This window comes from Scytonema hankhaensis NUACC26 (assembly GCF_045865695.1).
Lineage (GTDB): Bacteria > Cyanobacteriota > Cyanobacteriia > Cyanobacteriales > Nostocaceae > Scytonema.
On the sequence record NZ_BAACAP010000239.1, the window covers coordinates 1 to 115343 of the forward strand.

Annotated in this window: 88 protein-coding genes, 4 tRNA genes and 3 pseudogenes (1 of these 95 running past the window's edge); 33 read left to right on the top strand and 62 right to left on the bottom strand. The window is 40.1% G+C overall.

Features of this window, described 5'->3' with window-relative positions; genetic code table 11:
- Positions 1–101 precede the first annotated feature (101 nt).
- The gene (locus ACKTT2_RS39445; RefSeq protein WP_407896736.1) at positions 102–260 is read left to right on the top strand and encodes a hypothetical protein; all 159 of its coding nucleotides are present in this window, start codon (positions 102–104) and stop codon (positions 258–260) included.
- A gap of 115 nt (positions 261–375) precedes the next feature.
- On the opposite strand, the gene ACKTT2_RS39450 is transcribed toward ACKTT2_RS39445, so the two are convergent.
- On the bottom strand, positions 376–789 hold the full coding sequence (locus ACKTT2_RS39450) for a hypothetical protein (protein WP_407896738.1): 414 nt from the start codon (positions 787–789) through the stop codon (positions 376–378).
- 12 nt (positions 790–801) lie between these two features.
- Positions 802–1110: a hypothetical protein gene (locus ACKTT2_RS39455; RefSeq protein ID WP_407896740.1), complete on the bottom strand. Its 309-nt coding sequence runs from the start codon at positions 1108–1110 to the stop codon at positions 802–804.
- 233 nt (positions 1111–1343) lie between these two features.
- Between ACKTT2_RS39455 and ACKTT2_RS39460 the strand changes: the two genes are divergently transcribed.
- Together ACKTT2_RS39460 and ACKTT2_RS39465 are read left to right on the top strand one after the other, a co-directional pair.
- Complete coding sequence (locus tag ACKTT2_RS39460) at positions 1344–1535, top strand: hypothetical protein (RefSeq protein WP_407896742.1); 192 nt, start codon at positions 1344–1346, stop codon at positions 1533–1535.
- Positions 1536–2068: 533 nt separating this feature from the next.
- Positions 2069–2992 carry an RpnC/YadD family protein gene (locus tag ACKTT2_RS39465; RefSeq protein WP_407896744.1) on the top strand — a complete coding sequence of 308 codons (924 nt, stop codon included), beginning with the start codon at positions 2069–2071 and terminating at the stop codon, positions 2990–2992.
- 200 nt (positions 2993–3192) lie between these two features.
- Here the strand turns inward: ACKTT2_RS39465 and ACKTT2_RS39470 are convergent.
- The 7 genes and pseudogenes from ACKTT2_RS39470 to ACKTT2_RS39500 all read right to left on the bottom strand — a co-directional run bounded on the left by ACKTT2_RS39470 (position 3193) and on the right by ACKTT2_RS39500 (position 5154).
- Positions 3193–3275, bottom strand: a tRNA-Ser gene (locus ACKTT2_RS39470).
- 14 nt (positions 3276–3289) lie between these two features.
- Positions 3290–3379 (bottom strand) — tRNA-Ser (locus ACKTT2_RS39475).
- 4 nt (positions 3380–3383) lie between these two features.
- Positions 3384–3468, bottom strand: a tRNA-Tyr gene (locus tag ACKTT2_RS39480).
- A gap of 84 nt (positions 3469–3552) precedes the next feature.
- Positions 3553–3726 (bottom strand): hypothetical protein, encoded by a 174-nt coding sequence (locus ACKTT2_RS39485; RefSeq protein WP_407896746.1) that lies wholly within the window; start codon positions 3724–3726, stop codon positions 3553–3555.
- A 554-nt stretch (positions 3727–4280) separates the two neighbouring features.
- Positions 4281–4670: an alr0857 family protein gene (locus ACKTT2_RS39490; RefSeq protein WP_407896748.1), complete on the bottom strand. Its 390-nt coding sequence runs from the start codon at positions 4668–4670 to the stop codon at positions 4281–4283.
- Positions 4671–4702: 32 nt separating this feature from the next.
- Positions 4703–4834: pseudogene (locus ACKTT2_RS39495) on the bottom strand (HNH endonuclease); the annotation flags it as partial.
- A 74-nt stretch (positions 4835–4908) separates the two neighbouring features.
- The gene (locus ACKTT2_RS39500) at positions 4909–5154 is read right to left on the bottom strand and encodes a hypothetical protein (protein ID WP_407896750.1); all 246 of its coding nucleotides are present in this window, start codon (positions 5152–5154) and stop codon (positions 4909–4911) included.
- Between the two features lie 91 nt (positions 5155–5245).
- On the opposite strand from ACKTT2_RS39500, the gene ACKTT2_RS39505 reads away from it, so the two are divergent.
- The 3 genes from ACKTT2_RS39505 (at position 5246) to ACKTT2_RS39515 (ending at position 9101) form a co-directional block, all read left to right on the top strand.
- Complete coding sequence (locus ACKTT2_RS39505; RefSeq protein WP_407896927.1) at positions 5246–5584, top strand: ribbon-helix-helix domain-containing protein; 339 nt, start codon at positions 5246–5248, stop codon at positions 5582–5584.
- A gap of 910 nt (positions 5585–6494) precedes the next feature.
- Positions 6495–8510 carry a sensor histidine kinase gene (locus ACKTT2_RS39510; protein ID WP_407896752.1) on the top strand — a complete coding sequence of 672 codons (2016 nt, stop codon included), beginning with the start codon at positions 6495–6497 and terminating at the stop codon, positions 8508–8510.
- Positions 8511–8519: 9 nt separating this feature from the next.
- Positions 8520–9101: an SRPBCC family protein gene (locus ACKTT2_RS39515; protein ID WP_407896754.1), complete on the top strand. Its 582-nt coding sequence runs from the start codon at positions 8520–8522 to the stop codon at positions 9099–9101.
- 93 nt (positions 9102–9194) lie between these two features.
- Here the strand turns inward: ACKTT2_RS39515 and ACKTT2_RS39520 are convergent.
- Positions 9195–9267: transfer RNA gene (locus tag ACKTT2_RS39520), tRNA-Glu, on the bottom strand.
- A gap of 335 nt (positions 9268–9602) precedes the next feature.
- Here ACKTT2_RS39520 and ACKTT2_RS39525 point away from each other — a divergent pair.
- A complete protein-coding gene (locus tag ACKTT2_RS39525) occupies positions 9603–11525 on the top strand; it encodes a cation:proton antiporter (RefSeq protein WP_407896756.1) in 1923 nt (640 codons plus the stop codon).
- On the opposite strand, the gene ACKTT2_RS39530 is transcribed toward ACKTT2_RS39525, so the two are convergent.
- On the bottom strand, positions 11492–12109 hold the full coding sequence (locus tag ACKTT2_RS39530; RefSeq protein WP_407896758.1) for a cytochrome b N-terminal domain-containing protein: 618 nt from the start codon (positions 12107–12109) through the stop codon (positions 11492–11494). The genes ACKTT2_RS39525 and ACKTT2_RS39530 overlap by 34 nt on opposite strands.
- A 101-nt stretch (positions 12110–12210) precedes the next feature.
- On the opposite strand from ACKTT2_RS39530, the gene ACKTT2_RS39535 reads away from it, so the two are divergent.
- Together ACKTT2_RS39535 and ACKTT2_RS39540 are read left to right on the top strand one after the other, a co-directional pair.
- Positions 12211–12435 carry a hypothetical protein gene (locus ACKTT2_RS39535; protein WP_407896760.1) on the top strand — a complete coding sequence of 75 codons (225 nt, stop codon included), beginning with the start codon at positions 12211–12213 and terminating at the stop codon, positions 12433–12435.
- A gap of 165 nt (positions 12436–12600) precedes the next feature.
- Positions 12601–14307, top strand: a complete 1707-nt coding sequence (locus tag ACKTT2_RS39540) for a hypothetical protein (protein WP_407896762.1) — start codon at positions 12601–12603, stop codon at positions 14305–14307.
- 63 nt (positions 14308–14370) lie between these two features.
- Here ACKTT2_RS39540 and petJ read toward each other — a convergent pair whose 3' ends face one another.
- The 7 genes from petJ to ACKTT2_RS39575 form a co-directional block, all read right to left on the bottom strand.
- On the bottom strand, positions 14371–14715 hold the full coding sequence (petJ, locus tag ACKTT2_RS39545) for a cytochrome c6 PetJ (protein ID WP_407896764.1): 345 nt from the start codon (positions 14713–14715) through the stop codon (positions 14371–14373).
- A gap of 268 nt (positions 14716–14983) precedes the next feature.
- Complete coding sequence (petE, locus tag ACKTT2_RS39550) at positions 14984–15403, bottom strand: plastocyanin (protein ID WP_407896766.1); 420 nt, start codon at positions 15401–15403, stop codon at positions 14984–14986.
- Between the two features lie 323 nt (positions 15404–15726).
- Complete coding sequence (psbV, locus tag ACKTT2_RS39555) at positions 15727–16218, bottom strand: photosystem II cytochrome c-550 (RefSeq protein ID WP_407896768.1); 492 nt, start codon at positions 16216–16218, stop codon at positions 15727–15729.
- Between the two features lie 354 nt (positions 16219–16572).
- The gene (locus ACKTT2_RS39560; RefSeq protein ID WP_407896770.1) at positions 16573–17400 is read right to left on the bottom strand and encodes a carbohydrate ABC transporter permease; all 828 of its coding nucleotides are present in this window, start codon (positions 17398–17400) and stop codon (positions 16573–16575) included.
- Between the two features lie 5 nt (positions 17401–17405).
- Positions 17406–18242, bottom strand: a complete 837-nt coding sequence (locus ACKTT2_RS39565; protein WP_407896773.1) for a carbohydrate ABC transporter permease — start codon at positions 18240–18242, stop codon at positions 17406–17408.
- 344 nt (positions 18243–18586) lie between these two features.
- Positions 18587–19039, bottom strand: a complete 453-nt coding sequence (locus ACKTT2_RS39570; RefSeq protein ID WP_407896775.1) for a DUF3592 domain-containing protein — start codon at positions 19037–19039, stop codon at positions 18587–18589.
- A 112-nt stretch (positions 19040–19151) separates the two neighbouring features.
- Positions 19152–19658, bottom strand: a complete 507-nt coding sequence (locus ACKTT2_RS39575) for a GNAT family N-acetyltransferase (protein ID WP_407896777.1) — start codon at positions 19656–19658, stop codon at positions 19152–19154.
- 475 nt (positions 19659–20133) lie between these two features.
- Between ACKTT2_RS39575 and ACKTT2_RS39580 the strand changes: the two genes are divergently transcribed.
- Positions 20134–21033 carry a hypothetical protein gene (locus tag ACKTT2_RS39580; protein WP_407896779.1) on the top strand — a complete coding sequence of 300 codons (900 nt, stop codon included), beginning with the start codon at positions 20134–20136 and terminating at the stop codon, positions 21031–21033.
- A gap of 98 nt (positions 21034–21131) precedes the next feature.
- Here ACKTT2_RS39580 and ACKTT2_RS39585 read toward each other — a convergent pair whose 3' ends face one another.
- Both ACKTT2_RS39585 and patD read right to left on the bottom strand, forming a co-directional pair.
- Positions 21132–22796, bottom strand: a complete 1665-nt coding sequence (locus ACKTT2_RS39585; RefSeq protein ID WP_407896781.1) for a dipeptide ABC transporter ATP-binding protein — start codon at positions 22794–22796, stop codon at positions 21132–21134.
- Between the two features lie 587 nt (positions 22797–23383).
- Complete coding sequence (gene patD / locus ACKTT2_RS39590; RefSeq protein ID WP_407896783.1) at positions 23384–23731, bottom strand: heterocyst frequency control protein PatD; 348 nt, start codon at positions 23729–23731, stop codon at positions 23384–23386.
- A gap of 310 nt (positions 23732–24041) precedes the next feature.
- Between patD and ACKTT2_RS39595 the strand changes: the two genes are divergently transcribed.
- The 5 genes from ACKTT2_RS39595 (at position 24042) to ACKTT2_RS39615 (ending at position 28288) form a co-directional block, all read left to right on the top strand.
- The gene (locus tag ACKTT2_RS39595; RefSeq protein WP_407896785.1) at positions 24042–26318 is read left to right on the top strand and encodes a RelA/SpoT family protein; all 2277 of its coding nucleotides are present in this window, start codon (positions 24042–24044) and stop codon (positions 26316–26318) included.
- A 181-nt stretch (positions 26319–26499) separates the two neighbouring features.
- Complete coding sequence (locus ACKTT2_RS39600; RefSeq protein WP_407896787.1) at positions 26500–27546, top strand: N-acetylmuramoyl-L-alanine amidase; 1047 nt, start codon at positions 26500–26502, stop codon at positions 27544–27546.
- A gap of 21 nt (positions 27547–27567) precedes the next feature.
- Positions 27568–27702, top strand: coding sequence for a hypothetical protein (locus ACKTT2_RS39605; RefSeq protein ID WP_407896789.1), 135 nt, complete (start codon positions 27568–27570; stop codon positions 27700–27702).
- A 196-nt stretch (positions 27703–27898) separates the two neighbouring features.
- Entirely contained in the window at positions 27899–28111 is a 213-nt protein-coding gene (locus ACKTT2_RS39610; RefSeq protein WP_407896791.1) for an AAA family ATPase, read from the top strand.
- 78 nt (positions 28112–28189) lie between these two features.
- Positions 28190–28288: a hypothetical protein gene (locus tag ACKTT2_RS39615; RefSeq protein ID WP_407896793.1), complete on the top strand. Its 99-nt coding sequence runs from the start codon at positions 28190–28192 to the stop codon at positions 28286–28288.
- Positions 28289–28297: 9 nt separating this feature from the next.
- Here the strand turns inward: ACKTT2_RS39615 and ACKTT2_RS39620 are convergent, their stop codons facing one another.
- Positions 28298–28579, bottom strand: coding sequence for a hypothetical protein (locus ACKTT2_RS39620; RefSeq protein WP_407896795.1), 282 nt, complete (start codon positions 28577–28579; stop codon positions 28298–28300).
- A gap of 352 nt (positions 28580–28931) precedes the next feature.
- Between ACKTT2_RS39620 and ACKTT2_RS39625 the strand changes: the two genes are divergently transcribed.
- The 3 genes from ACKTT2_RS39625 to ACKTT2_RS39635 all read left to right on the top strand — a co-directional run bounded on the left by ACKTT2_RS39625 (position 28932) and on the right by ACKTT2_RS39635 (position 31542).
- Entirely contained in the window at positions 28932–29294 is a 363-nt protein-coding gene (locus ACKTT2_RS39625; protein WP_407896797.1) for a hypothetical protein, read from the top strand.
- A 106-nt stretch (positions 29295–29400) separates the two neighbouring features.
- A complete protein-coding gene (locus ACKTT2_RS39630; RefSeq protein ID WP_407896799.1) occupies positions 29401–30084 on the top strand; it encodes a hypothetical protein in 684 nt (227 codons plus the stop codon).
- Between the two features lie 390 nt (positions 30085–30474).
- On the top strand, positions 30475–31542 hold the full coding sequence (locus tag ACKTT2_RS39635) for a DUF1350 family protein (RefSeq protein WP_407896801.1): 1068 nt from the start codon (positions 30475–30477) through the stop codon (positions 31540–31542).
- Positions 31543–31680: 138 nt separating this feature from the next.
- On the opposite strand, the gene ACKTT2_RS39640 is transcribed toward ACKTT2_RS39635, so the two are convergent.
- Positions 31681–33444: a helix-turn-helix domain-containing protein gene (locus tag ACKTT2_RS39640; RefSeq protein WP_407896803.1), complete on the bottom strand. Its 1764-nt coding sequence runs from the start codon at positions 33442–33444 to the stop codon at positions 31681–31683.
- Between the two features lie 620 nt (positions 33445–34064).
- On the opposite strand from ACKTT2_RS39640, the gene ACKTT2_RS39645 reads away from it, so the two are divergent.
- Positions 34065–34895, top strand: a complete 831-nt coding sequence (locus ACKTT2_RS39645; protein ID WP_407896805.1) for a hypothetical protein — start codon at positions 34065–34067, stop codon at positions 34893–34895.
- Here the strand turns inward: ACKTT2_RS39645 and ACKTT2_RS39650 are convergent.
- The 3 genes from ACKTT2_RS39650 to ACKTT2_RS39660 all read right to left on the bottom strand — a co-directional run bounded on the left by ACKTT2_RS39650 (position 34851) and on the right by ACKTT2_RS39660 (position 40068).
- Positions 34851–35246: a hypothetical protein gene (locus tag ACKTT2_RS39650; protein ID WP_407896807.1), complete on the bottom strand. Its 396-nt coding sequence runs from the start codon at positions 35244–35246 to the stop codon at positions 34851–34853. The two genes, ACKTT2_RS39645 and ACKTT2_RS39650, sit on opposite strands and share 45 nt — an antisense overlap.
- Before the next feature lie 152 nt (positions 35247–35398).
- A complete protein-coding gene (locus tag ACKTT2_RS39655; RefSeq protein WP_407896809.1) occupies positions 35399–36256 on the bottom strand; it encodes a hypothetical protein in 858 nt (285 codons plus the stop codon).
- Positions 36257–36324: 68 nt separating this feature from the next.
- On the bottom strand, positions 36325–40068 hold the full coding sequence (locus tag ACKTT2_RS39660) for a WD40 domain-containing protein (RefSeq protein WP_407896811.1): 3744 nt from the start codon (positions 40066–40068) through the stop codon (positions 36325–36327).
- Between the two features lie 447 nt (positions 40069–40515).
- Between ACKTT2_RS39660 and ACKTT2_RS39665 the strand changes: the two genes are divergently transcribed.
- The 3 genes and pseudogenes from ACKTT2_RS39665 to ACKTT2_RS39675 all read left to right on the top strand — a co-directional run bounded on the left by ACKTT2_RS39665 (position 40516) and on the right by ACKTT2_RS39675 (position 41112).
- Positions 40516–40674, top strand: a complete 159-nt coding sequence (locus tag ACKTT2_RS39665) for a hypothetical protein (RefSeq protein WP_500691417.1) — start codon at positions 40516–40518, stop codon at positions 40672–40674.
- Positions 40675–40685: 11 nt separating this feature from the next.
- Complete coding sequence (locus ACKTT2_RS39670; RefSeq protein ID WP_500691418.1) at positions 40686–40802, top strand: M4 family metallopeptidase; 117 nt, start codon at positions 40686–40688, stop codon at positions 40800–40802.
- A gap of 22 nt (positions 40803–40824) precedes the next feature.
- Positions 40825–41112: pseudogene (locus ACKTT2_RS39675) on the top strand (protealysin inhibitor emfourin).
- Positions 41113–41168: 56 nt separating this feature from the next.
- On the opposite strand, the gene ACKTT2_RS39680 reads toward ACKTT2_RS39675, so the two are convergent.
- Positions 41169–42098 carry a cobalamin-binding protein gene (locus tag ACKTT2_RS39680; protein ID WP_407896815.1) on the bottom strand — a complete coding sequence of 310 codons (930 nt, stop codon included), beginning with the start codon at positions 42096–42098 and terminating at the stop codon, positions 41169–41171.
- A gap of 349 nt (positions 42099–42447) precedes the next feature.
- On the opposite strand from ACKTT2_RS39680, the gene ACKTT2_RS39685 reads away from it, so the two are divergent.
- Positions 42448–45063 (top strand): PAS domain S-box protein, encoded by a 2616-nt coding sequence (locus ACKTT2_RS39685; RefSeq protein ID WP_407896817.1) that lies wholly within the window; start codon positions 42448–42450, stop codon positions 45061–45063.
- Here the strand turns inward: ACKTT2_RS39685 and ACKTT2_RS39690 are convergent, their stop codons facing one another.
- Positions 45064–47586, bottom strand: a complete 2523-nt coding sequence (locus tag ACKTT2_RS39690) for a glycosyltransferase family 39 protein (protein WP_407896819.1) — start codon at positions 47584–47586, stop codon at positions 45064–45066. It abuts the gene before it with no gap.
- Between the two features lie 492 nt (positions 47587–48078).
- Complete coding sequence (gene pruA, locus ACKTT2_RS39695) at positions 48079–51099, bottom strand: L-glutamate gamma-semialdehyde dehydrogenase (RefSeq protein ID WP_407896821.1); 3021 nt, start codon at positions 51097–51099, stop codon at positions 48079–48081.
- Between the two features lie 178 nt (positions 51100–51277).
- On the opposite strand from pruA, the gene leuS reads away from it, so the two are divergent.
- Entirely contained in the window at positions 51278–53857 is a 2580-nt protein-coding gene (leuS, locus tag ACKTT2_RS39700; protein ID WP_407896823.1) for a leucine--tRNA ligase, read from the top strand.
- Positions 53858–54364: 507 nt separating this feature from the next.
- On the opposite strand, the gene ACKTT2_RS39705 is transcribed toward leuS, so the two are convergent.
- Positions 54365–54766 (bottom strand): HNH endonuclease, encoded by a 402-nt coding sequence (locus ACKTT2_RS39705; RefSeq protein ID WP_407896825.1) that lies wholly within the window; start codon positions 54764–54766, stop codon positions 54365–54367.
- Complete coding sequence (locus tag ACKTT2_RS39710) at positions 54763–55137, bottom strand: hypothetical protein (RefSeq protein WP_407896827.1); 375 nt, start codon at positions 55135–55137, stop codon at positions 54763–54765. The genes ACKTT2_RS39705 and ACKTT2_RS39710 overlap by 4 nt, the downstream gene beginning before the upstream one ends.
- A 79-nt stretch (positions 55138–55216) precedes the next feature.
- Between ACKTT2_RS39710 and ACKTT2_RS39715 the strand changes: the two are divergent.
- From ACKTT2_RS39715 to ACKTT2_RS39730, 4 genes and pseudogenes are all read left to right on the top strand, one after another.
- A pseudogene (locus ACKTT2_RS39715) lies at positions 55217–55441 on the top strand (DUF4058 family protein); the annotation flags it as partial.
- Between the two features lie 636 nt (positions 55442–56077).
- A complete protein-coding gene (locus tag ACKTT2_RS39720; protein ID WP_407896829.1) occupies positions 56078–56962 on the top strand; it encodes a sugar phosphate nucleotidyltransferase in 885 nt (294 codons plus the stop codon).
- Between the two features lie 162 nt (positions 56963–57124).
- Positions 57125–58084, top strand: a complete 960-nt coding sequence (locus ACKTT2_RS39725; protein WP_407896831.1) for a hypothetical protein — start codon at positions 57125–57127, stop codon at positions 58082–58084.
- A gap of 590 nt (positions 58085–58674) precedes the next feature.
- Positions 58675–60645 (top strand): sensor domain-containing diguanylate cyclase, encoded by a 1971-nt coding sequence (locus ACKTT2_RS39730; RefSeq protein ID WP_407896833.1) that lies wholly within the window; start codon positions 58675–58677, stop codon positions 60643–60645.
- Between the two features lie 7 nt (positions 60646–60652).
- Here the strand turns inward: ACKTT2_RS39730 and ACKTT2_RS39735 are convergent, their stop codons facing one another.
- The 3 genes from ACKTT2_RS39735 to ACKTT2_RS39745 form a co-directional block, all read right to left on the bottom strand.
- Complete coding sequence (locus tag ACKTT2_RS39735) at positions 60653–60784, bottom strand: hypothetical protein (protein ID WP_407896835.1); 132 nt, start codon at positions 60782–60784, stop codon at positions 60653–60655.
- Positions 60785–60947: 163 nt separating this feature from the next.
- Positions 60948–62738 (bottom strand): ABC transporter ATP-binding protein, encoded by a 1791-nt coding sequence (locus ACKTT2_RS39740; protein ID WP_407896837.1) that lies wholly within the window; start codon positions 62736–62738, stop codon positions 60948–60950.
- Positions 62739–62917: 179 nt separating this feature from the next.
- A complete protein-coding gene (locus tag ACKTT2_RS39745; protein WP_407896839.1) occupies positions 62918–63376 on the bottom strand; it encodes a hypothetical protein in 459 nt (152 codons plus the stop codon).
- A gap of 119 nt (positions 63377–63495) precedes the next feature.
- Here ACKTT2_RS39745 and ACKTT2_RS39750 point away from each other — a divergent pair, with 119 nt between their 5' ends.
- Both ACKTT2_RS39750 and ACKTT2_RS39755 read left to right on the top strand, forming a co-directional pair.
- A complete protein-coding gene (locus ACKTT2_RS39750) occupies positions 63496–63807 on the top strand; it encodes a hypothetical protein (protein WP_407896841.1) in 312 nt (103 codons plus the stop codon).
- A gap of 153 nt (positions 63808–63960) precedes the next feature.
- Complete coding sequence (locus ACKTT2_RS39755; protein ID WP_407896843.1) at positions 63961–64143, top strand: hypothetical protein; 183 nt, start codon at positions 63961–63963, stop codon at positions 64141–64143.
- A gap of 281 nt (positions 64144–64424) precedes the next feature.
- On the opposite strand, the gene ACKTT2_RS39760 is transcribed toward ACKTT2_RS39755, so the two are convergent.
- From ACKTT2_RS39760 to tnpA, 24 genes are all read right to left on the bottom strand, one after another.
- On the bottom strand, positions 64425–64703 hold the full coding sequence (locus ACKTT2_RS39760) for a hypothetical protein (RefSeq protein ID WP_407896845.1): 279 nt from the start codon (positions 64701–64703) through the stop codon (positions 64425–64427).
- 218 nt (positions 64704–64921) lie between these two features.
- A complete protein-coding gene (locus ACKTT2_RS39765) occupies positions 64922–66085 on the bottom strand; it encodes a hypothetical protein (protein WP_407896847.1) in 1164 nt (387 codons plus the stop codon).
- A 726-nt stretch (positions 66086–66811) separates the two neighbouring features.
- A complete protein-coding gene (locus ACKTT2_RS39770) occupies positions 66812–67435 on the bottom strand; it encodes a class I SAM-dependent methyltransferase (protein ID WP_407896849.1) in 624 nt (207 codons plus the stop codon).
- A 197-nt stretch (positions 67436–67632) separates the two neighbouring features.
- Entirely contained in the window at positions 67633–68760 is a 1128-nt protein-coding gene (gene glf, locus ACKTT2_RS39775) for a UDP-galactopyranose mutase (RefSeq protein WP_407896851.1), read from the bottom strand.
- A gap of 40 nt (positions 68761–68800) precedes the next feature.
- Positions 68801–70651, bottom strand: coding sequence for a glycosyltransferase (locus ACKTT2_RS39780; protein ID WP_407896853.1), 1851 nt, complete (start codon positions 70649–70651; stop codon positions 68801–68803).
- 74 nt (positions 70652–70725) lie between these two features.
- Entirely contained in the window at positions 70726–71667 is a 942-nt protein-coding gene (locus tag ACKTT2_RS39785; protein WP_407896855.1) for a glycosyltransferase family 2 protein, read from the bottom strand.
- A gap of 209 nt (positions 71668–71876) precedes the next feature.
- Positions 71877–73196: a glycosyltransferase family 4 protein gene (locus ACKTT2_RS39790; RefSeq protein ID WP_407896857.1), complete on the bottom strand. Its 1320-nt coding sequence runs from the start codon at positions 73194–73196 to the stop codon at positions 71877–71879.
- Positions 73197–73229: 33 nt separating this feature from the next.
- Positions 73230–74408: a glycosyltransferase family 4 protein gene (locus ACKTT2_RS39795; RefSeq protein WP_407896859.1), complete on the bottom strand. Its 1179-nt coding sequence runs from the start codon at positions 74406–74408 to the stop codon at positions 73230–73232.
- A gap of 146 nt (positions 74409–74554) precedes the next feature.
- Positions 74555–75892, bottom strand: coding sequence for a glycosyltransferase family 4 protein (locus tag ACKTT2_RS39800; RefSeq protein ID WP_407896861.1), 1338 nt, complete (start codon positions 75890–75892; stop codon positions 74555–74557).
- 19 nt (positions 75893–75911) lie between these two features.
- Entirely contained in the window at positions 75912–76856 is a 945-nt protein-coding gene (locus ACKTT2_RS39805; protein WP_407896863.1) for a hypothetical protein, read from the bottom strand.
- 39 nt (positions 76857–76895) lie between these two features.
- On the bottom strand, positions 76896–78176 hold the full coding sequence (locus tag ACKTT2_RS39810; protein WP_407896865.1) for an ABC transporter ATP-binding protein: 1281 nt from the start codon (positions 78174–78176) through the stop codon (positions 76896–76898).
- Between the two features lie 156 nt (positions 78177–78332).
- Positions 78333–79547, bottom strand: coding sequence for a glycosyltransferase family 4 protein (locus ACKTT2_RS39815; protein WP_407896867.1), 1215 nt, complete (start codon positions 79545–79547; stop codon positions 78333–78335).
- Positions 79548–79674: 127 nt separating this feature from the next.
- Positions 79675–79992 (bottom strand): hypothetical protein, encoded by a 318-nt coding sequence (locus ACKTT2_RS39820; RefSeq protein WP_407896869.1) that lies wholly within the window; start codon positions 79990–79992, stop codon positions 79675–79677.
- 72 nt (positions 79993–80064) lie between these two features.
- Positions 80065–81369 carry a glycosyltransferase family 4 protein gene (locus tag ACKTT2_RS39825; RefSeq protein WP_407896871.1) on the bottom strand — a complete coding sequence of 435 codons (1305 nt, stop codon included), beginning with the start codon at positions 81367–81369 and terminating at the stop codon, positions 80065–80067.
- 18 nt (positions 81370–81387) lie between these two features.
- Positions 81388–82254, bottom strand: coding sequence for an ABC transporter permease (locus ACKTT2_RS39830; RefSeq protein WP_407896873.1), 867 nt, complete (start codon positions 82252–82254; stop codon positions 81388–81390).
- A gap of 135 nt (positions 82255–82389) precedes the next feature.
- On the bottom strand, positions 82390–83346 hold the full coding sequence (locus ACKTT2_RS39835) for a glycosyltransferase family 2 protein (protein ID WP_407896875.1): 957 nt from the start codon (positions 83344–83346) through the stop codon (positions 82390–82392).
- 1 nt (position 83347) lies between these two features.
- Positions 83348–84739 (bottom strand): glycosyltransferase family 4 protein, encoded by a 1392-nt coding sequence (locus ACKTT2_RS39840; protein WP_407896877.1) that lies wholly within the window; start codon positions 84737–84739, stop codon positions 83348–83350.
- Between the two features lie 369 nt (positions 84740–85108).
- Complete coding sequence (locus tag ACKTT2_RS39845; protein WP_500691419.1) at positions 85109–86131, bottom strand: glycosyltransferase family 2 protein; 1023 nt, start codon at positions 86129–86131, stop codon at positions 85109–85111.
- A 55-nt stretch (positions 86132–86186) separates the two neighbouring features.
- Positions 86187–86726, bottom strand: coding sequence for a serine acetyltransferase (locus ACKTT2_RS39850; protein ID WP_407896881.1), 540 nt, complete (start codon positions 86724–86726; stop codon positions 86187–86189).
- On the bottom strand, positions 86719–88140 hold the full coding sequence (locus ACKTT2_RS39855) for an O-antigen ligase family protein (RefSeq protein WP_407896884.1): 1422 nt from the start codon (positions 88138–88140) through the stop codon (positions 86719–86721). Before ACKTT2_RS39855 ends, ACKTT2_RS39850 begins: the two co-directional genes overlap by 8 nt.
- 2 nt (positions 88141–88142) lie before the next feature.
- Positions 88143–90266, bottom strand: coding sequence for a GumC family protein (locus tag ACKTT2_RS39860; protein ID WP_407896886.1), 2124 nt, complete (start codon positions 90264–90266; stop codon positions 88143–88145).
- 110 nt (positions 90267–90376) lie between these two features.
- Positions 90377–91567, bottom strand: a complete 1191-nt coding sequence (locus tag ACKTT2_RS39865; RefSeq protein WP_407896929.1) for a glycosyltransferase family 4 protein — start codon at positions 91565–91567, stop codon at positions 90377–90379.
- Between the two features lie 75 nt (positions 91568–91642).
- A complete protein-coding gene (locus ACKTT2_RS39870; RefSeq protein WP_407896888.1) occupies positions 91643–92860 on the bottom strand; it encodes a glycosyltransferase in 1218 nt (405 codons plus the stop codon).
- Between the two features lie 631 nt (positions 92861–93491).
- The gene (gene tnpA, locus ACKTT2_RS39875) at positions 93492–93899 is read right to left on the bottom strand and encodes an IS200/IS605 family transposase (RefSeq protein ID WP_407896890.1); all 408 of its coding nucleotides are present in this window, start codon (positions 93897–93899) and stop codon (positions 93492–93494) included.
- 150 nt (positions 93900–94049) lie between these two features.
- Between tnpA and ACKTT2_RS39880 the strand changes: the two genes are divergently transcribed.
- Positions 94050–95576 carry an RNA-guided endonuclease TnpB family protein gene (locus tag ACKTT2_RS39880; protein ID WP_407896892.1) on the top strand — a complete coding sequence of 509 codons (1527 nt, stop codon included), beginning with the start codon at positions 94050–94052 and terminating at the stop codon, positions 95574–95576.
- A gap of 118 nt (positions 95577–95694) precedes the next feature.
- Positions 95695–96087, top strand: a complete 393-nt coding sequence (locus tag ACKTT2_RS39885) for a hypothetical protein (protein ID WP_407896894.1) — start codon at positions 95695–95697, stop codon at positions 96085–96087.
- A gap of 86 nt (positions 96088–96173) precedes the next feature.
- Here the strand turns inward: ACKTT2_RS39885 and ACKTT2_RS39890 are convergent, their stop codons facing one another.
- The 5 genes from ACKTT2_RS39890 to ACKTT2_RS39910 form a co-directional block, all read right to left on the bottom strand.
- On the bottom strand, positions 96174–97373 hold the full coding sequence (locus ACKTT2_RS39890) for an ATP-binding protein (protein WP_407896896.1): 1200 nt from the start codon (positions 97371–97373) through the stop codon (positions 96174–96176).
- Entirely contained in the window at positions 97354–103995 is a 6642-nt protein-coding gene (locus ACKTT2_RS39895; protein ID WP_407896898.1) for a hybrid sensor histidine kinase/response regulator, read from the bottom strand. Before ACKTT2_RS39895 ends, ACKTT2_RS39890 begins: the two co-directional genes overlap by 20 nt.
- 20 nt (positions 103996–104015) lie before the next feature.
- Positions 104016–107516, bottom strand: coding sequence for a response regulator (locus ACKTT2_RS39900; protein WP_407896900.1), 3501 nt, complete (start codon positions 107514–107516; stop codon positions 104016–104018).
- A 57-nt stretch (positions 107517–107573) separates the two neighbouring features.
- Positions 107574–110573 (bottom strand): response regulator, encoded by a 3000-nt coding sequence (locus ACKTT2_RS39905; protein WP_407896902.1) that lies wholly within the window; start codon positions 110571–110573, stop codon positions 107574–107576.
- Positions 110574–110968: 395 nt separating this feature from the next.
- Positions 110969–113575, bottom strand: a complete 2607-nt coding sequence (locus tag ACKTT2_RS39910) for a M1 family aminopeptidase (protein WP_407896904.1) — start codon at positions 113573–113575, stop codon at positions 110969–110971.
- A 433-nt stretch (positions 113576–114008) separates the two neighbouring features.
- On the opposite strand from ACKTT2_RS39910, the gene ACKTT2_RS39915 reads away from it, so the two are divergent.
- Positions 114009–115343, top strand: the 5' portion of a protein-coding gene (locus ACKTT2_RS39915) for a DUF3352 domain-containing protein (RefSeq protein WP_407896906.1). The gene runs 339 nt beyond the window's last position; 1335 of the gene's 1674 nt are visible here — the first part of the coding sequence; it begins with the start codon at positions 114009–114011; its stop codon lies off the right edge, out of view.

Sequence of the window (115343 nt, forward strand, 5' to 3'; positions counted from 1 at the left end):
ACAATAATTGAATCAATCTTAGCTTTACCACCAGAAGAATTTACGCCATTGCTCTTGCAGTTATCACGCCAGGATTTAATCGCACGCTTCAGCAGTCATCAGTGACCAGTAACCTGCGATCGCCTGACCAGTCACTAATTCTACTGATTCTGTTATTGGATTTAAAACTGGGTTGGAGTAGCGATAAGCAAAGCTTAACGGCTATACTGCCGTATCGCGAACTTATTGCTCTTGATTTCTACTCCAACCAATTTTTTTGAATTATTTGACTAGCAAATCAACTATTAATAAAATTAACAAATTTCCCGATTAGAGAAACCTTTCATTGATCGTCACAAGATTTTTCTCTCTAATCAACTATAAAGTAGTGGGCTACTATTCTTGTAAGGCGTGTTTAATGTCCAAAAAAGGAGAATCAATATCTAATTGCCAATTCTCATCTATGAATTCTAGATTTTCATCATAAACAAGCTCCAAGCTGCCAATACGCAGTCCGTTATTATGGCTTAAATTATCTTCAACACCATTCCTATAAGCTGTGAGGATAAACTTCAATTGGAGAAAGCGTTTATTACGTGTTACGCCAATTGAACTACTTGTTAATTCAGCTTCGAGGGTTCGGGGTAGGGAAATTTCTTCATAATATTTATCTTGCTCATCCCAATAACCACACACTTTATAATCACATAAAGAGATATGTTGTTTAACAAGTATGTTGACATCTATATTTTGTAAGATTTCAGTCAAATCATGCCATACTGGGTGATTTTTTAATTCAATGTTACTCATATCTGACTTGGATTAATGTTCTGTTGCTAAACCAGGAAAGTGCAAAACTCCATTTATAAATTTGGCATGAAACCGACGATCGCCGCCTTTTCCCAATACTTTAGATTTCAAATCGTAACCTTCTTCTTGAGAAGGAACAAGACCAATACTACCGCGTGGAGGGACTTGACCCTTCTCAATAGCTTTTAAATGTTTACTGTTCTGGTCATATTTTATTCCCAGTTTAATTTGTTCTTGACTAAAAGAAACTAGTAAATCACTAGTTATTTGATATACAGTATCAGGCTGAATATCTGCCCAATTATTGGGTAGCGGTTCCATTTAATTGATTCAGTCGTGAGAGATAAACCCACACTAATCTACTAAGGTTGATAGGAATACATCTGTACTTCGTAAAGTTTCGCTTATCGCACTCAGGACAAAGCTGTATCTTGGATATTATTACTGCGATCGCTTCATAACTTCGGACGTTTACCTCGTTATAAAGCTTTTGACGTTAGAGGTGGGGTTTGTAGTTTCTACTCTCCCCAATTTTTTTGAATTAGTTGAGCACCTTGAGACAGAATTTAGCAACACAGACAATTTCAGAACCAGAAGATCGGGAGTTGATGATGAGATTAGCACCACTTTATCAGCAAGAGCGTGAACTCGCCAAACAGGAAAGACGAGTTGAAAGAGAGCTTTCAGTTATCACGCCAGGATTTATTCACACGCTTTGGCAGTTATCAGTGACCAGTAATCAGTAACCCTATCTCCTATCGGAGGGAGACGCTACGCGAACGGGTTTGCCAGTTGCCTAGGTTGGGAAACCCGCCTACAGCGCAGGGCTCACCAGTGACCAACCAGTAATTCCACTGTTTGTGTCATTGGTTTGAAAATTGGGTAAAACTTGCGATAAGCGAAGCTTAACGGCTAAAGCCGTATCGCAAATTTACCACTCTTAATTTCTACTCCACCCAATTTTTTTAATGATTTGAGTAGCCAATCAACTGTTCATCAAATCAACAGCTTTTCCGCCCTCAATCAACCTCTCATTCATAAATACAAGATTTTTCTCTCAATTCAAATATTTAGAATTCTCATAACTTTGAGAAGAAATTCTGTTGTCAAAACCAGATAAGATATGACGAATAACTTTCTCCAGTCCTCCTACAGTCTCACTCAACTAGGAAAAAGGTTATGTCTAACTCCGATGAAAACTGCCTCACAAACTTCACACTTCCTAGTGATGAACTAGCTGTAATCGCACTGTGGAAAAACACGTTTATCATCTAACAACATGACGCGCTTTCTCCATGACCAATTTGCCAAAGACTATCTTGAAAAACTCCTTCAACCTTATGGAAAAGTCGATTCGCCAAAACGAGTCTCCTCAGAAGTGCGAGAAATCGATCTACTGTTTGCACCAACACAGACTACAGAACAATTAGAAACTTTAGGATTGTTAGGTAGAATTGCCGCTAACCCAGCAATTTTAGAACCGTTTCGCAATGCCGCACCCGCCGAAGAAATTTGTGATTGTCTGCTGAAACTTTTACAAGTTCGCGGCGAATTGCGACGAGAAGCCAAGAGAAACAACACTTCTGTTCGCGACTCAGCAGTTCCCAAACTCTGGATACTCACACCCACGGCATCTGATGAATTACTCTCAGGATTTGGCGCAAATAGAGCCGAAGATTGGACAACAGGAGTGTACTTTACCCCTGACACTTATAGAATGGCGCTCGTTGTGATTCATCAACTCCCACTCACCCAAGAAACATTATGGTTAAGAATGTTGGGAAGAGGCACAGTTCAAAGCCGAGCCATTGATGAATTAGAAGCACTGCCCGTCAATCATCCGTTTCGTCAAGCAACGTTAGAATTGTTATACACCCTTAGACAGCATTTAGCAGCACAAACAATTTCAGCACCAGAAGATCGGGAGTTGATTATGAGATTAGCACCACTTTATCAGCAAGACCGCGAACTTGCTAAACAGGAAGGAGAGCTTAAAGGACGAGTTGAAGGACGAGTTGAAGGACAACTTGAAGAAAGAAGGCAAGTTGTCGAAAGCTTGTTAAGAGTTCGTTTTGGGACTCTCGATCCGGAACTTGCCACAATAATTGAATCAATCTTAGCTTTACCACCAGAAGAATTTACGCCATTGCTCTTGCAGTTATCACGCCAGGATTTAATCGCACGCTTCAGCAGTGAGCAGTGACCAGTAACCCTATCTCAAGCGCGGAGACGCTAAGCGCAAAGCGCACGCTTCGCGATGCCGCAGGCTATGCCCGCAAGGGCTATACGCGAACGGGTTCGCCAGTCCCCAGGGCGTGGGAGACCCCTCCGGGTTCGCCAGTTCCTTACGAAATGTTTTGCTACTGATGAAAGGACTTTTCAAACATCCTCTAAGAGTGAAAAAGGAAGATGGAGGAATCGAACCCCTACAGTTGCCTGTACTCTAGTTTTCAAGACTAGTTGCCGTCCCGTCGGCAGCATCTTCCATAAACAGTTAAGGCGGAGAGGGCGAGATTTGAACTCGCGACGAATATTAACTACCCGTTTCCTCTTAGCAGGAGGACGCTTTTAGCCACTCAGCCACCTCTCCGTAATAGGTTGGGAGGGATTTGAACCCCCGCGTGCATATAAGCTCTCGATTTACAGTCGAGTCCCTTCAACCAGCTTGGATACCAACCCAAAAAATAGCCCCATTAGTGAACTTACTCGTGTCATATTGGGGTTTCAAACTCAAGAAAAAAATTTTATTTTTTTCAAAATTCATTACAAAAATAACCGTCTTTCTAAAGAATATATTTCTCTTATTCTATGAATATATTCAGGTATTTTTGTATTGGTATTATTATCTAACTCCTTGCTTTCAATGTCAGATGTTTTTTGATTTTTTTCCTCCTTTGGAGGCGGTTTAAGCTGTAAAAGTAAAGCAATGTAAAACATAATTATTTCCTTATCTCTTTTTGTTTAGAAGTTTTTGTCGTTTGCTTGATTACTTATATACTACACAAATACTACAATAAATGTCAAGGTGTTTTGGAAAAATTTTTTGAATTCTTGGAAACCGTTACTATGTCTAGCTTTATGCCTTATATATACGTCTCGTATTTGATTTTTGAAATATACGTAGTAGAGCGATCGCGCACCACCAATAGAATTGCGCTAAAGCCTGCAAGAATAAAATTCTCTTGCTATACAAACGCTCGTCCGCAAGACAAGGACCCCAGATTAAGTCCACGTAGGTGGTGAGTCCAGCGCGCATGAGGCGGGTTTCCCACGCCCTGGCGACTGGCGAACCCGAAGGGATTTAGCTTGTATAGCAGCGATTACAATCGCAAGGGTGTTTTTTCTAAATTGGGATGCTCCCGATATTGACCAACTAAAAGCTACTTTGTAGTTAGGTGTAATATCAGCTTATATAAACATTTATCTTCTTGTGGAATGAGCGTCTTGCCCGTCCTTTTCAAACATAGTAGTGGGCAAAAGCCCACCACACATTATTCACTCATGACCGAAGCCCTCTGTTGAGCTTGTTGCCATAATTTGTGAAGGAAAAATTCAGAACGATCGCTCATCTTACTGACAAAAACGCCATCAGCATCCTCAGAACCATCAGAAAGCCAAGACCCTCGCAGACTGACTTCTATATAGTCGCTATCACAAGAACAGAGATCGATCGTCTCACTATCCTCGCGAGTAACAGCCGCCTTGAGCACCTCAACTCCTGGTAAATCAACAGGAAGCAAGAAGGAAGCAGTGCTGGGTTCAACGCACAAACATTGACCAACTCGCAGTGCGAGAATAACTCGCTGCGCCACCCATTCTTCCAGCGATTGAGCCAGACATTCCATGTAAAAGCTCGATTCGGTGTATGTTAATTTCAGCATTCCTTATGCTCTCCTGTTACTCCAGGTTTGCTTGCACGTCTATCAACTAACAGCACAATCACCCGCTCGATATTTATCCGACACAGTGGTAAGTCATTTTGGGAAAACACCACCACGGATCGCTCTAGAACTCGCATTGCGCTCGTCACAGCTTGACTCCTCATGAAAAAACCCCCGCTTCTTTTCTTATGGAAGCGGGGGTTGGAAATTTGACCATTTTCTTCTTGTCGTTCTGGTCTTATATCGGTACAGTTTCTTGGCATCTGTACCTCCCGCTTTCTTTGTCTAGTTTTGGTGCTGCATACAGCACACCAATGCTGGCATATCTTGAATCACTATCGCCCTCTACGTGTTGCAATTTATTTGGGTTACCATTATTCCCCATAAATAAATACTCCACTCCCACGGCGGCTGATTCCCAACTAAATCGGGACTTAGCAGCATGCGAGGAAGTAGAGATGGAGATGGGGTAAATGGATATCACAGAAAATTTCACCTATTGAACATTCCTTTAAACATACTACACTTGTATTACTATCCTGTCCATACTTTAAGGAGAAAAAGGAGAAAAAATGATGCATACTATCGCTCGCACCCCAACCACCGACATGGAAGTTACCAGCATCCGTTTGGAACGGGAACTGAAAGATAAGCTAAAAGACTTAGCTGGCAATCAGGGATATCAGGCTCTGATTCGAGATGTCCTTTGGAATTATGTCCAGCAGAAGTCGGGTGAGTGGAAGCCGAGGTTTTCGCGCTCTGATATTCGAGCCAGCATATCCGCTACAGCACAACAAGAAGAACGCTGCGTGCTCACGGGTCAATTGATACAACCACAACAACCAATGTTATTAGGATTAACAAGAAATGGCGAAATGGTTCCTCTCAGTGTCGAAAGTTTAGTAGCCGATTAAACTTTCGTGGCATTCCATGTAGCTCGGTTGCACTCCCTATAGGCAACCGAGCTACATTTTGTTGGCTCAATATATTAAATATTTTAATAAATTCAAAAAAAACTATAATTAAAAAAAATAATATAAAAAATGTTGCTGGCAGAGATAGGTATCCAATACTGCTCGGTTAAGTTAAGTAGGGTGGGCACTGCCCACCAACAGCTAATGGTGGGCAGTGCCCACCCTACTACTACTACGTATCTAGCAAGGGTTGCAGGGGAGGAAAAGCTTAACCGACAAGTATTGGATAGGTATCTATATGGTAGGTGTCAGAAACTAAACTTTACAAAAATTAACACAAAAAGCATTTTTCTATTTCTAAAGATAAAAAACTGATGAAGTTTGTAGAATTAAATAAAAAGATTTGAATAAATATTTTTTTACACGTGTAAAACCTGGAAGGATGGTCTCACAAAAACTAGTATTTAGAGCGTTTCCTTGGAAAAGCCCTGAAACAGAGCTACTGCCATAGCTCTAGAGAATATGAATAAAATATTACGTTTATAAGATTTTTTTTCTCAGTGTTAGCGCGGAAATATCTTGAGAAGCATTTGGTCCAAATCTAGAGAAATTACGGTTTATATATAGTTACAGCCGAGATATCCTAAATCCAAGTTAGTAAATTAACGAGGTACACCAAAGCCGACAATTATTCTGCTGAAGCATCTTAAATATGTTTTTGATATTTTTGACTTTTTTAGAAATTTGTTTAACATAGCGGAAACTTAGTCATCTGAAATAGAAAGGGGCTATAACAGGTGAGAGAAAGATTACAGGTTCGTTAGGGTGCAGCAGCAGAGCGATCGAGGATTGATGTGCTAAAAGATTTTGTATACAGAAAATGGGGTCAATGTCCAAGAGTGTGCTAGGAATGAACAAACCTTTATCATCACCGCCAAAGCGCCCTAATGATGATATAGAAAAAAAACAACATTCGGTCAAGCTGATGCAGCATCAGGAAGAACCCAACTTTGAGTTGGCACAAGAACTTAACCAAATCATTGCCAGTCATCTGAGTCCGACAATGATGCTGCAAGAAATTGCTAAAGTTTTAGGAGTTGCCTTTGATGTGGATTGCTGTTGTTTGGTAACAGTACCCACTGAGGGGTCAAATGAAATCATAAGTGCAAATTGGTACGCCGAAGAGTATTCAGGCTTACTTCCCTCTGGAGAAGTATTTGCTGCGATAGAACAGTTGGAATTACCAGTGATGGAATGTGCTTCTGAACCAATCACTATAGAAGACATTTCGACAATTCAAAAAAGTCTTGCTCTTGGATGTCAATTCTTGCCACTTGCAAAAGCCGTTTTATCCATTCCGAGTCGGTTTGGTGGCAAGAATAACGGTGTCATTAGCTTGATCAAGTCACAGCCCTACAGCTGGACGGAATCAGAAAAACGATTACTAAAATCGGTGGAATCTGCTTGCGCGATCGCATTTTCGCACGCGGTACAGGTACAGCAGCTTGCCAGCCAACAGAAATACTTACAAACTTGTGCTCAGCACCAAAACCTCATCAAGCAATTAACAATACTCAGTCGTAGCAACTGGGAATTAAATCAAATGCTTCAGTTAGCATTAGCATCTACCGCCGAAACATTGGGAGCAGATCGGGGTCTGCTAATCCTCCTGAAATACACAGACCCACTCTCCATTAGAAATAATCCGAAAAAACAAATACCCAAGGCAAAAGCAAACATTGTGGGTGAGTGGTGTCGGCAAAAAGAAGGTTCTCTGACAAATAAATCCGATACTTCAGAAAATTCTTTCTATCTTGCCGATTGTGGCTTGTGTCAGCGTGCTTTTGTAAGTTCTGGAAAACCTGTCATCGTTAATGATAGTACAGATATAAGAGATAACTCAACAGTTGCTCCAGTATTTGCCATAGAATCACTACCTGCAATGCTGTTAATGCCATTAGAAATTCAAGGCAAAGTCTTAGGATTTATGGTGTTGCAGCAATCGGCATCTCGAAGCTGGCAATCATCAGAACTCAACATATTGTCCATGGTTTGCGCTCAATTAAGCAATGCTATCATCCAAAACCAGACTTTGCGGCAAGTTCAAACCTTGGTAGACGAGCGCACGGCAAAACTACAAAGCAGCTTGGAACTACAAGCAAAACTGCATGAAAGAACTCGGCAATACGTCGAGCAACTGCGAGAACTCAACGAACTCAAAGATGAATTTTTAAGCAATTTGAGCGATCGATTACGCTATCCATTAACGAATATGCGTATGGCACTGCGTATGTTGCGCCAACCTGGGATTGGTGCCGAGCGTCAGGTGAAATATCTGGACATTCTAGAAGAAGAGTGTAATAAAGAAATTAACTTAATTAATGACTTACTGACACTCCAAAGACTGGAGAACGATCCAGACCAACCGCACCTAGAAACGATTGATTTAAATACCAAAATTCAAGATATTGCTGTATCTTTTGAGAAGAAATTATTAGAAAAAGGAATTAATATATCCTTAAACTTGCCAGAGGAGCCACTCTCGATACAAACAGAAGTGGAGAGTTTTGACAGAATTTTCCAAGAGTTGTTAACGAATACGTATAAGTATTCAGAACCCGAAACTGTTGTTAATATACAAGCAAGCCACGAAGTTAATCAACAAAGCGATCGAGTTATTATTAAGATAACCAACGTTGGACGCGGGATTTCTGAAGAAGAAGCCGCTTACATCTTTGATAAGTTCCGTCGAGGTAAAGGAAGATGGACTCCCGGTATGGGATTGGGTCTTGCGTTGGTAAAATCTTTAGTACAGCACCTTGGTGGAGAGATTGCTGTTGAAAGCAAGCCAATTGAGGAGTCTAACTTAAGTGAAATTTGCTTTACTTTGACTTTGCCCCAATTTTCTAACGATAGCGAATCATAATTGGTAACAGTGATTGAAGAACACAAAATCCCAGAAGAACTCGATTTAGTTGCTAGCGACGACATATGCCAACAACTGGATTCAGGAATTGATGCAGCTGCTTTGCAATCTGTAGACGTTCAAATTGAGAAAATCGCGGAACGACAGAGACAAATTACAGCTCGACTCCAAATTCCCCATCCAGTAGAGAAAGTATGGAAAGTACTCACAGACTATGAAGCTTTAGCCGACTTCGTTCCCAGCCTTACCAAAAGCCGTTTACTCGAGCATCCACAAGGAGGCATTCGTCTAGAACAAGTTGGCGCTCAACGATTTCTCAACTTCAACTTTTGTGCGCGTGTCGTACTCGATCTTGAGGAGTACTTTCCCAAGGAAATTAATTTCTGCATGATAGAAGGAGACTTTAGAGAGTTTTCCGGTAGCTGGCAACTCAAGCCTTGTTTCCAAAGCGAAGGTAGCAAAACTCTTCTATGCTATACCGTGAGGGTTTGGCCCAAGCGCACTATGCCAGTCGGGTTGATTGAGCGTCGCTTGAGCAATGATATGCGCTTGAACTTAGCTGCCATATGCGATCGCGTAGCAACTATTTGAATCAAAAAGGCAAATGTCAAACCACAATATGACACTTGCCTCTTCACTTTCAACTATTTACTTTTTTAAATACTAACTGTTAACCTTTTTAAATACCCCCAGGGGAATTCGAATCCCCGTTACCTCCGTGAAAGGGAGGTGTCCTAGGCCTCTAGACGATGGGGGCGCATTAGGCGTTCACCGTTTGGTTTCACACTTTTATTAATGTAACGGCTTTTTCTTCTGGTGTCAACAGATTTTTTTTAAAATTTTCCCCAATCGCCAATCCCCAATCCCCAATCCCCATTGCCCCTTATCCCCAATCGCCAATCCCCAATCCCTAATCCCTAATCCCCAATCCCCAATATTGCAACAAAACTCAAAAAATGCAGTACTATATCAGACTATGTATAAAAAAAATATCTGGTTTACCAAGACACCAGCTGGTGTAACACTGCACTCAGCCGATTTAACTATACTGTTGTTGATAAGAGATTTTGAAATATATCGGTCAAAATCTACATGGAAGCATCGTTTGAAATGACCATACAGATGGTAATTGCCGTCTTTGCGGGCATTAGCGCTCAAGTGCTGGCTGCATACCTTAAAGTACCTAGCATCGTCTTTTTGTTGATGTTTGGCATCCTCCTAGGCGCTAATGGTATTGGGCTATTACATCCCAATATGCTAGGCACTGGGTTAGAAGTTATAGTCGCCCTAGCAACAGCAATTATTTTGTTTGAAGGCGGGCTTAATCTCGATCTGCGAGAATTGGGCAAAGTTTCCTCTAGCCTTCAATTGCTTGTTACCCTCGGAACCCTGATCACGCTGCTTGGTGGTAGCATGGCAGCTCACTGGTTAGGTGAATTTCCTTGGCCTATTGCTTTTCTGTTCGCTTCTCTAGTCGTCGTCACGGGTCCCACTGTTATTAGTCCCTTGCTCAAACAAGTCAACGTCGATCGGCAGGTTGCAACTCTGTTGGAAGGGGAAGGTGTTTTGGTCGATCCCGTGGGAGCCATTCTTGCTGTTGTCGTACTCAACACAATTCTTAACGACCGGACTGACTTTGTTTCGGCTGCTAGCAACTTGATGATGCGCTTGAGCATTGGAGGCGCTATTGGTTCAACTGGTGGTTGGCTAATGTCTTTTATTTGCAAACGAGCCAAATTTCTCTCATTTGAGGTCAAAAACCTGGTTGTTTTGGCAGGTTTGTGGGGTTTATTTGCTTTATCTCAAATGGCTATTAGCGAATCGGGATTGATGGCAACTGTTGTTGCTGGAGTGGTATTTGGAGATTCTTCAGTTCCAGAAGAAAGGTTGTTGCGGCGCTTCAAAGGTCAATTGACGATTCTTAGCGTTTCGGTTTTATTTATTTTGCTTGCTGCTGACTTGTCGATCGCAAGTTTGTTTGCTTTAGGTTGGGGTGGCATATACACGGTGTTAGTCCTGATGTTTGTCGTCCGCCCAATTAACATCCTCTTTTGTACCTGGAATAGCGGTCTCAACTGGCGACAGAAGCTATTTCTCAGTTGGGTTGCTCCAAGAGGAATTGTTTCTGCTTCTGTTGCTTCCTTGTTTGCAATTCTGCTGACACAACGAGGTGTTAACGGTGGTGAGGCTATCAAAGCATTAGTTTTCCTCACCATTATCATGACGGTGGTTTGCCAAGGATTGACTGCTGGTTGGGTTGCCAGGTGGTTACAGATTACTTCAACAGAAGCAACCGGGGCGGTGATTGTTGGCTGCAATCCTTTGAGTTTGTTAATTGCTCGATTGTTTCAAGAACGAGGAGAACAAGTGGTGATGATTGATACTGACCCACAACGTTGTCTCCAAGCAGAAGCAGAAAATTTGCGGGTAATTGCTAGTAGTGCTTTAGATGCTGGAGTCTTAGAAGAGGCAGGGCTCGCTTCAGTCGGAACTTTTTTAGCAATAACTAGTAATGGCGAAGTCAATTTTGTTTTAGCGCAACGTGCTGCTGAGGAGTTCAATCCGCCGCGAGTTTTGGCGGTATTTCCTCGCGATCCTCAAGCCACAACAACAGTCAACGAAAATAAGGTAAATCAAGCTTTCCTTTCAGACTTATCCATCAAAACTTGGAACGATTACCTTAATGACGGAAGGGTAAAATTAGGTACGACAACACTGAGTGCTGAGGATTTTGAACGTCAGCAAGAACATTTACAAGGGTTAATTGGAGGAGGCGAGTTAGTACCGCTTTTCGTAGAACGGGACGATCGCATTCAGGTTATGCCAGCTTCTGAAGAATGGTCTGTGGGCGATCGCATTATCTACCTATTACACGACCCCAGACCAAGCCTTTTAAAACGCTTGTCTGGTAGCAACCAATCCACTCGCCTCTCACTAGAAAAGTTATCAGAGGTTGAAGAAATACCGTTAACAAAGTTAGCTCAACTTTCCACCAGTGACGCTCCTACCTCCTGAGCAACACGCTTCTCTTGCCAAAGTACGCTTGCTAAATGGACTATAGCTAGTACTAAGGCAGCAACCGAGACAACATAACTGTGAATAGTGTACAAATGTTGAACAGTTACGGTGCTAATACCCGTACCGCCTGTCAAAATATCCCTTAATAAAGAACCCACAAAAGGGATAGCCTCAATCGTGCCTAATTCAATGCTAAAACGCCAAAATCCTTCTTGATCCCAAGAGAGAATCATTGCCGTCCAACCCAAACCAATTGCACTCAGAGTAAACAAAATTCCACTAATCCAAGCAGCCAACCAACTCTTAGTAAATTGTCTGCTCACAAACATAACCACAATTTGAATCAGCGAAACTCCCACAACTGCATTCCCTGCAATAGCGTGGGCTTTATGGAACAGCCAACCATAATTCAATTGAGTATCGATCGCTCTCAAGGATTGGTAAGCTCTTCCTGCTGCTGGTTCGTAGTAAAAAGACAGCAAAATGCCAGTCGTAGCACCAACTAGAGTCAAAGTCACAATGACTACAGATAGTATCGTTGTGATTCGCCGCAGAACCATATCGATCTGAGTACTTTGCATGGCTCTCGTACTCCTTTTTTTCAAGAAATGTTTATTTTTATTACATTGTATCTAAAAATCTTAAAAATATTTAAAGATAATGGTCACTGGTCACTGGGCAGATGTTGCAACAGCAAGGATTGCTTAAGAGTCGTTGGGTCATTGAAAGGGCAACTTTACCCGATCTGGTCGTCTACTCAGACTTAAGCGATCGGCCCTATTTTCAAGTAGGGTGGGCAGTGCCCACCAACATCGAATGGTGGGCACTGCCCACCCTACTAGTCCCCAATCCTCAGTTCTCATTTTCCAGCAACTATATCCATCGGCGCAACTTTCTAGTAGAATAGTACGTCAGGTCACTGGTGATTGGTCAGGTGGTCACTGGTCACTGGTCACTGGTCACTGGTCACTGTTAATTTGTAGAGGAAGACACTTAAAGTTCCTACTTTTTTCATTAGATCTATATAAAATTGCTAGATAATCCCAAGCGAGCAGAGTGAACGAGAATAGCTATGTCTTACGTCTCCCTCCTGAAAAATATACCAGACTTCTTAAGCCAGCCTACTGGGATAGCAGCTATAGCTTCTCTTGGCATTCACGGTGTCATTGCTTTTGTGATGCCGTTGATGCCAATGGAGTCTAGCTCAAAACAATCAACATCATCAAAACCGAAAACCGTCGGACTGGTTGAGTTGAATCAAGCTGAAATGAACCGTTTGCCACAAACTGGTACTCCTCAAATCGCTTTACCAACTCAAGCGGCAATACTTCCGCAAGTCCCTCCACCCAATTTGTTGCCTCAATCGACCCCAGCATTACCTCCTTTACCACCGCCCACGGCAACAGCTAGTAATTTAACAATTCCTCCTCTGCCAAATTCAACTAACGTATCGATCGCTGCTTTACCAAAAAGTCAGTCTTTCAAAATTGCTTCAAATAGAGATTACCAGATTAGACCCACATACAGTCAACAAGTAAAACCTTTTCCTCGATATCAACAGCCAAGTGTAAGCTTGGGCGAGGCTAAGCCACTGACTACCTCTCCAATTCCTTACAGCGTACCTCCAGTACAAGCAGCTAATTGGAGGCAGCAACAGGAGATAATTAATAATGGCGCTCCTGTAACTCCCGACCAAATGCCGCCAATGCCAGCAGATGGAAATATGGCATCGCAAACGGCACAGCCGGGAACGGAAGTACCAAGCGCTTCTCCCTACAAACCACTTATTCCTCTCGGCGAAACTCCAAAAGCTGATGACAATATAGCTTTGGGATCTCAAACACAGCAATTGCCGCAACAGGGATCTGGTGAGAATATTTCTGGCTCGCCATCAGTGCCATCTCAGCAAATGTTATCGAGCACAATTTCTTCTACCGATCGCTTTTTAGCACTCAAGGGGCAATATCCCAATATTGAAACGCGACTGCCTTTATCAGCAACAGTCAATTCAAAAGTTGCTCGGGAAGGCAATGTTGAGGGCGATTTAGTTATTAACAGCCAAGGTCAAGTAGAGGCTATCAACTTCAACGATAATTCAGTCTCCTCCGATCTGAAAGCTGCTACAAGAGACTATTTCAAAGAATATTTCCAAAATAACCCAGTATCAACAAACGGTAAACCAAAATTTTACCCCTTTAACATCGCTTTTAAATCTAGTAGTGATGTTAGCAAACCAGAAACAATTCAAGAAATCGTCGCTCCATCTTCAACCTCCGTACAAGCATCTTCCAATTCACAAAAGAATCTCGTTCAGCGTTTGCGTGCGCCAAGGTTAAATTCTCAGTTATCCCAAGAACGGAAAGAAGATAGCGTTAGTCAATCTCAAACAGTAAATTCACAGGCGTCTTCTAAAGAACCTCTAACCAATCGAGCTAGTAGTTTGCGCTCTGAAGGAAATGAATCAGCTTCTGTGACACCAACTAGACAAGTTGTTCTGAAGCGAACTCCAAGAGCATTACCACCAAGTCGCGAACAAGCGCCTCAGCGTCAAGTTACGATTAAGCAGCCTGTAACAATACCCCAAAGCGAAAGCGAACAATCATCTCAACAACAGCAGGTAGTTATCAAGCAACCTGCACCAACTCCTCAAGCAACAGAAGAACAAACTTCTCAGCAGCAGGAAGAAGAGACTAACAAGCCTTCAGCTTCCAATAAACCAAGTAAGCTCATACAGCAATTACGCCAAATTAGAGAAACAAGACAATTGGAGAATCGTTAATAGTTAACCAAAATTTTTGCTTCCCGATTAATAAAACCTCTGGCATACACCAGAGGCTTTTTTTTACCAACCTTGTTCGGCTTTTTGAGAAACGTAAGCAGCAACCTGTAAAATTTCTGATTCGCTTAATTTTCCTTTAAAAGGAGGCATAGCATTTTTACCATTTTGTACTTGATTAACAATGGCTTGAATGGAATCGCTTTCATAATTTTCCAGATAACTTAATAAAGCTTCCTTTTTAAGATTTTTCTCGGCAATGAGAATGTTTCCTCCACCTATATGGCAAGAAGAACAGTTATCTTTAAAAATTTGAGCGCCATTGGACGTTTCGGCTGCAAGGACTGATCTCGTAAACGTAAATATAACAGATAAGGCGATCGCGAACACAATCAATAACACTTTTTTCAAGGTAGTCTCCTTGTAACCAGCTTCCTGCAACTAAAAAAACCGTTCCAGTAAATATTTTACGGTCTGCTAGCAGCTTTGGTTGAAAGCCTTGTGTCTAACGCGATTTTTCTATTTTCTATAAAAATTTACGGTGACGAGCCTGCCCTCCTCTATCGCTCTTATACCATAAGAGAGGATAAAACTCGTCACCATCTTAGTTACCCTCTAAAAGGCAGCGATTTTCGCATACGCGATCGAGGGAAGGTATTTGGAGTTAAAAGCGTCCCTACTAGCCTGCGACAGTCAGTTTACCAACCATACCCGCACCACGGTGAGGTTCGCAGTAGAAGGTGTAGTCACCAGGAGTTGCGTCTGCTGGGATAGTTGTTTGGTACTCTTGACCAGGACTCATGAGCAACTGCTTATGGGACAAGCTCTTAGCTAAATCGGCGCTCTTAGCGGGGTTTTTAGCGGCATCAAACACAACGTTGTGGGGAGGAACTTTATTGTTAACCCACTTAATTGTATCTCCTGGTTGAACTGTCAACTTGCTTGGTTCAAACGCCAGCATTCCCTTATCACTACCCAATTTTACAGTGTGTGTTTCAGCAGCAGCACTGGGAGTGAAAACTGCAAAGCTGCTAACAACTAAAAAGAGTGTTAACAATGCTAAGCCAAAGCGCCGTAAGCTTGACGCAATGAATGTCATACCTTTCTCCTAACAGCAGGTTTTATCTTTCATTATTCATTTTAAATAAAATTTAGCCCAAATATGACAACTTGTCGTAGATACTTTTTTATTTAAACTACCCCGCCGCATGGCGGATGGGGAATTCCGTGGAATTTGTTAAAAATCTCTCATTCCCTCCTCCCTATCCTCTACTCCCTACCTCCTAAATAAAGAGAGTCAATAGTCCACAGTCTATGACCATAATCTATAGCCAAAAATCCATAACGAAATCGTTATTTAACTATTGACCATTAACCATTGACCATTGACTGTTGACTATTGACTAAATCATCCACTTAGATTTAGTAATAAATTTTACCGCCACCCCATCGGGAACCGATAACCTTGGGTTGTAGGAGAATATGACCCGCAATATCTACTAAATCATCATCCTTTAGATTTCTCATTTCTGTGAAAATATCAGCACTCTTGGTGCTGGGATGTAATTCAGCAATTTCCTCTTCGCCATCGTAGGTTGTAGGATTTTTCATATAGTCCACCAACGCTTCAATACTATCGCGAGGTGGAGTTGCGCCCGCTAGAGTTTCCGGTTCTAGCCCTACGTTTTGATTGGTCTTAGTCACACCACCAACATGACATTGAGCGCAAGCGTATTGAAATAAGCTTTTGCCCTCTTTGACTTGTTTGAGGCTTAGAACAACACTATCCCCTTGGTCATTTAATTTGACGGTGCGGGTAGCTGCATCTAGTTCCACTGCTGACGCATCACCAACAATAAATTGAAACGTCAGCAAAACAGTAGCCGCCAAAATGCCAATAACTCTTCTTAACATTTTTCCCCTTAACAATTTTTGACACTCAACACAGCTAAATATTGCGATGCTCAGCCTCTATGGCTAAATGGTAGTCGCTAACAGCTATAAGCTATCAACACGAACGGTATTTCCTGATAGAGAAGGCGCTATGATGCGCTTTTACCAGACTATGCCCTTCGGGTTATGAGCTAGCTGCCCAAGAAAGTAAACCTTGTTGCAGCACTATTAGCCAATAGCACTACTCGGTAGAGATTTGAGCTGCTCTAATACCAATATCATGTAGAGTGACCAGTGACCAGTGACCAATGACCAGTGACCAGTGACCACCTGACCAGTAACCAGTGACCACCTGACCAGTAACCACCTGACCAATTACCCTTTCCCACCAGTAAAAGTGACGCTTTCGATAAAATATCGGTTGAAGAAGGCGTAGATGACTAGTGCTGGTAAAGTAAATACCATGGAAGCTGCCATGATGTAATTCCAGTAACTGATGTATTGACCTTTGAAGGTATTTAAACCCAAGGGAAGGGTAAACATTTCTGGATCGAATAAAATCACCACAGGTAGCAAGAAGTTATTCCAACTCCCCATAAATACAAAAACTGTTTGTGCTGCTAGTGCGGGTTTTGCTAAAGGTAAAACAATGCGTCGAAAAATTCCAAAAGTAGTAAGTCCGTCTAGCTGGGCGGCTTCTTCAAGTTCTTTAGGAAAATTAATAAAAAATTGCCGCATCATAAAAATGAATGTTGCATTTACCATACTAGGAACAATCATTCCTTGATAAGAATTTAACCAGTTAAAGGCTTTTAATATCAAAAATGTGGGAATCAGAGTGATTTGTGCGGGAACTGCCAACACTGCTAAAATAAGAAAAAACCAAAAGCGTCTACCTGGAAAATGTAATCTTGCTAATGCGTAACCCGCCATTGAGTTGAAAATTAGGTTTAAGATAGTCACAGCGATCGCAATGACTATGCTATTAAATAACCAACGGAGAAACAACGGTTCTTGTAAAAAAATTTGTTTGTAGTTGTCGAGAGTAAAGTTTTTGGGAAAGAATGTTGGCTCTCCACTCGCGATTTCTGACAGGTTTTTAAATGATGCTGAAAGCGCCCAAACAAATGGAATGAGTGTAATAACTGCATACAATGTCAATACCGTGTAGAGCAAGACTTTCAACCAAAAGTGACTTGACATTTTTTTCAAACCTTTTCTCCTCCGAAAAAACGGCGCTGAATTAATGTAATAGTAATAATGATGGCTGCTAGTATAAAAGCGATCGCAGCAGCATAACCCATTTGTAAATTTCGGAATACAGCTTGATAGATCAATAAAACAACTGTGAGTGTGGAGTTATTTGGTCCACCACTTCCATTAGAAAAGATATACGATTGATCGAACAGTTGAAAAGTGCCGATGATTCCCATCGTTACCACGAAGAAAGTAACGGGTTTAAGCATAGGAATAGTAATATAAATAAATTGCTGCCAGCTATTAGCTCCATCAATAGTAGCCGCTTCGTAAAGAGAACGAGGAATATCTTGTAATGCTGCTAGGTAAATTACCATAAACAATGGTGCTGTTGACCAGATATTCATAAGCATAATGCCTTTCAGTGCAACGGCTGGGTCTCCCAACCAGTTGTAAGTAGGCAATCCTAGAAAAGCCAGAAAGTCGTTCAGCAATCCATTAGTGTTATAAATCCACATGAATATAAGCGTCAGAACAGTGGAAGATGTCACTGTCGGCAAAAAGTAGAGAATGCGCCACCAGTTTTTCCCTCGAATACCTGAATTCAGAGTGACAGCAAGAATCAGAGCCAGAGCAGTTTGAAGTGGAACTACTATAGCAACATACTGTGCTGTATTAAGTAGAGCAATCCAAATTCTATCATCTTCTACTAATCTTAGAAAATTATGGAAGCCAACAAACTCATACTCAATTCCACCCAAAAGTTTGACTTTGTGTAAAGAAAGAAAAATAGCAAATAGAATAGGTACGATTACAAAAGTACCTAACACCAGAATAGTTGGTGTCATAAATAAGTATCCGGCTAAACCTTCTGTACTTTCCCACTCACTTATTCTATTTTGTCTTCTTTCTTCCAACACACAATACCTCCAAACAGTGACCAGTGACCAGTGACCAGTGACCGGTGAATTTTATGGATTTAATTAATGACAAGATCTTATAACAATTATTTTAGAACAAAATTTAGTTTTAAAAAAATATTATTTGTTACAATTAGTATTAAAAAATAATGACTTAATTATTAAATTTATATTTTTTCAACGCTGCGTGTATTTATAAAGTTTGTATTTTAAATCCTTGCTGTTAAGCATAAGCATCAACTAGTCACTGGTCACTGGTCACTGGTCACTGGTCACTGGTCACTGGTCAGGTGATTATTGTCTCTTACAAGTAAAACGGCTCCGAAGAACATAGCAAGAGAGCCAGTCACAGAAAAAATTATAGGAAAAAACCACAGTTGTATCCATGTATTAATCATAGCAGCATCAGGTTTTTGAGAATAGTATAGAATTTCTATCTGCTCGCCCTTCTTATATTCTGGAACACTACTTCCTACCTTAGATTCAAACACAACTGTTTCACCTGTACGTGTTATAAATTTCACTAAAGGATAATACGAATCAGAGCTTTTTGCTAAGTCGTGTAAATTATTGATGACTGTTCCTTGTGTTGATATTGCTTTTTTGACAAAACAGTAATTGCTGAATCCTGTTGTGATTCCAATGGTTGTAACTAGAAGACCAATACAAGTTAAAGCTGTTGAAGCCAATGTAGAATTATAAGTATGTAAAGATTGTACCTTCATGAAAATTTTCAAAAGTAGGAGAGGAGCTAGTTTACTTGTAAAAAACTACCTCTTTTCCTAAAGCGATTCCGAAAAACGAGAGTAGGAAGTGGAAAGGCTTACTCTCCATTGCCTATTCCACGCATCCTTCTCTAATTCGGAGTCCCATAATAATTAAATCGCGCTCAATACCGTCTAGTTCTGCAACATTAGGCAAATGTCCCCAAGATTGAAAGCCAAATGTTTCAAAAAGCTTTAAACTTGGCAGGTTGTGAGCAAAGATCAAGCCCAATAAGGTTTTAATACCCAAACTAGGGCTTTTGCGAATAGCTTGGGATAGCAGTTGCTGTCCTAAACCACGTCGCTGATATTCTGGAGCAATATAAATACTAATCTCAGCAGTAGCATGATAAGCTGGTCTTCCGTAAAAAGACTGTAAACTTAACCAACCTGTAACCCGGTCGTCTACTTCCACAACCCAAAGGGGACGTTTCAAGAGTGAACGCCCCTGAAACCAAGTAAGGCGACTTTCAACAGACACTGGTTCTATATCAGCAGTTGCCAAACGACTGGGAATAGCAGCATTGTAAATTGTCACAATTGCAGGCAAATCTATTTCAGTGGCATCGCGGATCTTCATCTGCTGTCTAAAACAAAAATTAAAAAATAAAAATATTTAGAAATTATACAACTTTCGTAAGGCTTTTCAAGAAATAAATTGTCCCATAATGTAGGATGGGCAAAATTATTACTTAAGTCTACTGCTTATCCCTTCATAAGATAGATGACTTGTTATTGTCATAACTTTCTAAATTTGAAAAGCCTAATATGTTCTAAATCATTTCTGAAAATTTTTAGTACCGTAGGGTGGGCATTGCCCACCAACAGTCTTAGTGGTGGGCAATGCCCACCCTACCCATATTTTAGAAATCAAATAGAATTGCTACATAATTTTCACAATACGTCTGTTATTACTGTAGAGCCACCGATGTCAAGATCAATGTAAAGAATATTTACAGCTAGAGATAGAGGTTGACTGATTTATCAGTTTTTAGACTGTTCGTAAATACCAGTAAAACGTTTATATCCAGTCTATCTTGGGTTTGAAGTTTGTTATGTCTAATAATAATGTAATTGAAAATGAGAGTATTGAGTTAAAAGGTAAGTCATTTATAGAAGAAGATATTGGTCTTTTTATCCTCAAGCTAAAAAATGGAATTTGGTTCGTCGGTATTCCATTTTGGGTATTTGGCATTACCGATCGCACTATCGCGGCTTTTACTGATGGTTATCTATCAAGTATAAAGTTAATTCATCTTTTTACTGCTTCTTTCTTTTTCTTAACTTGGTTGTATCTGAAGCCTGAAGAAACTGTAGAATGTAACGCTCAATCGGGAAGTTTAGAGCTAAAAAGAAGGCATATGATAAGTCAAGAATACATCTTGCCTTTTCCTTATATATGTCAAATTTATCATTTATTAAACTTAAGACATTTGGAGACAATTCACAAATTTAGTTTGAATAATTTGAAGGTTGTTAAAATTAGCCAGATTGCACCTACAGCTATTGGAGGTACAATTACTTTTGAAACGTATTTGGATTCTCCTTTTAATGTCTTGAGAATTTGGAGACAACCAATTGCTGAGGTAGATTTAATCTTGCATACTCCCTATACTGTTGAGTTGAGCGTTCCAGTATATAAAGAAAAAAGAATTACTGTTATGTTTACTGCTCATCCTTTAACAGAGAACGAGCATTATTTCTTTATCGACATTTATAGCGATTTGGATTGGCCAAAACCATTCTTGCAAATTCTGCTCCACCTTGCCTCTTGTTTAACATTGGTTGAAGATTTACCTTACTATCGCAAACTAGCCGAAAGAAACTTAGGTTATCTTATTGACCGCAACAGACTTTCAAAGCATGAGACAATGTGGCTGTTTAACAGATTTGTTGAGTTACATGGTTCCGGTATAACGGTTCCCAGATTATCTCCTGTAGGGAGTAGGCAGTAGGGAGTAGAGAGGCGAAGACAAGGAAGACTAGGAAGACTAGGGAGACTAGGGAGAGTAACTAGTACCCAATCGCCAATCCCTAATCCCGAATCCCCAAATTACACTTTTGCTAATAGAGGTGCGGCTGACAAAAGGGTTTTTGTATAAGGATGTTGAGGCTCGGCAAAAATCTGTTTTGTCTGTCCAATCTCAACTATTTTGCCACTGTTCATCACAGCAATGCGATCGCACAAAAATCTTGCCAACCAAAGGTCATGAGTAATAAACAAATAAGTTAACTCAAATTCCTCTTTAAGTTGTAACATGAGATCGAGAACTTGTGATTGTACGCTAGCATCTAACATACTGACTGGCTCATCGCAAATGAGAAGTTTGGGACGAGTAATTAAGGCACGTGCGATCGCAACTCTTTGCTGTTGTCCCCCAGATAAATCGGAAGGATATCGCTGAAAATAAACCTCTGGTGGCTTTAACCCTACTTTTTCCAGCATCCACATCACTTCTTGTTTTGCCTTATCTGGACTCGCTAGCTTATGAATCAGTAAAGGATCGGCTATGCTTTGTCCTACCGTCATTGCTGGATTTAAACAAGCATGAGGATCTTGAAACACCATCTGCATTTGTCGTCTAGAAGTGCGAATTTCCTGACGCGAGCGATTCGTTAAATCCTGTCCCAAAAACTCAACTTTACCCCCAGTCGGGCGAATCAGTTGGAGGATCGTCCGCGATAAAGTACTCTTTCCGCAACCAGATTCCCCAACTAATCCTAAAATTTCCCCAGGATACAGTTCGAGATCGATCCCATCTACGGCTTTGATTGTTTGACTTTCCCTTCTCAACAATCGTTCTACAAAATTTGGTTCTAAGGTGTAATGCTGTTGCAGTTCTGTGACACGTAATATTGGCGATTGGGGACTGGGAACTGGGGATTGGGAAGTGTTTTCCCCAGTCCCTAGTCCCCAGTTCCCAGTCCCTTGAATATGCAAAGCTGCTTTGAGAAGCAATTTCGTGTACTCGTGCTGTGGTTGTTGAAAGACTGTTTTGGATGAACCCATTTCTACCATTTTGCCATCGTACATCACTCCAATGCGATCGCAATACTCCGCTACGAGTGCCAAATCGTGAGAAATTAGCAAAAGCCCCATATTTTCTTCACCACATAGCCGGGTGAGTTCTCGCAAAATCTGGGCAGAAACGGTGACATCTAAACTGGTGGTTGGTTCATCAGCTACAATTAACTTGGGTTTAAGGAGTAAAGCTAGAGCGATCGCTACCCTTTGCCGCATACCGCCACTAAATTCGTGAGGATACTGGCTCCAACGACTCGCGGGAATTTTCACTTTTTCTAAAGTAGCAATAGCAATTTCTTTGGCTTCTCTCGTAGATAGCCGTGGTGAGTGCGCCTTGAGAGTTTCCAAGCAATGGTTTCCAATAGTCATCAACGGATCTAAACGTGTCATTGGATCTTGGAAAATGAGCGCTACTGCTTCTCCCCTAAATTTTCGTAACTGTTCGAGCGTCATATCGAACACAGATCGTCCTTGAAAAGTCACTTTTCCCTCAATTTGTGTTGATAGAGGCAGCAAACGCATTGCTGCTCGTCCTAGGGTAGACTTACCGCAGCCTGATTCTCCCACCAATCCCATTCTTTCACCAGGTTGCAGCGTAAAAGATACTCCATCTACCGCCCACTTAATTTCTTCATCTGTGCGGCGCGGATAAGCAACTCGCAAATTGTCAATACAAAATAAAAATTCATTCATAAATACTATTTTTATTTCTACCAAGTTTTAACATCAGGATACACCACTGCATCAATAACATCAGGGAGTAATCACCTGAGCAGTGACCAGTGACCAGTGACCAGTGACCAGTAATAATTCTCATACTTATTTTTGCTAAATCTAAAATCTAAAATTCAAAACAGTATCAGAGATAACCGAATGCGGATTTATCTTTTAATATTTTTTCAGAGAAAATTAATTGTGCATAGTTTGAGCTTGGTGAGTAACTTTGTGAGTTTTATTTCAGCAAGTATTTTCTTTGATGAGAAAATAAAAGAATTGCGATCCCCATGGAGAACATCTAAAGTTTGCATCCAAGCTTGGATTGATTTGGCTTGATGAAAGCTAGTATCTAGAAACTTTTTGACTCCTTAACTGAAAAATCAAAGAATCCTTGACATGACATCTTGTCAACACCTAGACGCGGTTGAGTCAATTATAAATATGTTCAGCTTACGACAAATCCAGGCGTAATATCAATCTAAAATCCAATAGGAAATTTAAATTATTGTTTTCATCATTTTTAATTATTTCCTTTGTTATGTTGCTTCTTCTGCTGGTACTATTTATTCCAATATGGCATTGCAGTATTCAATGAGAGTGGTTAGGCGATTGCCGATGGCATCTAGTCTGCCTTTAGCAGTGGAAGTTTGCCGCGCTCCTTGGAGAAACATGATATCTATCTCCAACAATCGCAACTGCTTGCTCATTTCAGTCGAAAAAGACTGAATTCGCCTATTGAGACTGCTAGTGTCGTCATTCACCAAAGGGATAATCTGTTGTTGAAAAAATTTCTGCAGGTCGAGCGTGCGTTGTCTGATTTCGGTTGCATCCAATTGAGTAGCAGCAATCTCGGAATGCAATTGCTTCAATTGAGTAGCAAATGAATTGTATTTTTCAGAAATTAGAGACATGCAGGAGTTATTGAGATAGTATTTAAAGACAAGGTAATGTCAAAAAAAATTTGATAGACTGAACTTCTCTAAACTCTATCTCAAAATCTTGCGTCTCGAATAGGATTCGGGACGGTATTTGCTATATATCAACACTTTACAACCATGATGCCCGACACTCGACTGGATAATTTGCTCTGACATTTTAGGGAAACCACGAAAACGCAAATTCACCGCCGCGTCTGTCAGTAACTCATTCTGTTGACGGTATTACCGCCAACTATTTATCCTTTTGCACTTTACCACTAAATTACCATTGGCGCTAAATTCTATGAGCAGCACTGTATTAACTTCCAGAATTGATATTCCCCTTCCGGAATGGCTACAGCAATGCCTAGATGGGTCATCTACACTAAGCGCCCAGTTTGAAGATGACCGAAGGCATAGCGAAACATCTCTGATTCTTCGGGCATTTGAATTTGCTTACCAATTGCATCAAGGTCAGTACCGCAAGTCGGGAGAACCATACATTTCTCATCCTGTCGCTGTCGCGGGTATACTTCGAGATCTCGGTGGTAGTGCTGCTATGATAGCAGCTGGGCTACTACATGATGTAGTGGAAGATACAAATGTCACAATTGAAGAAATCGAGCAGCACTTCGGGAATGAAGTTCGGCAATTGGTGGAAGGTGTAACAAAGCTTTCTAAAATTAATTTCAAAAGCAAGACCGAAAGCCAAGCAGAAAATTTTCGTCGAATGTTCTTGTCAATGGCGCAAGACATTAGAGTGATTGTAGTGAAGTTGGCAGACCGCTTGCATAATATGCGGACTCTAGAACATCTTTCCGAAGATAAGCGCAAAGCGATCGCTCTAGAAACACGAGAAATTTTTGCTCCTCTAGCGAATCGGTTGGGGATTTGGCGGATCAAATGGGAACTAGAAGATGTTGCTTTTAAGTACTTAGAACCAGAATTCTATCGGGAAATCCAAGAGCATGTAGCCGAAAAACGAGGAGCGAGAGAAGAGAGATTAGCAAATGTTGCGGATACTTTGCGGAATCGGTTGGTAGAAGCAGGCATTCAATGTCTTGATATTAGCGGGCGACCCAAGCACCTTTATAGTATCTATCAAAAGATGCAGCGCCAAAATAAAGAATTTCACGAAATCTACGATTTGGCAGCGATGCGAATTATTGTCAATACTAATGAAGAATGTTACCGTGCTTTAGCAATAGTACACGATGCTTTCCGCCCGATTCCCGGTAGATTTAAGGATTACATTGGATTGCCCAAGCCAAACCGTTACCAGTCCTTGCATACAGGCGTAATTAGTCCGTGGGCGCGACCTTTAGAAGTGCAAATCCGGACGTTGGAAATGCATCGGATCGCTGAATATGGAATTGCCGCTCACTGGAAGTATAAAGAAACGGGCGGTTCTTTCACAACTCATTTGACACCAACAGATGAAAAGTTTACTTGGTTGCGACAGTTACTAGAATGGCAGAATGACCTCAAGGATGCTCAGGAATACCTTGAAAGTGTTAAAGACAATTTATTTGAAGATGATGTTTATGTCTTTACGCCCAAAGGAGATGTGATTTCTCTGAGTCCCGGTTCGAGTACGGTGGATTTTGCTTATCGAATTCATACAGAAGTAGGAAACCGTTGTGCGGGTGCAAAGGTAAATGGAAAGATGCTTCCCCTCTCAACCCGGTTGCAAAATGGCGATATTGTCGAGATTGTGACCCAAAAGAACAGCCATCCCAGTTTGGATTGGTTGAACTTTGTCAGAACTTCAGCCGCAAAGAATAGAATTAAGCAATGGTACAAGCGATCGCGCCGTGAAGAAAATATTGCTCGCGGTCGGGAGTTATTGGAAAAGGAACTGGGTAAATCAGGCGTAGAGAACTTAATTAAGTCGCAACCGATGCAGACAGTTGCCGAGCGATGTAATTATCATTCTTGTGAGGATTTACTGGCTGCTTTGGGCTATGGTGAAGTGACTCTCAGCCTCGTGCTTAACCGTTGGCGAGAATTGGTAAAAGCACAACAACCAGCAATGGCAGTTTCCACAAGCGATCTTGCTAAGGAGTTATCTCAAGCAGCAAGAAATCTTAAAGAATCAACTCCGACAACCTCACGTTCCACGGACTCGCCAATTGTCGGAGTCGAAGGATTGGTACACCATCTGGCTGGTTGCTGTACTCCGATTCCAGGAGAACAAATTATTGGTGTTGTCACTCGCGGTCGGGGAATTTCCATCCATCGCCAAGGATGCCACAATTTAGATAGTGTGGAATGCGATCGCTTAGTTCCAGTCCATTGGAACCCAGCAGGCGAACCCTATGGTCGTCCTCAAACATATCCAGTCAATGTTCAGATAGAAGCATTAGACAGAGTGGGAGTTCTGAAGGATATTCTTTCACGTCTGAGCGACCAAGGGATTAACGTGCGTCACGCTCAAGTTAAAACTTCCAACGGTCAACCAGCATTGATTGACTTGGGGATCGAGATCCGCGATCGTTCTCAACTAGAACAGATCTTCACCCAAATCAAGAAACTGAGCGACATTCTCAACATTCGTCGAGTTGGGCAATACGACGAGTAAATTGGTTAGTAGTTGGTAGGGGCGCAAGGCATTGCGCCCGTACAATGGTCACTGGTCACTAACTATATATACCTATAGACAGATTTTCAGTTTAAGTATAATTTTATATTTGTAAATTATATTAAAAATTATTGCTTTTACATCTAGAAATGTAAAAGGTTTTTATAAAAGCGTTAAAAAAATGAGATTTAAGGTAAAAACAACTGGTGTCGTACTTGGTATTCTAGTGCTTGTCGGGTTGATGTTAGGGTTACTTCTTGGAAGAGCAGATTTTCTCCAAGACCAAAAAGTCGCATTGAATCAACGACCCGCTATTTCCAATCAATATGCACACTTCCAACCAGAGGAAAGCACAAAAGCCTTAAATACAAAGGCGACTATTCCCAGTGAAGATTTAGACTCTCAAGCTAAGGAAGCTAAAAGTACGCCAACTCCACAACCGAGTGCATCTGAAGCAGATTCTCGACTCAAACAGTTAACAACAGCACCAACTCCAAAAACAAAGACGGCGACTCCGAGTCCAACTTCCGATCCTCGCCTCAAAGCTCAGAAAACTCAAAAAAATAATAACGCTCCAAAGACTCCGAGTTATTCCGTCAAAACCACTGTAGCTTTTGCAGCTTATAAGCCAAGATATGAGATTGCTTGGGCAGATGCAAGTAACTATGGCGATCGCTTTGCCACAGACGCGAACGGCACACCCGTTAACAATCAACCCATTGTAGTGCTTCATGAAACTGCCGCCCCTGCATCTAGTGCCATCAACTTTTTTAAAAATTCCCACGAAGATGAGAATGTCCAAGCCAGTTACCACACTATGATTAAGCTAGATGGCACTGTAGTTTACTTGGTTCCGCCAGAGAAGAGAGCTTTTGGTGCTGGTAATTCAGTGTTTGAGGGACCTCAAGGAACGGAGACGGTAAAAACCAATCCAGACTTACCGCCATCTGTAAATAACTTTGCCTATCACATTGGTTTAGAAACCCCACCTTCTGGTGTCGGGACTAAAGAAACAACTCACACTGGTTACACACAAGAGCAGTATAGTTCTCTTGCTTGGTTGATTGCTCAAAGTAATGTCCCCGATGAAAGAATTACAACACACAAGGCTGTCGATCGTTCCGGTCAAAGAATCGACCCAAGAAGTTTTGATTTCGATAGATTTTGGAATTTATTGCACTCATTTCGAGTCATTACTCCAGTTAATATTAGTCAAATCAGCAACTAAGGAATCAAGAATCTCTGTCTTGTGGAACCATCAAAAATCTCTATCTTGTGGTGCGGAGAGCAGCGCCGTGCGGGGGTTCCCCCCGTTGAGGCGACTGCGGGGCGTCCTCGCCCGCCACTAGCAAATGATGAGTTTACTACCTTAGAGGATGTTTGAAAAGTTATGATTGATGTATCTAATATTTTTTACCCCACCCTAACCCTCCCCGATGTATTGGTCCGGGAACTAGATTTCTTGTTTCCCCCCAATACATCGGGGGGATTAAGGGGGGTAATAATGCGATAAAAATCACAGCTAACCACTTTTCAAATATCCTCTTAGAATCAATTATGGCTAGTCGAGGCAATGAGTAATGTTGCACGAGATTTCTATCCACAACTACCGTTCCTTCAAAAACTTTCAAATTGATGAGTTGGCACGAGTTAATCTTATAGTCGGTAGTAACAACAGTGGCAAAACCAGTTTACTAGAAGCTATCTATTTATTAGTTAATCAAAATAATCCTCAAAGTTTGTTGGATTTATTGGACAATCGTATGGAAAAATCCGTGCTGTTGAGTATGTAGCTGAAGAATTAAAAATTGTCGTACAGCAAAATATTGAGGTACGCTAATGTCGAAAAGACTTGGTAAGAAAAACCAGGTATGCCTATGGGACAAGCGATTACAGCAAAAGTCTTGAATCCTAACTCTCCATTAGCGATCGCTTTTATCGAATGGTTAAAACTCTTCAATCTACCATAAATATTGTGTCTACTTGCGTTTCTGGGAAACCAAGTTAATCAAGGTGCGGAGAGCATTGTTAACTGCTTCTGCATTAGGAAAATATTCTCTGACATCTGGGTCGATAATGACTATCCCATCTTCACGAGTATAATGGTGGACTATGGTTGTGCCATCTGTTTGCTGAATAGTAACACAGTGCGATCGCCGGGAAGCTTGGTAGTTTTTTCCACGTTCGCCACCTGTAAGCTCCTGTTCTAAAGGCATATCATTAACTTCAGTACTGAATTCTTCAGGGTTAACGTTATTCATATACCTGCTCACCTACTCTTCCTTATACTTAATAATCCTACCGTCTTAAACTTCTACTGCACATAAAGATTTCAATGTTGCAATATAACAGTAACCAGTAATCAGTGACCAGTGACCAGTGACCAATGACCAGTAATCTACTACCCTAAGGGGTACTATTATATACATTTTTTATTTGATATTGTAGCTTTGTGAGTACAGCAAGCATTGGCAATTTGCTCTCTAGCTTGCACTAAAAATTATAGGTATAACGAAAAGTATCATCATGAATTCACTGAATAAGTCCATGCGTTTGATAAAGATTTTGGTATTTGCTCTGTCATTTCTAATATTCTGTTTCCCAATATCAGCAATGGCAAGTCCAAGCGCTTTTGCTACTTTAATCATCACCGAACAAGCTCCAATTATTGGAGGTAAGTTTAGTATCGATACAACAACGGATTCTTTGCCAAGTACAACAGTTATTCGTTCTGCTAAACTTTTCTTAGCTCCTGAAGAAACTGGAACAATCAATAAGATTAAAATTACTGGAGCCAACGGAATTCAATTCGGTTGTCAAGATATTAAGGTGAAGAATGGTGTTGATTTAATTAAAGCCTGTGGTGGACCTGCTGTTTTAGAAGTAGGAGGAGCAATTAATTATGTAGCTGAAGGCAATAATTTTGAACCGCAACTTGACTCCAAAATAAAAGTTGTTTTATCGGATGATTTCTAGAGAATCAATCTAGTAGTCAACGAGGTAACAAAATCGGTTTCTCTTTGTCAGAAAGTAGGCGTACAGAAACGCCATAGCGCTTCTGTACTATGTTGATACATTACTTATGTTAATAATTTATCCTCTGGCGTATATAAGTCTTACTCTGACAGAATGGGTGTTAGTAGGCTGGTCAATTCGTCTCTGGCAACAATCAACCAGCTTAGCAACAATTGTGTTGCCTATAGTGCTAGCGAGCCTTAGCTATGATAATCTCATTCTTTCAATAGGAAGTCTGATTGGTGAAGGAGAGGTTTTAAAAACTCTCAGTATGGTACGCTTTCTCTTACACTACTTAGTTGTACCATTGTTCATTGTGATTGGTGTTGAACTCGCTCACCGTGCTGGAGCTAGTTGGGCTAATAATGTAGTGCGCGTTTTATCTTGGGTAATTGCATTGGGACTGGCTGCGATAGATGTTTCCACCAACTATATAGGATTAGAACTAGTTCCAGTCCAGTTTGCGGGAATTCTACGCTATCGTGTCGCCAATCTGAGTGGTGTCCCAATTATCACGATTGTCGTTAATCTGTTTGTCCTACTCATTAGCATCGGGATTTGGATCAGATTGAAATGGTCATGGTTATTTGTGGGAACGTTGATTTCTCTTGTTGGTAATGCTATACCCTCCTCTTTAGTAGGTACACTTGCTGGTAGCGCATCTGAATTCTTAATGGCTATAAGTTTGTTGTTAACTGAGGAGCGTTTGAGTGGAAGAGCTCGATTGAGTTTCCAAGGCAAAAGTACCTAATAGCCTTTCCACATAGATTTTTAGCAGTTAGCGTGTTTTATATTTCCAGAAACTATCCAACTTAATTCAAGTCCATTGTGGCGTTCTAAGTGATTACTCCCTTTCCGCCCGAAGATTACCTATTTAAATGAACCGCATTTTGGAGCCAGTGCGTTGCGCAGAGCAGCGCCGTGCGGTGAGTAAGCGTCCTGTAGGCGGGTTTCCCGCGCCCTGGGAACTAGCGAACCCGGAGGGGGGTTCCCCCCGTTGTTCGCGAAGCGTCTCCGCCAGGAGATAGCACCGGGCGTCGCAAAGAGCAAGGGAGAAAGAGGAAAAGCAGATCGGTAATCTTATAGCAAGAAGGGAGTAAACAACTTTAATTTGTGCTGTCGCTAATCAATCAGGGAAATTATGAGTCAAAAGCTGAGATTTCAACCAGTTTCTTTTAGTTGGGTGGCTCTGCATCCTCAACCCAAAGGAGTCATCCAATTCATCGGTGGGGCTTTTTTTGGTACATTTGGTCCCATGCTTTTTTATCGCTATCTACTCGCATGTTTATTCAAGCAGGGCTATACAATAATTCTCTTGCCATTCAACTTTACTTTTGACCATTATGCAGAAGCTGGGTTTCTCATCAAAGAACAGTATAGACTTATACCGGAATTGGTAAGAATGGCAAAACTAGCAAATTATGAATACGAAACATATCTAGATGATTCTAACTTTTCTTGGATAGGTCATAGTATTGGCTGTAAATACATTGCACTTTTAGAAGTCTTTAGTGCCTTACCCAAAGAACCAGAAGAACTCAAAGAATTCATCTGTCAGATAGTCCAAAAAACATCAGGTAATTTATCTCCAGAAAAACAAGAAAAAAAAGTTAAAATTGTTGTCAAGGAACTTGAAAACTTAATTAACGAACTGAAAGATAACAGTTATAATGCGAAAAAACTAGTTTCCTACTATGTCAATCAAGATGCTACCAAAGAGCAGAAAAATTTTGGTGAATCGGATGTAAAAATCGCCAGCATCTTTATTAAAAACCAAGCATCTCTACTCTTAGCCCCGGTTAATACTGGACTTGACAGCGCAATTAAACCTAAAGCCTTAGCAGATTTTATTATCCGTCTTGGTTTGAATGTAAAACCAAATCCTGAAGAAACCTTTGCTTTAATCGAAAACAGTAATTTATTTAATTTACTTGGCTTGGTTTATTTGCCATTAGATAATATAGGGAAATCTACACGGGAATGGTTCTTTGATATATTTAAAAAACCTTCACAAGATTTCCAAGCAAAACTAAAAGGTGGACATTTAAGACCTCTGGGATTACGTCTATTAAATTTGGTTATAAATTTTCCAGACACTCTTTCGGTTCTCCCCATTCAATCTATCGACAATAGAAATGTCGAATTTGAAGTTTATGTACTTCAAATACTCAATTATCTAGAACAAGAACGCCAGAAAATTAAACAATGATTTCTGGCTCGAAAGTGCTTCAGTCTCGGAAAGTCTCTCAGATATGAGTAGTGCTCAGTTAAATGAAAATGAGAAAACTGGTTTCTTCAAGAAATCAGTTTTCTAAACTTTAACTATTATTAACCAATAACTATTGTCTCAGATATCCTCTAAATCATTATTCAAATGACGAAGTATATTGATAATATTTTCTTCTGCATAACTAAGTTCAAAACTTTGGCTTTCTCTACAATGCTCCAGGATATCTTTGAGGTGAGTTTCTAAATTTGCTTGACTTCCTAATCGTTCGATTATTTTCTTTTTAAGTGGTGCTAGTATTAATCGTATTTGGTCTTCTTTCATGCAATCTTTTGCCTGTGATTTAACCAGAGAATGACTGTGCAAAAGAGAAAGTTGCTCGGTTATTATTTCTTCCGATATATAATTGAGAAATTGTTGAGTTACGAATTCCATTAAATCGGGTTTTTGAGTAAAAAATATACCTTGTTTTTCAACAAGCGATCGCTGTCCCAAAGCTCTTAAAGTTTCTGGTAACTTTTGCTTAGCAAGTGCTGATAAGATATTCTTTTGAAGTTCGCCCAAAGGAACTGGCTCTCGTTCAATTGCTAACCAGTACATAATCTCTTTTTCTGCTTTAGATAATCGATTAAACTGATTCTCTAATAAATCCCGCAAATCATCAAAGACTAATAATTCATTATTTAAAAATTCAATGAATTTAGAAATATCTCCATTGAGTATGTCTTGAATTGCCGCACCCACTATTTTTAGTGCTAACGGATTTCCAGCATAATGTTTAATAACAGTACTCCAATCTTCCTCTGAAGCAAAGAATTCACCTTTCAGTTGAATAACTTTCCGCGCCTCTGCTTCTTGTAATCCTGTTAATTGCCAGGAACGAACGGGAAAACCACTCCCTTCTAAAAAACTAAACTCTTTTGGTTTCTCCCGACTCGTTATCAACAAGCAACTTTTATGCCGTACTTCCCCGACTCGTTTAAAAAGTTCGCCATAACCTTCATATCCGGGTAAATAGTTGCCAACACGTATAGTGTCAGTCTCTTCAAGGGAATCTCCTCCAAGTAAAATTGTTTCTACGTTATCAAGAACGAGCAAACACCGTGAAGAACGCAAATACTCTAATAATCGTAAAATTTTACCGTTAGTATCTTGTGGTAAAGTTGCCTTAGTTTCTTGGAATTGAGAAAGGAACTGAATGAAATCAACGAGAATTTCTTCAACAGAAGGAGTATTGCGTAAAGAACGCCAGATAATATAGTCAAATTGTTCTTGCAGTTGTTCTGCTAACTTCACAGCTAACGTTGTTTTGCCAAGCCCTCCCATACCTAATAACGCCACAAGTCGGTAATCTTCATCAACAATCCATTTTTGCAACTCTGACAATTCCTCATTTCGTCCGTAGAAAACCACAACATCAACGGCTTCTCCCCAATCGACACGTGGATGTGCGATAAGCCGGGTACGGCTTGCGCCAGGGGCGATCGCTTGTTCGTATACTGCTAAGTTAGAGTTGGTACTATCTCTACCCTCTGTGTGATGATGAGAATTGGCTTCAGAAGTTAGTTGAGAAGAAACAACCGCATCCTCTGACTGAGTTTGAGGATTGTGTAGAGACGTTTGTATAGAAAGAGTGCGCGTGTATCTTCCTAAAACAGCACGAAAATTACTTTTTGTCACTTCCTGTTCCAATATTTCAGAAAGTAACTTCCACAATTTAGAACCGACATCTTTTAAATAGTTTGCATCATAGCCACAATGACGTGCCATCTCCCGATAGCCCATTCCTTCCCAAGCGTGACGAAACACGGTTTCTTGAATGGAATTCAAGCCTTTTGGTTTGAGCAAGTTATCTAATAATATAAGGGCTTCGTCAATATTCATAGTTTAGATCGCGTTTAGAGCGCGAGAATGCTTTGAATTTTATAAATTTTGTAGTTGCTATGCTTGCAGCTATCTTTATTACTTAACATTATAGCTCAGTCATTTTTCCGATATTTATGATAGTTACTACAAATAATACGACAAAATATGACTTTTTCGGACTTTTTATGACCTTTGTACTTTTAGCTTGCAAAGCTCCTAATTTTTGTAAAAAACTCATCACTTATTCTGACAATTTTTGGACTGTCATAATTAGAAAAACTCTTTATATTGAATAAATAAGTCATTTGTCATTCGTTATTTGTTATTGATAAGGGATTTAGATATATCTACATTTTGTAAAATGTTTACTACTTACTTATTTATCGGGAGTATCCCTACGAGCAAAATGCCCCTCAGAATAGAATTCTGGGGCTATACAAACAAAGTCCACGCAGGTGGACTTTATATTAAGTCCGCGTAGGCGGACTTAGCTTGTATAGCCGCGATTTCAATCGCGGGCGTGTTTTTATTTCAAATTGGGATGCTCCCTATTTACAAATAGGGATGTTCCCTATTTATCTAATGCTCCATTCTCTATTTTCTACTCTCTATTCCCTTCTTCAAGAAAAAGGTTCGCTATGAAAGTTATTCAAGAAACTCCCAACAATCTAACCCTACAATTACGTCCTTGGTTTACATGGATTTTTAGTACAACATTTATCTTAGCTGGTTTATCAATAGCAGTTTTCGGAGGACAAGTACATACTTTAAAATGCCGCCGCATTCTGTCTAACCCATCTGTCTGTGAAGTATCTTCTGCTGGTCTGCTTTGGTCAACTCAACAAAATATCCCAGTTAGCGATATTCAGGGAACTGAAGTTGATGTTATACAAGATAATAAAAAAAATGTTTACTATCAAATAGTGATAGTAACTAATCAAAAAAGAGTTCCTATTCTTATTAAAATTTCTGATTATGAAACTATAGAAATGTGGACTAAACAGATAGAGGTATTTCTCACAAAAACTCAAATACAAGAACTGCTAGTCCAGAAAGATGAGCGATTAGAAGGATTTATTTTTGGTGCGATCTTTGGAGGAATATTTATTCTTATAGGTGTTATCACTTTAGGATTATTCGGTACAGCTATTACCTGCACAATTGATAAAAAATTAGGAAAACTGACAATACGTAATCGTGGCTTGCTGACTTACGATTATGCAGAATATGAAATTCAAGATATTCTCCGTGTAGTCGTGGAAAAATATCACGGTAACCAAGTAAGAACAACTTATCGAGTCGTTTTAGTGACGGGCTATAGAGAACGTGTTCCATTTACATCAGATTTCAGTTTAAAACTAAAACAACAACAGCAAACTGCTAATCAAATTTCCTCCTTCTTAGGCTTAAAAACAACACACAAGTTAGAAATTTTTCCTCACCCCGATACCAAGTATCAAAGCTACTGAACTACTGAGAAAATGGAACAGATTTTCCCCCTTCCCCAGTTGCATACCAAAGGGATGATGAATAAATGTACCTATAAATCCTAGAATAAGAAAGAAAACACCATATGATAAAGCTAGAAGGACAAGCCGAGGTTTATTGATTCTTTTAGCAAGTAAAAGTATTATTCCCAATCCCCAGCATATATGAATAAAAGAGTGCAAAGGGTCTGTAATGATGAGCTTATGAATGAAAGCGGGTAGATGAAAGTTAGTGATTGCCACAACTATTGACACCATACCCTGCACAAACAAACCACTTCCTATTAACCAGAGATATAGGCGTAAAATCTTAAGTTTTTTGTCATTTGTCATTTGTTAGTGTTCACTGATTACTGGTCACTGGTCACTGAATTACTGGTCACTGGTCACTGGTCACTGGTCACTGATTACTGGTCACTGGTCACTGATTACTGGTCACTGGTCACTGATTACTGGTCACTGGTCACTGAATTACTGGTCACTGGTCACTGGTCACTGGTCACTGAATTACTGGTCACTGTTCTTTGAGATTGCAAAATCATTGCAACTCCAGAAACTAGCAGTAACACAAAAATGCTTATCCAAAACCAAGTACTAGGAATCGACCAGTTAATTTTATGAAGTTTGGCATCGGCTTTCAAAACTCCTAAAATCTGTGTCAATCCCAAAGCGAATTCTGTTAACCCTAATGTAAAAAGTTCTGTGTACAAACAGACACGGGATAATAAAAACGCACCAATTGCAAGAGTAAAAAACACAGCACTGTACAACTGACCGTGAAAGCTATCGACTTTCCAAGGCCAAAAAGCTGTAAAAGTATTTGGGGCAAATAATAAACCCAAACCGTATAAAGTCAGTAAAAATGTCTGTACTCGTAGATAAAAGCGCCAAGGTGAAGATACAAAAGTAGATTCAACAGGTCGCAAACGTCGATACAACCAAATATGACAAGCTGTAGTTAAGGGAATGATAGTGTAAAGAAAGAACCAACCCCAAGTTATCCGTCTGCTAAAGTTAAAACGCTCTAGATAAAATAGTGAAACGATTAGCAGAATGCTAGTAAAAGTTAACTGCATGGGTACGATCAGCCGTGCAATTTTCCACTGGCGCACGACTAATAGCATGGCTGTTGGTACTATTGCTGCTAAATAAACCGCACCTAAAAAATGGGAGTTAAACGGGGTGATTTGCCATACCCAACGAGAATTACTAATTTCCGGAAAAAAGAACAAGACAATGCTCGCTGCTGTAAGGACAAGAACTTCTATCCAGGTAAAAACCTGAAGGATTAACGTGATAGGAGGGTTGTTGGTTTTGGAGGGTTTAGTATTTTGCTTTAGCATTTACAGTTACTCAGCAATTTAATATATATTCAATACCATATATATACCCACTCGCTAACCACTTTTCCTTATATTGAATCTTTCTCTTCTCCTTCCATCCCGAATTCTACTGCCCCCAAAGATTTTAAGGTAGCAATATTTGCTTGATTTAACCCCTTAATATCAGTAATATTCATTCCTTCGTAGGGTTTTTCAGGCACAAGAGTTTTGATATTTTCATGCGTATTCATATCCCACAACTTGATTGTTTCATCCTGACTGCCACTGGCTAAAATTTTACCATCTGGGCTAAATGCAACTGACCAAATCCAAGCGTCATGCCCTTGTAAAACTGTAATACATTCACCTTGGGAAATATCCCAAATACGGATTTTGCGATCGTCACTTCCACAAGCTAGCAAGGTTGGCATATTTTGCCTTCCTACTGTCGGCATAAAAGCAAGTTGCAAAATTAGTTTGGTATCTACCTTTAAGATTTTTATACAAGTCCCTTCTGAGATATCCCACAATCTAATAGTTCCATCAGCACCAGAACTCGCTAATATCTTACCGTCAGGACTAAAGGCAACACTAAATACCCAACTTTTATGCCCTTCTAAAGTTTTTATACATTCACCAGTATTAATATCCCATATTTTAATTGTGCGATCGCCACTACCACTTGCCAATATTCCATCTTTATACGAGCCACTGACAGAAGCGGGACAAAAAGCAACTGACCAAACCAAACTCGCGTGTTCGTTTAATGTTCTCCTGCACTTACCGCTATCTACATCCCATATTTTAATCGTGCAATCTCCACTCCCACTTGCCAAAGTTTTACCATCCGAACTAAAAGCGACAGACCACACGCGACTAGTATGCCCTGATAAAACACGAACGCATCGGCTGTCATTCACATTCCACAGACGGACTGTACGATCTTCACTACCACTCGCTAAAATTTTTCCATCAAGATTAAACGCCACAGACCAAACCTGATGGGTATGCCCTTTCAAAACCGCTTGACATTTGCCATCAGCAACATCCCATAGCATGACTGTCCGATCTTCATTTGCACTAGCCAACAACTTGCCATCAGGACTAAAACTAATCAATCCTATCCAATTAGTGTATCCGCGTATAGTTCTCAAGCAACTGCCGTTAGCAACATTCCACAGTCTTACAGTTTGGTCTTTGCTACCACTCACTAAAATGCTACCAAGCCCATCTTGAAAAATGGGATGAAAAGCTACAGACCAAACACGGTTAGTATGTCTGTCTAAAATCCTAATGCAGTTCCCCTCCGATATATCCCATAAACGCACGGTTCTGTCTTCACTTCCACTTGCAAGCAAACTACCATCAGGACTAAAAGCTACCGACCAAACTAAACCCATATGTCCTTGTATTGTTTTTATACAGCTTGCCTCTTTCACATCCCACAAACGGACAGTTCCATCTTCACTTCCACTTGCAAGCAAACTGCCATCAGGGCTAAAAGCAACTGAACTGACGCTCCCGCCGTGTCCCTCCAGGACTTTCAAAGACCGATCCTCAGCGATCTCCCAAAAACGGATTGTGCCATCTCCACTACCACTAGCAAGTAAATTTCCGTGAGGATGGAAAGCAACCGAACTCACACCTGCAGTGTGTTCGTGCAAAGTTTTCAAGCATTCTCCTGTGGTTACATCCCAGAGTTTAATGGTGCAATCATCGCCACCACTAGCAACAATGCCTTCTAAGGTCGAATCTACTGCTTTGGGACTAAAAGCTACAGACCAAACCCGGCGCGTGTGTCCTTGCAACACTTGGATGCATTCACCTTTACTAATATCCCAAATCCGAACAGTTTGGTCTTCACTTCCACTCGCTATCATCCCTTCAGGTTTGCTAGAAGACACGGGACTAAATGCCACAGAATGCACCCAGTTTGTATGCCCTTTTAAAGATGCTATGTATCTAATTTGAACATCTTTAATTTCCCATAATCGTACTTCACAATTCACATCACTTGTCGCTAGCAGTTCGCCATCTGAACTAAAAGCAACTGATGTGACACTACTTAATGTTTCGGCAAAAACTGATTTTGCCAGATCTGCACCAGTAAAATTAACTTTTTGCAAACAGGTATCTTGGAGATACGCTTGCCATACAGTTAAGTGAGAAAAATCATAGCCAGTGAGATCGATTTTTAATTGAGATAAAATATTAAGAATATTACCTGCTACATATCCAGGTTCTAGTTGTATCTTTTCTCGCTCTTTTTCCAAAATTTTCTTGAGCCTATCTTCCAATTTTGTTCGATCGCTACCAACTAGAAGCTTGTCTATAAGTGGTTTCACAATCAGACGAGTTTGAGCTTCTCTAATATAGTCTTTTGCTTGGGCGTTTAATAATGAATGATTCTGAATAATTTTTACTTCTCCACTCACTACCTCTTGATAAGATTCCTCAATCAATCGCTCTATAATATAATCCATCACTACAGGCTGTTGAGTAAAACCATTGGCTGTTTTTTCAACAAGCGATCGCTGACCCAATCCTCTCAAAGTTTCCGGTAATTTTTGCTTAGCTTCTGGAGAAATAACATATTCTCTCAACTCCAATAAAGAAACTGGTTCTCGTTCAATTGCCAGCCAGTACATCACCTCTTTTTCTAATTCTAACAATCTTAAAAAATCAAGCTTTAAGAGGTCGCGTATATCATCAAAAATCAAAGTTCCTTGATTTAAAATTTCCAAATAATTAGAAATACTACCATCAAATAAATCTAGAATTCCTCCCGCCACAATTTTCAACGCTAGAGGATTGCCAGCATAGTGAGAAATCAGAAATTGCCATTCATTCTCCGAACCAGAAAACTGACCTTTTGCTCTTAATATTTCTCTAACATCTGTTTGAGGTAAACCAGTAATTGGTAATGAGCGAACGGGAAGCATTTCCCCTTCTAGCACAACAAATTCTTTAGGTTTTTCACGACTTGTTAACAACAAGCAACTTTGATGGCGAGTTTCTCCTATGCGTCGGAACAAATCGCCATAACCCTCATATCCTTCTATATATTGTCCGGCGCGATTGCCGCCACCCATAATTGTTTCAGCATTATCTAAAACAAGCAAGGAACGAGAGGAGCGTAAATAATCGATTAATCGAGAAATTCTGCCATTTACGTCTTTTGGTAGAGTTGCTTCCGTGGCTTGTTGATTAGATAAAAATTGCAGTAAGCTGAGTAACAAATCTTCTATAGTTGGGGCATTGCGAAGGTTTCGCCAAATAACATACTCAAACTCATTTTGAATCTGTTCTGCAAATTCGATCGACAATGCTGTTTTACCGATACCCCCCATTCCCAACAATGCAATTAACCGACAGTTTTCTTCTACTATCCATTGTCGAAGCGTATTGATTTCCTGCTCGCGCCCCAGAAAAATAGGGACATCCACTGCATCACCCCAATCTTGTTTGCGGCTTGGAGTTTGGGGCTTGGGGCTTGGGGCTTGAGGGCGAGCAGATGAGGTAGTAGAATTTTCTTCACTATCTCCCTGTTGTCCTGCTTGAGTCTGTGGTGCTTTGCCTTCTGCTGCTGCAAGCCGTCTGAAAACTGTTCGGAAATTGCTTTTAGATATTTCTTCACCTAAGCTTTTGGAAAGTAATTTCCATAACTTCGATCCTGCGTCTTTTACATAGTTAGGGTCATAACCACAAATTTCTCCGATTTCTGGATAACTCTTTCCTTCCCAGGAATGACGTAATATTAATTCTTGTAAGTCACTTAAAGACTCTGGACGCAGCGCTGTATCTATAATTACTAATGCTTCTTCGATAGTCATCTCAACCTGCCCCAGCACTCTGACTTCTCCTCAGTGTACTGATTCTAAATGGTTTTTACAAGGATGGAAAAGGGCATTGGGCATCGGGCATGGAAGAACGATTTTTATGCTTGTTTGCGAGATTTTTCCTTGAATGACTGTTCTGAAGATACAGATTCCAAAGTCAATTTATGAAAAAATAGAGTCAAGTAAAGTTATCTATAGTCATCCTATCTGATTTGTGAAAAAATCAAAGTACTGTAGGTAGGGCTAAAGCCTACCACATAAAGTTTTTGTGCGGCATAGCCTTACCTACGTGTATTTCAAAAATCAAATAGAGTCCTATCTTATACAAAACACCTTCATCTTTATTAAATGCGATCGTAAAGAAAGAAAAAATATCGTAGCAATGGATGCCAGCATCAAGTGAACGTCCGATGTTCGATCTGTTGTATCATTCCGCCTCATATGCTGGAAAACCTAGCAGTTAATGGCAATCCTCAACAACGGGAATGGGCATTTCGCACATTAAATGTTTCAGCACAGTTTCGCGGACGACGAAACGTTGTAGGTGCTGTCAATTTTGCCGTCTCTCCCGGTCAAAAACGCCGAACTAACTATCTTTGATGGTAAAAACAGTGAAGATCTTCCCAGTTATCTCATGCGTTCTAAAGGTTGCTGGAGAACTCTACGGTCAAGATAGTCTAGAACAAAAAGCGGTGCAGAATGCTTGGCAAAAAGTCGGAGTTTTGTAGCATTTATAAATGCTTATAGATTATGCGAATCTCGTGTGAAAGAATGGGCGGTTTTGCTGGCATAACAAAGAAAAAAACTGTTGACACAGCGAGCCTTTCTCAAGAGAAAGCAAAGCAACTCCCTCAATTAGTAGAAGCAGCAGATTTTTTCAATTTACCAGCACAAATAACAGCATCATCTACTTAACGCGATCGCTTTCAATATAAATTGACAGTAGAAGACAATGGCAAAAAACACACTGTCACTGTGAGTGAAACAGCGTTACCTGGTACGTTAAGACCACTTATTGAATGGCTCAATAAATTATGAATTATGAATTATAAATTATGAAACCAAAATATCATTCAGCATTCATAATTTATAATTTACAAAAGTTCCCAAGCTTGTCCTTTATAACCGTACTGAAAAATCTCCGGGTGCAAAATTTCAGCCAAGATTTCTAAAGAATCCACCAATCTTGGTCCCGGACGGTTGAAGTAAGCATTGCCATCAGTAATATAAACTCTGCCACTTTGAACAGCATGGAGTTGTTCCCATTCTGGGTGCTTGCATACCAACTGCGCTTCCTGACGAGTTCGATGCAAATCGAAGCCGCAAGGCATGAAAATAATGATATCTGGATTGTTAGAAATAAGCGTATCCCAAGTCAAAGGCGGAGAAGGTTGACCCGCAACGCTGAAAAGAGATTGTCCTCCGGCTAGAGTCACTAATTCAGGAATCCAATTAGCAGCCACCATCAAGGGATCGGTCCACTCAATACAAGCGACTGTAGGCAAATGTTCTGTTTTGGACAAACCTTGCGTTTTTTGTTCTACTATTTTGACCCTTGCTTCCAAATTCTCCAGTATGAGCCGCGAGTCAATACCAAAAACATGACCGACTCTCTCAATATCTGTCCAAACATCTTGAAGAACATTCGGCTGTAAAGAAACGATTTTAGGCGTAATCTTGGTAAGACTTGCAACTGCTTCTTCTACATCTTTTAAGCTTACAGCACAAACATCACATTGATCTTGGGTAACAATGTGAGTCGGTTGTAACTTTTCCAAAAGATCTATTTTAATCTGATAAATACTTAAAGCAGATTGTAACAGATTATTAACTTTACCATGAATTTCATTGCTAGAGGCATTGGTATTTATACGCGCTAGCGTACAAGCAGGGCGATGTTTAATTTCTGGGGGATAGTCACATTCATGAGAGCGACCCACAATAGCATCGGTCAACCCCAGTACCGCCAAGATTTCCGTGCCTCCGGGAATTAAGGAGACAATTCTTACGCCATCATCCGCCATTGCTCCACCTCCACTAGGACATATATTCAATTTTTACAGCAATTAGGCACTTTTGTATCTTTCTATAGGTCAATGATACGGAGTAGGGGGTAGGGGATAGGGGGAGAAGGGGGTAGCGGGTAGGGGGTAGGGAAAAGCTCAATGCCCAATGCCCATTTTTATATATCCTAATGTAGATATTTCATCATGATTCCATATTTAAAAAAGCAAATTTGAACTTATACTTAAAGGTTCATAAAGATGTTAAAAAGTCCAGATTGTCTTACCCGATCGCGTGCTAGTTCTAGATTTAGCAATTGCGATCGCGGGTGACTTATAAGATAAGGCGACGCGACAACGAGCGGTAAGCATGAGCAGACCAGACTTTTTCAAGAATATAGAGATCGTATCTCAACGGTTGCAGCCAATCCTATCGTGTGCAAGCGAGCAACAGCCGTGTCAATCTATCAAGAACAATCAACAACAGGTCACGATTTCTCAAAATGACCCACTTGATGTGTCAAAACCTAACGACAACCCTCAGAAGCTGGATAAAACATCTTCTCCATCAGGAGAAGCCCGATTTAAATGTCTATCTGAAGCAAGCTTCGAGGGTCTTATAATACACCAGAACGCGCTCGTCATAGATGTTAATAGTTCTTTAATTAGCTTGAGTGGCTATGAAGTCTCTGAATTAGTTGGCAAAAGTGCTTTTGTACTGTTTACTCCTGACTCACAAAAATTAGTCCAAAAAAATATTCTTTCCGGATACGAAAAACTGTATGAAGGAGTTGTAGTTAAGAAAAACGGTGTTACTTTTCCAGTTGAAATACAAGGTAAAAAGGTTCTTTACCAAGGACAGCAAATGCAGGCGATCGCGATTCGAGATATCACAACCCAAAAGCAAGCAGAAAATGTTTGGAGAGAAAAAGAAAATCGTCTTTATAAGCAAAGCCAAACCTTAGTACAACTGGCTCGAAGTCAAACTTTTCATAAAGGAAATATTAAAGCGGCACTAGAGGAAATTACAGAAGCGGCTGCCCAAACTTTAGATGTGGCACGTGTTAGTGTGTGGTTATACAATCGAGATAGCTCAAAACTTGAATGTGTAGATTTATATAATTTAGTAACAAAACGCCATACCAAAGGTACGTCACTTATTAAAGCAAATTATCCTACTTATTTCCAAGCTTTAGAAGAACAGCGTATCATAGCATCTGATAACGCACCACAGAATGAGCTAACTCAAGAATTATCAGAACCGTATCTTTCTGTATTCGGCATTTCATCTCTATTAGATGCATCAATTTGGTTGGGAGGGCGTCTCATAGGTGTTGTGTGTCACGAACATATAGGAAGTAGCCGTCAGTGGACATTAGAAGAAGAGAACTTTGCAAGTGCGATCGCGGATTTTGTATCCTTAGCAGTAGAAGTTAGCGAGCGTAATGCTGCACAAGAAGCCCTACAGCAAAGTGAAGCATGGTTTAGAGCCATTGTCGAAAATTCTTCCATGGGTATTGGACTTATCGAAATGCATGGAAGAATTGCGGATATTAATCCAGCATTATGTCAAATGTTAGGATATTCTCAACAAGAGTTATGTGGTAAGAATTTCACAGATTATATCTTTAATAATATAGGAGATTTAGAACTTTACCAAGAGTTACTGTCAGGAGTTCGAGAACACTTAGACATGGAAAGGCGTATTCTGCATAGAGAGGGTCGATTAGTGTGGGCGCATTTAAGTATATCTCTAATTCCAGGCGCAAATGGCGAACCTAAATTTTACCTAGTGATGCTCGAAGATATTACTGAACGCAAACAAACAGAATTAAAACTGGTAGAAAGTAAAGAGGCAGCAGAAGCAGGAAGTAAGGCAAAAAGTGAATTTTTGGCAACAATGAGTCACGAACTACGAACACCTTTAAATGCAATCATGGGATTATCTCAATTGCTGCAACAAGAAATTGTTGGTTCTTTAAACGACAAACAAAAAGAGTATATTAGCTGTATTTACGACAGTGGAGAACACCTTTTAGCTTTGATTAACGACATTCTCGATCTTTCTAAGGTAGAAGCAGGGAAAGAAGAACTTTTTCTATCACCTTTACATATAGAAGATATCTGTAATTATGTTATATCAACAGTTAGCGATCGCGCCCTAGAAAAAGGACTGCTCCTAACAGTAGAAATTGACGAACAAGTCAGTACTTGTGTAGCTGATGAGCGTCGCCTGAAACAAATGTTACTGAATCTTTTATCGAATGCAATCAAATTTACAGAGAAAGGAAAGGTAACCCTAGAAATCAAAAAACTACCACAAGGCATTGCATTTACAGTCATAGATACAGGTATCGGTATCGATTCCAATCAGTTTCAATTTTTATTTGAACCTTTTAAACAACTTGATAGCCGCCTCAATCGTCAATACGAAGGGACGGGTTTAGGTTTAGCACTAACACGCAAGTTAGTGCGGTTACATGGTGGAGACGTGACTGTAGAATCAACATTAGGACAGGGAAGCCGTTTTACCTTATTTCTGCCCGATGAAGAACATCAAAATATAGATATTTCTCCCCTTGAATCCCTTTCTCCTACTCTCCTACCTACCTTCTCATCCAAGACAAAACGTATTTTGCTCGTAGAACACGAAGAACATACCGCGATCTTGCTACAAGATTATCTTCAAACAATAGGTTATCAGGTTGAGCGAGTCAGTCACGGTAATGGATTTTTAGAACTCGTGAGAAACCAACAGCCCGATTTAATTTTATTAGATGTGGAGTTAGGAGATATCACTGGGTGGGATTTGCTAATACAAGTCAGACAACAACCCGATCTACAAGATTTGCCAGTTGTTATGATGACACCATTAATTGTAGTTTGCGATCGCGAACGAGTCAAACAAGTAGGTGCTAGCGACTGTCTCAGCAAACCCATCGGTATCGTTCAACTAGAATCAGTACTTATGAGGTATTTAACTTAGTTATTGGTTATTCAAAATTTGCCATGCTTTAACCAGATTGCCTTGCATTAAAGCAGCAGCACCAGAAAGAGCTTTTATTTCAGGTATATTTGGATTTTTTACCAAACTAGGCTCAAGAGACTTTTGTGCGGCTCCTGGTTGCCAATTATATAGCTGAACAAATGCTAGATAAGCATAAGAGTAGGGATTTTCTGAATCTAACTGAGTCACTTTTTGTAAAGCAGAAATTGCACCTTCTACTCGTCGCTGTAGAACATTTGCCAAAGCCAATGTATATGCCCAATCTCGATTTGAGGGAATTTCTTGTAAGCGATATTCCATGGTTAACCGTGCTTGTACCAAATAATCCTGTATTGGATCGTATTGATTGATACGTCCTACTTCATCAAAAATTTGACTTAATGCCTCCGTTCCCTTTGGTAACTTTGTACCTAAAACTCTTAATTGAGTCACTAAATCTAACTCTGGTGCTGGTGTAGCAGGGGCTTGAGGGTCAATTTGTAATGTTACATTTGGCACTTGAATGGAATAACTTTCTCCTGACAATCTGTTAAGATAAGTTGCTTGTAACGAGTAAATACCCGGTGCAATATCAGCAGGAGGAAGCATTGCCATTCTTTCTATTACCCTGAATGTACCTTCTGGTTTTTTAACACTAGAACGCAAAGCCCCCATTGCTATAGCGCGATCGTGTATCCAGGATGGGGATTGGGTACTAGGGACTGGGGCTTGGGAAGTCTTGTTTTTCCAAGTTAGCAGAACTAAGCCATTTTGTAGTTTTTCCCACGAACCAGACCACTCATAAGTTACAGGAACTGGAACTCCTGGTGGAGCTTTTTCTGGAACTGCAACTTGAGATAAAGTTAGGCGATTGGGCAAGATATTTGTGTTACTGATTTGTTTGACTTCTACTGCTGGTGTTTGTTTGTGGTAGAGATTTATTGAGCTACCATCAGGTAAATTCCAAGATTTGCTGAGTTGAAAAATTCCGCTTTGCTCGACAGCTTGTGTCATACTTGCTTGGGTTTCTCCAACAGATCCTTGGTTACTTGTCTTGGTGAGAAACCATTCTAGCGATCGCACATCCCTATCGATAAATTTCTTTCTCGTCCCCACTTGACGCCCGTAAACTTGAAAATTTTGTAACGCTCCGTAGTAATTGAAATTGTGTTGATTAATTGCTGCTGTTGATGGCAAAACTCCTAAAGTAGAACGTAATAATGGTTCTGTTTGGATAATCTGAGCAATGACCCGTTTATGAGGTAATTCCTCTGCCATATAAGGATAATACTGATTTGGACTCAAAGCTTGTGTTACCCAACTGCCAAGAAAACCTCCAACAGGAAACAAGTTAAACAACATAAGCAAGACTGCCAAAGCCGCCGTACACCATCGAATTCGCTTTCCCCAAAGATGAGATAACCGGGTCAATCCATATGCTAAAAATACAGTTAATGTAGGTAAATATGGTAACGCATAACGACTATCTTTATTAATATTCAAAGATGATAATAAATATGAACCTACCAAAAATACTGCTAACCATTTCAATGAAGATTCTACCTTGTCTCCCTTGTCTTCTTGTCTTCTTTGTTTAAACCCCAACCGACCCCAATAAAGTAGTAAAGCAACAATCGGCACTAATAACAGTGGAAGAGAAACTTGATTTGGTAATTGTTGCCAGTAATAAATCCACGCCTGTAATGTATTGAGAGGTGCTTCACCTTCAGCAATGGCAGAATCTATAGTTGCTCGTTTTCCAGAAGTTAGAACGATTAGCCAATTTGTACGATACCAAGGACTCATTACCAACACCGACAAACACAAACCACCCACCAATTGAACAAAACGTTTCCAACGGCGATGTCGTAAAGTCCCCACCCCAAGCCATACTATTGGAATTAAAAGAAATATCAAAGCCGTTTGCTTAACTAACAACGCTAATCCAAACGACAACCCAAACGCTAGCGCCCATAACCACTCAACAACCCTCCGCTTCTTCAGAGTTTCTAAGGTGTCAAAACTTCGCCAAACACTCAAGAAAAAGAAACTCAAAGTTACAACCGCAGCCAAAGGATAATCTAGTAGAAAATCTAGACGAAAACGATAAAGGGCAGGTAAAACTTGACACAGGAAAGCTGCCCACAAACCTACAGCCTCACCAAACAACACCTTTCCCAAGCCATAAACCGATCCCAGTAAAACTCCGCTAAATAGAAGCATAACCAGAGTCGCTTCATCTGGGCCAGTACCAAAGATATTCTGAACGCCAGCTGCAAGGATATAAGTCAAAGGCGGTATTTTTGAAGACAACAACCATAAACTTTGCCACCAATCTTGGTTCCACCATTGCGGATTTTGCAAAGCTTGCCAATAGTTTAACGTACCCGTTAAATAATCAGCCTGATCCCAAGCTGGTGTAGAACGATCCAATGCAAACCAAATGCGATCGCATACCATCCCAAACATCCAGATTACACTGAGTATCGCCAAGCTTCTAAACTTCTTGCGTTGTACGCTCATTTACTCTCTCATACCAATTTAATATGAAGCTGCATATTATTTTTACCCCTCCTAACCTCCCCTTATAAAGGGGAGGAAAATAAGTTTCCTGTTTCCCCCCTTTATAAGGGGGGATTAAGGGGGGTAAGGAGAGATGCCACAGATGGTAGAGTTTTTTCGGGAGCATCTTCATCTGAAAACGGTATCAGCATCTTTCGTGTTTTAAATCCTAAATTACCGCAGAGCTATGGGCTGCAAATTTTCACAAATCAGATAGGATTGCTATACAACTGCCCAACAATTTGCTGTAACGATAAATATGCTCGTATTAATGCGGATTTTGTTCTTTTTTCCATTGTTTATCGAAGTTTCTCCATACTGAATTCTCTAGAAATAATTTTTTAACAAAATCCTTGCTGAGTGCGCCTCATGTTGCAAAAGTCTTGGTAGGGGCGCAATGCCTTGCGCCCTTACATTCTTTTCACGCCTAGGTCTATTAGCCACCCAACAGAACTATTCAGCCCCTTCAATAGGTGCAAAACCCTGACGCTGAACGTTCTCCGTCACAGTCCGTGGTTCTAGAAATTGCAGCAAGTAATCGGGACCCCCCGCCTTAGAACCAACTCCAGAAAGTTTAAACCCGCCAAACGGTTGTCGAGCCACAATCGCACCTGTAATTGTGCGATTGATGTACAAGTTTCCTACCTCATACTCTTCTTGAGCCAATTGAATATGGGAAGGAGTTCTGGAATAAAGCCCTCCTGTCAAGGCATAATTTGTCCCATTTGCAACAGCTAAAGCCTCCTGAAAATTCTTCACTTTAATAACTGCTACAACCGGACCAAAAATTTCTTGTTGGGCAATGATGGCATTTGGAGAAACATCTGTAAAAATTACAGGTCCGATGAAATACCCATTATCCGGTGCAGGCATTTCCAAAGCAACCTTTGCCTCAGCCTTACCTTTTTCAATATATTCCCGGATACGATCGCGTGCATTAGCATCAATCACGGGTCCAACTTGAGTGCTAGGATGCTCGGGTACACCAATATTCAGAGATTTTGTCGCTTCTACAAACCTCTGTACAAACGTATCGTACACCGATTCCAAGACTACGACTCGCGAACAAGCAGAACACTTTTGTCCGCTATAACCAAATGCCGACTGTACAGCCCCAACCACAGCTTGGTCTAAATCGGCACTTTCATCTATGACGATCGCATTCTTACCACCCATCTCAGCAATAACACGTTTCATATGCTTTTGACCGGGCTTAAGAACCGCTGCTTCTGCGTATATTCTACAACCTACCTCTTGAGAACCAGTAAAAGCAATGACATGAGTGTCCGGATGATTCACTAAATAAGCACCAACCTGAGAACCCTTTCCTGGGACGTATTGATACACTCCTTTGGGTATTCCAGCTTCCACCAAAATTTCTGTCAGTTTGGCTGTAATGACAGAAGATGTTTCCGCAGGCTTCAACAGAGTACAATTACCAGCAACCAGAGCAGCAACCGTCATACCCGTTGCGATCGCCAATGGAAAATTCCAAGGAGAAATCACCACAGCAATACCACGAGGCTGATAAATATAACGATTTGTTTCCCCAGAAACATCGTAATTATAACCCTCATCTAACCGCTCCATTTCCAGAGCGTAATAGCGACAAAAATCAATCGCCTCAGAAACCTCACCATCAGCTTCCCGCAATGGTTTTCCAACTTCCAAAACTATCCAAGCAGAAAGTTCCGCACGGCGTTGTTCCATCAAATCCGCCGCTTTCCGCAATATTCGCGCTCGTTCCTTCGCAGGTGTTTTGCGCCAAGCAGGAAAAGCAGCCTTTGCCGCTTGCATAGCTTGTTCGGCTTGTTCGACACTCATCAACCCAATCTGACCAACCACCTCAGTAAAATTAGAAGGGTTAACAGAATCAATCGTCTGTTGAGTGCTGACATACTCACCATTAATCAAAGGCAAATAAGTTTTCCCAAGTCGCCCTCGGACAAATTGAAAAGCCTCACTCGCCTCCCTTCTCTGGGTCTCCTCAGCAAAATCCGTATCCGCCGCACCAGTGAAAGAGGAGGGGGGGATGGGGAGAGGGGGAGAGGGGGGGAAAGGAGAGTTATCCTTGTCTACCTTGTCCCCCTTGTCCCCTTGTCCTACAACAGGCGGAGCTATCAACTCCTCTACCGGACGATTCTCCATATTTTGTCTTAAGAAAGAGCTATTAGCCGTGTTTTCCAACAGACGACGAATCAGATAACCCATTCCCGGCAAAAGTTCTCCATAGGGACAGTAAACTCTCACCCGATATCCCTTATCAACTAGAGCCTTGGCTATTTTGTCACCCATGCCATAGAGAACTTGCATTTCAAAGCAACGACGGGGGACATTTAAAGATTCTGCGATCGCTATAGCCCGTGCTTGAGAACGCACGTTATGACTGCCAATAGCGGAATACACGTATTGGTGATTTTGTAACAACAATTCCGTCAGGTGCTCAAAGTTAGCATCTGTAGCTGCTTTATCATTGTATACAGGCTGTTCCCAATGTTTTTGAGAAGCTTTGATAGTTTCCTGATCCCAATACGCACCTTTCACCAAGCGAATTGTCACTGGGTAACCGCGCTGCTTAGCCCATGCAATCAAAGCTTGCAAGTCTTGTTCGCTATCGCGTAAGTAAGCTTGAATTGTGATACCAATATCGGTTCGATTCCGAAATTCCTCTTCTAGTAAAATGTTTTTCAAGATGCTGAGAGTTAAGTCTTTGTAGGCATACTGTTCCATATCAAAGTGAACACCAGCACCGAGTTCTCGAGCGCGACGCAAAAGAATACGGATGCGATCGCTTACTTGTTCTTCACTACCTTGAGCATTTAGAGGGTCAAACTGAGAATAAAACGCTGTGAGTTTGACAGAAACCTGGACTTTTGGTAAAGGTTCTCCATCAGCTAAGTCAATCGCAGGAACTGGCGACCAATTTTTAGATGCTTCCACCAGTTGCTGCATCAAGTCCAGATATCGTTCTAAGTAAAACTGTGCTTCTACTTCCGTAATAACTGCTTCACCTAGTATATCTACGGTGAAAGCCATTTTTTCCTTACGCAGTCGCTCAATAGTTTTGAGTGCTTGCTTAATATTATCTCCAGAGATATATTTATGAGCTAATGTTTCTGTTGCTGTGGCAACAGTCGTAGCAGCAACTTGTCCCGGTACGGAGTCGGGATGAGCAAAATTCAGCATACCCTTCAAAGCTGCTGGTAATTCTACTGTCTCATCACCCAAATATTCTTGTAAGTGCGCTGCAATTTCTGGTTTGCTGCGTAAAGCCGGAAGAGTATCAATAAAGCGGAATAGCTGCACCCGTAACCCAGGATTACTCATTGCCCAAGCCAATAACTTGTCATCCCAGCGCATTTGATCTCGCAATGCTGCAAAGAAAGAACGGCTTTCCTGCGTTGCTGCTAGCAGTTGCTTGGCAATTTCTTGAGTTTTAGCTTCGTAAGTACTGGTTTTTACTTGTAAGACCACCGATAACAAACTCCCTTTAAAACATAAGGCTATGTATTATAAAGCCTATGTTTCTATTGTGGCTCGTGGAATGTGCTACCACTAGAGACAAGAGAACAATTATTTTGGGATATTTCCTGGCTAGCATCTAAAATATGGAAGTAGACAGAAATTACAAATTGTAGTAGGAGTATTTTCGGTGGAGTCCCGATACAACCCAGCAGAAATTGAGGAAAAATGGCAAACAACATGGACAGAACAAGGCTTGGATAAAAAACCAACAGAAAAGAACAAGCCAAAATACTATGCCTTGTCCATGTTCCCCTATCCTTCGGGCAGCCTGCACATGGGTCACGTCCGTAATTATACCATTACCGATGCGATCGCTCGCCTCAAACGTATGCAAGGGTATCGGGTGCTACATCCCATGGGTTGGGATGCTTTTGGTTTGCCTGCAGAAAATGCTGCCATTGACCGAGGTATACCCCCAGCAAAATGGACGTATGAAAATATCGTCCAAATGCGCCAGCAATTAAAGCGCTTGGGCTTCTCCATTGATTGGGACTGTGAAGTTGCCACTTGTTCGCCAGACTATTACAAATGGACTCAGTGGATTTTCTTGCAGTTTTTCAAAGCAGGTTTGGCTTACCAAAAAGAAGCAGCCGTTAACTGGGACCCCGTTGACCAAACAGTAGTTGCTAACGAACAAGTCGATAGCGAAGGACGTTCTTGGCGAAGTGGGGCAAAAGTTGAGCGCAAACTTTTGCGACAGTGGTTCTTCAAAATAACCGACTACGCCGAAGAATTGTTGAACGACCTCGACAAATTGCCCGGTTGGCCCGAACGTGTTAAGTTGATGCAGGCAAACTGGATAGGTAAATCAACAGGGGCATACTTAGAGTTCCCTATTGTTGAGTTGGAAGAAAAAATTGGCGTGTACACCACTCGCCCAGATACAGTTTATGGTGTCAGTTATGTGGTGTTAGCACCAGAACACCCTTTGACACGGCAAGTTACAACGCCAGAAAATCAAGCAGAGGTAGAAGCTTTTGTCAAAGAAGTTTCCAATCAAAGTGAATTGGAACGAACTGCTGAGGATAAACCCAAGCGGGGTATTCCCACAGGTGGCAAAGCAATCAATCCATTTACTGGGGAAGAAATTCCTATTTTGATTGCTGACTACGTGCTGTATGAATACGGTACGGGTGCAGTGATGGGTGTTCCGGCACATGATGCACGGGATTTTAAGTTTGCTAAAGAAAAGAATTTACCCATCAAAGTCGTTATTGTGCCTACAGAAGAGGCAAACAAACCCACTTCAAAAGAAGGGCTGCAAGCAGCATATACAGAACCAGGTGTTGTCATTAATTCCAGTCAATTTAACGGCATGGCATCCACAGAGGCAAAACAAGCGATGGTGGAATACGCCGAAAAGCAAGGTTTTGGCAAAGCAAGAGTTCAATACCGCTTGCGAGATTGGTTAATTTCACGCCAAAGGTATTGGGGCGCACCCATTCCTATAATTCGTTGTCCCAATTGTGGAAATGTACCCGTCCCAGAGGAAGATTTGCCCGTCTTGTTACCAGATAATGTAGAATTTAGCGGGCGCGGACCTTCTCCTTTGGCTAAGTTAGAAAACTGGGTTAATGTACCTTGTCCAACCTGTGGAACACCAGCATTGCGAGAAACAGACACGATGGATACTTTTATTGATTCCTCGTGGTATTTCTTGCGCTTCCCTGATGCTAAGAATGAAAAGCAAGTCTTTGACTCAATGGAAGTGAATGACTGGATGCCAGTGGATCAATATGTTGGTGGAATTGAACACGCGATTTTACATTTGTTGTATTCGCGGTTCTTTACCAAAGTTCTGCGCGATCGCGGCTTGTTGAACTTTGATGAACCCTTCCAACGCTTGTTGACTCAAGGCATGGTACAGGGGTTAACTTATATGAATCCCAATAAATCTGGAAAAGATAAGTGGGTTCCTTCTCATCTTGTGAATCCAAACGATCCTCGCGATCCCCAAACGGGCGAACCCCTGCAACGTCTTTACGCTACCATGTCAAAATCTAAGGGAAATGGTGTTGCACCGGAAGATGTGATTGAAAAATATGGGATAGATACTGCCCGGATGTTCATCTTATTCAAAGCACCACCAGAAAAAGATTTGGAGTGGGAAGAAACTGACGTAGAAGGTCAGTTCCGCTTCTTGAACCGGGTTTGGCGATTGGTTAGCGAGTATGCAAATCAACCAAGGGCGGTTGGAGATAATCAAACTCAACTGAGTAAACCAGAGAAAGATTTGCGACGGGCAATCCATACTGCTATCAAAGAAGTGACAGAAGATGTTGAAGGTGAGTATCAGTTCAACACTGCCATCTCTGAATTGATGAAATTAAGCAATGCTATGACTGAAGCAAGTTGTAAAAATTCACCAATTTATGCAGAGGGTATTCAAACTTTAATTGTGTTGTTAGCACCTTTTGCGCCTCACATTTCTGAGGAATTGTGGCATCAATTGGGCAATGTGGAGTCAATCCACACACAAGCTTGGCCCAAGTATGAAGAATCTGCTTTGGTTGCTGATGAAATCACATTAGTGATTCAAGTTAACGGCAAAAAGCGTGCAGATCTTCAAGTTCCCGCCCAAGCTGATAAAGCGGAATTGGAAAAGTATGCCCGCGAATCAGAAATTGTCCAGCGTTACCTTGAGGGCAAAGAAATTAAAAAGGTGATTGTGGTGCCGGGAAAGTTGGTCAATTTTGTGGTTGGTTGAGAAGGTGGCTGATGCCATTGCTTCGACAATTTCGTTTGTGGATAGGATTGCATTAACAATAAGCGGTTCTCAGTTGACTGCAACACCTTAAAAATTGTCTTGTGAAATAATTGTCTTGTGGAACGGGCGTCTCGCCCGTTTTAGCTTTGTAGGGTGGGCAATGCCCACCCTACGTATATATAGCAATTTTCACTCTTATTGAAGTACAGATACATCCGCGTTCGTCCGCGTTCATCTGCGGTTCCATAACTTTTTTATGTATTGTACCCAATTGAAAACCGCTATAGGAAGTAATCATAAGAGCGGAAAGGGAGTATTGTCTTGTGGGGGGCAACGATCGCGGAACGATCTTCAATATGTAACCATAACCATACACCTTTGCCATTGCCCACGATTGGAAACCTTTGCTGGCGCACCTGTTGTGCCACATCGCCATTAGGGTTGAACCAAGTGCCGAGTCCGTAGAAGAAGCCATAGCGTAAGGCTTGTGTTGAGATTTGTAGATGCTTATGGAAACAAACCTAAACGAATCCACAGTTGTCGCGCAGTAACCTGTGGTTGGCTGTTCATCTCTAAACTGTTAACACTAGCTCTCCCAATTGCAGTTATTCCCACAATCATTCCAGATATTTCATCCGCTTGAAAATGGTCATCCCATCGATCTTGCCTAGGATGAAAGAAACGAACTTCGGTATTTGAGTCAGGGTCAACTCCGCTTGTACGATTGCTTTTATGAAGATTGCAGGAACGACAAGCAAGTGCTAAATTTTCCTCAGAATCAGTACCTTGCTTACTGAGTGGTATGATATGCTCTACTTCAAAAGGCAAGTTGAAGACAAGTTCTGGGGCGTGGCAATATTCGCAGCGATGACCAGCTCGCTTAGAAACCAATGTGTACTTTGGGTTCATAGGCTTTGCTGTTGTAGTAATGAAGCTGTTCTAGCTGTTGCTGCTTTGAGTTCTGCCTCAACAAGATTATCTAACTCTTCTTGCAGTTGCAGTGAAAGCTCTATACCTTCATCGCGTGCAGTTCTCCACATATTCATGAGTTCGGATAAACGTTTTTGTTGTTCAATACTGAAGAACCGATCGGGATAAAAACTTTGAAGTAATAGTAAAGTACTAAATTCACTTTCATCCAGTTGAGCCGTTAAAGCATCCAATGCCTGTCCTGCAGTTTTACCAATCGAGTACTTATCATCTGCAACAGCGCGGTAGAACTTTTGACCACTGGCATCATATATGGGTAAGATGGCTACTGTCGTCATATTCTGTTTCAAAATGGCTTGTTTATTAATTATAGTGTTTTGTTAAATTACGAGATAAAGTTAGGAGTAGAGGCTAAACTTTTACGTCAATTTACCCGAACGAATTCCCAGTTTTCCTTTGCCACTTTTGTTAGAAGATGAAGAATTGAGCGTTGATTTGCAGGCAATTGTTGATGGCGTATGCGAGCGGGCTGGCTATAACGAACGTATTGATTACAGCCAAAGAGTTCCGCCTCCTGCATTATCAGAAGCAAACCAACAGTGGGTTGAGGAATTATTAGCCTCCATTCGAGGTAGAAATGGCACATCTAGATAGTGAAAATGTCGGCTTTGCTTAAAACTGAGTTCACCTGAAGCCCAGTAAAGTAGCGAGCGCAAGCAAAGATTTATGATTGATATGAAAATTGACCTTGCGTTCAGTAACGTGTATAGCCTTTATACTTGTAATATTTATTACTTTCTTTCTTTTTCTTTTTTTGCAATTAAACTCAGATACTGTAAGAAGATAGTTGTTGCAATTTATGCTTATACAGAAATTAAATATTGTTAAATCGATACACAAAAAAGCGCTTGGAGTTTTGCCCACCAAGCACTTCTTATGTATAGTTTATACCAGTCCACTAGTTTGATGCAACATTTGAATCTCGCAACGTGTCCTTAATTTAGGAGGGTTGCGATTGTAACTTGTGGCAAACATATGGTGAAGTGGTATCACTCCTTGCACTAATAAAGAATATCGTCTCTAAAATGATACAGGGAATCTCGTGAGTGACACTTTGTCAACTGACCCCATCTTCAGAGTTATTAGTTTAGCTACATACACGGATATAATTTTTAAAGGTTCGTGGCTTGGCAGATAGACGTTAATATGCTGCTTGTATCATTTTAGATGCAAAATTAATTTTTAATTTTTAATTTTTAATTTTCACAAAGCATACAACTCTAACTTTTTATGCAACGAAGTAAAGTCAGAAAAGCTGTGATTCCAGCCGCCGGTTTTGGCACTCGCCTGTTTCCTGCTACTAAAGTTGTCAAAAAAGAACTTTTTCCGATTATCGATCGCGATGGCAGAGCAAAACCTGTGATTCTAGCCATTGTGGAAGAAGCGCTCGCGGGTGGAATTGAAGAAGTTGGGATTGTCGTGCAACCAAGCGATCGCGAAATTTTTGCAGATTTTTTCCAAACTCCCCCGAAACAAGAGCTTTTTAACAAACTTTCTTCAGAAAACCAAGAATACTGTCAATATCTCCAAGAATTAGGCAAGAAAATTACAATTTTGACTCAAGAAGAGCAAGAAGGTTACGGTCATGCAGTATACTGTGCCAAAGAATGGGTAAAAGATGAAACATTCTTGCTCATGCTGGGAGACCATATTTACTCATCAAATCTAGAAAAATCCTGTGCGCGTCAAGTTTTAGACGTTTACGAACAAGTCCATCAAAACGTTGTCGGGTTAGTAGAAATGCCAGAGACAATCATCCATAAAGCTGGTTGCGTTACAGGAGTTTGGCACTCCTTCAATGAGATTTTGACACTAACTCAAGTTCGCGAAAAGCCATCTATAGAATACGCAAGGCAGAACCTAGTTGTAGAAGGAATAGCGAGCGATCGCTTTCTTTGTATATTTGGACTATATGTACTAACAGCCAAAATATTTGACTTTCTAGAAGAACACATCCAAAGTAATTTTCGGGAACGGGGTGAATTTCAATTGACATCTTGTCTCGAACAACTACGTCAGGCAGAGGGGATGATAGGTTATGTTGTAAAAGGTAAAACTTTCGATATTGGTATGCCAGACGCCTATCGGCAAACGATGATTGATTTTAGGGGGTAGGGAGTAGAGGGTAGAGGATAGGGAAAAGTTATGGTCTGCGGTTTACTCGCAAGTAAAGATTTAAGAAATATGAAGTGACCAGAGAAAATTTCCGAAAAAGTTCTGATGTAACCGTAAGTCTTTTTAGATTAGCTTCAGTAGGTGTAGGAAAGTTTACTGTATATGTCTCAAATATTACTGTATATAGGAATTACTATTGCCCTGATTGTCGGATTTCCTATACTACTGACTGGTCTTATTACCGGGGGCATTTATTTTGCAACTAGACAACTGCCAAAAGTAGCCAATACCTTTTTCCACTTGATTGCTCTTGGCAAAATTAAGGAAGCATACCAAAGTACTGCTTTGGAATTTCAAGATAACACCTCTCAAGCAGATTTAGTTGATTTTTTGCAAGCCAACTTTCTAATGAATTACAAGCGGGCTTTTTGGCTATTCCGTTCTCGTAATAATTACCAAAGCTGGATAGGGGGTAATATCATTACTCAATTTGGTGCAAAAATACCAATAAAAGTTCATTTTATTAAACAAAACGGATTTTGGAAGATTTACGCTCTAGAAAAATCTCAAGATGGTACGATTAAAGACCATGGAGACAAATTGATATTAAGTGGCTTAATTGAAGATGGTAAGTATATAAAACCTGTAATACCTACAGAAATCCAAGCAAAGCAGTTAGCTTACGATACTTTAATGTCTTTCTATGATACTGTAGAAACAAATAATTTTACAAGATTTTACGATTCCATTTCGTCCCTATGGCAACAGCAGACTAGTATTGTCGAACTTGAATCCGCGTTTCAAGATTTTCTTGGCAAAAAATTTAGCTTATCAGGTATTATTGCAGGTCGAATTCAATTTCTACAACCTCCAGACATTAATGAAAATAATTGGTTGCAGTTGCGCGGACAAGTTCCTGACGTTATGGGTTATCCATCAATGCTGGACTTTGACCTCCAATATATTCGGGAAGAAGCTATCTGGAAATTAGTCAAAATAAAAATTAATGTAGAAAAGTTTAAAACGGAAGTGGTACGCAATGGGAAAAGACTAAAATATCCCTTGCAAATAATTGATATCACTGATGAGTTAAAAACAGATTTTTGGGCTGATAGAAATTAGTTAGTGGTTAGTGGTTGGTGGTTAGTTGTTAGTGGTGTGGGACAGGCGAGACGCCTGTCTTTGTTACCTAAATCTAGAATATTGAATGCTCAATCTGTAAACAATTACTATAGCAATCCTATTTGATTTCTGAAATATACGTGGTAGGTAGGGCTATGCCGCACAAAAGCCTTGTGTAGTGGACAATGCCCACCCTACAGTAGTTAAAACTTTTCATAAATGATTTTAGGACTGCTATCACTAATCACTGGTTACCGATCGCTAGTCACTGTACTCAATTTTATAAAAAGTAAATGCTTTTGAGAAACGACATCTAACCAAAGACAGATTTTATTTTATGTAGTTGATTTCTCAATAATTGTAACAAAAGGGACTTTTTTGCTTGAGAGAAGGTTACTCCATAGATGAGCGATTGCAATATATTTAGGAGGCAACCGAGAAATTACGAAACTTTCTTAAAAGTTATTGTGTTTGTACTCATTGGAAAAACACTCAATAGCTCAAAAAATAGGGAAAATTTAGTAAATTTAATGAAGAAAATTAAATAAGGTCTAGGTAAACTGAGATGTCCTAATAATTTTAGAGTTTATATGCTTAATTTTTTAAATGATTTTTTATTGCAAAACCAGTTCATTCCTCACGGACATTGTTATCTTTGGAAGCCGGAGTTAGTGGGATTGCATATTTTGAGCGATGCGCTGACAGCTATTGCTTATTTTTCAATTCCAGCCATGCTTGTTTATTTTGTCAAAAAACGGCATGATGTTCCTTTTTATTCAATTTTTTTGCTGTTTGGAGCATTTATTGTTGCTTGCGGCATGACTCATATTATGGATATTTGGACGCTTTGGTTCCCAACGTACTGGATATCTGGTTTCGTCAAAGCAATAGCAGCTTTCATCTCATGCGTGACAGCTTTGTCTTTATTTCCATTAATTCCATTAGCATTAGCCTTTCCAAGTCCCGCACAATTAGAAGCAACGAATAACCAACTGTTGAATGAGATAGCAGAACGTCAGCGAATTGAATTGGAATTGCGATCGCTTCTGGATGAGCTTGAAATCAGAGTGGCAGAACGGACTCAAGAATTAACCCAATCTTTGAAAGATTTATCGAATATCAAATTTGCTCTAGATGAATCCGCGATTGTAGCTATTACAGATCGTCGTGGAATCATAACGTATGTGAACGATAAATTCTGCTCTATCTCAAAATACTCTATGGAAGAGCTTTTGGGAAAAGACCACCGCATTATCAATTCTGGTTACCATTCAAAAGAATTTTTCAAGCAAATGTGGGCAACTATTTCTAGCGGACGTGTTTGGAAAGGCGAACTGAAAAATCAAGCGAAAGACGGGACTCATTATTGGGTGGATACAACAATTGTGCCACTTTTGAATGTGGATGGAAAATCCTATCAATACATAGCTATTCGCAATGATATAACTGCTCGTAAGTATGTGGAGTCAGAACTACAATTTGCTAACGAACAATTGAGTAATTGGGTGAAAGAATTAGAAACTCGTAATCAAGAGACGGCTCAAATGAGTAAATTAAGCGATATGTTACAAGCTTGTTTGAGTATTGAAGAAGCACATGAAGCGATCGCAAAACTCGTTCAACCCTTATTTCCAAATGTATCGGGAGGTGTGTACATTATCAATTCCTCAAAACGGTTAGTGGAGGCAGTTGCAACTTGGGGCGGTGAAACATTTGATACGAATCAGTTCTTTACACCAAATGAATGTTGGGCGTTGCGACGGGGACGAGTTCATTGGGTAGATAATTCTAGCTCTAACCTTCTGTGCAAGCACGCGCATCACAATTCGAGCATGAAAGAGTCCCTTTGCGTACCCATGATGGCACAGGGAGAAGCAATGGGCGTATTGCATTTATGCTCTCAAGTTCGAGGAAAACTTAACACAGCCAAACAAAACTTGGCAACAACCGTTGCCGAACACATCGCTTTAGCACTAGCTAACATAAAGTTACACGAAGCCATCCAGTCTCAGAGCATTCGCGACCCCCTCACCGGATTGTTCAATCGTCGCTACATGGAAGAATCTTTAGAAAGGGAATTCGCAAGAGCAGAACGCCAACAGCAAGATTTATCTATTATCATGCTTGATGTTGACCACTTTAAACGCTTTAATGACACATTTGGTCATAGCGCGGGAGATATGGTACTGCGAGAATTGGGTACATTTTTGCACGCACAAATTCGCAGCAGTGATATTGCTTGCCGTTACGGAGGAGAAGAAATAATACTTATACTGCCAGAAGCACCCACTGAGGTTGCTAAAACCCGTGCGGAAGTTATACGCGAAGGTGTCAAACATCTATTAGTAGAACATCACTCTCAAGTGTTTGGTCCACTAACTGTATCGTTGGGAGTAGCAACGTTTCCAGAACACGGTAAAACACCAGAAATGACGATCGCAGCAGCTGATGCCGCACTGTATCGCGCTAAGAAAGAAGGTCGCGATCGTGTCGTCGTAGCATCTGAAAATAAGGAGTGGGGAGTAACCACCAACAACCAACAACTAACAACTAACTACTAACTACTCATTAATCTCTAGCTTCAATTGTTTCAGTGAGCGCTAGACCAACTGTAGAAACTAACATAATAAAAATAATGGATGCCAAATCTACTATGACAAAGAATTGAAGTGCAGTATCGCATGAGAAGTAGGATTGCATAATTGATAACCTTATTGTGTAAAGATAAATTGTAATATACCAGGGAGTGGAAAAAGTGCAATTTAGATAGAAAACTGCACCTTGTAGTAGAAATGAAAGTGTCTTGCTTTCACCGAACACATCTATTAAGATAGATGGAAAAAATAAAGAACTTGTGGAGATTTTATAAGGTTTGCAACGCATTGAGACGGGCGTATAAGCCATTGTTGTATTGCATCAACTCGTGATGTTTGCCAATTTCAACAATCTGCCCCCCATCCATGACCACAATTCGGTCAGCATTTCGGATTGTGGATAAACGATGGGCAACGACAAAAGTTGTACGATTTTGCATCAGATGTTCGAGTGCTTCTTGAATTAAGGCTTCTGATGCAGTGTCTACAGAAGCTGTTGCTTCGTCTAAAATGAGGACTTTCGGATTGCGAACTAATGCACGTGCGATCGCAAGCCGTTGACGCTGACCACCTGATAGTTTTGCTCCGTTTTCGCCAATGAGAGTATCCAGTTCTTTGGGTAATTTATTGATGAATTCATAAGCATTCGCATCTTCAATGGCTTGATGCAACTGCTGTTCGCTGACGCCAACAGAACCATAAAGAATGTTCTCCCGTACAGTTCCTTCAAAAAGAATAGTTTCTTGAGGAACTACCGAGACGAATTGTCGATAAGTTCTTAAATCTAAGGAATCCATATCTTGACCGTCCAAGAAAATCTTACCTTTTGTAGGTCGAAGAAAACCAATGACAAGATTGAGCAGGGTAGACTTTCCTCCGCCTGAAGGTCCCACAATAGCGATTGTTTCTCCTGCATTGACTTTAAAGCAAATATTATCAATTGCCTGATGCTCTTGATAGGAAAAACTTACATTATCAAAAGCAAAATCTCCCCTCACTTGTTGCACTGAGGATTTCCCTTGATTTTTTTCTAAATCTGGACACTCTAAAATTTCACCTACCGATCGCAAGGACTCAAAACCAGTACCGATTTGTGGTAAAACGGCAAGTATTTGTAGGATAGAATTGGCTAAGGTGTCAAAATAACCAGTTAATAATATAACATCACCTGTCGTAATACCCATCTTTCCGGTATATGCCATGTAGGCAGAGGTTATTAAACATAGGGTATTGAAAAGGCGAATAGTCACCCAACTACACGCACCAGTAAAAGCATTGATGCCATCTAGGCGCATCGCTGCTTTTGTCACAGAGTTCAAACGCTCTTGCGTCCTGAGAATTTCTGTCTCTTCAACTCCATGCGCCCGCGTCACTGGCACGAGTTTAATCATCTCGATTAAATGGGAAGACATGACTTCCTTTTGCTGGCGGAAATCATGATTGCAATTTTGGATAGGTGTTTTGAGAACTTCTGCCAACAGCACGGATGTTGGAACTGTAGCTACAAAAAAGAGCAAAAACCAAGGGGCGCGAGTCGCGGTTACTGAAACGGCAACCAGAATTGTTAATATTGCTGAGGGTACAAATTGAAAAATGCGATCGGCAAGAATCTGAATTTCTTCCACATCTCGCAAAAGTTTTGCTTGGAGCGCTCCTGTCGTGCGTTGTTTGTAAAAACCAATGGATAGTTGTTGCAACTGACGTGTCAACGCATCCCGCAACCTCGTTTCCATGTGACGGGTGACTGCACTCAAAGTCGTAATGTACAGATATTGCATGGGAATGTTCTGTACGAGAGAGATCGCCAAAACAACCCCATTTAACCACAGTTGTCCGAGGGTGTGTTCTTGGGGGTGAGAAATAATATCAATAATGTTAGCAATAACAACAGGTCGAATCCAGTCTGGGCTGTACTTTATGATATAGTACACCATTGCCAAAACTAGCTTAGGCCAATCGTGGCGATAGAGAAGAAGGAGTGTTTTAAAAGGAGCATCACTGCGGTAAAAAGAAAGGGGCAACCCTTGAGGCGGTTGCTGGTTATATTGTGGTATTTTCATGAAGTCCAAATTTAGCTACCTAGTGATAGCAAATTTGAGAGCAGTTTAGCTACTGTTTGTGAAAATTTTCCGTATTGCTCTAAGTATTGTTTATAACAGTTTGGGTCTTTAGTTTCAAAGTAGTAGTGCAATCGCTCTTGGAATGAATCCAGAATTTTAGCAGAGCGAGAGCGATCGCATTACAATACGTTTGATTTTGAGGATTTCTCAGAGTGTTCCCAGAAGATATTGCGTTGCATCCAAAGATAAATCGTTGTCCAGATGCTAAATAATGCAAAGGGAAGGAATAGCAGATTCCCTGGGCTGATACTACCCAGGTACAGGTCACGAGTCCACGCTGATGTCAGAGAATAAAACCATAGGATGTTCGCCATTTGTGCCGCTGTCCAACCCCAAGAGGTCAAACGCCAAAGTCCGGGTACGCTCATGACGAGCATAGGTACTGCCCAAGTAATATCTGCAACAATGAATCCTAAAGTCGAAGCAGCAGAAGCTTTATCCAAAGCTATGGGCAGGTTTTTGTTAATAAAGAGTCGCTGAATCACCAAAAACCAGAAACCAAGGGTGATGATGGTAGCAACTCCGTTAATTATTGCAATTACGGTTACACCCAATGGTCGTAGGGAACGTGTATCCATTTCCTACCTTTTAGTTTAAGAGTTAACGCTTTCGTCCAATTTATCCTATTTCCACATACCAAAGCAATTTCAGCTATGCAGTTATGCTGAGGAAGGTAAATAACTCATACACTGACAATATGAACGATTCTTTTCCACCAGATATTCAGCGCTCGATTCAACAAAGCTTGCAAGAAATTGCTTCGCAAATGGGGCAACCATTAGATGAGATAGCAGCAGAACGGCTGTATCGAGATGCCGGTATTCTGCTCGACGGCATCCGGTGCGAACCACTTACCTTAGCACGCTTAGCAGGAACATTACTCGTATATCAAATGCAGAACACGGAACCGGAAGAATTGGAGTGGTTCAAATCTCAAGTGCAACAATGTTCCAGCGATGAAGAAGTTGAGGAATTAATCGAGTCAATCAATCGGACTGATGCACTATAGAACGAAATTACGGAAATGTCCGCCTAATCAGCGCTCGCCGCAGTTGGGCGGGGAGACCACCGAACCATGCCTATGGGGTGATAGGTACTCGCGTCAATAGTTCAAAAATACTATGGAATGTGGGTTACAATAGTCAGTAAAATTGAGAAAAAAATGATTAAGCCTAAAAATGTAGTATATCGTGGACACTCAATAGAAAAAGTTGGTCACGGTAAAAGATCCGTATTTAGGACAATTATTAATGAAAAAGAGTGGTCTGCTATAACTGAATCAGAAGTGAAAACAGCCATTGATGTTTGGATTGATGAAGGAGTAGAGCCTCAACAGGATAATTAAGGTACCGCTGCCAAAGCTATATGGAATTGCGTCTTAATCCGCAACACTGACAGGAATCTGGATTGCGTGTGGAAAAAGACTAAAGATTCTAAATATTAAACGCTGCAACAATCGGTCGTGCAACAACCTAAGGGCATAGCCTTCGACCGAAGCGTATAGCCATTACGGGCATAGGTTTCAGCCGAAGCGAAGCGTGTGCTTTGCACATAGCGTGTCGCGATAAGACGAGAGCGTGTCCGTAAGGACATAGGAGATACCCGTAAGGGTCACTGGTCAGGTGATTACTGTTCCCTGTTAACGCGCCAGAGAAGAATATTCAATTCCTCACAGTAACATCCAGAATCAAGAGTTTTGATTTCGCGATCGCATATCCAATTGTAAATTTTTCGCGCTCTTGCCAGGGCTACATTTGTTGATGGGTATATACGAGGACTGGGACAAAACACTTCTCCATTGATATGTATTGCAGCTATTTGCCAGTAATCGCTTCTGTTACCTTCAGGAATAATTTCTACAAATCCATCTTTAAATGGTTCAATAATTCCCATATTGTCGTGCATATCACTTTTTCTTGAAGGGCAGTTTGTTTTGTGAAGCTTCTACCTCTACTCTACAAACTGCTTTTCAAGATTTCGGTATCTGAAGAGCGAAATGGCGATTGGGCATTGGGGAACTCGGGGCCCCCTCCTTGTTTGAGGGGCAATGGCGATTGGGCATTGGGGATTGGGCATGGGAAAAGAATTATTTTCCCAGTTCCCAGTCCCCAGTCCCCAATCCCCTAATTTCCAATTGGCGGTGCGAGAGGTTGACGGGGTGTACCACCTCCACCAATGCTGTTCGGACTGTTATTGTCTACAACCTTTAAAGTACCAATAATCTTTGTCATGTCGGCTTGGAGGTCTTTGTCGTCGTTGAAGTGACGCCCCGTGACTTTTTCATATTCGTCTTCAGCTTCTTTTTCCAAACAGATATAGTTGTAGTCCCAGCCCGAATCGTCAACGATGTAAGCACCATAGTCTTGCATTGCCTGGAAAATCTTTTTGCCTGCTTTGGTAGTGATTCCCAAACTTTCTGCGGAGACGTTAGGTGAAACAGCTACTAAAGAACCCATCACGAGTGCTGGGTTAGAGCCTTTGTATTGATTTGATGCATTGGCATCAGCGACGCGGGCTGGCCACCGACGACCGGGAGTCGGCGATGAAGGATTGTAGTGCAACCACTTGCCCCAGACAACCAGCTTGAGTGCGTGACGAATAGGATTTTCATCTAATAACTCGCCTTTACGAATACTGCCACCAATACTGGACATTCCCGATCCACCATGTCCACCATCAATGCCATCACCATAAATATCTTGCTCTCCAAACCAGTAACCATAAAGAGGACCGCCCTTTTCGCATCGAGTAGTCACATTAAACGACACTAGAGTTTTGCCGTCTGGTTTCAAAAATGCTGAGGAGTTGTTTGGAGTAGAATACTGCCTCGCATCTGGAATTATGAGATCGTGAGGAACTCTCAATTGCTCTGCGGCTTTGGGATGCCACTGAGCCTGTTCTTGGGGTACAGTACCGCTACAACGGTTTTTGTCCCAACCACCTACCATATAGACGTTTTGCAATCGATCGGTTTCTTTAGTCACGACAAACCAGTCCGTGTCAGATCCAGCACCTTTTGAACCAATATAAGCATCAACATAATTCGCGTTTGAACCAATTGGTACATTCCAAATACTGTCACAGGCAAAAGGCCACTCGTGCTTATTCCGTGGTTGACCGGGACCGCAATCGATCTTTGGGGTTGCTGGGGTTGCTTGAGCGATAAGATTTTTGTTCCCTTCTCTGGCGCTTAAGCTAGATGGATCTTGAGTGCTAAAACTAACTGTAGCCGCACTAGTGAGAGCGTAACTGATAGCAGTAACGGTAATGGAATTGAATATACTCATTTGCCTCTTCTATTGAATTCACAGTCGATTGAACACACACTGATATGTATTTCCCTACACCAAATGTGATAGAGGCTAAACCCTGAACAATAAATTTGACAGGATATGTAGGCGCTGTACAAATCAGCCTAAGTCAGACAAACAAAACTAATTGTTTGCAGTAGAGAACACAGCACCACTCGCCTAACTGGTATAGACTAAATGCGATCGACTATTATCGCAACCGTAATTACCGATAAAGTTATCAATTCAAAGTTTAAGGTTGTAATTTTGAACTTCTGAAAGTATGTCACTGTATGCTTTTTGGCAGATAAGAACCTATTTATTTTTTTTCAAAAAATAATTTTTATGAATTGTAATAGTATAAATGACTACATTGATAATTTATAACTTTAGTAGTATTGAATAGCCTTAAATTTATCTAAATATAGACAATTTTTCTTTGATAGAATCTTCTCTCGTCCATTTGCTCCTTCATATCAACTCACTCGCATTACTTCCTCAGCATAAAAAGATACTTCATCTTTTCAAACAACACCATATATCTAAAAGCGGTTGTCTGTATAACTTTTTTATGATATGTAAGTTGCAACCGTTACAAAACAATGACTCCCTTCCCTCTAGAAGATTATCCAAACAAGTAGGTAGGGCTATGCCGCACAAAGTGCGAATGTGCGGCATAGCCCTACCTACAAAGAGCGGTAATTTTAGAGTGGAAAGGGAGTATCATAAATCTTTATAAGCAACAATTGAGTCTGCTAGAAATGGGATGAGTTTTGAAATTGATTCAAACCCTAACTTCCAAGGTGCGATAAGTTGTTCCACAAACAGACCGGGATACTTAGTCCATTTTCGCAACCCACCGCCTACTAATTTGTAACCACGACGCCGGAAATCATCGCGGGACGACACATAACTTAAGTGAGCTTCAAAATCATTAAACCCTACTATAGTCTCTGAACCTTCTCGAAAGCATGGATAATTAGGAGTGGAGATTATCACTCTTTTATTAGCTGCTTTCTCCAAAATATTTAGGAAACTTTCAACTTTTTCTTGTTCTATATGTTCGATGATTTCACATGCTAAAACGGTATCCCATTTATCCTCTAGAGGAGATGGCATTACCTGATGCCAGACAGTACGATAACATTTTTGTAGAGAACAATATTCTACATTTGCTTGAAATGCATCAACGCCATCAACCAAAGGAGGCTTGTTTAATTGAGCTTCCCAATAGTTACTTTGAATTAAGTTACCCCATCGTCCCAAGCCACACCCAACATCTAGCACGGTGTCTCCTGTAATTAAAGGAACAACTATTGAATCGAGGTAAAGTGGAGAAGAACTCATACAGTACTCACTCAAAATTGAAAATTCTTACAAATGATATAGGATTGCTAGATACTCTCTCAGATGTTACTACTCCCTTTGGGCTCTAAAATTCCCGATCTTAGTAGGTAGGGCTATGCCGCATGTTCGCGCTTTGTAGGGCATAGCCCCACCTACCTGTAATGGTAATCATAAGAGCGGGAAGGGAGTAACTATTTCTATATAGAATTAGTCACCTCTTTCTCGAACAAACTTAAGGCGCGTAATGCTGCTTGATCCATGTCATAGTATTTGTATTCAGCAAGTCGTCCGGCAAAAATGACTGTACCTTTAAGCTTCTGAACTTCTTTAAGGTAGAGGTCATAACGATCGCGGTTTTCTTCACGTGGAATTGGGTAATATGGATCGTTTTTACCTGGTACGTAAGCTTGAGGGTATTCCATAACCAATGTAGTCTTGGGTGAAGTTTGCCCAGATAAATACTTCTGCTCGGTAATACGGGTAATATCGTAATCGTTAGGATAATTAACTGTACCGACTTCTTGGTAATGCTCTTGGTCTAAAGTTTCAAAGTGGAAGCGCAAGCTACGGTAAGGTAACTCGCCGTACATATAATCAAAGAAGGTATCAATGGGACCAGTGTAAACCATCCGGTTGAATCTGATGTCGTTAATAACTTCTCGATAGTCTGCATTTAAAAGGACTTTGATATTGGGGTGAGCAAGCATCCGGCGGAACATTTCCGTGTAGCCGTACTTTGGCATTGCTTGATATGGATCTTGGAAGTAGCGATTATCTCTGCTAATGTAAACTGGAACGCGCCCTGTCACTCCGCGATCGAGATCTTCTGGTTTCAGTTCCCACTGTTTGGCTGTATAACGGACAAAGATATTTTCATAAATGTAATTGGCAAGAAACTCTAAATCTCCAACAGCAGTTTCTCTCAACTTGAGAATTGGTACCTTGACTCCAAAGCCGAAGTGTTCTAAAAGCTGTTCCTCTAACTTTTCAGCATAGCGAGGAGGAAACAGAGCATAAAGTGTATTTAAATTAAATGGTAAGGGAACTTTTTTTCCTTCCACAACAGCAAGCACGTGGTGGTAATAAGGTCGCCATTCAGTAAATTGAGATAAGTAATCCCAAACTTTTTTAGATTTGGTGTGAAAAATATGGGGACCGTATTTATGTACTAAAATGCCGTGTTCATTGTAATAGTCATAGGCGTTACCGCCTATATGGTCTCGTTTTTCTACAATGAGTACTCGTTGTCCTAACTCGTTAGCAATTCTTTCAGCTAGAACACACGCAGAATATCCAGCCCCTACAATCATCCAATCTACTTTCATCTCATCTCTCCTTATGTAAAATCAATCTAATCCCCAATCCCTAATCCCTAATCCCCAATCCAAAATCAGATCGCTTCTGTGGTTCGAGGTAATGCTGCCAAAATTGCATACTGGTGAAATCGTTGAAGGCTTTTTTCCACTCTGCATTGACGCTTGACCATTTAAAAGAATGTTTAACAACCAAGCTAAGCCATGTTAATAAAATATTAATACCTGCTTTTTGGTCTAATTCGTACTGATAAGAATTAGGGCTTGTTTCTACAATATAAATAATTCTTTTTTTAGCAAATCCTTTACAAACAGATTCGCGTTCTTTCACTCCATCTCGAATAACAATACTTCTATCTGCAATGAGAAACAGTGGTAGTAAATGACCATTCAGTGTTAATAAACTGATTAATTTTTGTATTTTTCCAATTTTAGTTTTTGTATGCTCTTCAATAATTGAACTAGAATCTAGTATGGTTTGATTTTTATAAATTTTACTAAATTCAAAAATTTTGGAGTGTAGTATCTCCGGGTCATTACTTCTAATGAAATTCGGGCCTTGCATATAATCTTCAAAACCTTTGACTACCATTTGTGCAGTATTGTAATCAAAGATAAACAAGTAATAAAGCAGACAGCGCGTGTAATTTTTAACTGTCTTGAGATACTCTAATGAACTATGAACTGAATTTGCTATTAAGTGATTACGAATATAATAGTAAAGATCCCAAACAGGTCTTTTCGCATAAAAGGGTTCGTGCCAAACAGCTACAGAAGGAAAAGCAACTATTCCATTTTTAAAATATTCGTTAATTCTTAAACCAAATTCCATATCGTCTGTTTTGATAAATAATGGTAAGGGCAATCCAATTTTTTCAATAATTTCTTTGGAAAAAGCAAAAAACCAAAACCCTCCATAATCTATGTTGTCTTCTAACAAAAGTGAATTAAGGGTAGTGTTACTACGTAAATCTAGGTTATGCTTTAGAGGATAACCAGTGTATTCAGCTTGTTCAATTTTTCCTTCGTTATTGATGGCTTTGTTATATATTGCACCAGCTTCGTACAAAATGTGTTTTCTGTTTAAATCCAACATACTACCAGCGATCGCAAAATCTTGCTTTGTATACTCATATAACGTACAAAGCCTATAAATAGCTTCGCTATCTAACTCTATATCATCATCCATAAATAGGAAGTGAGTATATTTCTCTTCTTGTAAAGCCTCAATCAGCCCTTTGGTAAAACCCCCACTTCCACCAACGTTACGATTAGAAATGAGTTTAACTCTAAAGTCTTCAAATTCACTCTTATCTAGAGTTTTTCCATTATCTACGACAAAAATTGTAAACTTTTTATCTTGTAAAAAACTGTCTTGTAAAATAGTATTAACTGTCTTTTTTACATAAACTTCTTTTTTAAAAGTACAAGTGATAATTGCCAAGGACACGTCTCTAGACTTTTCTTGTTCGGTGACAACTAACCCTTCAGCAAATAAACCTCGATCGCTAAGGCAAGTGATTTCTAAATAAATTCGACCCGCTTCTCTATCGCTTTTAAGTTCAGGCAGTAATATGTTTACCTGTTTTGATAATTGACATGGCTCGAACTTCTCATTTAATATCAGATGTTGGGTATTGGCATCTGTTTCTCTATAAACAAAAATCTCAAAATCACCTTCAAGTTTTAGCGAGTAATAGAGTAAACTAAGATTTGTGTATTTTGTATAGAATTTTTCGTAGATTGAGTTAAAGTAAGTGTTGAAAGATAAAGTACTACCTTTATGCAAGGAAATGCCATTTTCCTCAAATAAATAATTTAGAGGCGTACTTTTATCGAGCTTGAAGTATAAATCGGATGTTTCATCTGTTTGAGGAAATTGAACTCGACTAATAACCTGCATGGGCTTTCTTCCTTTTACATAATATGGAGAATTCGGGACGGGATTAAGGGTATAGAGATTTCGTACTCCTTAAATCAATTAGTATTCAGGCGATGTAAAAAGTAGTATCTGAAAATTCCTGGTAACTTTTCCCATAGAACAGGTAAAAAATTGGGGTTGAGTATAACCTCGGTCAATCCAGTAAAAAATCCTCCTTCTTTAAATGCCTGTCTAACTCGATAAAAAGCTCTGGTTTGCTTCATAAAGTTCAAACGTTTCAATAAAGCCCGCTTTAGTTGGGGATTTTTTTTGGTACACTCTTGCTGTAAAAGAGACAAATTTGTTTGACAGGCTTGCTCGTAGAATTCAACGTACTCCTTCATTAAAGAACCAGCACGTATTTGATAGAAATAATAGGGTTCTGGCAAGATAATAAAACGAGAGCCTTTTAATAGACAAAAGAAAAAGAGAACGAAGTCTTCTTCATATTTCAAAGATTCATTAAATTTGAGATTGTGCTTAACCAGAAAGCTAAGCTTGATCAGGGGTTTTGTAACACTAAGATGTCGCTCTATAAAGTAAATCAGATCGATTTGCTTGGGCTGGTCTAATTTTATTCTATTTTTTTTAAAAATTGTTATACTCCAAGGAGTATTTTCTCCTTCTGTAATTACATATAAATCGTCAGCAACGAGGTCAGCATTTTCTTTTTCAGCCACCTGCAAAAGCTTTTCTAATCTTTTTGGTGCATACCAATCATCGGAATCTAGTAAGGCAATCCATTCACCTTTTGCCTCTTTTAATGCACGATTCCTTGAATAACTCGGTCCCTGATGCGATTCATTTACTAAAAGTTTAATGCGAGGGTCGCAAAAGCTATTCACAACTTCTACTGTATTGTCTGTAGAAGCATCGTCTACAACAATGACTTCAATGTTCTGCTCGACTTGAGCTAAAGCTGATTCTAGTGCTTTTTCAACATACCGACTTGTATTGTATGTAGGAGTAATAATAGATACTTTCGGTTTAGCAAACATATTGAATAAAGCCCTATATTAAATATTTATATTGAATTCTGTTTTATAACTATTTTGCCTTATAGAGCAATCCTAAATCACTTGTAAACAATTTTAAGTACTGTAGTACTGTAGGGTGGGCATTGCCCACCACTGAAGCTTTTGTAAGGCATAGCCCTACCTACTTGTATTTCACAAATTAAATAGGATTGCTATATTAAGTCCAATCATTAATAATTGACAATTTGTTTGTAGACTGCTACTGTATCGGAAGCGCACTTCGACCAACTAAAATTTTGCGATCGCGCAAAACCTTTTTGACGTAATTCTCGAACTAGTTGACTGTCACTCAGTAAATCGAGCATCGCCTGACAAAGAGCATCTTCGTCTTTTGGATCGACTAGGATACCTGCATCGCCTACAACCTCTGGTAAAGATGTTGTATTAGAAGCGATAACAGGAGTACCGCAACGCATAGCTTCTAGAGTCGGTAAGCCAAAGCCTTCGTAAAGAGAAGGGTAAATAAAAGCAGTAGCACCGCTATAGATAGCACTCAAATCTTCATCAGCAACGTAACCAGTAAACACCACTCTGGAAGTCAATTGAGGAAAAAGACGAGCGATGGTTTCATCAAATTGAAAGCGTTTTGAGCCAACTAAAACCAGATGAATGTTAAGATTGGGTTGCTCGGATAACAACCGCAAGAAACAACGAATGAGATGAGTTAGATTTTTGCGCGGTTCGAGTTGAGTTCCAACACTTAAAAAGTAATCACCATCAGGAATACCATAGCGTTGACGAGTGGTGGCAATTTGAGTAGCGTCAGTCACGGGATGAAAATGATGAGCAGCTGCAAGAGGAGTCACAAATGTACGTTCGAGTGGCATTCCTGTATATTCGCAAAACTCTTGCTTGGTGTATTCAGAGTTACAGACAACCCAATCGCGCTCGTGGTTTATACTACTCAGTATTTCTTTAAAATAAGAAATGAGTACAGGAGCTACCATTTCAGGTATGACAACAGGAATAATGTCATGTACAGTTATGAGCCTGGGTATACCTTGAGTAAATTCTTCAGAAGGTAATTTATGGTAAGGAGAATGAATAATATCAAAGTTATTCTTATCAAAATCAATGTAAGCATCAAACATTCTTAAAAATTTAAAAATTCCTCTAATTGCGAGAAGCCGGGTACGGCTTGCGCCAAGGGCGAACGCTTTTGGTAAAAACTTAGGTAATTCCTGAAATTCTTTAGACAAAAATATAGGATATATCTCGTCATACAGACTTCGTAAATTCAATCGACTCTTTAAAATTTCAACAGTTTTGTAGTTAGTTAAATAAGGTTCATTTTTTAAATAACAAGAAAACTCAAGAGCATTAAATAAAGGATGTCCAGCACACAATTTGATTAATGATAGTTCAATATCATCTCTTTTATTCAGTTCATTCATGACCTCTTCAGTCACTCTGTAAATACCACTTTTCCGATCCGAATTTTTTGCTTCAGCCAATAAGCAAGTTACGTCATAAGCTACTCTAATTGTCATCTTGCCTCCTGAAAGTGAAATCAACTAACATACTTAACCAGCCACAGCTATTTCATAAGCTTTCACAGTTTCTCTAGCACATCTCTCCCAACTAAAACGTTTTGCTTGCTCGATTGATTTCAAAGACATTCTTTCTCTTAAAGATGAATTGTTGTAGAGTTCTAATATGCTCTGACAAAGCATATCTGTATCCAAAGGGTCAAGCATAATGGCAGCATCCCCCACAACTTCGGGTAAGGAAGAGGTATTTGAACTAATAACTGGAACCCCACATTGCATAGCCTCTAGTGGTGGTAGTCCAAATCCTTCATAAAAAGAAAGATAGGTGAACGCCAGTGCGCCACTATACAATGCAGCTAAGTCTTCATCCGCTACATATCCAGTTAGAATAATACGCTCTTTTGCCAAAGGAAAGTTAGTCACTTCTTCAAAAATCTTGTTATAACTCCAACCTTTAGTCCCTACTAAAACAAGATATAAGTCCTTAATATTTTGTTCTTGAATCAATTTGGCAAAACAACGAATAACATGGTCAATATTTTTGCGAGGTTCTAAAGTACAAAGACTGAGAATATAATTGGCATTAGGAATACGATACTTATTACGGACGCGGACAATTTGTTCTGAATTAGAACAAGGATAGAAAACATCAGGTGCAGCAGCCAAATGAGTAACAAATACTTGTTCGGGATTTATATCTTTTAAATAGCTACATAAATCATTTTTAGTTGAGTTAGATACACAGGTAACATAATCTTCAGGGCTGATACTATTTAATATCTTTTTTAAATTTTCGTCATTATTATCTTCAAACAAATTTGGGTATAAAATTGGAATCAAATCGTGAACAGTCAAAAACTTTTTAACCTTCTTGGCTGCTTGTACTAGAGGAGTCAAGGCAAAGCAAGGAGAATGAAAGACATCTATATTTTGTAAGATATTATCATTTAAAGGAGGTAAATATTTTTCAGCCAGTCTATTAGCTACTCTATAGAATTTTTTAACGACCTTAAGCGGTAGTGTATTTTGCGATTGATTCAACCCAATATTATAGTTATAAAGTTTTCTAGCAATATATTCTTGTTGCTTTGAGTAAGCAAGAGATTTTTTTTCTAGGTTTTTATTAGATATCAAATAATCTAAACATTGAACCAATACTGGCAAATTTTGACTGACACAAAAGTTTAAATCAATATCTTTTAAACTTGCCAATCCATATGCCATATTTTCAACAACTCTAAAAGTTCCCGTCCGATTAACAGGATCGTAGTAACCTATTCCAAGCAATGATATATCGTAAAGAACCCTCATAATTCCATCTTTCCATCTTATCCGCGTCCGTCTGCTACAGGGTGCGGTTAATTCCTTTCTTTCCGTACCTCATAATTCCCATCTAGCGCTACTCTGTAAGCCGCAAGAGTTTGCTGAGTGCATTGTTCCCAACTAAACTTCTTCGCCTGTTCCAGAGATTTCTGTGACATAGACTGACGCAAATCGGGACAATTATATAGCTCAAGCAAACTATGACAAAGCATATCGGAATCTTTAGGGTCAACCATAATTCCCGCATCACCAACCACTTCCGGTAAAGAAGAAGTATTAGAAGTAATAACAGGAACGCCACACTGCATAGCTTCTAATGGAGGTAGACCAAAACCTTCATAAAATGATGGATAAACAAATGCGATCGCACCACTGTATAATGCAGCTAAATCTTCATCAGCAACATAACCCGTAGCAATAATACGGTCTTTTAAAATAGGATTTCTAGAGATTTCAGCAAAAATTCTGTCATACTTCCAACCCTTTGCACCCACTAAAACGAGATTTAAATCTTGAATCTTTTCTTGCTGAATAACTTGGAGAAAACATCGAATTGTTAAATCAATATTTTTTCTTGGTTCTAAGGTACTTAAACTGAGAATATATGGTGCATTTGGTATGTTATATTTACCGCGAGTCGCTGCAATTTGTTGAGAATCTAAGCAAGGATAGAAAAGTTTTGATGCAGCTAGATGCGTAACAAAAACCCTAGCAGGATCGATAATACTTAAGTAATTGCATAAGTCATTTTTAGTCGATTGAGACACGCATAATACCCAAGACTCCGGATCTATACTCGATATGGCTCTTTGAACTGTATCGTTATCTTTTAAGTCAAAAAATTCCGGATGTATAATCGGAATCAGATCGTGTACCGTGAGAAACTTTTGTATGGGAGTTGCTGCTTTTCTTATTTCATCAGGAATTGGCTCGTAAGGTGAATGATATATGTCGGAACGAGCAAGATTATGCGATGAAATTGGTTTATATAAGGAGCGGGTATATTGCGTTACATACGTCAAAACTTTTCTAATCGCCCTACGTACTAATATTTCAGGCGCTAATTTTTGTGATTTTGGAAGGTTGTCAAGCTCTTGATTAAGGTTATGATAAACGTTGTGCAACCATCTCCTAAATTTCACGTCTTTGCTTTGGTAACCTAGCGGTACTTCCGCTAGATCTGAATTAAATTGTAAGTAGTCGAGAACATCGAATAATATGTACTGGTAACCTTGCGTGCAGAAAATTAAATCGCACTCATTTGAATTTTTCAGACCATAAGCTAAATTCTCAATAACTCTAAAAATCCCCGTGCGAGAGAGATGATGGCGATGCGCTGCTCCAAGTAGCGTAATGTTGTATAAAACTTTCATAGATGATACAACTCAACTTTTATTCTTCAACATTAACTAATGGTAAATTTAAACTTTCTAGCAAAAGAACTTCATCTTTGGGTGATGTTTTTATCTGTACTCCACTTTGATTCCGCGTCTCGCAAAACTGTCCTGACTTGTATCCTTCTTCAGGAGTCATCTCTCTGATACTAGAAGGCTTTTTATCTGCACGGATGAAAAAAGCGTTGACACCATTGCTACAACATCCAACGAACACATAACCTTTACGTTTTGCTAGTAAGCAAAGAGCTTTTAATGAAGCTCCAAAATATATCATTGAATGATGAGTTTTGGCTCGTTCAAAATCTTCACTGTATGGTATTGTTACAGCGCGATCGCTAAATCTGTAGTTATATTCAACAACGACAATAACTGGATTAATGACATTAATAGCTTCCCAAACCCAATAATCGTTTCCATCAATGTCTATGGAAAGTAGACCAATTTCTCCTGCTAAACCTTGCTCTAAAAGCAAATTGTTAATGTTATCTTTCGTTACAAAAGCTTCGATCGCTTTTAAATTATAATTCCAATAAAAATGAGATCTCTTAATTCGAGAAATATTAGCATCGCTACCATCAATAACTAAACCAGACCAGTTATTGTTAACTAGAAGAAATCTTGTATTTGCTTGCTGGTAATCTTCTACACCAAATTCAACAAATATCTTGTTCTCAATTTCAACATTATTAATGAAAAACTGAATTATACCATCTTCTCCCCACTGAGAAAAGACTTGATATTCGTAATCGAGTAAATTATCGCTGGTATTCTGTCTCAATTGTCTAAATTCAATTCTTCCTAAAGCTCTTTGTATCAACTCGATACGGTCTTCTATCTCAACTTGATGTTTTTCTAGAGCAACTTGACGGTTTTCTATAGAACCAAGTATACGAGTAATAGGATATAAAAATCTATCCCTAATTGACCCAAGTAATGACATCTTTAAAATGACCTCCTATTTCTACTGCTCAAATCAATTTTATCTATAGGCAAGTTGCTTGATATTCCACTCTAATTTTGGTCTAACAATTCCTGGAAGTCTCTCACTCATTGAACCATGCCCTTCAACGTCCTCAATAGTTAAACCCAAACAGTATGGAGTTGTAACAAGAGAGCGATCGTATGGTGGCATATCCGAACCAAAACAGATTAAATATTTACCTGCATTTAATACATATCCAGGGAAAAAACATTGACTTGTGTACTCGCCGGGGCTTCTTTCTAACTTTTGCCAAGCCATTGGATCGTTAGAACCGCAAATAGCAACTCCTTCTGAATTTTGCATAAAGAAGCCAATTCTTAAACCATTTATAGGCTTTAAAACTTCATATTTTACCACAATTGAAAATCCTTTACGACAATCAATTGTCGATGCATAATCACCTTGGTCATTTAAAATATAAGCTTCAAGAAAACGAAGTTCTGGAGATTGAGGAGCGTCTTTTTTATTCCAAACTATACGGGCATCTGAAGTATCATCTGCTGCTAAATATTGACTAACAGCAGTTTCAATGTCTGAATCTAACAGTAGTTGACCTTTTCGTAGGAGTAGCGCCCGACTGCAAAGCGTTCTAATAGCTGCCATATTATGGCTTACAAATAAAACTGTTCTTCCCTCTCTACCAACATCCTCCATTTTGCCCAAACACTTTTTCTGAAATTGAGCATCTCCTACTGCTAACACTTCGTCCACAATCAAAATTTCTGGTTCTAAATGAGCGGCTACTGCAAATGCTAATCGTACATACATACCAGAAGAGTAACGTTTCACAGGTGTATCTAAAAACTTTTCTATTTCTGCAAACGCCACAATTTCATCAAACTTGCGTTGAATTTCTACTTTGCTCATTCCCAGCACAGCACCATTTAAAAAAATATTTTCCCTTCCCGTTAATTCTGGGTGAAATCCCGTTCCGACTTCTAATAAACTAGCGACCCGTCCCTTAATCCGAATCGAACCTCTCGTCGGTTCTGTGATTCTGCTGAGAATTTTGAGGAGGGTTGACTTTCCGGCTCCATTTCCACCTATAATGCCAATGCGATCGCCTTGTTCAATTTTGAATGAGACATCCTTCAGCGCCCAGAACTCTTCTCTACGTGAAGTCGATTCCTTTTTCCGATTAGGCATGAGCGAATTAGCCATGAATTTTGCCGCATTGGTCATTGCCTCGCGAAACGTTTTGTAATTCCCACTTTGTTCTTGATGGGTAATAACGTACTTCTTTGCTAAATTTTCAACTTGAATGACAGTTTTTGACATTGACTAAACTCCTCACTAATTAGCTAGGCGGAAATGAACTAAGATGTATTATGGTTGATGGTTAAGGAACCGCAGCCTGTAGCAGACGAACGCAGATGAAAGAGGCTCTAGAGGTCTAATGACAAATGACAAATGACTAATAACGATCTTTATGAGTTAACTTGAATTGTTCTGACTTTGCTGTAAGTGCTGATGAATGTAGTCTACAAAAGGTTGATAAGCTGCTTCTGGAGAAAGCTTTTCCCTCACGTATTTATAAGCTTGTTCCTCCATCCATTGGCGTTTATCTGGATTGGTTAAAACTGTATGCACTGCCATTGCAAAATCCTCAGCGGTATCTGCTACGAGTGTTGTTGTACCTACTATGTCACGCAATCCCTGAACCCCCACACTCGTAGACACACAAGCACGACCATAAGACATTGCCTCCACAAGTTTAATCTTTAAACCGCTACCAGCTAGCAAAGGAATAAGACAAACTTCAGCAGCACTGTATTCATGGTTTAAATCGTTGACCCTACCCAAAAGCCGAACATTAGGAAAAGTTTTTTGAATCAACTGACACACAGTTCCACATATATGGAGACTGCTATGTGGGCTTAACTCTAAGATTTTTGACCACACATTATCTAAAAACCATTGTAAACTATAAGCGTTATGAGGCGCAGAACTTCCCACAAATAAACAGCGACCCCGAATTTGCTCGGTGTTGTGAGAATGGCAAACAACAGACATAGGTGTATATATGACCTTGCTGGAAGATGCCATTTCTTGTAGAATTTCAGCTTCTTCCTCTTGAATAGCTAACAAAACATGAGCCTTTTGTAACAGTATAGATTCTTTCTCATAATTCCATTCGGAAATATCTGCTTTTACGCCTATTTTTTTTAGCTCGGAAAATCTTCGATGAAGAAGATCGTGAGTTAATATAACTTTTAAGACCGATTTGTTAGTAGAAATAACATCAAATATACCACTGAGCCAAGCATAATTATTAATGACAACATCAGGTTGGAACTTAATAAAATGTGAATTGGCAAACGCTATCTCCTCTGACGTTGCTAAAAAATCCCAATCTTCATAGGAATATCTATGCATGGGAGTTAACTGTTGTTGGTCTCTCGCCGAACGATAAATATTTTTCAGCTTTTCTGGTAACTTGTCGTAAATCAACCGTAACGGCTCAATCAGCCAATTTGATAATGAGTTGAATCTCAACAGACAATGACCTATCTTTATATTATTTCTAGCTGAAACCTTAGCAATGCTTGCCAAGGTCGGCGGAATGATACACCAAGGAACGTTACCATTAGGTGAGGAATTAAGAACTAAAAAATTAATTTCACAACCTGCTTTCTGCAAGTAGCTCATGAGATCCAAAATATAAGTAGCGTTACCGAAAGCCCCCTCGAAAGGAATCTCTCGGCTAATTATCTGAACCTTTATAGGACTCTGGACTGAGTTTTGCAACACATTTTTTCCCCCATTCATAAATTTTTTAACCTGACAATTGTTTTAAGAGGATGTTTGTACAGTCTACCGTTGTATTAAGATCCCCCCTAGCCCCCCTTAAAAAGGGGGGAAATACTTTCAAAGTTACCCTTAAAAATGGAGAAAATACTTTCAAAGTTACCCTTAAAAATGGGGAAAATACTTTCAAAGTTACCCTTAAAAATGGGGAAAATACTTTCAAAGTCCCTCTTAAAAATGGGGAAAATACTCTCAAAGTCCCTCTTAAAAATGGGGAAAATACTCTCAAAGTCCCCCTTAAAAAGGGGGATTTAGGGGGATCTAGAATTTTGGATACATCAGTCATCACTTTCAAAACATCCTCTAAGTAGGGTGGGCATTGCCCACCGTTTGCTGTTGGTGGGCATTGCCCACCCTACTATAAATAAGCAGTTTTATAAGCAGCAATCGTCTGTTGGGTACATTTTTCCCAACTAAACTTTTTCGCCTGTTCTAGAGATTTCTGGGACATAGATTGCTGCAATCTGGGCTGGTTATAAAGCTCAAGCAAACTGTGACAAAGTGTATCGGTGTCTTTGGGATCAACCATAATTCCCGCATCACCAACAACTTCCGGTAGAGAGGAGGTGTTTGAGGTAATCACAGGAATGCCACACTGCATAGCTTCTAGTGGTGGTAAACCAAAACCCTCGTAGAAGGAGGGATAGACGAAGGCAATTGCACCACTATATACAGCCGCCAAGTCTTCATCAGCAACATAACCTGTGGCAATAATGCGGTCTTTTAAGCTGGAATGACTGGAGATTTCAGCAAAAATTTTGTCATATTTCCAACCTTTTGCTCCTACTAAAACAAGATTTAAATCTTGGATCTTTTCTTGTTGAATGAGTTGAAGAAAGCATCGAATTGTTTGGTCAATATTTTTTCTTGGTTCTAGGGTACTTAAACTGAGAAGATAGGGTGCATTTGGTATATTATATTTACTACAAGTGGCTTTAATTTGTTGAGAATCGGAGCAAGGATAGAAAAGTTTTGAGGCAGCTAAATGAGTCACAAAAACTTTGGAAGGGTCAATGATACTTGAGTAATTACATAAGTCATTTTTAGTTGAGTGAGAAACGCATAAAACCCAAGATTCAGGATCTAAGCTTGAAATAGCTTTTTTGACTAGAACCTTGTCTAATTCAAAAAACTCTGGATGTATTATTGGGATTAAATCGTGTACTGTGAGAAATTTTTTTATAGGAGTTGCGGCTTTTGTTATTTCATCAGGAATTGGCTCATAAGGTGAATGATATATGTCGGCTTCCGCAAGACTATCGCGTGTTATCGGTTTGTAAAAAAGTTCTATACTTTGCGATACATAAGTCAAAGCCTTTCTAAACGCCTTCAGCTTTAATATTTCAGGTGAGAATTTTTTTGAATCAGGAACGTTTTCAAGTTTTTGATTGAGTTCGCGATAGACTGTGTAGAAACCTCGCCTCAATTTTACGTTTTTGCAGTCATAACTTAGAGGGACTTCCGCTAGTTCTGGATTTGATTCTAAGTAACCGAGAACCTCGCATAATCTCATAGAAAGACCGTGCGTACAGAAAATTAAATCGCACTCTTGTGAATTTTTCAGACCGTAAGCTAAATTCTCAACAACTCTAAAAATTCCCGTGCGACAAGAAGGATGATAGAAACCCGTTCCTAGCCATGAGATGTCGTATAAAACTTTCATACACCCAACGTCATACACCTAAATCACATCGGCAAAAGTTCGTTCCATTTTGCGGAAGTACCAAATACCAGTCCACAGAACTAGAACCACAATTAGTAAAGAGAGTCCAAAACCTGGTAAATATATCTGGGAGTCACCACCCAAAATAGCCCATCTGAAACCGTCAATCACTCCTACCATGGGGTTAAGAGAATACAGCAGCCGCCACTGTTCGGGAACAATTTTGCTGCTAAAACCTACAGGTGAAATGTACAGACCAAACTGCACTAGAAACGCTACGATATAGCGGAAATCCCGGTACTCTACAGTCAAAGCTGCTAGCCACAATCCCGCACCTATTGAGGCTGCGAAGGCAATGAGAATAAACAAAGGAAGTGTTATTATCCGCCAATCCGGTACAAAGTTATACCATGCCATCAGTGCTAGCAAAATCATACCGGAGACCATAAAGTCTACAAAGCTGACAATGACAGCGCTTGTTGGCACAATCAGACGAGGAAAATAAACTTTAGAAAGTAAGTTTGCGTTGTTAACCAGGCTATTGCTGCATTCAGTTAATGCCCCAGAGAAAAACTGCCAAGGCAACATCCCAGCAAACACGAGAATTGGATAAGGCGCGTTACCTTCACTAGGTAGCTTTGCTAAAGTGCTAAACACTATTGTGAAGACAACCATTGTTAGAAAGGGGCGAATCAATGCCCATGCTATCCCAATTGCAGTTTGCTTGTAACGTACCAAGATATCGCGCCATGCTAAGAAGTAGAAGAGTTCTCTATATCTCCACAAGTCCTTCCAGTACTGGCTTTCAGTCCGCCCCGCTTCAATTAAGAGTTCTTCTCTGTCCGCTAACTTGTCCTTTGTTACTTGTCCTTTGTTATTTGTCATTTGTTTTTTGTCATTTGTTATTTGTCATTTGTCATTTGTTATTTGTCATTTGTCATTTGTCCTTTGTCCTTTGTTCAATAATTTTTTGCCAATCCCCTATCCCTAGTCCCCAATCGCCAATCGCCAATCGCCAACTCAAGTTGAAAGACCTAACAGACGTAGGCGCAAGTAACGACTCAGACTTCGCACTCCATCGTAACCTTGCGAACCAAATAAACGTATCATTGCGATCGCTAAACTCAATCGCCAGTATTTTTCAGAAAACCTGACTTGTGCATATTGTAATACGGCTTGCTTGCGGAGGTTAGCTGCTTTTTTATAGTCTCCCTCATCTACAGCTAACCACGCTAAACCTAGAAAAATGTTGGCGTAACATCGATTTCTCAAATACAGCAAATCTAGAGGGACTAATTGAAATGTTTTTTCAATTACCTGACGCAAATCCTGAACCATTTTTTGATTGTTTCTAGAGAAGCTGTTAGGAAGTTGTCGATAGCGGAGGAGAGGTTCTTTCACCACTGCAATAGGATAATGGAAAGCAATGCGAACCCACATATCTAAGTCTGGTGCATATGCTAAAGTGCGATCGAATAATCCCACAGTATCAAAGCAAGAACGACGCACCATTGTCGAACTTCCACTAGAAATCATGTCTTTTTCTAGAATTTCAGCCCATGCCTTTCCTTCAACATCAGAAGCATAGACTCTTCCTATAGAATTGTTATCTTTATCAACTAAAAGCGTCCAAGTATATACCATTCCGACTTCTGGATTTTCATCCAAGCAACGGACTTGCTTTTCTAACTTAGTTGGTTCCCACAAATCATCAGCATCTAAAAAGGCTATATACTCCCCTTGAGAGTTGTTAATTCCCGTATTTCGTGCTACAGATACCCGTTGGTTTTCTTGAGTAATTAGTTTCACTCGCGGGTCTGTCACTTGAGAAGCCCATTCAACAATTTTATCTGTACTGCCATCATTAACAATCAGCACTTCAAAGTCAGTGAAGGTTTGGTTGAGAACACTGTCCAAAGTTTCTGGCAAAAAAGCCATGGCATTGTAAGCAGGAATAACAACAGTAACTTTCGGCATATTACCCCCTAATTAAAAACTCACATAATTGCTTGCCAATGACATCAGGCGCAAAGTATTCTTCTATTCGACGACGCGCACGTCTGCCTAACTCGTGCCTCCAAGTTTCATCGTCTAGAACTCGACCAAGTGCTAGCGCTAGTGCTGTGGCATCTTCCCGTGGCACAACTAAACCGCCGGACATCTCGCCTCCTTCAAGTATATCTGGCACGCCAGGAGCATCGGCTGCTACGACAGGCAAACCACAAGCCATTGCTTCAATTGGTGCTATTGGAAAACCTTCATGTCGAGAGGGAAGGGTATAAACATCAGCAGCAAAGAGGTAGGGTTTGACGACACTATGATTGACAAATTCATTTCTCCACATCACTCCCCGGAGTTGCATTGCTGCAATCTGTTGACGTAGAGTTTCAGTATCGGGACCCGTTCCTACCAATAGTAAGCGTAAATCTGTTTTAGGGCGAGCGTGACAAATTTGATACCAAGCCTTGAGTAAGATATCTAACCCTTTACGATGGAGATCTATACGCCCGTGATAAACCACTACTTTTGCATCAAGGGGGATATCAAGTGCAGCCCGTGCTTCACTTCGATCTATAGGACTCCATTTTGCCAAGTCTATTGGGTTAAAAATGCGAGCTATTTTTGCATCTGGTGTATTATAACGCTTGCGGACTCGCTGAATCTCGGTTTGCGGAGCGATGATTAAACCCGTGCAGTTCCGAAAAGCAAATTGGCGAAAGGGATATTCCAGTAAGCTGTGCGTTTCAGTCCCTCCTTGGAAAGTCGCGAAGACAGGTAACTTCATCAACTGTCCTAAAAGCACGCAAGTATCAAAGCGGGCGTATTCATACTCCTGACACAAGATAGCCTGACAACCCTCACGCTTTATTTCTCGCGCTAGCAAATCTAAGGGTGTAGAAAGGTAAGTTCCTAAACTCTGGGCTAGATTTTTAAACCTTGTCAGCAAGGATCGACGAGTGACATTCGAGTCTTGGATATCTTTAAAAGCTTGTCCTTCTCTTGCACCGTAAAAGCTAAGTGCTTTCCGTCTCACTGCACGGTAAGCAAGATAGCTTTTCGATGCGGGTAATACGCAAATTGTTGCACCAGTCGGCACGTGGGTAAAACGCGAAACCTCAGTAAAACGAGCGGAAATGCAGAAAAGTACTGTCCTGACTCCAACTGTTTGCAATGCTAAAGTGTAGCCATACATCCAGTTTGCTACAAACTCATTACAATAAGTTTCAAAAGAAATATCAATATGATCTAAAAAATCATCAATCAGATCCATACAATGCAAGAATGCGATCGCAGGTTCTGTTTGATTCTTTGCATCTAGTGGTGGTTCTTGAATTATATCCTGTTTTTTTAAGGTTTTATAGTCTAACATTGTTTTAGCGAGTCAGGAATTGGAAGTTGGGAATAGGGACACTTTGAGAATATTTCCCCCTTTTTAAGCTACGTTGTACACACAAGTCTGTAATAGCTTATAGTTCGAGGTTTTAGCGTCAGTTTTACCCCACCCTAACCCTCCCCTTGGAAAGGGGAGGGAACTTGATTTTCAGTTTCCCCCCTTTATAAGGGGGGATTAAGGGGGGTAAATTCGACTTGTGTGTACACAGGTTTTATGCAGTCTTCTTTTAAAGCTTTCTGGATCGGGGGATTAAGGGGGGTAAATTCGACTTGTGTGTACACCTTAGCCTTTTTCTGGGAGGCTGGGGGCAATCTCAATCCAAAGATAGACTTGACAAACATCCTCTTATACAGAACTAGTGAATTTATCAGTAATTTTGAAACTACGAATAGCAGTCAACTTTAAAATTTGACGACGCAAAGCATAAACGATTTCCAGTAAATTGTTATAGCCATTATTACCAAACAACTGTAATGCTCTTGTCGCTAAACTCAAGCGGATGTATTCGCGAGAATAGCGTAGCTGAGGATAGTATACAAGAGATGAGCGACTAAATTGAATCGCTCTTTTGTAATCTTTATCGTAACTTTGCAAAGCTTTCCAACCCAAACAGAGGTAAGCATAACCGTAACTGCGGTTTTTTAAGTACAATAACTCTTGAGGTACATCTCGAAATGTTTTCTCAATTACAAAACGAAAAGATTCTTCGAGCAACGCTAAATTTTTAGATAAACTATTAGGAATCTGTCGATAGTAATAAAGTGGTTCTTTGATAACAGCGAAGGGGTAATGAGCGGAGATACGAATCCACAAATCCCAATCTTCTGCAAAATGTAAATTTGGTTCAAATCCCCCTACTTTGTCCAAACAACAGCGCCGAACCATCACTGAAGAGCAAGCTATTTTATTCGACTCAACAAGTTCTTTCCAAACTTCTCCTTCTACAAAAGAAGTCATGATTCTCCCTGTCGATTTGCCATGACAATCTACTAAAGCCATACTCGTATGTACCAAACCCACTTTTGGATTTTCATCCAAACAACGGACTTGTTTTTCTAGCTTAGTTTCCTGCCATAAATCGTCAGCATCTAAAAATGCTATATACTCGCCTCTAGCATGGGCAATACCCGTATTACGTGCTACAGATACACCTTGGTTCTTTTGAGAAATCAGTTTCACTCGCGGATCTGCTATTTCAGAAGTCCACTGAATGATATTGTCAGTACTTCCATCATCAATAATTAATACTTCAAAGTCGGTAAAAGTTTGCTGCAAAACACTCTCCAGAGTTTCTGGGAGATATTTCATTGAATTGTATGCTGGAATGACAACGGTAAGTTTGGGCATTGGGGATTGGGGATTGGCAATTAACAACTATCCACTAACAACTAATAACTAACAACTAACAACTAACAACTAACAACTATCCACTAACAACTAACACAGATTTCTTTGTCATCCGAATAATTTTTGCAGGATTACCTGCAACAACAGCCCCTCTAGGAACATCTTTAACAACAACAGAACCGGCTCCAATAACTGCATTATCGCCAATTGTAATTTCACCAAGAATGACAACATTAGCACCAATCTCTACATTATTTCCTATTTTTGGCGAACCACCGATCGAGCCATCGTGGAGTTTTTTGTTCCCTATTGTTGTTGAATGTCTGAGAATGCAATTGTTCCCAATGATAGTGTCGCGATTGATAACTAATCCACGCGCATGATGCAGTTTTATTCTGTTTCCAACGCGGGTATCCCATGGCAATTCTACGCCCAATATCCAATCGACGACGAATAGATATAAACCATAATAAAACTTGGATATCAAAGAAAAAGGAGTTGGTAAATCGCCAAGCTTTTGTCCTATCCGAAACATTAATAATATGAGACGGGATTTCAAACTCGTGTCTTGATTGATCTTCCAGTCTTGTAGTATGTAATTCATAAATTTATTCATATTTTTCGCTCCAATTCCAACCTAAAACTGCAAACAAAGCCCACCAGTAAAAGAAAAAGGTTGTGTGACTCCAGATATTTTCTGTAATCATCCCTATAGGAAGAGATACCAAAATAGCTAACATGATAAAACACAATTCATATTGCCGATTGTTCCTGGGTATCTGATACATTAATTGAATGAGACGTATCGCCTGAGCTATGAAAAAGCCAATATAAGTTACAAAACCGATAATTCCTCCCTCAATCAATGCTCTAATGTAGTCATTGTGAGGTAAGAATCCATTACCTGCGACTTGAATGCTCAAACCCAAGCCATAACCTAAAAAAGGATACTCTTGCCATCGATTGAGTAGTAAATTCCATTGAGAAAGCCTCCAATTAAAGCTATTGTGGTCTCCTTCTGACAAGAGAATTGCTCGCGATATGTCAATGTCGGGATTCAGCAAGGGTGTATTGGCAATTGAGGCGAGGCGTTGTTGCCCAAACTCTGAACTGGCAAATAAGGCAATGACAATACCAAATAACAATATTCCACCAATTAAATTCAACAAGCTCAATCTGGGGGCAATTAAAACCAAGACGAAGACGGCAAGCATCATCAAGCTAAAGAGAGACTTGGTACTGACAAACAAGAAAGTTAGTACGCCAAGCAATACCAGCCACCGCCACCGATGTTGTACCCATTTCAGTTTCCACCACGTTAGACCAATGAATAATAATAAGAAGGTGACAAAGGTATTTGCCATACCAAAAGTCCCTCTGATTCTTGCCCCTTCAGCCAATGCACCAAAACCGTCTCCACCACCAATTGAAAGCATAGGAGGTAGTAGCGACGGCACGAACAACTGCATTAATGCTACTGTTATCGGTATAATTAAAGACAAAAAAAGCCCAGAGACAAACTTCTGTGGAGAGATTTTATCCTTAAGCTGCATGACTAGTAAGTAGACTAATGCCCAAGTTAATAAGCGCACCCACTCCCGAATAGCCTCTGATAAAAATGGCGTACCTAGCCCCAATCCTCCCAACGGTAAAAGTATGACCCACAGGCTCTGTATGATTAACCAACCGATAAAGAACCACCAAAATTTATCGACCTTGACTGGTTGACCTACGAGCAATCTTACGGTTACATAAAGTATGGTGAGAGCGTCTAGTGCGATCGCAAAAACTGCCGGTAATTGGAGAGCCGAGAAAGCATCTAGAGAACTCCGTAGGATTAATAAACCTATGACCGCCTGCTCGAACTGAGTAAAAAAGTAGAAAAGAATTGGTATTGCACACAAAGCCAATATCGGGTAAAGGGGCTTGATGCCAATAAGAAATCCCGTTGCTACACCAACCCCTATACCTGCTAACCCAATGATGATACTCAAACGAGCAGAACGATTTGAGCTTTGATGCGACCACATTATTACTTAGACCTCGAACTTGTCAATTGCCTTCGCGGTAGGTAACCGTTTACTGAATACTGGTAGTACTTTTCTGTTTGACTTGTCATTCCATTGACTACAACTCCTAATATAGGTATGCGATTTCGTGTTAATTCTGATACACTTCTGGAAAGAGTTTCCTTGAGGGTAAAGCCGGGACGAGTCACTAACATAATGCCATCACTTTGCTTAGCTAAAGTGGCAGCATCAGCGCAAGCACTGAGGGGTGGAGTGTCTATAATAACTAAATCGTAGTTTTCAGATGCTTCTGTCACTAAAGACTTCATGTCAACAGACTCTAATAACTGTGAGGGACGACCGTACAATTCTCCACAAGTCAGGACATCCAAATTCTCAATATCCGTTGATTGCACTGCATCTGTTAGAGAGATATCTCCTTCAAGCACGTCCGTTACTCCTGGCTTACCAGATAGATTAAATAAAGTGTGCTGTTCCGGTCTTCGTAAATCTGCATCAATCACCAATGTTCGCCAAGACAACATACCCGCTATAGCCCCCAGGTGTGAAGCGACGATAGATTTACCTTCTCCAGCAATGGAACTGCTAACAACAATCATCCGCATTTGGTCGCTACGAAACTCCAGAGTTTTAAAGAGCATGCGGTATGGCTCAACTAAACTCACATTATCTAAGAATCGGCGAGATGGTGCAAGAACGAGGGTCTTAGAAGGTAACCGTGGTAAAACTCCTAGCAAGGATAGTTTGAGCAACTCTTCCGCTTCCGATGCATCGCGTAAGGTATTGTCCATCATCTCTAGAAGCAGTACGATGGAGGTGGCAAGTAAAGTTCCTAGAGCAGTCGCTAAGACTAACACAACTGAGCGTTTGGGTGATGTGGCTTCAGTTGGAGGTTGTGCTTGTTCGATAATGCGGAGATTCCCCACTTGTTGTGCTTCCGCAATTCGTGCTTCTTCGTATTTGCTTTGTAATAATTTTAAAGTCTCCACCGCTTCTTCTCGTTGGCGGGTGAGTGGCGTTAACCGTTGCTGTTTAATTGGAAGTTGTGCGAGGCGAAGTTGAAGGTTATCGCGTTGAGATTGAACGCTCTTTAATTTATTTTCCACTGCCGCCCGTTCAACGTCATTCGCAATCAGTTGGGCGGAGAAGTTCTGGCTTACCTGATCTGCGGCTACATTGTTTGGAGAAACTGGTTGATTTTCAGAGACGCGATTGAGTCCCTGAACGTACAAATTGCGAATGCTGTTGCGTTGATAAAGTAACGAGCGCACATCTGGATGATCTTCTGTATACTTAGCACGAGACTCAGCCAGTTTTGTTTCCAACTCTGTCAACTTAGTCCGTAACTCTTTAAGTTGTTCGTCTTGACCCCCACGAACGGATGCATAAGCACTTTTTAGGGCTGTGGTATTGGTAATTTGTCGTAATGATGCATCTTGCGAGCGTAACTCTCGAAGTTGAGCAGACAAAGTACGCTCCTGATTTTCTAGAGTTGCTAAACTATCAACCAAACTCTCGCTTTGCTTGGTAAAAGAAATAATACCACTACTTTGCCTATATCTGTTTTCCTGTAGTTCGGCATTCTCTACGTTCTGACGCGCCTTTGGGACTTCCTTTTCCAAAAACTTCCGCACGTTAGCCGCTTCTTGGCGGATTGTATTAGCACTTTCTTCTTCCATTGCCTGAGAAACAGCATTCAGCAACTGAGCAGCAAGTACAGGGTCTTTCCCTTTATAGCTCAACTGTAGAATGTTAGTCGCAGGGACTATTCTCACTCCCAAACCTTTATGAAGGTCTGCAGTTGTCACCTGAGTTTTACTTTTGTGAGAACTTTTGAAGATTTGTAAGGTACGGTTTAAAACCCGTTGGGACTTGACTAACTCTGCTTGGTCTGCCAACGGACTTGGACCTCCTGGTGTATTGGAAGACACTTGAGAAATGTCACGACCCAACTCTGAAATACTTGTCTGCTTTGTATCGAGCATCAATCGGGCTGAAGCTTCATACTGACTTGGCGTAATTGTAAGGTATGCGATCGCACCACCAATAGCCGCCACAAATGCCGCCACAGCAGGCAAACTTCGCCTCTTTATAACTCCTATGAGAGATGAAACGGTTTTTTCCATAACATTGGGGATTGGGGAACTCGGGGCCCCCTCTGGGGATAAGGGGCAATGGGAATTGGGGATTGGGCATTGACAATGGACAAATGACTAATGACAAAGGACAATCGAATTTACTTCTTACTTAGAACCTCCGCTAACTCTGCCCGGTTTCGATCCAATCCTCTCAAAGATTCAGGAGATTCTAGAAGTGCTTTGTAGAGGTTCAAATTGTCGTTAGTAATGCGTTCCCAACTATAATTCAGTTGCACGTGCCTTTTTGCATACACTGCCATAGACGCTATTTCTTGAGGATGAGCGATGGCCCAATCTAAAGATTGAATGCAAGAATCTACACTTCCAGTAGTAAAAAGCGTTCCTCGACTCCCACTAAGGAGTTGCTTGTGAGGAGGAATATCGCTAGCCAAAACTGGTATTCCTTCTCGCATAGCCTCCAACATGGCTAGAGGTAATCCTTCTAAATCGGAAGGAAGAGCAAATAATCCCGCACCCCTAACAATTTCCCAAAGACGAGATCCTCGAAGTTCGCCTGCAAAGACAATATTTCGATTGTGAGCGATCTTTTCTAATAACTCTGAGGTGAAAGATTTTGTATCGCTGACTCCTCCAGCCAAGACAAGCTTCCATCCCAAAGGTTTCAAAGCATTAAAGGCATCAACGAGTAAATCGGGACGCTTTTCCGGTACAAGCCGACCCAGAAATACGATGTAGCGTCCTTTCTCAAGCCCTAACTGACGACCATAGCCAAAATTTGGATCGGACTCGCCATAGCTAGCTGGGGCGTTGGGGATATAAACTGTATTCCTGCCATAGGTTTGTAAGAAATACTTTTGCAGCGCATCCGAGACAACAACTAATTCGTGAGCAAAACGTACTGCTGCCTTTTCACCTGTTTGAATGACGCGAGTTGAAAAGCCACCCCACTTGGCACGTTGCCAGTCTAAACCCTGACAAGTCACAACAACTTTTGCCGAGTTAGCAACTTTTGGTAAACAAGTAAACAAAGCCGGACCCAGAGCGTGGAAGTGGATGATATCATATTTCTTAGCACTTGCAGCTACTGCTCCTAAAGCTGAAGTGACAAAAGCATCTACACCTCTCAAGTTCAAACCCGGTACGGAAATAACTTGAACGCCTTCATAATCATAGCGATCGAGCCACGAACAATCTGTATAAGAAGAACGGGCAAATAGATCGACAGAATGTCCTTGTTTTACTATTCGAGGATAGAGTTCCGCACAGTAATGTTCAATTCCTCCTTGTTTAGGAGGTAAACCTTTGGCACCAATTACAGCAATTTTCATAAGAATTTCGTCTTTACCTGTAATCTGAAATGGTTCAATAGCGGTCAAATCAAGTCAAATGTTAAACGTAACATTTTACACCCCCACAGCCCAACTCGCTTTTTGCTCCCAACGACTTAACATATCGCTGTAAACATCGCCAATAACTGTACGGGCTGCATAGGGTTGTGCTGCCCGCACGCAAGCTTCTGTTGGGTAGTTCTCCGGATGTAAGAGAACCTTGCGTATAGCCTCTGCTATACACGTTGGAGTCCTTTCCAAACAGACAATTCCACTTTTAACTCCTAGCAGGTTTGGAGTTTCACCGCATTGAGTGGTCACTACTGGTGTCCCACTAGCAAGCGCTTCCAAAACAACCAAAGGCAAACCCTCGTATTCACTGCTTAAAACAAAAACATTGCAGATACGATGCAGCCTTGCAATTTCCTCTTGAGTCACTGCTCCAAGCATTGTAACTCGATCGGATAGCCCCAATTTAACAAGTTCTGCACGAATATCTCCTGCTAACTCACCATCCCCTGCTATCAAGAGGTGAACTCTAGTATCGTTTAATGCAGCAATTGCACGGACAAGCAAAATGGGATCTTTTTGAGGATGAAGCCTTCCAGCAAATAATACAAAACGTTTCTCTTCAGTCAAACTTAGTTGAGATGCTAGTTCCTGCCTCTTAACTTGTCTTTGCCCTTCGGTCAAGGGATAAAAAATTTCGTTGTCAAAAGAATTTTTTATATATTGAATGCGGTCTTGCAGATTGGGATACCGCTGTTTGTACAACCTAGTTGCATCAGTATTGCAAGAGAGGATGCGATCGAATTGACGAACTAATAAGCTTTCTAAGGCAAAATATGCTGCTGGAAATCGCCGCCAGAGAATGGCTTTTTTGTCACCACTCGCTTGTATTTGCGTTTGAATATCATTGTGTATAAAAAGCGTTTTTTCTCCAGTCCAATAAAAACTTGCTAGTGTTGGCTCTATCCTATGGAAGTGCATAAAGTCTGAATCAAAATGCTTTCCTAATAGACCCAATGTATATTTCAATGTTGTTGGTATCAAGTTTCTAACATTGTCATTTTGTAATGTAAATAAAGGTAGAAAACTAATGTCTTTGCCAGCAAACTCTGCTTGCTGCCATACACCAACGGGTTTTTCCGGACAGTCCCCTGTTCCTACGAGTTTTACTTCAAACTCATCTGGAGCGTACTTAATAAAGGTTTTGATAAGTGTCTGAATTCCACCGATTGTTGTGTTCCAAGGGTTAAATTGGTAAAAAATCGTGAGAACAGGCTTACGCATGATATCCACCTTGCACGGTTAAGCGCAATTGCTATATTGTTTTTCTATTTTTTAAAAAACTTTAAAAAACTTTAACGATTTCCTCCTACAAATTAAATAAATTTACGAGTTTTTGCATTCCTCCGATAGTAGTATTCTCAATAATGGGTTTGTAAAAATCCTTCATGCCTTCCTATACGTTGCACTGATGCTCCAAAATTTCTCTACGTGTAACACGTAAAGAAATTTTTTACTTGAATTAGGGACGCGATCGCCGACTAAAGCAAATTCAAGAAAATTTGATGACTGTCTTAAATAATCTAGTATTTTCTACCATTAAATTTTGCGACCATCTCAAATCTTCACAAAATCTTCATATAGCTTGTCACTGTTTTTACATCGCTTCTCAGAGAAATAGGCTATATTAGTATATTTTATATAAATTATTTGAAATAAAAATTAATAAGTTATAGGAAAAAATTATCACAAATTGGGGATTGGGGACAAGGTACACCTTAATAACACGGGAAGCAGGTAGCCCCGAAGTATGAGTATCAAGGAATTAAAGGAATTGATACTTCAAAGTCATTCATGTCGGGGCGGAATGCTGACACGAGCAGATTTATCTGCCGTGTCATTGACAATTAATTCGTCATTTGTAATGGTGCGGGTCATTAATATACGCTTCAATAATAGCTGAAGATACTTTGCCCGTAGTGTCATAAAAATAAGCGTGAGTCCATAACGTGGGTAATTTAAGTAAATGTGGAAACTCAAGCCTTAGATAACGAGAAGAACGTCCTTTAAAAGCTTTGACAATTGAATTAATTGGAGTACTTGGATCGTATTCTACAAGCACGTGAACGTGGTCAGGAGCGATTTCTAGGCATTTAATTATCCATTTTTTTTCGTTTGCAACTTCGGTAAGTATTTGGCTAAGTCGTAATTTCACATCACCCACTAATACTCGCTTACGTCTTTTTGGTATCCAAACCAGGTGAACTGTGGCAGAGCCAACAGAATGATTGTTGTGTCTATATTCTCTACTGGAGACTTTCATCTTTTTTGTATATAAACGGAACCTATTGACAAGAATTGTCGTCTAGGTTATTGTATATAGCAAGAAACAGCAAACAATAGGAGGTGAGTCCACTGCGGTCTTGGGGTTTCCCCAAGTAGAGCAAGTGGCGAACCCGGAGGGTGATTGTAAATGGCTCGGAAAAAGACTCCATCTTTCATTACAGAGATTCCATTAATAGTAGACAGTGCTCAAGAAAAAGAGTTGTTGTCTAAATTTGAAGCATCCAGACAACTGTACAATGCTTGTCTGAATGAAGCGATGGTCAGGATGGAGTTAGTACGTAATTCCGAGGCATTTAAAACAGCTAAAAAAATTTCAAAATCGAATAAGAAAGAAAGAACTGAAGCGTTTAGTGCAGCACGTTCTGCTTACAGATATTCTGATTACGACCTTCAAGCTTATGCAACAATTGTCGCTAATTCATCTCAATGGATTGCTGACAAGATTGATTCTAATACTCAACAAACAATTGCTAAACGAGCATTCAAAGCGTCAGAACGAGTTATATTTGGACGTGCAAAGAAAGTTCGTTTCAAGGTATCAAGTCGTTTTCATTCGGTCGTTGGGAAAACCAATAAACAAGGACTACGTTGGAAAAATAATGAATTAGTTTGGGGAAGTCTCAAATTACGTTCCATTATTGATGAGAACAATCCTGTAATTATGCACGGGCTACAATCTCCCGTTAAGTACGTTCGCATAGTATGGAGGGAATTAAACGGTAAGCGTCGTTGGTACGCACAGCTTATTAATGAAGGTTTACCCTACCAAAAAGAAAAGAATTATATTAGTAATGGTTTGATTGGTCTGGATTTAAACATTTATAATATTGCCTTTATTGGAGATGAGAAAGCAGGTTTATTGCCATTTGCGGAAAAAGTACCGACTTACGAGAAAGAGATTACTGTACTGCAAAAAAAGATGCAGCGTTCCCAAAGGGTATTAAATCCAGACAACTACGAACTAGATTTTGAAATCAAGAAAGGTCATCGTACTGTTAAGAAAAAAGGTAAGGTCAAAAAGGGGAAGCAGGAGTGGCAACGCTCTAAAAATTATAAAAAAGCCGCTCAAAAGAAACGGGAATTACAACGAAAAAAGGCTGCATATGCCAAAAGCCAAAACCGCAAGGTAGTTAATGAAATCTTACGGCATGGTAAAGATATTAAGACTGAAAATGTCAGTACAAAAGGTTGGCAGAAACGTTATGGTAAAGCCATAGCTGCCAAGTCTCCAGGATTTGTACAATCAGAACTCATTCGCAAAGCTGAAAAAGCTGGTGGAAGTGTTCATAAATTTTCTACTTCATATACAGCGTTATCTCAAACTCATTTAGATGGTAGTCGTGTTAAAAAATCTCTGTCCGAACGAGTTCATCATGATGCAACGGGTATTAAAATGCATCGCGATCTCATGAGTGCGTACTTGAGTAGATATGTTAATCAGGATGATACGCTGTCAGTGCAAGATGCCCGTAACGGGTATCGTGGGGCGGAGCCGCTCCTGTTGGAGGCTTGGCAGCAGTCCAAAAATCGCGAACAAGTAGGCTCGTCCGAAAGTGGGTTGATTGCCCCAGAGCGGTTCTCCAATAAGCTAGGACAAATTGACCAGATAGCTGATTGCTTGCAATCCGGGCGAAAAGTTAATTCTAATTCCTAGCCAGAATCCCCCAACTTCTAGTTGGGGGTGTGGCTCAAGAGGAGGACCAAGTGGCTGCATGGCTATCTACTCCCATTGTGTTAGGCTAGTACCAATATCAAAATGTTAATTAAGTTTTATGAGCGTTGCTCAGTCGGCGAAACCCTTCTTTCTTGATATTACGATAACATTGAAGCGACTCGTTGCTCTTTTAGAAGAGGATGAGACTGATGAGTATGGGGTTTTACAACCAAGCCAACACGCTTTTAACTTAGGGATGCGATTAGTTTTGGATGCTTATGAAGCAATGAGCGATCGCTTTCCAAGAGCATCAGCTTCAACAGATGAGGATGGAGGGATTAGACTAACATGGCGCAAACAATCAAGCGAACGAGAGGTTAGGTTAGTTTGCCCCGGTGATGCCAATCAACAGGCATATCTGTATCATGAATTTGGAGACAATTACGCGGTCGTTCCAGATGTGACAGCATCTACATTAGTACAATGGTTGGAGTGGTTGAACCAACCATGAGTCAGTATCAGAACGATTGGCAGGGTTATTGGCAAAGCGATCGCACATTGTATGGCAACCTTCAGCATAGCTGTCCTCAGCCTTTTTTATGACATATATTCAGGAACAGTAAAGTAAAATGTAGTTCCTCGTCCTAATTGTGATTCAGCCCAAATGCGCCCTTTGTGACGTTCTACAATCTTCTTACAAATAGCCAAACCAATTCCAGTACCGGGAAACTCTGTGCGGGTATGAAGGCGTTTGAAAATTTCAAAAATCCGGTCGAGATATTGTGGCTTCATGCCAATGCCATTATCTCTCACTGAAAACAACCAGTTATCATCTTTTAACTCAGCAGCAATATAAATTTGCGGTGGTTCTTCTCGACGAAATTTAATAGCGTTACCAATAAGATTTTGAAATAACTGGACTAACTGAGTCTTATCTCCGGAAATTGTGGGTAAAGTATCGTGGGAAATGTTAGCATTGCTCTGGGCGATCGCAACCTGTAAATTTTGCAGTGCTTGACGCAGTAAGTCATTAACATCTATGGGTCTAAATTCTTGACCGCGAGAACTCACGCGAGAATAAGCAAGCAAGTCTTGAATCAACTGTTGCATTCGGGATGCCCCATCCACAATCAAATCCATGTATTCTAGGGCTGACTCATCTAAACGGTCTTTATATTCATCCACTAAAAGTTGAGTGTAACCCGTCACTGCCCGTAATGGTTCTTGTAAATCGTGAGCAGCTACATAAGCAAAAGTTTCTAATTCTTGATTTGACCGCTTTAGTTCTGCTGCGAGTTGCTCGAGTTTGCGTTCTGCTTCTAATCTCTCAGTAATTTCTTGTTGGCGTTCGTAGTTTTCTTTTTGTAATAAAGCGTTTTGCTCGAGTAGTTTCTTGTGTAACAATTGGATAGACAGTTGGTTTTTAACGCGAACTAAAACTTCTTCTACCTGAAATGGTTTAGTGATGTAGTCCACTCCACCTACATTAAATGCTTTTACTTTATTTAAGGTCTGATTTAGAGCGCTTAAAAAAATGACTGGAATGTCACAAGTTGTGCTATCTGCTTTTAGTTGTTGGCAAACCTCATACCCATCCATTTCTGGCATTGTGATATCGAGTAAAATTAAATCGGGTGGGTTTGTTTGTGCTGCTAATAAAGCTAATTCCCCATTTTTAGCACATCTAACTTCGTAGCCTTTTTGAGCCAAAGTCATAGATAAAAGACGCAGATTAATAGATTCATCATCTACGACTAAGATGTTAGCTTTGAGTTCATCAACTGATATGCCGTTCATAAAGACTAGCTTGTTGAGTTAAATTCATAATTTGGTCGAAATCAAAGTTGTCCACTTTTTGAGTCAGCGATCTAGCAAGCAAAGCATTTGACTGAGGAATTTGCTGAATTAGATCGATAATTTGCTTATCATCGAGTCGAATAGCAGCTTGATGTAACTGTACTATCCATTCCGCAGGCATAACGTTTAAACTTTCTGCCTTTAGCACGTAGATTTTACCCTCTTCCTCTTGGCGATCGCTAGCTGTAGAAGACAGATTGCTTTCGTCATAAATATAACTCACACCTATATGTTGAGCGATTTTTTCCAAAATTGTCTCTTCTTGAAAGGGTTTGTGAACGAGGTCATCACAACCTGCAGCTAAAATCGCCATTCGTTCTTCCTCAAATGCGCTAGCCGTCAGAGCAATAATGGTAGTAGATTGACCCTTTGGCTGTGCTTTAATCTGTTTGGTAGCTTGATAACCATCCATCACTGGCATTCGCATATCCATCCAAATCAGATGCGGTTCCCAACTTTCCCATATAGCAACCCCTTCTCGACCATTTTCAGCTTCTCGCACCTTAAACCCCAGAGGTTCTAGCAGTTGAAGGAGCAGTTGACGATTTGTCCATCGATCCTCAACTATCAAAATACGGTATTGTGGCTGGTCTGGTGCTAAAGCGAGGACTCGCCCTCTGTGGATGGGTTGTTCGCTTTGAACGTCTGTTGCTTCAGCAAGTGTTACTGGAATATCGAACTTAAAGATAGTACCGCGATTGAGAACGCTATTAACAGTAACGTCTCCTCCCATCAACTGGACAAATTGACGACTAATTGCCAATCCCAAACCCGTTCCTTGGTTAACTTTTCGTCCCGATTGAGTCTGTGCAAAGGCATCGAATAAAGTATCGAGTTCGTTTGTGGCAATACCAGATCCGGTGTCTTCTACCTCGAAGGTTAGGAATTGGGGGTTGGGGATTGGCGATTGGCGATTGGCGATTAGGGAACTAGGGATCTCCTCTGGGAAGGGGTAATGGCGATTGGGGAGTGTTTTTTCAAAACTGATATGTAGCATCACATGACCCTGGTGAGTGAATTTGAGTGCGTTCCCAAGTAAATTAATCAAAACTTGGCGTAATTTCTTTTCGTCCGTTTGTATGTACTGAGGGATGTTCGATGCTCGTTCAAAGGATAATTGCAAACCCTTGTATTTAGCTTGCAATTGTAACATTTCTTCTAAATTATTCAGGAGTAGATGCAGATCGAAGCAGCTAGGATTGAAGGACATTTTACCCGCTTCGATTTTAGACATATCCAGAACATCGTTAATCAACTGTAGGAGATGTTCTCCCGCACGATTGATAATTGCTAAAAATTGCTTGTGTTCTACAGATAGAGAATTATCGCGGTTCATGATTTGGCTATAGCCAAGAATAGCATTGAGGGGAGTTCTCAGTTCGTGACTCATGTTTGCCAAAAATGCACTCTTTGCTTGGCTAGCTGCATCTGCTACACGAACTGCTTGTAGTAGTGCGGTTTCTGCTTCCTTGCGATCGTTGATATTCTGAATTTGTGAAATAAAGTAAAGAGGTACTTCTTGCGAATCCCGCACTAGGGAAACGCTGAGCAAACCCCAAACAATTTGCCCGTTCTTTTGTATATAACGCTTTTCTAAATGGTAGTAAGAAATTTTACCAGCCAAGAGTTCTCGTAAGTAATTCAGATCGACTTCCAAATCATCTGTATAAGTAATTTCTTGAAAGGTGAGAGACAATAACTCTGCTTTTGGATAGCCAAACATCTCACATAATGAAGAGTTTACTTCCACAAACCGTCCTTCTAAAGAAGCAATACACATTCCAACGGCTGTCGTGTCAAAAGCATTTTTAAACTGTTGTTCGCTCCGGCGTAATGCTTCTGTCTGTTCGGCAATTAATTGTGTTAAATTCTGCTCGTTTTGGCGTACACTAGCATAAAGTTGAGCATTTTTGATAGAAATCGCTCCCTGGGATGCCAATGAATTTAAAACTTCCAATCTGTCAGGAGTAAAAGCACCAGTTGTCAGATTATTTTCCAGATATAAGATACCAATCAATTGCCCTTGATTCAAGAGAGGCGTACATAGTACAGATTTTGGTTGTTGTTGAACTATGTAAAGATCTTGAGTAAAATTTCCTTGATGAGCGGCGTCATGCAAAACTACACTGTCTTGAGTACGGATGACATAATTTGCGATCGCACCGGAAATCAACGAAGTTACACTATTATGACTGAACGATTCAATAGGAATAGATTGTAAAACTGCAACTTCATCTAACTTAATATTTCCTACTGCTTCAATAGTCCATTGAGATTTCCCATTTAAAATCAAATATCCCTTTTCTGCACCAGCATTTTCTAACACTAATTTCATGATTTTTGCTAACAAAACATCTAGCACCATTTCACCCGTCAGAGTTTGTGAAGCTTTGAGAATGCTAGTTAGATCGAGATTTTTTGATTTACTTGTATGAGTGGTAGAAGTAGAAATAGTTAAAGTAGTATTTTTAGATTTTGTTGAGTTTGTAGTAAAAAATTGAGGATATTTTGCTGCTAAATGCTTGACTTTTGCCAAAGCCTGCCATCGAACGTAACCATAATAAGCTTTATTGATATAAGTTTGAGCAATTTCTTCCATTCCTCGGTCTAAGTAAAACTTAGCCGCTAGTTCATAAGCTAATGCTTCTTCTTGAAGATAGCCGTGATTTCTCGCACCTTTAATGGCTTTTTCATAACTATCCATTGCTTCTACTATTTGACTCAAAACCCGTGCTTTCTCTGCCTCTACTAAATCATACTTATGCTGAAAATTCATAGGAGCAGATATTGCCCATTTTTGCATTTTTTCTTGATTGCTATTGACTTGTTCGATGAAAGCTAGCTTTTCTATATCTGAACGTTCGGAAAAAACTGCTAAATGAGCTAAAGAATCATAAAAATAAAATGCAGGTGCTACTATCATTGACAATACGCTTTGTAAATATTGTTTTGCCATATTCGCATTTATTAATGCTTGATGAAAATCTTCAAATAAATAACAGAGAATAAGTTTATTTAAATACAACATTTGTAAACCTATGTTGTCTTTTGCTGCTATTACGATTGGTAGTACTTCTTTCTCATCAAAAGCATGACCAGCAAGTTGTGTAGGATTTTCTGAAAAATTTAGTAAATTAAGAACTACTTGCCAGAAAATGGCTAACCATTTACAAAGTATTGTTTGCTTAATTTTACTAATTGTATGATGATAGTTTGCAATCTGTTTTTCTAATTCCACCAAATCTTGACCAAGAAAATATGCACGCTGACACCAGCCAGAAGCACTATATGATGCAAATTCAAAATCTCCACTTTCTAACGATACTTTAAATGCTTCAGACAAATTTATTAGCGACTCTTTAAGATGCTCTTTCCAATGGCTCGTATGAGCAGCAAACACAAGTAAACACTTAGCTTTCGCTTTTCTGTCACAGAATTTGTCTGCTAAATTTAAAGACAATTTTCCAAATTTATAACCTAAATCGATTTGTTGAAGTACACCACATAAAACCGAAGTATAAGAAGCATAAATCGATGGAGCCAAAAAGCTATTACCATATTGGATAGATAAATTAACTTTTAATAAAGTAATGAGAAAGGAAATTTCTGGAGCAATTATATATGCAGTCGGGGATATACTTTCTAGAATAGTTAAGATAGCTAACTTTTCTGGTTGAGTAATTTCGGGTAGATGAACTAATTTTTCAACATCCCTATCTACTAAAAGTAAATTGTTTTCTAAAAGTGCTTTTTGAATGTCTAAAGAGCTTGGTTCTACTGGGATAGTAACTCCTAATAACTGTAGAATTTGGAAACCTAGAGAAATGACAGCTTTCAGATTGCCTTGAGCTATCAAAGCCTGAATTTTAACCTCATACACCTGCACTTTTTCATATTCAGTTTTGGCATGAGTTAGTACTGCTAGTACCAATCCATCCATCTGCTCAAATTCACCAACTAAATAAGCAGTTGTCACCGCTTTTGAGTAAAGATTTAAAGTGAGTTCGTACTGTCTATCCCAACTATCTACATTTAAAAGCTTAATTCCATTTTTAAAATATTGAAATGCAGGTTCATAAGCTATAGCGGCTATAGATAATTTCCCAGCTATTAAATTTAATTCAGCTATCTTAATTTTTTCTGTTGGTAAATCAATGATATCAATCGCTTGATTAAATTGGTCAACAATATCAAAAAGACTTTCTTCTAAATTCTCTTGAGTAGAATTAGCAAGTAGCAAATGACCAATTTGTAAATGAGTTGATTGCTTTCGTGTTTCTTCAATTAAAAAATAAGCTGCTTGTTGAACTCGATCGTGTAAAAACTGTAACTTAACTTGACTAACAAAATTATCATCTCCAATTCCTATTAATTTATAATTTTTATTTAAGGAAAACACCAAACCTTCTTGTAAGGCAGGAAAAATATCAGTAAAAACTTGACTTATTTGTTGTTGAGATATTGTTGCCAATGTTACTAAGTCAAACTTATACCCAATACAAGCTGCTAGTTTTAAAATAGTCTGAGAATTTTCTGGTAACTTACTAATTTTTTTTAACATTAATTCTACTACATTTCCTGTAATATTTTTGGCTTTAATTTCCCGAATATTCCATTTCCATTGTCGTAATTCCTTGTTAAAGTTTAATAAATTTTCAACATAAAGAGACTTGAGAAATTCAATTGTAAAAAAAGCATTTCCTTGTGTTTTTTGATAAACTAATTCGGCTAATCCTTGACAAGATGATTGAGAGCAAGCTAAAGCTTCAGCAATTAAAGCGTTGATATCTAACTCAGTTAGATTATTTAAATTAATCAGCGAAATGAGTCCTTCTTTTTCAATTTCCTCTAAAGTCATCATTAATGGATGAGTTGCATCAACTTCATTATCTCGATAAGCACCAAGAATGAGAATGTGTTCTAGAGTCGAATCGCTCATAATAACTTTTAGCAAGCTTAATGATGCCCCATCTGCCCATTGCAAATCATCTATAAATAAAACAAGCGGATGTTCCGACTGGCTAATCGCTCTTATAAAGTTTTGACAAACTAAGTTAAACCGATTTTGGGCTTCAACTACACCGACTCGAGCAACAGGAGGTTGTGAACCAAGAATAAATTCCAAATGAGGAATGACATCAATCAGTATTTGTCCATTATCACCAACTGCAGCTAAAATTTTCTCTTTCCACTCATTTAAGACATTGGTGCTTTCACTGAGCAGTTGATTGCACAATTCATTAAACGCTTGACTGATAGCAGAATAAGGAATGTTGCGTTGGTATTGGTCAAACTTCCCAGAAATAAAATTTCCTCGACGTGCGGTGATGGGTTTGTAAATTTCTCGAACTAAAGCTGATTTACCCACCCCAGAGTAACCCGCAATTACTACCATTTCGATTGGCGATTGGAGATTGGGTATTGGTGAGACAGCCCTGATAGCGAAGCGTGGCGCGAATGCGCCATAGGAGGGTTTCCCTCCGTAGGGGACTGCGTTCGCGAAGGGCGATTGAGGAGTTGGAGGTAATAGAACAGGAACCGAGTTTTCCCGTACAGAATTTGAATCTGCTACTTCTCTTACTTGTCCGAGATTCCCTGTAATTCTTTCAAATGCAGCGAGTAATTTGGCTACCTCTTTTTCCCTACCATATAATTTTTGTGGAATTTGAAATTTATCTGAAATATCTTGCTCGCCTAAAGGAAAAGAAACTATTTCGCCTGTTGTTTGTAACTGATGCAGACATTGCTCTAAATCTACCTTCAACCCGTAAGCAGATTGATAGCGCTTCTCCGGATTTTTTGCCATTAACTTCATGACAATCTCTGAGATAATTGGGGGTATGTACGTAGAAGTACACTTCCTTACCAATTCGTGCGGTGGTACAGCTTGTTTAGCAATGTGACTGTGTACCAATTCAAGAGCATCACTTCCAAGAAAGGGCAATTGTCCCGTCAGGAGTTCATACAAAGTAACTCCCAAACTATAAAAATCGGTACGGTAATCTATTGAGCGATTCATCCGTCCTGTTTGTTCGGGAGACATATAAGCAAGTGTACCTTCTAGGATATTGGGATTGCGAAATGTTTCGTTTTCCCGTGAAAGTACAGTTGAAATACCAAAGTCAATAATTTTGACTTGTTTAGTAATAGGATTTAAGACAATATTGCTGGGGTTAATATCTTTGTGAATAATGTTAGCTGCATGAATTGTACCCAAAATTTCAGCAATAGCGATCGCCAACCGTAGAAACTCTGATAATTGAAGTTGACCTGCAACTTGTAACCGGGCTAAGGAGTCACCACCAAAATCTTCTAAAATGATGCTTAAATTTTTTGGCTCATCTAAAAGTTGATAAGCTTCTACCACTCCAGGTAATTTTAAGTTACGAGTCACTTCATATTCCCGCTTAAACCAAGCTACGTATTCCGGGGTGGGATAAGTATCTTTCAGTATTTTGAAAATAACAGGTCGCTTATCGGCTGTTTGATAACCACGATAAATTAATGAATGGTTGCTTTCGTATAATTGCTGAGTAATTTGATAGTCAGAAATATTTAACATTTTTAAATCTTTTATTTTAATTATCCGCTTTCTATTATGTCAGTGACCAGTGACAAAGAAGCTTCGACTCGTTCGTACTCTGCTTTCAGTTCAGAACCGAGGGTTGAAGTTCCGTTTGTTGTACCATCTCTACCTATAGCTTCAAGTTGTTGACAGAGTGTCGCAAGCTGTATGGCTCCAACGCTAGCACTTATCGATCGCAAGGAATGAGCTGTAATATGCAAGCTAGCAGCATCTTGGGATGCGATCGCGTCCCTTATGGTTTGTACTCTTTCCCGTGCATCTTGTAAGTAATTTTCCAGCAATTCTGCCAACAGATTATCGTCTCCTATCATCTCTTTTAAAGATTGAAATGCTCGAGCGTCAATAGCGGGAGCGAGAATTTCTGTTGGAGTTGATTCTTCCTCAGTGACGGGGGTATTGTGTTTGCGTCTGTAGTTTTCAAACGCTTGGGCTAAACTTTCAGGTCTAATCGGTTTGCTTATATAATCATTCATCCCAGCATTTAAACATTCTTCCTTATCACCTTGCATCGCATGAGCAGTCATAGCAATAATCCAAGGGCGTTGAGAAGTTGAACATTCTTGGCAAATCTGGCGAGTTGCTTGCAGCCCATCCATTTCCGGCATTTGTACGTCCATAAAGACGATATCATAAGGATGCGATCGCAAAGCTGACAGTGCCTCTAATCCATTGTTCGCGACATCAGCACGGTAACCCAACCGCTTAAGCATTTGTAAAGCGACTTTTTGATTTAAAGCAACATCCTCTACTAGTAAAATACGTAGCGGTAATTCTTCGCTTAAATTTGGATCGAATTTAGGCGTTGAAGATTGAGTGGGACGAGTCTTCAATTGTTGTCCGTTTAAAATACCCACTAATGTATTGTAAAGATGCCATTGCTTGATGGGTTTACTTAAAACAGCCGCAAAGTCCGATTGAGCTACTGTGTCTTTAGGTGGTAAGCATACAGAGCTTAGCAAAATCAGGGGCATATCTTGGCAGTTTGACAGAGAATTAATTTGGGATGCCAAACTGATGCCATCCATCTGTGGCATAAACATATCTAAAACTGCAAGATCGAATTTGTCCCGTTGCAGGAGTTGCAAAGCTTGCAAACCCGACTCAGCACAAGCAACTTCCATTCCCCAATTGGAAGCAGCTAGGGTAAGAATTTGTCGATTGGTAGCATTGTCATCCACCACCAAAAGCCGTTTTCCTACAAGACTGGATTGAACACCCTGAATACTATGAGTTTCTACATCGGGTTTTGAGGGTGCTACTAGGGTAAAATAAAAAGTCGAGCCAACGCCAACAGTACTTTCTACCCACATCGTACCGCCCATAATTTCGCTTAGACGCTTGCTGATAGCTAAACCCAATCCAGTCCCACCATAGCTACGATTAATGGAAGCATCCACCTGGCTAAAGGGCTTAAACAATCGCTCCATCTTATCTTGAGAAATACCAATGCCTGTATCTCTCACAGCCACTTGAATTTTATATTCCCCGTTCTTAAGTTGTGTTGCTGTCACCGAAACAACCACTTCTCCGGATGAAGTGAATTTAACCGCATTGCCAAGTAAATTGACTAAAATTTGTTTGAATCGCGTTGCATCCCCTACAATCGTCGTTGGTGTTTGGGGATCGATCGGGTAGCATAAGTCTAGCTTTTTGGCTTGTGCTTGAGGAACGAGCAAGTCTAAAGCTTCTTCAATACAATTGTGCAAGTTAAAGGGGTGTGCTTCCAAGTCCAATCGACCAGACTCTATCTTGGAAAAATCTAAAATATCGTTAATAATAGCCAAGAGGGAATCGCTGCTGTTGCGGATGGTTTCCACAAAATCTTGTTGTTGAGCTGTCAGTTCCATATCGAGCAAAAGCCCTGCCATTCCAATCACTGCATTCATCGGGGTACGAATTTCATGGCTCATCATAGCTAAAAACTCGCTTTTTGCTCGGTTAGCAGCGTCCGCTTCTCTTTTTGCTCGTTCTAAGGCAAAATTTTTCTGAATGAGTTCTTTGCTCTGCTTCCTTTCCTGTTCTAACAATTGAGCGTGTGCTAGAGCAATTCCCACTTGAGCTGCAACAGATTCCAAAAACTCAATCTCATCCTCCGTCCATTTACGGATGCGATCGCACTGATGCAATATGATAGCTCCATTGGGTTGTCCCCGATCTGAAGTCCTAATTGCCAGCATTGATTTCAAACCCAATTGCTCAGCAAGAGGTTGAATAGCTGTTAACAAAGGGTCAGCAAAAACATCTGGAGAAGCAATAGCTCGATCTTGAGCCAACATCTGTTGTGCGTGAAGGTTGTTGACGACTGGAATGTCAAGATGCAATATTGATGAATAGCCCGGTTCTAGGTACTCTGCTACCATGGGGATTTGAATGGGTTGTGCAACGTAGTTGTGAATCAAACAGCGATTCACACCAAAGTAATTCCCAATTTGAACAGCCGCAATTTGAAAAATCTGTTTGACATCCAGAGTTTGGCGAATTTCTTGCGTCATTTGTTTCAACAGCAAAGCACGCTGATATTCCAGTTCCAGGGCGACTTGCGATTGCTTGCGGTCAATCTCTCCCCCAGCCCACTGTGCCATTAACTTTAATAATTCTCTGTCTGCCGATTTAAACGCTTTGTCTCGCGGAGTTCGAGAACAAAAACAGAGACTTCCATAAATTTGACCCGCCACTCGAATCCGAGTTCCCATGTAGCATTCCATCCCAAAAGCGTTGTAAGCCGGGTGGTTTTGCCAAGAAGAAGCACTTGTATGCTCAATGCTCAAAGGTTCGTCGTTTGTGAGTGTCTCAAAGCAAAAAGTTTCCCTGGGGTTAAAAGAATCTCCCGGAGAAAGAGAATTATCGGGGGATTTTGCTACGATAATTTCATAGCGATCGCTATCTATTTGAGACAAAACCGCAAACTCCATCTCAAATACTTTACAACCCATTATCAACAGCCGTTGAATACGCTGTTCAAAGCAGAGGTCTCCATCAGCCGCCACCTCATAAAGCGCCCGCATAGAAGACTCGCTTTTTTGCAAATCTGCTTCTATTTGTTCGCGTTCTGCAATTTCTTGTTCTAACTGATGATTTTGTGCTAAAAGTTGTTGTTGCTGCTTGTGAATGAGCAGTTGATTAGTAATTCGTGCTAAGACTTCTGCTTCTTCAAACGGTTTAATAATGTAGTCCACACCACCATTTTCAAAAGCTTTAACTTTATCTCCTGTTTCATTCAAAGCACTGATAAAAATCACAGGAACGCGAGCCGTTTTTTCTTGAGATTTCAGAACTCGACAAACCTCATAACCATCCATTTCTGGCATATTAATGTCAAGTAAAACCAAGTCAGGAGGTTCTATTTGAGCAGATTGAATTGCCATTTTTCCACTGATGGTTTTTCTAACTTTATATCCTTCTACCTCTAACATTTTAGATAACAAGCGTAAGTTATCTGGATTGTCATCCACCAGTAGAATATAATTATTTTTCTGAAAATCTTGCAATTTTGACATATTTTTTGCGATTGGCGATTGGCGATTAGCGATTGGGAATTTCCTATTCCCCAATCCCTAATCCCCAGTCCCTAATTTGGTAATTTTAATAATTGTTTCTACTTGAAAATTATCAACTAAATTTTTTAAAGCAAGAGCCAGTTCAAATTGCTCTTTAGGAATTTGACTAAATAATTCCAAAAGTTTGGCTTCATCAATGACGAGTGCAGCGTGATGGACTTCAGCAATCCAATCACGAGGCATAACTTGTAAATCCGAAGCCGTCAGTTGTTTGTGTTGTTTATCAGACAAAGAAACTAGCTGTTGATTTTCTTCTGCATAAACATAACGTAAATTCAAATATTCCGCCATTTTTTCAAAGATAACACTTTCTTCAAAAGGTTTAGTTACAAAATCATTACAACCATTTTGTAACATAAGTTGTCTATCTTCCTCAAAAGCACTTGCACTCAAAGCAATAACTATTGGACTTCTTCGCTGAGTCATTGCTCGAATTTTTTGAGTGACTTCATATCCATTCATCACGGGCATTTGCATATCCATCCAAATCAAGTCGGGTTCCCACTCTTGGTAAAAAGCAAGGGCTTGCAATCCATTTTCCGCCGAGTAAACTTCAAAACCAACAGATTCCAGCAGTTTCACCAAAAGCTGTCTATTTTCAACATTATCCTCCACAACAAGAATCCGAAAGATGGGTTGTTCTGGTTGCAAACTTATCACTTGTTTCGTAATACTTTTGCAAGGAATAACATCCACCTCTTGAGGTAAAGTAAGTTGAATGCAACAAACAAAAGTTGCACCCCGACCTAAAACACTACGAACCGTTACATCACCTCCCATAAGTCTAGCAAACTGACGGCTAATAGGCAGCCCCAGTCCCGTACCTTGCATAAAATTGCGTCCATTTTTTGCCTGTACAAATGGTTCAAAAATAAAGCCTAGTTCTTCAGCCGCAATACCAGGTCCGGTATCTTCTACTTGAAATTCAAAAATCGATTTATTTTTTTCTCTGAAAGCAGAAGTTTGACAAGAGACTTTTAAAACAATACTGCCTACAGCAGTAAATTTAATAGCATTTCCTATAAGATTAATAAGTATTTGTCTCAGCTTACCTTCATCACCACAAACATACTGAGGAACTTCTGAACCTATCTCCATCTTTAAATTCAAACCCTTATCAGAAGCCTTTAGAGAAAACATCTCTTGCAAAGAGTAAATGAGGCGATTTAAGTCAAAAAAAACTTCATTTAAAGTTTGATGACCTGCCTCAATCTTAGCCATTTCTAAAATATCATTAATTAATGAAAGCAAATACTCACCGCTACGACTGATAATGCCTAAATTTTCTCGGTCTTCTTTTGAAAGTTGGCTGTTACGATTGATGAGTCGGGTAAAACCCAATATCGCATTGAGGGGAGTTCGCAACTCATGACTCATCTTAGCCAGAAATTGACTTTTAGCTTGATTAGCAATGTCTGCTTGTTCGGCTGCTTTCTGAAGTGCGACATGAGAAAATTCAAGTGCTACAAGCATAAGAAGATTCTTCATCTCTTGAGCCACTTCAAGATCGAAAGGTTGCCAAGGGAGAGACTTTTCGCTAACAGTTTCTTTCCACAGTTCAAATGATTTACGTGGAGATAAATACAAACTCCCATCCAATTCAGAAGATACAGGCTTATTAGGATAGCCCGCCCAATGAACTGTTTGAATTTGCTCTGGTCTAAACCAAATAATATGATAAGACCTCTGATTGAGAAAAATAGAAATAATTAAAACACCGCTAATTCCATAATTAAATTTTCTAGCATTAGGATAGATTTCAATCAAAGAATTTGTATGAAAAACTTCTTGACGATAAGAATTAATTAACCAATTAACAAGTTTTTGTGTTTCTCCCTTAGAAGGGGTTTGACCGAGTAAAGTAATTTTATCTTCTAATAAGATAGCAGCCCCTTGAGCCTGAAATAACTTTAATAAATTTGACTCCTGACGTTGAAAGACATTTCCCAAATAATTTGACTCACTTGCCAAAGCTTGTCTGAGTTGTTCTTGAACGGATTTCACTTTTTGACGGTAAAAACTCAAGATTTTTTCTTGATGATTCAGAATTTCAATAGAAGCAAATTGTCCGAGGAATTCACAAGCTTTGCGAATTTCATAATCAACATATTTAGGAGAATAATGGTGACAAGCAATCAAACCCCAAAGCTTATTTTCATTGATAATTGAGATAGACATTGAAGCAACAACGCCCATGTTATGTAAATATTCTACATGCATAGGCGATACACTTCTCAATACCGAACCACTCAAGTCAAGCGGTTTATTTGTCAGAGAATTGATAACTGGAAATAATTTGGCAGGCTGATAGTTAACATCAACAATAACGCGCAACCAATTTTCATAATAAAGTTTTCTAGCTTGAGATGGAATATCTGAAGCTGGATAATGCAGCCCTAAATAACTTTCTAGGTCGTTTGGTTTATCTTCAGCAATCACAACACCACTATAATCTGACTCAAATTTGTAGAGCATAACTCGGTCAAACTGAGTTATCCTTCTTATTTCTCGCGCTAGTCTTTGAGACAATTCTGAAAAATCCGCCGCACTCCGAATGTGAGAAACTGCACCTTGTAAAATATGGTAGTAACCTAAAGACGAAGCTTTTTCTGTTGATGAATAAAGTTCTAATTCAAGAATTAAAATCTCTTCAGAACGATGAAGCGAACCTAAAAAAACTACCGAATCTTGAGTGTTGTTATCAATTTTAAGGTTGAACAAGTGAACGGCTGCTAAGTTATCCTCTGCCAAATATTCAGCCATAAAATTCACCTGTTCTTCAGGGAATATGGAATTTAAGTTTTGACCAATTAAAGATTCAGCAGAAATATCAAAAAATACATTTGTATTTTGGCTTGCTTGCAAAATTTTCAAATGCGGTTCCTCAAGAGCCAAAAGTACCCCGTGTGGCTGTATCTGACCGGGAATATGGATTGGTTCGCGATCGCAGTTCGTTAAATTAACTGGTTCTGATAAAATAACTTCGTTAAATTGCATGACAAATTATAAAGTATAAATTATGAATTATGAAGTATAAATTATGAATTCGGTTAAAAAATTAACAAAAATTGGTATTTGCTTCTTATGTTTTCTTAAGGAAAATTTTAAGTTTTTATTAAAATATAATTTTTGAAATTTATGTACAAAATACTACTTATTTTATATGCTAAGTACCGTAAAATTGCTGAAATTCTCTAAAATTTATAGAAACTCATTATGTCCAATTATTTACCCCCCTTAATCCCCCCGATGTATTGGGGGGAAACTAGATTTCCAGTTCCCTCCCCTTGTAAAGGGGAGGGCTAGGGTGGGGTAAAACTGAAGCTAAAATTACATATAGAAAGACGCGCCATGGCGCGTCTCTACACAAGGATATAGCTAGGCAGATTGCCTTACTTAGATTTTGCTTCCAAGTTCTCTAAACGACTTCTCAACTCTTGATTTTGTTGCCTGAGTTGCTCGACTTCAGAACGCAACTGACGCAACGCATTATCGGAACCAACACTCTTTTGAACTCTAGAAATCTCTTCTTCAGCATAGCGACGGACTCGCCCATCTGGTGTTTGCTCCGCTATGGCTTGTAGTGGTACGATCGCTTTCGGTGTTTCCATTTGTCCTAAAGCAGCCACCACTGCCAATTCTGTCAAAAAGAATGTTTCTCGCGATATCTCTGTCAATCGCTCCAAAATCCGCTCTAAATTTGTCGTTGTTTGACCAACAGAAATCTTTCCTAGAGATCGGATTGCAGCTAAACGCAGCGGTTGCGGGACACCTTGCTTTGTGTACTCCATCATCAAGTCTAGCGCACCAACTGATGTTTTGAGTTGTGATAAACCCGCGATCGCACCACTGCGAACTACTTCATTCCAACCTGCTTTGTCCTCCAAAACAGATTTCAGCAACTTGATAACTTTGTCTTCCTTGATTTTCAAAGACTCTGATGCTGTTGCAATCGTACCAACAGCACGAGCCGTTGCCGACTCCACATAATAACTGGGATCGCCTTTCTCCAGCAAATCCTTCAATGCCTTATAACTGTCAGAAATCTTAATTTCACTTAACGAATCTACAACAGCACGGCGCACGCGAGCATCTTTATCTTTCAACCCAACAACAAGAGCATCAAAAGTTTGGTCTAACTTAATTTCCGCAATTTGTTTTGCCACTTCAGTACGGACACCCCAGAATGGTTCCTTAACCAAGGCTTCTGACAGTGCTTTCAATGCTTCCAAACCACCTTTCTTTGCCAAAGCCTCAGTTGCATAAATCCGAGATATGGGGTTGGGATCGAATTCTAACTGTGCTTTCAATTCCGGTACTGGATACTCCACAGACACCGTTTTCAAGAAATGATTCCCCACATCAAAACTGACAAATTGAGGTTTTTCTTCTAATGGAAAATAAAAACTTTGTTCTCGTTCGTTGACACGGACGGTGAAAGTCTTTAGGTAAGGAGCCTTGTCCCCCTTATCCTCTTCCTTAACGTATCCAAAACCAATAGGAATTCTCAAATCAAACAAACTGTTGCTGCTACCGTTATTATCTGATACAGCTTGGTTTTGGGTAATTGTTACCTTAGCTAAATTAGAATCTCCATCCCAGGAGTAAACCACTTTAAAATCAGGATGTCCGCCACGATACACGTACTGATCGAACAAGAACAGGAGATTTCGCCCGGTTGCTTTCTCAATCGCCCGTAGTAAATCCACTGTTTCTACAGTATTATGGGCATTATCCCGCACAAATGTTTGGATGGCTTTCCAGAATAACTCTTCTCCCAATTCCGAGCGGATCATGTGATAAACACACGATCCCTTCTCGTAGATGTGGCGATCGTAAAGTTCAATTGCTTCTCGATAAACGTGAGTTACCATAGGGCGGCGGTAACGTCCGCTATCCTCAGCTAAATAACTCCGAGCTTCTAACAATCGATAATATGCTGCTTCTTGGGCACCATACTCTCGTTCAGTCCACAAGACCTCTGAATAAGAAGCCATGCCCTCTTTAATCCAAGCATGAGACCAATGCTTAATCACCACCAAATCGCCAAACCACTGATGCGCCAATTCATGGACAACCAAGCTTTCGGTGTTGCGGTTATCGAGTGCGGCTCGTGCATCCAGCAAACATCTATCTGTTAACAATGTTGCTGACGTGTTTTCCATTCCCCCGAAGATGAAATCATCAACACACACTTGAGCGTATTTGGGAAAGGGGTAGGGATAACCGTACTTATCGCTCAAAAACCCTATCATTTGAGGAGTTTTGCCCATACTGCGCTTGGCATCTTCCTCGCGCCCCTTTTCTACGTAGTATGTTACGGGAATGCCATTCCATTCATCGCTAATTTCCGCAAAATCACCTACAGCAAGAGTCATTAAGTAAGTCGGATGGACTTGCTTTTGCAACCAGTGATAAATTTTGCGCTCGCCGTCTTCCTCTGTAGCGATAAGTTCGCCATTGGAAATTGCAATGAGAGGCTTGGGAACGCGAAGGCGAATTTCTGAAGTTGATAGCTGTCCGGGATAGTCAAAACACGGGAACCAAAAGCGAGAATCTTCGTCTTCTCCTTGAGTCCAAACTTGGGTGGGCTTTTTGGGATAGTGTTTGTCTGCTTCTATAAAGTAAAGACCCCGTTGTGGTTTTTCTGCTGAGTAGGCAATCGCGATCGCAATCTGCTTATTCATCTCAGTTTGTATACTGAGATAAATTGACAACTGTTTGCCGTCATATTCAAACTTTTGGGGGTTGCCATCCACTTGAACCGACTCAATATTGAGATTGACAGCATCCAGAACCAAGCGATCTAGACCATTACGGATAGGTGTTAAAGTAATGCTACAAGTACCGTGGTAACTTTTGTTAGGAATATCTAGGCTGAGGTCAAGAAAAATATGCTCTACTTGTCCGGGCTTATCTGGATTGTAGTGCGGTTTTGCCCCTGGTAACTCAAAAGATTTGTATCGGTTACTTTCTGTATCAAAATAATACTGCGACATCGATGTTTACTGACCTTAGAAACCCTGAAAACTCTTAGATTGAAACACTGAGGTCACAACACGAGAGTTTCGTGCCTTTCCCCAATTGATTCCATGCACCCTAATACTTTGCACCCTGTTATCTCTATACAGGCATTTTGTCCCAAGAAAGTTTAACATTCTGTAAAAATACCCTAAATATATATAAATTAGAATAGCTCGCCACTATCTAAAGAAATATATTTTTCAGATAAAGAACTTTCTTTTGCGGATTGGCATACAAAACAGGTGTAGTCCCTCTAGGATCGCTAGAAGACCAACCGTGTATAGAAGTCATAATTTTATCAGTAATTACCGAAAAGTTAACATTAAAAGAGTTAAGGAATCCGAAAACTCCACAATGACGTTTTTACTAACCTTAAGGACAATTTGAAGAAAATAGGACATTTTAACAATGCCAGAAAGTAAATCTAAGAATAATTTTTTAATTCCTGCTATTGGTACTGCGGTAGTTGTAGCAGGAGGTGTAGCTGCCTATATGTACTTTAAAGGTGGTCCCCAAGGAAACGTTTCCGACGCTCTCAATGCTGCTAAAATCGTACCAGATGAAGCATTGATGGCAACTTATATTTCCACCGATCCAACAGCTTGGGCAAAGTTAGAGCAATTTGGGACGCCAGAAGCCCAGAAGATAGTCGCCAAAGAGCTAGAAAACTTCAATAAAAGCCTCTCAACTGATAATAGTATTTCCTATGAAAAAGATATAAAACCTTGGGTAGGCGGCGTGATGATTGCCGTACTTCCACCCAACGCAGTCAAACCCGCACAGAGTACACCTCAAGCTTCCCAACAATCCAACGTCCTGATGGTGGTAGGTATCAAAGACAAAATCCAAGCTTTGAACTTTGCCACGAAATTAAAAGGACAAAAAGACCTAAAAATTCAAGAAACTGACTATAAAGGCGAAAAAATTATAGAAACTTCCAGGAAAAGCTCGCCTACGTACACTGCTATTTTAAATAATACATATGTAGTCTCAGCAACAGAAAAGTCAGCTATAGAAAATGCTATTGACACATTTAAAGGACAACCTTCCTTTGCCAACAAAGAAGGTGCAAGCAGCTTGCTAACTCAAGGTGTCAACGTTGAAAATACCGTCGCCCAAATCTACGTACCTGATTATGCTGCTATGGTACAGCAACTTGTTGCTACGAATCCACAGTCAGCACAATTACCTGCACAAACATTGTCGCAATTAAAACAAGTAAAATCTATGGTGGCAGGAATTGGTATTGACAATGCAGGTGTACGGTTGAAAGCAACTGCTAAACTAGATCCCCAACTCGTAAAATTCCAATACCAAAATACGGGATCTAAAGTTGTGTCGGAATTTCCGTCAGAGACAATGGCAATTATCAGCGGACAGGGAATCAGCAGTTGGTGGTCAACAGTTGTCGAACAATCAAAAGACGTTCCTGAATTAAAGCAAACCCTTGAAACAGCCCGTCAGCAACTAAAATTTGTCAATATTGACCTAGATAAGGACGTTTTTAGCTGGATGGATCGGGAATTTGGAATTGCAGCTATCCCATCAAATCAAGGCGTACTGGCACAAATTGGCTTTGGAGGAGCATTGGTCTTTCAGACAGGCGATCGCAAAACTGTAGAAGAAACCCTTAACAAATTAGATACCATTGTCAAAGCACAATCTTTAAACATTACTAAAAGAGACATTGGTGGCAAAGAAATCACTGAATGGGAAATTCCCAAACAAGGAGCATTGTTAGCA

What these genes read in the sequence shown, in the direction of transcription:
- ACKTT2_RS39455 (WP_407896740.1), bottom strand. Translation starts at nt 1,110, where the DNA reads ATGGAACCGCTACCCAATAATTGGGCAGATATTCAGCCTGATACTGTA.
- ACKTT2_RS39560 (WP_407896770.1), bottom strand. Translation starts at nt 17,400, where the DNA reads ATGTCAAGTCACTTTTGGTTGAAAGTCTTGCTCTACACGGTATTGACA.
- ACKTT2_RS39685 (WP_407896817.1), top strand. Translation starts at nt 42,448, where the DNA reads ATGAGCAGACCAGACTTTTTCAAGAATATAGAGATCGTATCTCAACGG.
- ACKTT2_RS39895 (WP_407896898.1), bottom strand. Translation starts at nt 103,995, where the DNA reads ATGTTAAATATTTCTGACTATCAAATTACTCAGCAATTATACGAAAGC.
- ACKTT2_RS39825 (WP_407896871.1), bottom strand. Translation starts at nt 81,369, where the DNA reads ATGAAAGTTTTATACGACATCTCATGGCTAGGAACGGGTTTCTATCAT.
- ACKTT2_RS39530 (WP_407896758.1), bottom strand. Translation starts at nt 12,109, where the DNA reads ATGCAAAGTACTCAGATCGATATGGTTCTGCGGCGAATCACAACGATA.
- ACKTT2_RS39865 (WP_407896929.1), bottom strand. Translation starts at nt 91,567, where the DNA reads ATGAAAATTGCTGTAATTGGTGCCAAAGGTTTACCTCCTAAACAAGGA.
- ACKTT2_RS39755 (WP_407896843.1), top strand. Translation starts at nt 63,961, where the DNA reads ATGATTAAGCCTAAAAATGTAGTATATCGTGGACACTCAATAGAAAAA.
- patD (WP_407896783.1), bottom strand. Translation starts at nt 23,731, where the DNA reads ATGTCTCTAATTTCTGAAAAATACAATTCATTTGCTACTCAATTGAAG.
- ACKTT2_RS39770 (WP_407896849.1), bottom strand. Translation starts at nt 67,435, where the DNA reads ATGAGTTCTTCTCCACTTTACCTCGATTCAATAGTTGTTCCTTTAATT.
- ACKTT2_RS39830 (WP_407896873.1), bottom strand. Translation starts at nt 82,254, where the DNA reads ATGACAAATAACAAAGGACAAGTAACAAAGGACAAGTTAGCGGACAGA.
- ACKTT2_RS39620 (WP_407896795.1), bottom strand. Translation starts at nt 28,579, where the DNA reads ATGAATAACGTTAACCCTGAAGAATTCAGTACTGAAGTTAATGATATG.
- ACKTT2_RS39750 (WP_407896841.1), top strand. Translation starts at nt 63,496, where the DNA reads ATGAACGATTCTTTTCCACCAGATATTCAGCGCTCGATTCAACAAAGC.
- ACKTT2_RS39575 (WP_407896777.1), bottom strand. Translation starts at nt 19,658, where the DNA reads ATGAAGATCCGCGATGCCACTGAAATAGATTTGCCTGCAATTGTGACA.
- ACKTT2_RS39450 (WP_407896738.1), bottom strand. Translation starts at nt 789, where the DNA reads ATGAGTAACATTGAATTAAAAAATCACCCAGTATGGCATGATTTGACT.
- ACKTT2_RS39725 (WP_407896831.1), top strand. Translation starts at nt 57,125, where the DNA reads ATGTCTCAAATATTACTGTATATAGGAATTACTATTGCCCTGATTGTC.
- ACKTT2_RS39855 (WP_407896884.1), bottom strand. Translation starts at nt 88,140, where the DNA reads ATGTGGTCGCATCAAAGCTCAAATCGTTCTGCTCGTTTGAGTATCATC.
- ACKTT2_RS39600 (WP_407896787.1), top strand. Translation starts at nt 26,500, where the DNA reads ATGAGATTTAAGGTAAAAACAACTGGTGTCGTACTTGGTATTCTAGTG.
- ACKTT2_RS39800 (WP_407896861.1), bottom strand. Translation starts at nt 75,892, where the DNA reads ATGAAAGTTTTATACAACATTACGCTACTTGGAGCAGCGCATCGCCAT.
- ACKTT2_RS39885 (WP_407896894.1), top strand. Translation starts at nt 95,695, where the DNA reads ATGAGCGTTGCTCAGTCGGCGAAACCCTTCTTTCTTGATATTACGATA.
- ACKTT2_RS39565 (WP_407896773.1), bottom strand. Translation starts at nt 18,242, where the DNA reads ATGACACCAACTATTCTGGTGTTAGGTACTTTTGTAATCGTACCTATT.
- ACKTT2_RS39705 (WP_407896825.1), bottom strand. Translation starts at nt 54,766, where the DNA reads ATGAACCCAAAGTACACATTGGTTTCTAAGCGAGCTGGTCATCGCTGC.
- ACKTT2_RS39745 (WP_407896839.1), bottom strand. Translation starts at nt 63,376, where the DNA reads ATGGATACACGTTCCCTACGACCATTGGGTGTAACCGTAATTGCAATA.
- ACKTT2_RS39535 (WP_407896760.1), top strand. Translation starts at nt 12,211, where the DNA reads ATGTTGCAACAGCAAGGATTGCTTAAGAGTCGTTGGGTCATTGAAAGG.
- ACKTT2_RS39505 (WP_407896927.1), top strand. Translation starts at nt 5,246, where the DNA reads ATGCATACTATCGCTCGCACCCCAACCACCGACATGGAAGTTACCAGC.
- ACKTT2_RS39465 (WP_407896744.1), top strand. Translation starts at nt 2,069, where the DNA reads ATGACGCGCTTTCTCCATGACCAATTTGCCAAAGACTATCTTGAAAAA.
- ACKTT2_RS39760 (WP_407896845.1), bottom strand. Translation starts at nt 64,703, where the DNA reads ATGCACGACAATATGGGAATTATTGAACCATTTAAAGATGGATTTGTA.
- tnpA (WP_407896890.1), bottom strand. Translation starts at nt 93,899, where the DNA reads ATGAAAGTCTCCAGTAGAGAATATAGACACAACAATCATTCTGTTGGC.
- ACKTT2_RS39665 (WP_500691417.1), top strand. Translation starts at nt 40,516, where the DNA reads ATGCTGGAAAACCTAGCAGTTAATGGCAATCCTCAACAACGGGAATGG.
- ACKTT2_RS39540 (WP_407896762.1), top strand. Translation starts at nt 12,601, where the DNA reads ATGTCTTACGTCTCCCTCCTGAAAAATATACCAGACTTCTTAAGCCAG.
- ACKTT2_RS39880 (WP_407896892.1), top strand. Translation starts at nt 94,050, where the DNA reads ATGGCTCGGAAAAAGACTCCATCTTTCATTACAGAGATTCCATTAATA.
- ACKTT2_RS39720 (WP_407896829.1), top strand. Translation starts at nt 56,078, where the DNA reads ATGCAACGAAGTAAAGTCAGAAAAGCTGTGATTCCAGCCGCCGGTTTT.
- ACKTT2_RS39730 (WP_407896833.1), top strand. Translation starts at nt 58,675, where the DNA reads ATGCTTAATTTTTTAAATGATTTTTTATTGCAAAACCAGTTCATTCCT.
- ACKTT2_RS39835 (WP_407896875.1), bottom strand. Translation starts at nt 83,346, where the DNA reads ATGCCGAAAGTTACTGTTGTTATTCCTGCTTACAATGCCATGGCTTTT.
- ACKTT2_RS39615 (WP_407896793.1), top strand. Translation starts at nt 28,190, where the DNA reads ATGCCTATGGGACAAGCGATTACAGCAAAAGTCTTGAATCCTAACTCT.
- ACKTT2_RS39630 (WP_407896799.1), top strand. Translation starts at nt 29,401, where the DNA reads ATGTTAATAATTTATCCTCTGGCGTATATAAGTCTTACTCTGACAGAA.
- ACKTT2_RS39585 (WP_407896781.1), bottom strand. Translation starts at nt 22,796, where the DNA reads ATGAATGAATTTTTATTTTGTATTGACAATTTGCGAGTTGCTTATCCG.
- ACKTT2_RS39570 (WP_407896775.1), bottom strand. Translation starts at nt 19,039, where the DNA reads ATGAAGGTACAATCTTTACATACTTATAATTCTACATTGGCTTCAACA.
- ACKTT2_RS39790 (WP_407896857.1), bottom strand. Translation starts at nt 73,196, where the DNA reads ATGACAATTAGAGTAGCTTATGACGTAACTTGCTTATTGGCTGAAGCA.
- ACKTT2_RS39785 (WP_407896855.1), bottom strand. Translation starts at nt 71,667, where the DNA reads ATGTTTGCTAAACCGAAAGTATCTATTATTACTCCTACATACAATACA.
- ACKTT2_RS39660 (WP_407896811.1), bottom strand. Translation starts at nt 40,068, where the DNA reads ATGACTATCGAAGAAGCATTAGTAATTATAGATACAGCGCTGCGTCCA.
- ACKTT2_RS39595 (WP_407896785.1), top strand. Translation starts at nt 24,042, where the DNA reads ATGAGCAGCACTGTATTAACTTCCAGAATTGATATTCCCCTTCCGGAA.
- ACKTT2_RS39805 (WP_407896863.1), bottom strand. Translation starts at nt 76,856, where the DNA reads ATGTCATTACTTGGGTCAATTAGGGATAGATTTTTATATCCTATTACT.
- ACKTT2_RS39850 (WP_407896881.1), bottom strand. Translation starts at nt 86,726, where the DNA reads ATGAATAAATTTATGAATTACATACTACAAGACTGGAAGATCAATCAA.
- ACKTT2_RS39525 (WP_407896756.1), top strand. Translation starts at nt 9,603, where the DNA reads ATGGAAGCATCGTTTGAAATGACCATACAGATGGTAATTGCCGTCTTT.
- ACKTT2_RS39900 (WP_407896900.1), bottom strand. Translation starts at nt 107,516, where the DNA reads ATGTCAAAATTGCAAGATTTTCAGAAAAATAATTATATTCTACTGGTG.
- ACKTT2_RS39810 (WP_407896865.1), bottom strand. Translation starts at nt 78,176, where the DNA reads ATGTCAAAAACTGTCATTCAAGTTGAAAATTTAGCAAAGAAGTACGTT.
- ACKTT2_RS39580 (WP_407896779.1), top strand. Translation starts at nt 20,134, where the DNA reads ATGTCTAATAATAATGTAATTGAAAATGAGAGTATTGAGTTAAAAGGT.
- petE (WP_407896766.1), bottom strand. Translation starts at nt 15,403, where the DNA reads ATGACATTCATTGCGTCAAGCTTACGGCGCTTTGGCTTAGCATTGTTA.
- ACKTT2_RS39680 (WP_407896815.1), bottom strand. Translation starts at nt 42,098, where the DNA reads ATGGCGGATGATGGCGTAAGAATTGTCTCCTTAATTCCCGGAGGCACG.
- ACKTT2_RS39910 (WP_407896904.1), bottom strand. Translation starts at nt 113,575, where the DNA reads ATGTCGCAGTATTATTTTGATACAGAAAGTAACCGATACAAATCTTTT.
- ACKTT2_RS39740 (WP_407896837.1), bottom strand. Translation starts at nt 62,738, where the DNA reads ATGAAAATACCACAATATAACCAGCAACCGCCTCAAGGGTTGCCCCTT.
- ACKTT2_RS39890 (WP_407896896.1), bottom strand. Translation starts at nt 97,373, where the DNA reads ATGAACGGCATATCAGTTGATGAACTCAAAGCTAACATCTTAGTCGTA.
- ACKTT2_RS39690 (WP_407896819.1), bottom strand. Translation starts at nt 47,586, where the DNA reads ATGAGCGTACAACGCAAGAAGTTTAGAAGCTTGGCGATACTCAGTGTA.
- ACKTT2_RS39820 (WP_407896869.1), bottom strand. Translation starts at nt 79,992, where the DNA reads ATGACTGATGTATCCAAAATTCTAGATCCCCCTAAATCCCCCTTTTTA.
- ACKTT2_RS39870 (WP_407896888.1), bottom strand. Translation starts at nt 92,860, where the DNA reads ATGCGTAAGCCTGTTCTCACGATTTTTTACCAATTTAACCCTTGGAAC.
- ACKTT2_RS39735 (WP_407896835.1), bottom strand. Translation starts at nt 60,784, where the DNA reads ATGCAATCCTACTTCTCATGCGATACTGCACTTCAATTCTTTGTCATA.
- ACKTT2_RS39780 (WP_407896853.1), bottom strand. Translation starts at nt 70,651, where the DNA reads ATGCAGGTTATTAGTCGAGTTCAATTTCCTCAAACAGATGAAACATCC.
- ACKTT2_RS39765 (WP_407896847.1), bottom strand. Translation starts at nt 66,085, where the DNA reads ATGAGTATATTCAATTCCATTACCGTTACTGCTATCAGTTACGCTCTC.
- ACKTT2_RS39860 (WP_407896886.1), bottom strand. Translation starts at nt 90,266, where the DNA reads ATGGAAAAAACCGTTTCATCTCTCATAGGAGTTATAAAGAGGCGAAGT.
- ACKTT2_RS39640 (WP_407896803.1), bottom strand. Translation starts at nt 33,444, where the DNA reads ATGAATATTGACGAAGCCCTTATATTATTAGATAACTTGCTCAAACCA.
- glf (WP_407896851.1), bottom strand. Translation starts at nt 68,760, where the DNA reads ATGAAAGTAGATTGGATGATTGTAGGGGCTGGATATTCTGCGTGTGTT.
- ACKTT2_RS39645 (WP_407896805.1), top strand. Translation starts at nt 34,065, where the DNA reads ATGAAAGTTATTCAAGAAACTCCCAACAATCTAACCCTACAATTACGT.
- ACKTT2_RS39840 (WP_407896877.1), bottom strand. Translation starts at nt 84,739, where the DNA reads ATGTTAGACTATAAAACCTTAAAAAAACAGGATATAATTCAAGAACCA.
- ACKTT2_RS39510 (WP_407896752.1), top strand. Translation starts at nt 6,495, where the DNA reads ATGAACAAACCTTTATCATCACCGCCAAAGCGCCCTAATGATGATATA.
- ACKTT2_RS39905 (WP_407896902.1), bottom strand. Translation starts at nt 110,573, where the DNA reads ATGCAATTTAACGAAGTTATTTTATCAGAACCAGTTAATTTAACGAAC.
- ACKTT2_RS39655 (WP_407896809.1), bottom strand. Translation starts at nt 36,256, where the DNA reads ATGCTAAAGCAAAATACTAAACCCTCCAAAACCAACAACCCTCCTATC.
- ACKTT2_RS39815 (WP_407896867.1), bottom strand. Translation starts at nt 79,547, where the DNA reads ATGAGCTACTTGCAGAAAGCAGGTTGTGAAATTAATTTTTTAGTTCTT.
- ACKTT2_RS39635 (WP_407896801.1), top strand. Translation starts at nt 30,475, where the DNA reads ATGAGTCAAAAGCTGAGATTTCAACCAGTTTCTTTTAGTTGGGTGGCT.
- ACKTT2_RS39485 (WP_407896746.1), bottom strand. Translation starts at nt 3,726, where the DNA reads ATGTTTTACATTGCTTTACTTTTACAGCTTAAACCGCCTCCAAAGGAG.
- psbV (WP_407896768.1), bottom strand. Translation starts at nt 16,218, where the DNA reads ATGTTAAGAAGAGTTATTGGCATTTTGGCGGCTACTGTTTTGCTGACG.
- ACKTT2_RS39610 (WP_407896791.1), top strand. Translation starts at nt 27,899, where the DNA reads ATGTTGCACGAGATTTCTATCCACAACTACCGTTCCTTCAAAAACTTT.
- ACKTT2_RS39625 (WP_407896797.1), top strand. Translation starts at nt 28,932, where the DNA reads ATGGCAAGTCCAAGCGCTTTTGCTACTTTAATCATCACCGAACAAGCT.
- ACKTT2_RS39490 (WP_407896748.1), bottom strand. Translation starts at nt 4,670, where the DNA reads ATGCTGAAATTAACATACACCGAATCGAGCTTTTACATGGAATGTCTG.
- ACKTT2_RS39650 (WP_407896807.1), bottom strand. Translation starts at nt 35,246, where the DNA reads ATGACAAATGACAAAAAACTTAAGATTTTACGCCTATATCTCTGGTTA.